The sequence below is a fragment of the Flavobacterium sp. Root186 genome, assembly GCF_001428525.1.
Lineage (GTDB): Bacteria > Bacteroidota > Bacteroidia > Flavobacteriales > Flavobacteriaceae > Flavobacterium.
The window spans coordinates 57672-173014 of sequence record NZ_LMHW01000015.1 but is presented as its reverse complement, the minus strand read 5'-3'; the positions used below and the strand labels follow the sequence as shown (position 1 = coordinate 173014).

Genomic DNA, 115343 nt, shown 5'->3' with positions numbered 1-115343 from the left:
AAATATTCGATTTTTTTAGCATCGGCAACTAAATCAGGGTTTGCGGTGTAGATCCCGTCAACGTGCGTAAAGTTTTGAAGTTCTTCGGCATCTAAATAATTAGCAATTAACGAAGCAGTATAATTACTTCCGTTTCTTCCTAAAGTTGTGGTGTCGTTATTGTTGTTTGAACCAATGAAACCCGTTACAATATTTACTGTTTCACCATTGTGAAGTTTGAAATAATTGATAACGTTTTTCTTTGAAAGTTGTTCCAAAGGCTGAGCATCACCAAATTTAGAATCCGTTTTCAGCAATTCTCTTGTATCAACAAAATTCGCAGGAATTCCTTTTTCAACTAAAATTGAAGTCAATAATTTAGCCGAAAGCAATTCACCTTTAGACAAAATCTGATCTTTAATTTTATTGCTGTAATCACCAATTAAGCTTACTCCTTCGAATAATTTATCTAAAATATTAAATTCCTCAGATAAATCTACTTTCGGATAATCTGAAGTCTGATAAGCTTTAAAGCTTTCCAAAAGCGGTTTGTAGTTTCCGTTTTTAGCAGCAATTCTTAAAATATCTTCTAATTCATCTGTTGCATTTCCGCGTGCAGAAACGACCACGGCAATTTTTTCACCTTGATTTACTTTATCAGTAATGATTGAAACTACTTTGTTAAGTCCTTCTCCGTTTGATAATGATTTACCGCCAAATTTTAATATTTTCATTTTATTTTGCTATTGTTTCTGCCTTAAAAATATCGGCAAGTAAATGATCTAATTGTTTGTACTCGATTAAAAAAGCGTCATGTCCGTGAACCGAATCAATTTCGCTGTAAAAAACATTGTTTTTAAATTTCTTTAATTCATTGTAAGTTTCCAGATTTTCTTTTGGTGTAAAAAACAAATCTGAATTAATGGCTACGATATGAATCGCAGCGTTTGATTTGGATAGTAACGTTTCGAAATCGGCACTATTTCTGGTAATATCTATGGTTTTAAGTAACTGGTTCATCAATTTGTATGATGCTAATTGATATCGCTGCTGCAATTTTTTTCCGTGATGTGCCAGCCAGCTTTCGATATTAAAGATCAAAAGATCCTGATTGATCGTACGCTGAAATTTTTCTTTGAATGATTCCGGCGAACGGTAACACAACATGGCGTGAATTCTGGCATCTTCAATTGGTTTTGAGGAATTGTTTAAAATCTGCTCTTGCAGAAAACAATTCGCAATCATCCAGTCGGTCGATTTCCAGTCAGTTGCAATAGGAATTAAATGTTCTGTGATGTTTGGTTCCAAAGCCAGGATTTCCCAGGCAATTCCACCGCCAACAGAACCGCCAATTATAGCAAATACCTGCTCAATATCTAAAGCCTTTAATCCTTTAATGAAGATTCTGGCAATATCTCTGGTTGTAAAATCCTGATAGTTTTCGATTATAAACGAATCGTTTCCGTTTCCGGGAACATTAAACGCCAAAACAGTATATTGATTGGTATCGATAGTTTTTGTTTCGCCTATTAAATCATTCCACCAGCCGTTTTCACCAGTAACCTGAGCATTTCCGGTTAAGGCGTGATTTACCAAAACAATGGGGGCAGTATAAAGCGGTTTACCAAAAAGTGTAAAACTTAACGGTAACGACGAATACAACGCACCACTTTCGGTGATGAAATCCTGAATTATAATGGGACTTGGTATATTTTCCAATTTCAAATCTATTTATTATTGATTTGTATGTGGAAATATTAGAAAGAAAGTCTAGAGTTGAAACTAGAAAAATTCTTGTTGTTATCTTTCCACGTTTGGGCGTGGTAGAATGCAGCACCTTCTTCGAATTAACGAAGGGTTGCTAAGGATTCATCGGGTCTAATCCCTCCTCCTTTCTTTATAACATTTCAATACATTTTTGAACTTAACGGTGCAAATTAACTACTAATTTCTTAAACTAACAAATTTTAATGAAACTGATTACTCAATTTCTTAAACATAATTCAATCAGAAACTTTTGTACGCACAAAATTACCAAACATTATGCCCAGTAACATCATGCAGGTTTTAACCTATTGTATGAATGCTTTTCAAGTTAGATGAAAAGAGTTTCATTTTCTTTTGAGTACATCAAAAACAATAATGAATTTGGTGCTTTTTTCTCCGCTTTTTTATCTGTTTCAGTTATACCGAAACTTGGGTGGATTAATTCGTTTACAGGCGGCGGATTGTTTCTTTCAGCTTTTGCACTTCTATAACCTGAAAGTTTTTTTCTGAAGTAAGTTATTGCGCTCATATTATTAAGTTTAAGTTAGTTATTTTTTAATCTTTATATTTTCTTTAATTCTTTGTTATGTTTACCAAATGGAATAAAAAAACCCTTTTGGATTTTAATACCAAAAGGGTTTAAGTTTTATAGAACTTATATATACTTTTAGTATCAACAGACGTGTACACAAATACGTGCGACATTAAACATCATGTTCATCTGTAGGGACTTATTCATCTGCGATTTGACTGTTATTTTAAAAAAATGTTGCATTTACTTTTCTTTAAAAGCTTTTTTTTAGATATGATTAGGATCTTAAAAGCTATATTTATTTTAACAATTAATTATCTGTTTTTAACAGATCTTACTTGTCTTACAAATGTGCGAATATTTTTTCAATATTCCAAGTTAGAAAACCCTATTTTTTCTTAAAAAACGTTAAAAAACAGCATTTTATCGTTAAAAAACATCCTACAAAATTACAATTTGAATAAAAAGAGGTATAATCTTACAAAAAATAACTTTGCTTTTAGTTTCAATCTGTCAAAGAACTACTAATATTATAACCACTTATAGCCAGACTGCTTCCTTATTTTTAATCTTTTCAGCTACTTTTAAAATATCTGTTATTAAACCTCTTGAAATAGCCTGTTTGCATGGCGAAGCACTTTGAATTACAATTGGCGTATTGGCGTAAGATTGGGTATAAATCTCAAAAATAGAATCGGAACCTTTTAATTGTCCAATTGCTGATCTGACAGGTTCTGATACTAATTTGACTTCTAATGTATTTTTCTCAACATCAAATTCTCCAATATATCTTAAAACATGATTGTCTTTCTGGGTTATTTTAGCAATTTTAAACGATCGGTCAATGGCTTCTTTATTAAGGATTCCGTTTTTCTCCAAATGTTCTTCTCCAATAAGAGGATTGATTTTAATATCTGAGAGTTCGAATTCTTTACCAATTTCACGAGTTAAAATCAATAGTTTCCTCGCAGTGTCATTTCCTGATAAATCTTCTTTAAAAGTAGATCGCATTAATCCGAGAAGACTCGCATCTTTTAAAATAGAGGAAAACGAATTTTCCTCGGCAGAAAAACGATTAAAAACATAACTCAGATTATCTGAAAATACGCCTCTGATTTTTGTAATTTTTTCTCCTGAGAAATATAAATCTCTTAAAGTCTGCAAAACGGGAAAACCGGTATCGACTGAGGTTTCATACAAAAACTCTTTGTCGTTTTTTTTAAGATTATCTCTTAATTGTTTATAAAGATCAATTGGGAGTGTATTTGCCTTTTTATTGACGGCAACAATATTAAATCCGTTTTCGATCAACGTATTATAATGACCAATAAGTTCATCACTTGCGGTTGCATCGACGGCAATTAAATTTTCGAATTCGTTTTCTTTTGCAAATTCGATAATATCTTGTACCCTAAAAGGAACAGCCAATTCTCTAAAATTGGTTTCCCATGCATATCCCACGCCTTCTTTCTCGAAAAAAGCAACGGTAGAATTAGTTATTATCGGGAAATGAAAATCGACGTTTTTACTTTGAAGAAAGAACTCCTGACTTTCGATAATCTGATTGATTAAGGTGCTTCCTATATTTCCAATCCCAAAAAGGATAATATTTATTTTAAGCTTTGACATAATTTTAATTTTTTAAAACATATCTATATTTAGTAAACCATATAAGTTATATAAGTTCATTTAATTTATCAACGTTTATAATTTTAGACGTTCCAATAATAGACGCACTGCTGTGCGTCTCTACTAAAATGAACTTATATAACTTATATGGTGAAACTTTTATCTTGATTTCTTTTTTCATAAAAAATCACCTCTAGCAGAACTCACGCTGCTAAAGGCAATTTTTCAAACAAAAAACAAAAAAACCTAATTTTTATTAATACTATACTGCGACTGAGTTACGCTTTCAAAAACCGATTGTAAGTCGGCGATTAAATCCTCAACATCTTCGATTCCAACAGAAAGTCGGACTAAATCTTTCGAAACTCCTGTAGCTAATTGCTCTTCTTCAGACAATTGCTGGTGCGTAGTACTTGCCGGGTGAATGATCAGCGATTTTGTATCGCCAATATTGGCCAGCAGCGAAAACAATCTTGTTCCGTCTACTACTTTTTTAGCTGCGTCAAAACCTCCTTTTAGTCCAAAAGTGATCACTCCGCTTTGTCCTTCAGGAAGATATTGTTTTGCTAAATCATAATATTTGCTTGATTTCAAACCCGGATAATTTACCCAAACCACCTCATCTTGTTTCTCTAACCATTCGGCCAGAACCAAAGCATTCTCGCTGTGTTTTTTAATTCGGATTGGTAAGGTTTCTAATCCCTGAATAATCTGAAAAGCATTAAATGGACTTAAAGCTGCTCCAAAATCACGTAATCCTTCGATTCTTGCTTTTGCAATAAACGCAGCATTTCCTAAAGCCTCGTGATATACTAATCCGTGATATCCTGCAGAAGGTTCTGTAAATTCAGGGAATTTTCCATTAGACCAGTCAAAAGTTCCGGCATCGATGATCGCGCCTCCTAATGAAGTTCCGTTTCCGGCAATATATTTTGTTAAGGAGTGAATTACAATATCGGCACCATATTTAATTGGGTTTAATAAATAAGGTGTCGCAACTGTATTATCTACTATAAATGGCACTTTGAATGCTTTGGCTTCCGCCGAAATTCCTTTTAAATCTAATACATCTAATTTTGGATTCCCCAGTGATTCTACAAAGAATGCTCTGGTGTTTTCTTTTGCTGCTTTTGTAAAGTTTTCAGGGTTTGAAGGATCTACAAAAGTGGTTGTAATTCCTAATCGGGGTAATGTTACACTTAATAAGTTATATGTTCCACCGTATAAACTATTTGAGGCTACGATATGATCGCCGGTTCTTAGCAAAGTCAAAAAAGTTGTAGAAATTGCCGATGCTCCAGATGCTGTAACTACAGCTCCAATTCCGCCTTCGAGCGCCGCTAAACGCTGTTCCAGAACATCATTTGTTGGATTATTTAATCTGGTGTAGATAAATCCGGCTTCGGCAAGGCCAAATAAGTTGGCAGCATGATCTGCGTTATTAAATACATATGATGATGTCTGGTAAATTGGCACTGCTCTGGTTCCTGAATTTTTAGTAACATCGTGTCCTGCGTGTAATGCGTTTGTTGCAAATTTTTGTGTACTCATGATTTCTTAGTTTTTTAAATATTGTTAATACGATATATTGATATAGTGAATTGTAAAATGTGAATTGTGAATTGATTTATGCAAAAGGAAATTCTCCTTCTAGTTCAAGATCATACATTTGAAACAATAATGATTTTTGAACTTTTCTATCCTGTTCTGAATTTATTCTTCTAATTTCTCTTGTTATCTCTTCTGATTTGGTATTGTCTTTTTGAGAATCGTTTCTCAATAAATATTCGACTGCTATGGAATTTAATGTTTTCATGATTTAAAATTTTAAAAGTGTGGAAATGAAGAAGCCCTTTCGGATGGCGACCAAAAGGGCTTATAGTTTAACTATAACAAAGATTGTATCTTTTCACTTTTGGCAACAGCAAGGTTGGATGCACATTTGCATCATACTACAACACATCATATTTTTTCTTGCTATTGTTTTCATTTTAATTTAAAATTTAATTCTTTTTTTAAACTCGACTAATTCGATAGAGTAAATGTAATATTTATTTATTTAACTGCCAAATAAAATTTTGATATTTAACATTAAAATTTTTATAGGCTGCGCAAATACAAGCTTTCTTTTAAAAAATTGACCACAGATTTTACGAATTAAACCGATTATTGCAGGTTTTCTATTTTATTTAATGTAAATACTGAACCTATGGGTATTATAAAGAACCATTTACATCGGTTGAAAAATTTAGCCACAGATTAAAAAGATTACATTGATTTTAAAAATCAGTGCTAATTCGTTTAATCCTTAAAATCTGTGGACTTTTTTTTTAGAATTTAAAGCTTAAACGTGCAAATCCAAATCTTCCGTTTAATCCAAATTGCGATACGGCTCTTGAATAAGCAAACTGATTTGCATTTGTCAAGTCTGTACTTGGTGCCGGAGATAAAGTTGGAGTTGTGTTTGTGAAAGCTGGAGTTGACGGGTTATTTCTGTCCGGATAAACATCTCCTATATTATTAAAACCAACAGTTGCTCTAAAATGTTCGTTGATTTGATATCCGAAAGATAAATCGGTAACTAATTTTGCACTGTATTCCGGATGTTCATATACAGAAGCATATCCATCTAAATTAACATCAGTTGCTCCCGGATCTGTTACTTTTCCAAAATAGCTGTTTCTTAAATAAATATCCAGTTTCTTAATACTGAAAGTAGTTGTTAAGTTTGCTTTCAATTTCGGAATTGCTTCTTCTAAATAAACCCGGCTTGACTCTGGGAAAAATGAATATATGTAAGGATCTCCTCCTGCATTAACAATAGATTGCGGAATATGCAAATCTCCTACTCTTTTTGTTTCATTATAACTTAAAGCAAAATCATTTCTGATCACAAAATCGGGAATTACATCATATTTTTGAGAAATTACTACGTCAACACCTTTCGTTTCAGAGTCGATTCCGTTTGTCCAGAACGAAGCTCTTTCTACACCTTTTGTATCAAAAGCTTGTTGAAACAATGTCAAAGCCTCTACTTGCGCCGGAGATGTTGCTGCTGCAATCTGTGCATCTGTTGGTCTAGAATATTGACCAGTTAAAACAATTCTGTCGTTAATTCTTGTAAAATAAGCATCGGTTGCGATTGTGATATTGGCTTCCGGAATTTTAAATGTAAACCCTGTGCTGATACTTTTTGATTTCTCTGGTTTTAAGTTTTCTACACCAATACTTTTTGCTGCCTGAGAATCATTTGTAAAATAACCAACCTGATATGGAGATCCATTAATGAACTGAGTTGAACTTGCTTCAAAGTATTTTTGCTGTAAGGATGGCGCTCTAAAACCTGTTTGCCCAGAAATTCTCCAGTTGATATTATCGTTTAGTTTTAAAAGAGAGGCTAATTTAAAAGTAACCGTACTTCCAAAATCTGAATAGTTTTCATAACGTGCTGCTCCGTTTAACAGCCAGTTTTCGGTTGCATTTAGCTCTAAATCAATATAAGCTGCACCGCTTCGTCTGTCTCTTTCTTTAGCATCTGAAGGCTGAAATCCTGAAAATCCCTGCGCTCCTGCACCACGTTTGTTTCCGAAGAAATCAGTCACAATTAAAGGTGAAGTAGTTGGCAAAACTCCAGAAACTAAAGCTCCGTTTACATCATATAATCCGTATGAAGCTTCTTCTCCTTGTTTGATTTGATAATTTTCATATCTGAATTCTCCACCAAAAGCAACATTTAAACCAGCAAGAAAATCAAATTTTCTGCTAAAATCTAAATTGGTCGTACTTTGTAAAAATGAAACTTTACCGGCATCAAAACTAGAAGGAGAATTTACACCCAAAGTTGCATTGATCGTATTGTTTACATCATATTTAAAAGAGTTTGTTCCGAGGTTAGAACTTAAATCAGTATCAAAACCAAATAATTCTGTATTCACTCCAAGTGCTGCAGAAACATCTAAAATTCCAGATTCGATTTCTGGCAAAAATCCGTTTTCATACACTTGCGTAAAAGTTCCTGAACCGTTTGGAAGCCTGTTAAAAGCGTATGATTTACCGTCCCTGTAAGATACTCCACCAAAAGAATACAATGAAGTTGTTTCTGTTAAAGGGTATTTTGCATTATAATACGCCTGCCCAGAAGCCAGTTCTGACTGACCAACACTCATATTATAGTCTGCTCTTTCCTGTCCTCTGTAGGCTAACTCATTATTAGTAACATCAAAATTAAGTGCTGTTTGTAATTGCGTTATTGTTGTTGCAGATGAAATTGCTGTTTGCTGTGCCGGCGTAAAATAACTTACCTGCGGTGCATATTGCTGTATCGAACTTATAATTTGTGTCGAATTTGGGGTGGTATTGATATTACTGAAAAGAGAATTGATCTGAACTCCGTTTTGAGCCGCTCTGTTTTCTACAGCATTGTAGGCATTAAAAATTCCGTTATTTCTAATTCCTGCACGGCTTGTTGCTTGTCTTGTTACGGCAGTTCCGGTAATATTTAAGAAACTTCCCGGTTTACCTAATGATGTTCCGTAGTTTAAATCGACCTGTACAGTTTGTCCATCGGCTCCACCTTTAAAATTGTTAGAGCCGGATGATAAATTAGTTCCGTATTGAATGCCTCCAGAAAGATATTTTGCATTCTTTTTAAGTACAATATTAATTACTCCGGCAATGGCATCAGAACCGTATTGTGCGGCTGCTCCGTCTCTTAAAACTTCGATTCTTTCAATGGCAAAAGACGGAATCGCATTTAAATCGGTTCCTACAGATCCTCGTCCCGGTGATCCGTTTATGTTTACTAATGCACTGGTGTGCCTGCGTTTTCCGTTTACTAAAATTAAAACCTGATCTGGACCTAATCCTCTTAATTGTGCCGGATCAACGTGGTCTGTTGCATCGGCAGTTGATGTTGCGTTACTGGTAAACGATGGCGCAACATAATTTAAAATCTGCGTTACGCTGGTTTGCGGCGCTCCTTTTGTTATTTCAGAAATATTAAAAACATCAACCGGAACCGGTACATCTGTTTTTACTCTATTTTTATTTCGAGTTCCAATTACAGTAACTTCTGATAGTTCATTATTCTTTAAAGTATCCTGCTCGGTTTTATTATCCTGAGCATAAAGGCCTGAAAATGTTACAAGACCCAAGATGATTAGTATATTTTTCTTCATTTCTTTTTACTGATTAATTTGTTTTTGGCTTAAAGTTTATTTTCGGTTTTAAACAAAAAAAACCTCTGCGGCTGGCAGAGGTTCTATATATGTTGTTGAAAATAAACTACAATAGAGTCTCTGCGGATAATTCCGGCATCTTACAAGACATCATATTGCAAATAGTAAATTTCATTTTGTTCTGTTATTTTAACAAGGCAAATGTGCGAACTATTTTTTAACTGACCAAACAAAAACAAAAATATTTTCTATTACCCTATCAAATTAGTATATTACTTTTAAATTTCTACTATAAAAAATAAAAAAAGTTGAACTTTAATTTGCAAATCAAAATGGTTTTATACCTTTGCACGCGAATACAGAGGAAAAATTTGAACTGATTGCAACCTCTTCATAATGAAATGATTCGTTATGGATACTGAAACCAAGATTTCGGTAGTAAAAAATGCTAAAGCAGGAATTCTCCTTTAGCACTTTCAGCAATTACTTTTCCTCGCTTAATGTTAATTTAATAAATTATTATGGCTTATTTATTTACGTCAGAATCTGTTAGTGAAGGGCATCCAGACAAAGTTGCAGATCAAATTTCGGATGCTTTAATTGATAACTTTCTGGCATTTGATGCTGACTCAAAAGTAGCTTGTGAAACATTAGTTACTACAGGTCAGGTTATTTTAGCAGGTGAAGTAAAATCGAATACTTATCTTGATGTACAACAAATTGCACGTGAGGTAATCCGTAAAATTGGATATACTAAAAGTGAATATATGTTTGAAGCGAATTCTTGTGGAATCCTTTCAGCAATTCACGAGCAGTCTGCAGACATTAACCAAGGTGTTGACAGAGCTAAGCCAGAAGAGCAAGGTGCAGGAGATCAGGGAATGATGTTTGGTTACGCTACAAACGAAACTGAAAACTATATGCCTTTGGCTCTTGATTTATCTCATAAATTATTACAAGAGTTGGCTATTTTAAGACGTGAAAACAAAGAAATCACGTATTTACGTCCAGATGCTAAATCTCAGGTAACTTTAGAATACAGCGACGATAACAAACCAACTCGTATTGATGCAATCGTTATCTCAACTCAGCATGATGATTTTGATGAAGAAGCTGCAATGTTGGCTAAAATCAAAAAAGATATTATCGAAATTTTGATTCCAAGAATTATCGCTAAAAACCCAACGCACGCTCATTTATTCAACGATAAAATCAACTACCATATCAACCCAACAGGAAAATTCGTTATTGGAGGACCTCACGGAGATACTGGTTTAACTGGAAGAAAAATTATTGTTGATACTTACGGTGGAAAAGGCGCTCACGGTGGTGGTGCATTCTCTGGAAAAGATCCAAGTAAAGTTGACAGAAGTGCTGCTTATGCTACACGTCATATCGCTAAAAACTTAGTTGCTGCGGGTGTTGCTGACGAAATCTTAGTTCAGGTTTCTTACGCTATTGGAGTTGCTCAGCCAATGGGTATTTTCATTGAAACTTACGGAACTTCTAAAGTAAACTTAACTAACGGTGAAATTGCTAAAAAAGTAGAAGCTATCTTCGATATGCGTCCTTACTTTATCGAACAGCGTTTGAAATTAAGAAACCCTATTTATAGTGAAACTGCTGCTTACGGACACATGGGACGTAAACCAGAAACTGTGACTAAAACTTTTTCTGCTCCTGGAGGAAACGAAAAAACGGTAACTGTTGAATTGTTTACATGGGAGAAACTTGATTTTGTTGATCAGGTAAAAACTGCTTTTGGACTATAATTCATACGATTAATATTTTTTAATCTTACTTATATATTACCCCCGAATTCTATTCCTTTAGAGTTCGGGGTTTTTATTTGGTTATGTGATGGCATTTGCTTTTCTTAGTACAAAATAACTGACCAAAAATGAGTAAACTTCCTTCGTTACAAAACGTTTTAAATGCCACGCTAAAAACTGTTTTGAGATTTCCTTTAGAAACTATAACCGCTATTTTAGGTACTGTTTTCGCTATTTTGTTTATTAGGCAAGATCGTGTATATGATGACAAATTCTATATAAAAGCCATTATGAGCTGCTCATTGTGCCTTGTATGGTTTGTTTCTGCAAGTTTGTTTTTTGCTGCAAAACATAAAAATGGTATAATACGGTTTGTGGTTAGTTTATTGTTTAGTGTACCATTAGTCGCTTTTGTATTTAATTTTGCAGAAAGAATCTCAGATGTTGAAGCACAGCAATTTTTTGTATTCAGCCTTGCTTTGCATTTACTGGTTTCTTTTTCAGGTTTTTTACCAAGAGCTTATAATCAGGAAGAGTTTTGGGAGTTTAACAAACAGCTTTTTTTACGCATACTAACTTCCGGTTTGTACAGTATTGTTCTTTATACGGGTTTAGCTTTAGCAATTTTAGCTGTAGATAAATTATTTAAAGTTAAATTGGATGATAAAATCTATGGATATTTATTTTTTACTATTGCCGGAATTTTTAATACTATTTTCTTTTTAAGCGGCGTTCCTGAAACCAATAGTAAAGAATATCCGCTTCGTTTAAGCTATCCTAAAGGACTTAAAAATTTCACTCAGTTTGTGTTATTACCTTTAATAAGTATTTATTTAGTGATTCTGATTTGTTATGAAACCAAAATCCTTATCACGCTTTCGCTGCCTGTTGGCTGGGTTTCTTATCTGGTTTTAGCATTTGCTATTGTTGGAATCCTTTCTTTTTTGCTGGTTCATCCTATTGCGAATGAAAATGGCAATTTATGGATGCGGACTTTTAATCGCTGGTTTTATTTCTTATTAATTCCGTTGTTGGTATTATTGTTTTGGGCGATTTTATATCGAATCAATCTTTACGGTTTTACGCACGAACGTTATTATGTTTTACTGTTGTCAATTTGGCTGGCGGTTGTTGTGGCTTATTTTCTAATTTCAAAACATCCAAAAATAAAATTCATTCCTATAAGTATGTGCCTTGCCGGATTGTTTTCTATTGTGGGGCCGCAAAGTGCCAGTTCTATTTCAAAATACAGTCAGTTATCCCGATTTGAAAGTTACCTGCAAAAAACTGAAAACAAAAAATTGACTTTTGAACAAGAACAGGAATTAAGCAGTATCGTTGATTTTTTAGATCGAAATTATACACTTGAAGATATGCTTCCGTATGCAGATAAGAAATTAGATGCGTTATATAAAAAAGACAAGGATCCCGGATCGTATAAGATTATAGAAACCTTAGGTTATGAGTACCGATCCAGATATGACCGAAAAGAGGATATCAATAACGACATCTATTATTCTTATTATGAAAGTGTAGGAACTGTTATAAATATTCATGGATATGATTTTTACTATGCAATTGAAAATAACAGAGATTTTGAATGTCTAGAATGCATAAAAATTGATAATAAAAGTTATTCGCTAAAATCTAACCATAAAGATTATGGAATAGAATTGAAAATCAATGAAGATGTAGTTCCGCTAAAAATCATTGATTTTATAAATAAAAACTCCGGTTTTAAAGCAGGTCCAAATAATGAAAAAATCACTCAGCTTGTTGAAACTCTTAAATACAAAGTTTTAATTACCTATTTAAGCGTAGGCGGCAGCATTGAAAAACATAAAAAGAAAATTGACGATTATCGTGTACAAATAATGATTGCGATTAAGTAAAAAAGAAAACCCGACAAGATTTTAAATTTTGTCGGGTTTTCTTTTTTATAAATTTTGAACTTTAATACGTTCCGTTTTGCATTTTTGAAAGTGTTTCTTTTATATCACTTGCGGTTACTTCTTCAACTTCAGGAGTTAAATATTTAACAGCCAAAGCCTGAGTGGCAATAGCTTTCTCTTTTTGTCCGTCTTTATAATATAACTGCGCCAAAGTGTCTAAATAATACGGATTGTTTTTTGTTACAACCAAACTGTATTCTGACCAAACAATTGCACTTTTTATAAAAGAAGCATTCTGCGGTTTTAAAACGACATTCCATGCCGTAGAATTACAAAGATTTGAATGATAATCTTTAAATGAATTCCATCCATCATAAGAATAACTGGAAGTTGGATCTAATGAAGAATATATAGCATCTAATTTTTCAATTGGACTTCCTTTTTCTGAAGCTAAGTTGGAGTCAAAATAGCTGCTGAAATCTTTTAGGAAATTCGTATTTGATCCGTCTTTATCTTCGATTTGGCTTAAATAATCAAAATAGTTTCGGTACGATTCAAAGTTTCCTTTTCCTAAAGCAATGATCTTCTTATAAATCGAAATATTCTTTTCTTTATTTACTTCTCCTGAAGTACCTTCCTGAGAAATATAAGTATTTTGCTGCAATGCAGAAGAAATCTCAGAAACTACATTTCCTAAAGTATGTATTTCTCCTTCTTTACTATTAAATGCCGCACGACTTTCTTCAATAGCGTCAGAATGCTTTAAAAGATAATCTATAGCCAGATAATCTGTATCATTTAAGATTCTGTCTTCATTAAAAAGCTGTTTTGTAAAACCTTGGTTTTTGATTTCTTTTACAATGGTTTCAACCAAATACAAGTTTGGTTTGGTGTCTTTTTGATGTGCTTCAATTAGTTTTTTCCAGGTTTGAGCAATCTCTTTTTTATCTACAGTTGTTTTTGTTATTGTAAATTCCGTTGGATTATCTTCTGTTACAACATAATCTGAATCATAATCATAAGAAGATTCTAAAACAGAAGCCCTATTAAAAGCTCTTATCAAATCTGCATCGGCTGCTTTTTTGTTTTTAAAGATTTTATCAATCGTTACAAAAGCATCTGCACGCAAAAGTTTTCTGTAAAGATCTCCATAATAATTAAAGTGATATGATTTGTCTGCCAAATCAGATTTTGCAACCGCTAATACATCTCCATTTCCGTTTAAAACAACTACACTCGGATCATTTGTAATTTTATTGTTTTTCAGCCATTTTTTATCATCGGCTCCAGCCAGATAATAATTATAAACATCATATTGCGGATTATATGCTTCGTACATATTATATCCTATTTGCGTTTCCTGATCTTTTACAAAAGCGTCAAAACTTTCTTTTACTGACTTATTTTTGCTATTGGCTAAAACAACCAAATACTTATTTGTACTTGCTGCTTTAGTAGATTCAATTGCTTTTTTAAGATTGTTTTCTATTTTTAATTTAAAATCAAATTTTACGACATTAGGATCAACCGTATAATCAACCGCAGCCACCGCCGTATCAACTGCAACTCCGGTTCCAAAATCTTCGTTTAAATAATCTACTTTACCCGGATAAGTCCATTGTGAAATGGTTTGATTTTCAAGAGGTGTGACTTTTGATTTTTTTACAGGCTGCGGCTCTTTTTCATTTAGAAATACCAACGGATTTTTTCCTCCTTTTTCAGAGATTTTTAACTCGTTTGTTTTCTTGTCATAAAATCCGGCAAGTTTTAAATCACCTAAAACTTCCAGTTCGTAATTAATCGTTATTTCGGCAGCATCTTTTGGTAAAGCATATTTTACCACATTGCTATTCCCGTCATATTCTTCATAAACTAAGTATAAATAATCTGCTTTGTCGATTTCAAATTCTAAATCTGTTTTTGTCCATTCAGGGTCCAGTTTAGTTTTTATATCCGAAAGTCTTTGATATTGAATTTCCTCTGTACCGCTTTGAGTTCCTATATAAAAAGAATAATACGAAGGATCTAGAAATTTAATCTTGATGTTTTTTGCTTTTTTATCATTAACAAATGACAGATCAAATCTGTTTTCTGCATTTGGATTTTTAGTAAAAACTAATGAGTCGCCTTTAATTTCGTAACCTCCCGTATAAAAAACCAATTCATATTTATTATCGTCTAATAAATTCAGTTTGATTTTCTGACCTTTGTTGGTAGATAAGTAAGTACCTTTTTCGATGCTTTTCGTTTGAGAAAAAGACATAAAAATTCCCGAAGTAAATAGTAATAAACTCCAAATAGAATTGCGCATAATATAAAAATTTGGCTGTTAATATTCATGTAAAGATATTCTATTCTTACTAAAATAAACTCCTAAATTTTAAATTAAGTCAATCTATCATAAATTATATTTCATTGAAAAGATGATGTAGCGAGGTTGAACCGTGTATTGAGAAACTCGTGTTGAAAACTGAGAGAAGCTGTCGTCGTTAAGGTATCTCGTATTTAATAAGTTTGTTGCAGAGATTTTATATTCCCATTTGCTGTCTTTCTTTTGATAAATTAAACTTGCGCTTAAAAAATCATATTCGTTGTCGACCGTTTTATCTCCGTTATAATAATGGTAGAATTCATATTCTGAAACAAAAGAAAAACTATCCAAAAAGTAATAATCCAATCTTGCAAAAGGTTTGTCAGTATAAAATGTAGAACCACTGTATTTGTTAACCAAAAGATTATAACCAAACTCGATATTCGGCAGGTTTTTGTAATTTGTAGAAGCTTTAACGGTGTAACTCTGCACGAAACTTTCAGTCGTTCTCAATTCCTCATTCTGAATGTTATTGAACTTTGACCAGTTCAAACTTGCATTTACCGAAGCTTTGTAATTCTTTAAAAATGATCGACCATACGCTCCCATTCCAGAAAAAGTTTCATCGGCTAAATTGGAATTATAAGGTTCTGAAGACTGGTTAATTCCATCAAACTTAGCTTCTGTCTTAATAGCATCGACTTTTCTTGTATAAGTTGCGTTGGCAAAAATGTTCTCAAAATTGAACATATTGTATTTAAAATAGCGAAGGGAATGTACTTGCGAGGTTGCATTTTCTAAAGTACGCTTTCCACGAAATAAACTGCTGTAATCTGACAAAACGTAACCCGCCGCCAATTGATTAATGTCGGTAAAATCATTTGTCAAAGAGAAATTATAAGTCAGCGTTTCTGATTTTTTGATTTGGTATAAAGCAAAAAAGTCTGGCAGTATTTTAGTGAAACTTTGAGAATAATCCGTTCCCTCCTGTCCGTTTGTCATTTGGTATGAATGCAGACTTACACCAGGCGTCAACGTAAATTTCCCAGTCAAAATTTTATAGTGGAATCCCACAAAGGCATCGTTAAATCGGTAATCGACATCATTATTATTTTCAGGATTATTCAAATCATTTCTATCTCCATTATCTAACATCTGAAAAATATGAGAATTAAAATTTTGATACGAATAGGTATTTCCCAATGTAACATTGAAATTACTTTTTGGCGTTACCATATAATAGTAATCCAGTTTTGCATCAAGTTTATTGGTTTTTACAAAACGATCTTGATTTAAATCATTGCGATTCTGTCCTGAAACATATCCCGAAAAATCAAACGGCTGGGATTGTAAATTAGCATTATAAAATGGGTTTTCGTCCTGATATAAATGCTGCATTTCAAAAGCAAAAACATTCTTTTCGCTTTGTGTATAATACAAACTCAGGTTTTGATTTACCGATGTTGGATCTTGTTTTTTGCCCGTTAAAATACTTTCAACTGCCGAAATATTATTTACAACAGATTCTCGAAGCAAATCTGTGTCTTCGTCCTGTTTTGATATTTTGGTTAAAACATCATAATCAAACTGAAGTTTAGTGTTTGGCTTATAAGTTGAACTCAATTTAAACAATCCCAAATTGTTTTTTTGATGCGTTAATTCGTCTCTTTTCTGCTGATCTCCAGAATCTAAAATCGTAGTTTGCGATTTGGTTTCTAAATCTGTTTTTGAAGAAGAAAGAATTCCGAAACCACTTATATTCCATGCTTTTGTTGGTGAATACGAGAAGTTTGTTGCTCCAAATTTGGTTTCAATTTCTTTGGCACGATTGTTTCTTAAAATCGAAATTCCTAAATCATTGGAGGAGACATTAAAAGAACTTCCGCCTTTTTTCATCATATTTTTAAAACCGCCCGTAAACTTAAAATAATCCTGCGCCGTAAGAGGCAGTTCTCCAATATTATTAAAATTGGTAATTAAATTGATGCTGTATTTCGGACTGTAATAAAACAATTTTGGGTTTATAATGTAACGGCTGTCGAGTTCTGCAACGCCAATTCCGGCTGTAACATCTCCAAACCAAAAGTTTTTTTTACCTTCTTTCAGTTTAATATTCATCGCCACATTTTCCTGATCGTTTTCAAGACCTTTCAAAGCACTTACTTCGTTGTAATTTCTTAAAACCTGAACTTTATCAATCGCATCTGCAGGAATATTTTTAACGCCCAGTTTGGTATCTCCGTCAAAAAAATCTTTTCCTTCAACCATTAATTTACTTACTTTTTTTCCTTCAACTTCAATTTCACCATCGGCATTTACCTCAACACCGGGAAGTTTTTTCAGGACATCTTCAAGCTTTTTCTCAGTTCCTGATTTAAAAGAATCTGCATTGTAAACAATAGTATCACCTTTAATAGATACCGGCATTTCACGAACAATTTCAACACCTTCAAGTTCTATTCCGGTTCCGTCCATAACAATGTTTTGAACGATATTCTCCGTTTTGGTCGAAATGGCAATTTCTTTCGATTTCATTCCCAGATAACTTACTTTAACTGTATAAGAAGCATTCGGTTTTAAAGTCAGTTGAAATTTTCCTTTATCATTCGTAATACCGTACGAATCCATTGTTTTTGTTGCATTATTGACTGCCATAATATTGGCCATCTCCAACGGATTTTTTTGTTCATCCTGAATAAATCCATCGAAACGAACACTTTGTGAAAAGCATATAGAAGTAAAAAGTAAGGCAAATAAAAAAAGTGTCTTATTCATTATCAGAATATTGGAATTTAGAATTTGGAATCTGGAATTTGGAACTTTATAGATTTTATCTTCCAGTTGGCATTGGTGGTCCGCCAACGCGGCCGCGGTTCATTTCTCTAAATTCTTCCATTTTTTTAATTACCGTTTCGTCGTAATCTTTCTGTGAAATAACTTTTCCTTTTTTAGATGGTTTTATCTCCACTTTTTCTTTGGCATTCAAAACTATTTTAGAACATAAAATGACTGTCTTTCCATCGTTTACTTCTAAAATTAACCCCGGTAAGCCCCAATAATTTTCAGGCCCTTGGTTAACCGGAATTTCTGGCGTATACCAAGCTGTAACTGTAATTTCTTTCGGTATTTCAAAATTGTCTTCAAAATTAGTTTTTGTCTCTCCTGAAGTCTTTTTGGCCTCATCCTTTTTATTATCGTTATTTTTTGGTCTAAAGTTTCTAAAATCAGTTTTGCTGGCTTCTTTAACTACCGTTGCCTTAAAACAATTGTAACCCCCAATTTGTTTAGTTTCCTGTTCCAGTTTCCAGTTTAATTTTGGCAGAGAATCAACAACCAGAAATTCTTTTCCCATAAATTCTTTATCAACGGTATACGATTTTGTTTTTACATCTTTGTAAAAAGTTCCGCCCCCGCCCATCATCGAACTTACCATAACCCGAAAACCGCCTTGTTGTCCCGGAGCTTCGAGTTTTTCTTCTTCTTTATAAATAGACGCTGTTTTATCAAAATTCAATATAAAAGTTTTCTCGAGCATTTGTTTCATGCGCTCTTCCATGCTTTTCTGCATTTCTGGTGTAATGTCTCTATTTCCTGCTCGCATTCCTTCAAATTTAGGAGCTTGGGTTTTAGACTCGTAAACGGCCATTCCCTGAAAATCTTTTTGTGCTTGTACTTGTGTAAAAGCAAATGCTAAAAGTAAATAGGATAGTTTTTTCATGTGGTTATATTTAATACGATTGTGAAGTCTGGTAAAACTTACATTCAAATTTATTACTAATTTTAAAATACTGAAAGTTAAATATATCAATGCCAAAATGGTATCGACAAAATAGCTTCTTTGTAAGACTACTCTAATTTACAAAGGTTTAAACTCCAAAAACAGCCAAAACTCTAATTTTAAGATATTCTTTAGCGTAGTTTTTGTACTTTGGCTTATGAAATTATACTATTATGAGTAAAACGATACGTCAAATTTTATTACTGCTGTTTATTGCGTGTTCGTTTTCGACTTTTTTTGGGCAAAGCCAAAAAGTAAATGCTTCTGTAATTTCAAAATTCAAAATGGATGCTGATGAATTTATTGGTTACGATTCTTTTGGATATTCTTATCAGATAAAAAATAATGTTTTTAGTAAAATAAAAGGAAGTGAAATCTTTGAATACAAGAATGTTTCGTTAGGAAATATTACAAAAGTAGATATTCAGAATCCGCTTAAAATTGTATTGTTCTACGAAGATTTCAACAGCGTTGTTTTATTGGATAATCAATTGAATAAAATGACCGAAATTAATTTTTCGCAAAATGCAATTCCTATTGTTGTCAGTGCAATTGGAATGTCGACGCAAAACCAGCTTTGGATTTTTAATACTTTAAATCAGCAGATCGGACTTTTTGATTATTTGAAAAATGAATATAAAACGGTTTCAATTCCGTTAACCGAAGGCATAAAATATTACCAAACCGACTTTAATACTTTTTATTGGATTGATAGAAAAAACAACTGGCTTTCATGTGATATATTTGGAAAAATTTCAAGTTTGGGCAATGTTTCTGAATTTGATAAAATTGAAATAATTTCTTCTCAAAAATTCATTTTCAGCAAAGCTAACTTATTGTATTTGAGAGAAAATACTAACACATTTTCTGAAATTGAAGTTTTAGAAAAAACGTTTGACAAATTCTATTACAAAGACCAAATTTTATCTATTTTTACAACTAAAGAAATTGTAAATTATAAAATCGTAACACCGTAATGCACATAGCAATAGCAGGAAATATAGGCGCAGGAAAAACTACATTAACTAAATTATTAGCCAAACATTTTAAATGGGAGCCTCATTATGAAGATGTGGTTGATAATCCGTACTTAGACGATTTTTACCATCAAATGGAACGCTGGTCGTTTAATTTACAAATCTATTTCCTTAATAGTCGTTTTCGTCAGGTACAGCAAATCCGTGAAAGCGGAAAAAAAATCATTCAGGACAGAACGATTTATGAAGATGCTTATATTTTTGCTCCCAATTTATATGCTATGGGATTGATGACAAGCCGTGATTTTGAAAATTATACGTCTTTATTTGAATTAATGGAATCTTTGGTAGAAGCACCGGATTTATTGATTTATTTAAGAAGTTCTATTCCTAATTTAGTGGGTCAAATTCACAAACGAGGACGCGAATATGAAAACTCAATTTCTATCGATTATTTAAGCCGCTTGAACGAAAGATATGAGGCATGGATTCAAACTTATACTAAAGGAAAATTATTAATTATTGATGTTGACAATATCAATTTCGTTGATAATCCAGAAGATTTAGGAAACATCATTAATAGAATTGATGCTGAACTTAATGGGTTGTTTTAAAATACTAATTGCACGAATTTACACGAAATAAAAAAATGCCTCTAAAATATTTTAGAGGCATTTTCGTTTTATGAAACTTTGATAAAGTCATTCTATTTAGCAGTTGCTGCAGTAATTTTTACTTCAACTTCTTCTTCTGTTCCTTCGTAAACTTCTGTGGTTGTTTTACCATTTTCAGTTTTAGTTACAGTTCCGGTCGTTTTTCCGTTGTCATTTCTTAAATCAACACGAACAGATTTTTTCTCGTATTTACTTGTATCGAAACAATCTGTTTTTTGATATTTTCCGCTTGCATCAAAATGGGCTAAACATTTTGCTGTTTCTTCTGCTGAACATCCTTTTTCTTTGCACATTTTAATACATTCTTCTTTTGTCATTCCTGATAAATCTCCACATTTAGAAATTCCTCCGGCATGCATTTCAGTTTTTGCACAACAAGAAGCTTTTCCTGCAATATCTGATTCAGCATGCCCATCACCTAGAATTGGTGCAACTACTAATCCGATCAAACAAGTTAATTTAATCAAAATGTTCATTGATGGCCCTGACGTATCTTTAAAAGGATCTCCAACTGTATCTCCGGTCACGGCTGCTTTGTGTGCATCAGAACCTTTATAGGTCATTTCGCCATTGATCATAACTCCAGCTTCAAAAGATTTTTTAGCATTGTCCCAAGCTCCTCCTGCGTTGTTTTGGAAAACTGCCCAAAGAACTCCGGAAACCGTAACGCCAGCCATATATCCTCCTAACATTTCAGCAATTAACTGATTGTTATCTGAGTAAACTAATTTCCCTAAAAGTACAATTGCAATTGGGAAACCAATCGTTAGAATTCCCGGAAGCATCATTTCGCGTAAAGCTGCTTTTGTAGAAATTTCAACACATTTTCCGTATTCCGGTTTTCCGGTTCCTTCCATAATTCCAGGAATTTCCTTAAACTGACGACGAACTTCATAAACCATATCCATCGCTGCTTTTCCAACTGAATTCATCGCTAAAGCTGAGAAAACTACCGGAATCATTCCGCCCACAAATAACATCGCTAAAACTGGCGCTTTGAAAATATTAATTCCGTCAATTCCTGTAAACGTTACATATGCCGCAAATAAGGCTAATGAAGTTAAAGCTGCAGAAGCAATAGCAAAACCTTTTCCGGTTGCTGCTGTTGTGTTTCCAACAGAATCTAAAATATCGGTTCTTGTACGAACTTCTTTTGGTAATTCGCTCATTTCAGCAATTCCTCCGGCATTATCAGAAATTGGCCCGAAAGCATCAATTGCTAATTGCATTGCTGTAGTTGCCATCATTGCAGAAGCGGCTAAAGCAACTCCGTAAAATCCTGCCAAGGCATATGAAATCCAAATCGCACCGGCAAACAATAATACGGTTGGAAAAGTTGAAATCATTCCGGTTGCTAAACCTGCAATTACGTTTGTTCCTGCTCCTGTAGATGATTTTTGAACAATTGCCAAGACTGGTTTTGTCCCTAATCCTGTATAATATTCTGTTACGGATGAAATAGCTCCACCAACAACTAATCCCACTAATGTTGCATAGAAAACACGCAAGGATGAAATGTCTTTTGATCCTTCTCCAAAGAAAGTCATCTGCATTGTTTCCGGAAGCATATGTTTTACTAAAAAGAAACAAGCTATAGCAGTTAAAACAATTGAAACCCAGTTTCCTATATTTAAAGCTTTTTGAACTTGTGCTTCTTTTGCATTGTCATCTGTAATTTTTACTAATGTTGTTCCGATAATTGAAAACAAAATTCCGAAACCGGCAATTGACATTGGAAGTAAAATTGGTCCAATTCCGCCAAAAACGTCATTAATACTTCCGCCCATATCTTTTATAACATAGTTGCCCAGAACCATTGCTGCTAAAACTGTTGCCACATACGATCCGAACAAATCGGCACCCATACCGGCAACATCTCCAACATTATCTCCAACGTTATCTGCAATTGTTGCAGGGTTTCTTGGATCATCTTCCGGAATTCCAGCTTCTACTTTACCTACTAAATCAGCCCCTACGTCTGCTGCTTTTGTGTAGATTCCGCCACCCACTCTGGCAAATAATGCGATTGATTCTGCACCAAGAGAAAAACCTGCTAGAGTTTCTAAAACAACCGTCATTGTTTCGGTGTCTTTCCAAACTCCATCAGAAAATAAATTAAAGAAAATTATAAAAAAAGTAGTCAAACCCAAAACGGCAAGACCTGCAACGCCCAGCCCCATTACGGTTCCGCCGCCAAAAGATACCTTTAATGCCTGTGGTAAGCTTGTACGTGCAGCTTGTGTTGTTCTAACGTTTGTTTTGGTTGCGATTTTCATACCTATATTACCTGCATAAGCCGAAAATAATGCGCCAAAAATAAATGCAATTACGATCAATAAATGTGTTTTTACACCCGGAATAAAAGTAATTCCTGCCAAAGCTAAACTTGCAATAATAACAAAGATGGTTAATAGTTTATATTCGGCTTTTAAGAAGGCCAAGGCTCCTTCGTAGATATAATCTGAAATCTCTTTCATTTTACCGTCTCCGGCGTCTTGTTTTAAAACCCAAGTCCTTTTTATTCCCATGAAAAGTAATCCTAAAACTGCCATGACAATTGGCAGGTAAATCATAAATGCATTCATAATATAGTAATGGTTTTGGTTAATAGTCAACAATCTAACAAAACGAATTTAAACAAAAAAGCAATACTCCTGACGGCAGTATTGCTTTTTTTATAATAAAATAGGGTATAAATTATTTAATACTAAATAATCCCTCTGGTTTGTTTTCGATATCATCAAAACGCTTCGTACACTCAGCAATAATTGCAAATGCTTCGTTTACATCTCCCCATCCTTCCACATCTACTTTTTTGTTTTCAAGATCTTTGTAAACCTGGAAGAAATGCTCGATTTCTTTTACTAAGTGCGGGTTCATATCTGAAAGATCGGTTAATGAATTCCAAATTGGATCTGAAACTGGTACACAAATAATTTTTTCGTCTGGTCCTTTATCATCTGCCATGTGGAAAACACCAATTGGTTTTACTTCCATAACACATCCTGGAAAAGTTGGTTCGTTTACTAAAACCAATACATCAAGAGGGTCACCGTCAAGTGCTAAAGTTTCAGGAATAAATCCGTAATCTGCAGGGTACATCATTGAAGAGAATAACATTCTGTCGAAACGCATTCTTTTGATTTCAAAATCGTACTCATATTTATTTCTGCTTCCTCTTGGTATTTCGATTAATACATCGAAAGTTGTTAGTTTGTCTGCGGTCATTTTCGTTTTTTATTATATCTATAATTTCGACTGCAAAAGTAACTAAACAATCCTTTTTTACAATGAAAAAAGTATATTAATCTATGTATTTATACATTAATTAATATACTTTTCTTTTTATATAACAGACAGTTAATATGTAATTTTCCTATTTCGCTTATTTAAGTAATAATGCCAAAGCAAATAGGTCGCATAAGATCGGTATGGACTCCATTGTTCTGCTTGGGTTTCCATTTCTTGTTTGTCATGAATATTCAGCAATTCTTTGATCGTATTTATGACTGCAATATCGCCTAGCGGAATCAAATCCGGCTCCTGAAGACAGAACATTAAATAGATATCAATTGTCCAGTTTCCGATTCCTTTTAATTTGATTAGTTCTTCGCGAACTTGTTTTGCTGATTTTGAAGCCAGACTTTCTACATCCAGTTCTTTGTTTAAAATTGCTTCTGCTAAAATCTTGATGTATTTTGTTTTTTGACGGCTTACACCAAGACTTCTATATTCTTCATCCGGCAAAATTGCCATTGTTTCAGGGTTGCAGGTTGTATAGGCTTTTATTTTTAAGAATGTGGCTTTCGCCGAATCTATGGAGACTTGCTGTTCAAGAATTAGCAATACCAAAGTCTCGAAACCCTGCGGACGTTTTGGAATTGGCGGAAGCCCATATTTTTCGATTATTTCCCGAAATACTGGATTTTTATTGGTTAGAAAGTCGATGGCCTCTTGCATAAGTTCTTTTAAGTCTTTATCAAAATTAAATAAAAATCTCGCAAAGACGCAGAGTTGCAAAGTTTTTTGCCTACAGATTTTGCGAATTAAACAGGTTTAAGCAGATTTATTTTTTCGCTCTGCAATTGTTTAATCTGCGCTTATCAGCATAAATCCGTAAAATCTGTGAGCAAAAAAAATATCCAAGCATAAAAAAAGCCGCAAAGAATTTAAACCTTTGCGACTTTGTAACTTTGATCCTTTGTACCTTAATATATTAGAAATAGAATCCGAAAGATCCTTTTATAGCAAATTTGGCAGCATCCGGCATGTTTAAATAACTTCCTCTCCAGGAAAAATCAAGACGGAAAACTTTGAAGATATTTCCAATTCCGGCGTTGTATTCCCAGTAAACATTTTCTGGTGCGTTGTATGGCAATCCCGAAGCGTTTATTTCACGATTTGCTTTAGAAATAGTTCCGTGAACAGCTTTAATTCCAACAAATTCTCTCCAGTTTAGCTTTCGCATAAATGGAACTCTGGCGAACAATCTTCCTCCAAAATCATGATTCCATTGTAACGTTGTATATTGATCTGTGACGAATTCATAGAAATTCAGGTTACTAAACGTATTTTCAATTGTAAAATAGGTTTGGTTACCCGGAATTACACTCATTAATCCTAACGGAATTGTACCGAATGTTTTTCCTGTTTCTAAAATAATGTTAGATCTTCCCAAAGGGCCAATAACAATTGGCTGTTTGTAAAATATCTGGATTTTTTCGTAAGCAAAATCACTGTCCAGAACTCCTTTTAGACCGTAACTAAAGTTAACAAAGAAATGACTGAAAGGGCTGTCTACTAAATCTCTTTCTACTCCATAACCAATAGTTTTACGGTTCGGCATATATTCAAACTGAATATTCGCCTCTGATTGTTTTACATCACTTTTTATCACACCGGCAGGATTTGCCGCATTTGGTAAAGTTGTATAGTAATCTAAGCTAAAAGTACTTGATGCCGATTCTAATGTTCTATAGGAAAGACCTGCCTGAACTACGAAATTCTTTTTAGGCTCCATTTCTACCGAAATGTTACTTAAATTAATATTCGTCAATTTTCCGTTACTTCCACTTGTAAACAAGGCAGAAGAAGCAAAACTTCGTCCCAGAATATCATTTGTTGTTGTTAAACTCGCACCAATCTGTTCGATATCGCGCCTGTTCCCTCCAGAAATAATAACTCGTTTTTTCTTATCGACCATCCATTTTCCAGAAACTCCATATTTGAATTTACTGTCATCAAATCCGTAAGCTGTATAAGCCTGTATACGCCAAGGGTCATTTGGTCCAAAATAAGTTCGTCCTCCTACTCTTAGCCTTAAACCTTCGACTTCATTATATCCAAATGTGGAGAAAATAGGTCCATAATCGAAGTTTTTAAATTCGACATAACCACTTCCCAGAATGGAGACGAGATTATACAATTGCTTAAATCGCTTGACGGTCTGCAAAGTATCGAGCATTTTATAAATCCCTGCTTCGTCTTTATTTAATTTCTCAAAACGATTTTCTTCCCAAAATTCCGGCGGTCGTTCGTAGACCGCATTGTCTATGAAATTTACCTCTTCTTTATAGAATTTCTCCGGTTTTTGAATATTGAATTTATGGTTGCGATATAAGGTCGTTCGTTTTCCGTAAACTCCTTTTGATTTTTCTTTTTTATTCAAAGCAAAATCAGACATCATATAATCACGGGTCAATAGAAAAACCGAATCATTTTCTACTTCAAATTCCTGCTCTATATAAATATCTTTTACCCAGTTAATATTGGCACTTTTAGTAACACCCATATTAATTTTCTTGATCGCAAAAGTGGTATCGTTTACCCAAAAATCTCCTTTAAAAGTCAATTCGTTTTTACGCCTCGGATAAAAAACAATATTAAAACACCATTTTTTGTCAATGTAAGCACTGTCTTTCAATACATAATTGTAAACATCAATTCCGGTTTTTGAAAGCGGACTTGTAAAACTTTTATCAAAAAATTTAAGGTGGTTATCGTAAATATTATAATCTGAATAAAGGTCTTTTACGAAAGATAAAATCTGCTGATTTCCGTTGAAACCAGACATTTTATTTCCTGTTATATTTTCTTTTACTTTTTTTAATTTATTATCACCATAAACATCATAAACCGATTCGTTGATAAAAATTGGCAAATATGTTTTTCCCGTAACATCTGAAGTATCAACATGATTAAAGACAAACTCCATTCCTTTAAAGAGTTTATTTTTCATGAAAGCACTATCAATCGTGTTCATATCAAACTCAACTTTTTCGTACTTCTGCATTTGATATTGATTGAATTGGTAAAGTCCGTTTTTACGCTTTCTTTCCCATATTTTTCTCAAAATATCAAGTGCCGGATTGTTCTTTTTTGATGTTTTTCCGGTATAAATTACAACTTCATTTAATGCCTGAGGTTCGCTCAAAACAATTTTAAAATCATAATTTACTGCTTTTTCTAAAGGAACTTCTCTATCTGAAAATCCGGCAGAACTAACTAATAAAGCAGTATAAGTATTTGGAGATTCGAGATAAAAACGACCATCTTCGTTAGAAACGATTCCGGTGTTTGAACCTTTAAAAACAACATTTGCAAAAGGTATCGGCTGATTAGACTTGTCCAAGACAATTCCACTCACTTTCGTTTGTGCAGTAGCAATAGACGCAAATGCGAATACAAAAAATAGGCTGAGTAAAATTATTCTTTTCATTGTCTGGACAAAAAAAAACTTCATCAATTAACAGTGAATGATGAAGTTTTATGAGTATTCTAAATGTGTACTATTTGTATAACACTTTTTTAACTGCTTTTACTACATCACCTGCATTTGGTAACCAGTCTTTTAATAATACTGGAGAGTAAGGTGCAGGAGTATCTGCAGTTGTAATACGTTGAATTGGCGCATCAAGGAAATCAAATGCTTGCTCCTGAACGATATAAGTGATTTCAGAAGAAATACTTGCAAATGGCCAGGCTTCTTCAAGAATTACTAAACGGTTTGTTTTTTTAACAGATTTAAGAATAGCATCTTTATCCATAGGACGAACAGTTCTTAAGTCGATAATTTCACAAGAAATTCCTTCTTTAGCTAACTCATCAGCAGCGATGAAAGCCTCTTTAATGATTTTTCCAAAAGAAACAATAGTTACATCTTTTCCTTCACGTTTAATATCAGCAACTCCTAATGGAATAGTATATTCTCCGTCTGGCACTTCACCTTTATCACCATACATTTGCTCAGATTCCATAAAAATTACAGGATCATTATCACGAATTGCAGATTTTAAAAGTCCTTTTGCATCGTAAGGAGTTGAAGGCACAACAACTTTAAGACCCGGAGTGTTTGCAAACCAGTTTTCTAAAGCTTGTGAGTGAGTTGCTCCTAATTGACCTGCAGAAGCAGTTGGTCCGCGGAAAACGATAGGCACATTAAATTGTCCTCCTGTCATTTGACGCATTTTAGCAGCATTATTTATAATTTGATCAATACCAACTAAACAGAAGTTGAAAGTCATATATTCTACAATCGGTCTGTTACCATTCATTGCTGAACCTACTGCAATTCCTGTAAAACCAAGCTCAGCAATTGGAGTATCGATTACTCTTTTTTCACCAAACTCAGCAAGCATTCCTTTTGAAGCTTTGTATGCTCCGTTGTATTCTGCAACTTCTTCGCCCATTAAATATATGGATTCATCGTGACGCATTTCTTCGCTCATCGCTTCACAAATGGCCTCTCTAAATTGTATTGTTCTCATATTTTATATTGTATGTTGAATTTTCTGAAGAGCAAAAATAAATATTTTAAATAACTTAAAAGCATAAATTGAATTTAAAATCGCATGAAGTTCTTTCTCTCTTTAGCTTTTAACTTTTTAAAAATTATTGTGATATTTACGAAATCGATATAATAGACGTGTAACCCACACTTAATTTGCCAAATCTATTTTTTGACAAACTTTATTCTATTTGTTTAATTCCTGTTTCTCCGAAATTCTTTCATAAGAACGGGGAAATTCAAAAGTTAGTATTTATCGACCTAAACTTTAACCATTGTTTAATCTTCAAAAATTGCAAAATTCCTAACAATCAGACAAAATGAATGCTTTTTTATTTTAAGATTCCGATGAAAACCATATCAAAACGCATAATCTTCGAAATCGTAATAGTTTTGAAAAATATTATGCGTGCATAGTATAATTATTCCAAATTAAATTCTAAATTTGTAAAAGCATATTACAAATTCAAAATATATACTTTATGAAAATATTAGTTTGCATCAGCCATGTGCCTGATACTACTTCAAAAATTAACTTCTCCAATGGTGATTCAGAATTTGATACCAATGGTGTACAATATGTAATTAATCCTAATGATGAGTTTGGACTTACACGTGCCATTTGGTTCCAGGAACAACAAGGTGCAAATGTAACAGTTGTAAATGTTGGAGGCCCTGATACCGAACCAACATTGCGTAAAGCATTAGCCATTGGTGCAAACGAAGCAATTCGTGTTAATGCAAACCCAACCGATGGTTTTTTTGTTGCAAAACAATTGGCTGAAGTAATTAAAAATGGAGGTTATGATCTTGTAATTGCAGGAAAAGAATCTTTAGATTATAATGGAGGAATGGTTCCGGGAATGATTGCTGGAATTTTAGGTTCTAACTTTTTAAATTCTTGCACTTCTTTAACTGTTGATGGCAACAATGTAAAAGCGGTTCGCGAAATCGACGGTGGAAAAGAAACTGTAAGCACTACTCTACCTTTAATTATTGGTGGCCAAAAAGGTCTTGTTGAAGAAAAAGATTTACGTATCCCGAACATGAGAGGAATCATGACAGCAAGAACTAAAGCTTTAACTATTCTTGAGCCAGTTGATGCTCCTGTAAATACAAAAGCGGTAAAATTTGAAAAACCAGCTCCAAAATCAGCAGTAAAATTAGTTTCTGCAGATAATTTAGATGAGTTAATCAATTTATTACACAACGAAGCGAAAGTAATCTAGTAATCAGTTTTCAGTCACAGTTTATCAACCTGAAACCTGAAACTTTAAACTTTAAACATCTAAACAAAAAAATCATGTCAATATTAATATATGCAGAATCTGCAGAAGGAAAATTTAAAAAAGTAGCTTTCGAATTGGCTTCTTACGCAAAAAAAGTAGCCGAAAGTTTAGGAACAACTGTTACAGCTTTGACTGTAAACATTAGCGATGTAAGCGAATTAGCAAAATACGGAGTTGATAAAGTACTAAAAGTAAACAACGATAAATTAGCTGGTTTTACTGCTAAGGCTTATGCTGATGTTATCAAACAAGCGGCTGAAAAAGAAGGAACAAAAGTGGTTTTACTTTCTTCAACTACAGACAGTATTTATCTTTCATCATTAGTTGCAATATCTTTAAATGCCGGTTTTGCATCAAATGTTGTTGGATTACCAATTAGCACTTCACCTTTTCAGGTAAAAAGAAATGCTTTTTCAAACAAAGCTTTCAACATTACAGAAATTTCTACAGATGTAAAAGTTCTTGGTTTAGCTAAAAATTCTTACGGAATTTTCGAGAGTGCAGGATCTGCTTCTGAAGAAGATTTTAACCCAACAATTGGAGACAATGACTTTGGAGTAAAAGTAGAATCTGTAGAAAAAGTTACTGGAAAAGTTTCTATTGCTGATGCTGATATCGTAGTTTCTGGCGGACGCGGATTAAAAGGTCCTGAAAACTGGGGATTAATCGAAGATCTTGCTGCTGTTTTAGGCGCTGCTACTGCGTGTTCTAAACCAGTTTCAGATTTAGGATGGAGACCTCACAGCGAGCACGTTGGACAAACAGGAAAACCAGTTGCTACAAACTTATATATCGCAGTAGGTATTTCTGGAGCTATTCAGCATATTGCGGGTATCAACTCTTCAAAAGTAAAAGTAGTAATCAATAATGACCCTGAAGCTCCTTTCTTTAAAGTTGCTGATTATGGTATTGTTGGCGATGCTTTTGAAATTGTTCCTAAATTAACAGAGAAATTAAAAGCTTTTAAAGCACAACATTCTTAATTAAAAATTCTCTTCAAAAATATAGCTGCCTAAAAACAAGATATTGTATCTTTGTTTATAGGCAGCTTTTTTGTTCCATATTTTTTGATTAAAATTGCACTTTTATTTTCCAATCAAAAAATCATTAAAATGAGGCGCTAAGTGCCTTTTTTACAAACATATATGAGTCTAGTTAAATTATCTATAAAAGGAATTTCATACAGTCAAACTCAAAATGGCGCTTATGCCTTAATTTTGAATGAAGTTGACGGTGAAAGAAAATTACCTATCGTTATTGGTGCTTTTGAGGCCCAATCGATCGCTATTGCCTTAGAAAAAGAAATAAAACCACCACGCCCGTTAACACACGATTTATTTAAAAACTTTGCCGAAAGATTTGACATTGTAGTAAAACAAGTTATCATTCACAAATTAGTTGATGGTGTTTTTTACTCTAGTTTAATCTGCGAAAGAGATAAAATCGAAGAAATTATCGATGCCAGAACTTCTGATGCAATCGCTTTGGCTTTACGTTTCAACGCTCCAATTTTTACTTATAAAAACATTTTGGACAAAGCCGGAATTTATTTAAAATCAAACACTTCAGATTCTGATCAGGGTTCACAGGAAATTGATGATGTTCTTTCTAATCCAGAAACTTTTGGTCACGAAGAAGAAACAAATCAATCTGGTGACGTTTACGCCAAACACAGTTTACAAGAACTAAACGAGCTTTTAGACCAGGCTGTTTCTCAGGAAGATTACGAAAAAGCAGCAAAAATCAGAGACGAAATCTCGAAACGTTAAGCATTAGGCTATAAGCTTTAAGCAATAAGCCTAGAATATTGAGCAAAAAGAGATTAAAGATTAAACTGTAAGCAGCAGGCAAAGTTAAAAAAGCCTACAGCATAAAGCATAAAGCAACAATGAAACAATACTTAGATTTAGTAAAGCACGTTTTAGAAAACGGCAATCAAAAAGGAGACCGAACTGGAACCGGAACAAAAAGTGTTTTTGGTTACCAAATGCGTTTTGATTTAAGTGAAGGTTTCCCGATGGTTACGACCAAAAAATTACATTTAAAGTCGATCATTTACGAATTGCTTTGGTTCTTAAAAGGCGATACAAACATAAAATACCTTCAGGAAAACGGAGTTAAAATCTGGGATGAATGGGCAGATTCTAATGGTGATTTAGGACCTGTTTACGGACATCAATGGAGAAACTGGAACAGCGAAGAAATCGATCAGATTTCTGAATTAATTACCGAATTAAAAACAAATCCAAACAGCCGCAGAATGCTCGTTTCGGCATGGAATCCTTCGGTTTTGCCAGATACCAAAAAATCATTTGAAGAAAATGTAGCCAACAATAAAGCGGCTTTGCCTCCTTGTCATGCTTTTTTTCAATTTTATGTAGCAGCTCCAGATTTAGAAAAAGGAGAAACTAAAGGAAAATTATCTTGTCAATTATATCAGCGTAGCGCCGATATCTTTTTGGGAGTTCCTTTTAATATTGCTTCTTATACGTTATTTACCATGATGATTGCGCAGGTCTGCGATTTAGAACCAGGTGAATTTATTCACACTTTTGGTGATGCACACATTTACAATAATCATTTTGAGCAATTAGAATTGCAATTATCCCGTGAACCAAAACCATTACCAAAAATGATTTTAAATCCGGAGATTAAAAACATTTTTGATTTTGATTTTAATGATTTCACACTTTTAGATTATGATCCGCATCCTGCAATAAAAGGAAGTGTTGCCGTATAAATATAAAAAAATCCGCTGAAAATTTTCAAGCGGATTTTTTTATACCACTAAAACACCATTTTCACTTCCGGCATAATCATTCCATTTGTAAAAATCTGCTTCAGGATCATTAACATAAGTACCGTCGATTACGTATTTAAATTCGTAAATCGCGTCTTTAACCAAATCATAAGTAGCTTTAAAAGTTCCGTTTTTCAACTTGCTTAAAGTTCCTTCTTCTACATTCCAATTATTAAAATCTCCAACTACTGCTGCCGAATCAGCATCTTTGGCATCTATTGAAAATGTAACTTTAACAACTGGTTTCGTTTTAATAAATTGTTTCTTCAAAGACATAACTATTTAGTTTTTAGATTTCTACAATAAAATTACATAAATTCATCTGAACATTCGACAGCGCTGTAATCGATTTATGATTATGACAAAAACAGTATGTTATTTTAATTAGATCTATAATTTAACAGGCTTTATTTTTCGCTTTTCAAATTCTAAGAACATTTTGAAAGAAATATTATACAGTCAAAATATGAAGTTTTGAAAATAAATTTTAACTTTATAATCTCATTTTTATCTTATGGAAAAAGAAGTGCACGAACAATACGAGTATGCCAGAAGACGATTAAGACAAAAAAAGGTCTTATATTTTCATTTTGTTCTTTTCCTGCTGGGGAGTTTATTTTTATTTATTGCCAATAGATTTTTTGGTTTTGGTGAAGGAACAACTCAAAACTGGTGTGTTTGGGGTATTACGATCTGGCTTTTCATTTTCATTTTACATTTCATAAAAGTCTATATAACAGATCGTTTTATGAATAAAAAATGGGAAAGAGAACAAATTGACCGACTTGTTGCTTTACAACAAAAGAGAATTAGTCAATTAGAATCAAAAATAAACGAAGACACAGAGAATAAAATTTAGTTAAAACACAACATGATTATAATGATAGCGGCTGTTGCCGAAAATAATGCTTTGGGAAAAAACAATGACTTAGTCTGGCATTTACCAAATGATTTTAAAAGATTTAAATCGCTTACAACTAATCATCATATTATTATGGGGAGAAAAACTTTTGAAAGTTTTCCTAAACCTTTACCAAACAGAACACATATTGTTATAACCCGTCAAACAGATTATAATCCGGAAGGATGTATTGTTGTAGACAGTATTGAAAAAGCTATTGCATTATGCCCTGAAGACGAAGATTCCTACATCATTGGCGGTGGAGAAATCTACAATCTGGGCTTACCTTTTACTGATATAATTGAAATTACCAAAGTGCACCATACTTTTGATGCCGACACTTATTTTCCTAAAATCAGCAAGAGCGAATGGCAGTTAGTAGAGTCTGAAGAAAATTTTAAAGATGAAAAACATCTTTATGATTATACTTATGAAACTTACATTCGAAAATAAATAAAAAAACACCCTCTTTTGGAGGATGTTTTTTAAAAACGATTGATTTTTAGTCTTGACTCGCACAAGAAATAGTTTTTGTAAAAAATCTCAAATGAAAAGACATTTGAAAATAAATGAATAACATTTAATGTTAATTGAGAACGAGTCTCAAAAGCGCCTTTAATAACAAATACCACTAAGATATTAAAGGCAAGAAAATTAAAATTTCCAAAAACAAATTTAATCCTAAGAACGTACTTCGCACTTTTTAAAATAGTATTCCCCCAAGAACAACACTTTAAAAACTACTACTTGAACAAATGATTACCAGTGCAAAAAAAGCAATCATCTGATTAAGTCAATGTGAAACTATCAATCATTAAAATTTCATCATTTTTACTTTGACAAAGTTGGGTATAAAATCAGCCGGACACAATACCCACTTTTAGTGATATTTTAAAAATACCCACTTTTGGTGATACTTAATTAAGTCCAAAAAAATGATTTGATGCATCCTCTAAAACATTTAATTGACAATTTAAAAAACTCAATTACAGTTAAACTAGATTGTTTATATTTGCGTAAATTATAGTAATGTCTGAAAAAATAACTCCATATAAAGACTCTTCTTTAGGTAAGAAAGAGCAGGTTGCCCAAATGTTTGACAACATCTCTGGGAACTATGATAATTTGAATCGTGTAATTTCATTTGGTATTGACACTAAATGGAGAAAAAAAGTATTGAAAATAGTTTCTGACTCTAAACCAAAAGTTATCCTTGATATCGCAACCGGAACGGGCGATCTGGCTATTTTAATGGCTAAAACTAATGCAGAAAAAATCATTGGCCTTGATATTTCGGCCGGAATGCTTGAAGTTGGAAAAAAGAAAGTCGAAGAAAAAAAGCTTTCTAATGTTATAGATTTAGTTTTAGGTGATTCTGAAAATATTCCTTTTGAGGATAATTATTTTGATGCGATTACGGTAGGTTTTGGCGTACGTAATTTTGAACATTTAGAAAAAGGCTTTGCCGAAATTTTACGCGTTTTAAAACCAAACGGTGTTTTTGTAATTCTGGAAACTTCTGTTCCTGACAAAACACCATACAAACAAGGATATAAATTTTACAGCAAAAATATACTTCCGCTTATTGGAAAATTGTTTTCAAAAGACAATTCAGCTTATGGTTATTTATCTGAATCTGCTGCAGCTTTTCCTTATGGTGAAGCATTAAACAATATTTTGAGAAAAACTGGGTTTATAGATGTTGTAGCAATGCCGCAAACTTTTGGTGTAGCAACCATTTATTCAGCATCTAAAAAATAGTATGAAAAAAATTGTAATCGTATTTTTATTGGTCTTAACGACAAAAGGATATTCTCAATTTGCTAAAAGTATGTTTAGTAAAGATCCTATTATTAACCTTGAAAACTGGCAGAAACAACGTGTCTATTTCGGTTATTATTTAGGCTTTAATAGTTTTGATTTTAAATTTGATTACAAAGATGTAGTTCAAAAAGATATTCAGGTAAAAAAAACAACCGGTTTTAATGTGGGTGTTGTTGCCGATTTAAGACTGCAGGAATATATTAATTTGCGTTTTGAACCAGGTTTATACTACACAAAAAGAGATTTATATTTCCCCGGAGTTGGAAACCTAGAGAAAGATTATTTACGAGAAGTAAACAGTACTTACATCCACTTTCCATTATTATTAAAATTTTCATCTTTAAGAACCGGGAATATTCGTCCGTACTTATTAGGCGGAATGTCAACTACTTTAAACCTATCAAGCAACTCAAGTTCTATAGATGATAACTTTGAAGGTAAATTCAGGGTTAAGCAATGGACAGCTGCTTATGAATTAGGTTTTGGAATCGATTTCTTTACAGAATATTTCATCTTCTCTCCTTCTATTAGAGGCATGTTTGGTATTACTGACGAATTGATTCGTGATAACGTAACTCCAGAACATCCTGTAAGTCCGTATACAGATAATATAGATTCGATGAAATCAAGAGCAATTTTAATAAATTTTACATTTCATTAAAACAAAATCTTAACTATTTCGTTTAAATTCACTTAGAATAATTGCTGTTGCTGTAGCTACATTTAAACTTTCGGTTTTTTGCAGCTCTCCAAATCTTGGAATTGTAAGTCGGCTGGTCACTATTTTTTCAATTTCTGCCGAAATACCATTGGCTTCATTACCCATAATAATGATTCCGTTTTGTGGTAAATCAGATTGATAAATGTTGTTGCCATCCATAAAAGTTCCAAAAACAGGAAGTTTTGCCTGACTTATAAAAGTTTTTAGATCAACATAATTTACGTTTACTCTGGCAATTGATCCCATTGTGGCCTGAACCACTTTTGGATTATAAATATCGACTGTTTCTTTTGAACAGACAATTTGTTTGATTCCAAACCAGTCGCAAAGACGCATTATGGTCCCTAAATTTCCGGGATCACGAATATCGTCTAACGCCAGAATTAAACCCGAATTTATGATTTGATTTTCTACAGGCATTTTAAAAACTGCCAAACAAGAATTTGGAGTTGTTAAAGCACTTATTTTTTTCAGTTCTTGTTCATTAATAAGAGTTCGTTTTGCAGTTTGAACTTCTTCAAAATCATTTAACGTGGTGTATAAATGCTCTAATTCAAAATTGGATTGCAACAATTCCTGAATTACCTTTACTCCTTCGGCAAAAAACAATTCATTTGCAAAACGCTGTTTTTTTTGATGCAGGCCTGATATAAGCTTTATTTGGTTTTTACTAACCATAAAATAAATGTACTTTTGAATTAAATATTAAAAAACACTTGAAAAATAATTCCACAAAAATAACAGCATTTATTCTAATAGCAATACTTATTTGCGCTTGTAATGCTGTAAAAAGAGTTCCAGATGGAAAAAATCTTCTTGTAAAAAATAATATTGTTGTAAACGGGAAAAATACAAACGACGAAAATGCATCCAGTCAATTGTACCAAAAACCAAATGGTACACTGCTGGGATACAAACTGCGTTTAAACTTATATAATCTGGCCAACTTAAATCCGGATTCGACTTATCAGGCTAAATTCAAAAATAATCCAGGTTTATACGAACGTCAGGCGAAACTATTATCTGCCAAACAAGTAGACAGGCTTGGTCAGTCTTTTTTGTACAAAGGTATTCATGAATTTTTAAAAAACACCGGAGAACCACCCGTAATTATTGATACCGTAAGAACTAAAAAATCTTTGCAGCGTTTAAAATTTTACTATTTCAACAACGGATATTTTAATGTCTCAACAGATTATACAATCGATAGTATTGCCCGAAAAAAAGCGCAGATAAACTATAATATTACAACAGGGCCAGGTTATATTCTTGATACGATTAAAACCAAAATATTGACTCCTGCACTCGATTCATTATACAAAACAAATACTGATCCTTCATTTTTAAAGTCAGGAAATCAATATAAAACTACTGATTTTGAGGAAGAAAAAAACCGCATTACCACTTATTACAGAAATCACGGCGCTTACTTTTTTCAGCCAACGTACGTAACTTTTGATATTGATACTATTGGCAAAAAACATAAAGCTGATGTAACTTTAATAATCAACAACAACAATATTCAGGAAAGAGACTCAAGTAGAACAGAACCATTTAAATTGTACAAAATCAGCGATGTAAATATTTATACTGATTATTCGCCTGCCAACTCAAAAAGCAAAATAAACGACAGTACAACGTACAACAACTTTAATTTGTACAGTTATAAGAAATTAAAGTACAAGCCTCGTGCCATTACAGATGCAATCTTTATTAATAAAGGAAGCACTTATTCTGACACAAGAACAACGCTTTCTTCAAGATATTTGAACAATCTTAAAATTTTCAATTATCCTTCAATACAATATGAAGTAGACAAACGCGATTCGACTGCACAGTCTTTAATCGCAAATGTGTATTTAACGCCGAGAAAAAAATACAGTTTTGGCGCAACTTTGGATGTGACACACTCAAACATTCAGGATTTTGGTATTGGAGCCAGTATTTCTGAAACTATTCGAAATGTATTCAATAGAGCTGAAACATTAGAAATTTCGGCAAGAGCCAATATTGGTTCTTCAAAAGATATGGCAAACCCAAACAATAACTTTTTTAATGTTTCGGAATATGGACTTGACTTAAAGCTTAATTTTCCAAGGATTTTACTGCCTTTTGGAACAGAAAAAATTATTCCGAAGAGGATGATTCCTTATACTTCTATTACATCAGGTTTCTCTAAACAGCAAAACATTGGTTTAGATAAAGAAAATTTTACCGGAGGAATCTCGTACAACTGGTCACCTAAAAGATATAACACTGCTAAACTGGAATTGTTGAATGCTCAATATGTTCGAAATTTAAATCCGGATAATTACTTTAATGTTTATACTTCATCTTATAATGAATTAAATGGTATCGCTAGTGATTATAATAATGTTCCTGGAAACATGGAAAATGGAAACTTAACAATCCCTACCGGAACTACAAATTTCACTAATGAGGTATTAACCGGCCAGACAGCTTTAACGCCGGGCATGGATGAATATAAAGATGTAGAAAGTATTGAAGAAAGAAGGGTTCGTTTGACCGAGAATGATTTCATTTTGGCCACTAGCTATACGTTTACAAAAACAACAAAAAAAGATCTAGCTGATAATACTTTTTATCAGTTTAAAACAAAAATAGAATCTGCAGGAACTTTGTTATCTGCCATTTCAAGCATTGCAAATCTGGATAAAAACGCTAATGGAAATTATTCGATTTTTAATTTAGAATATTCTGAATACTTAAAAACCGAATTCGACTATATCAAACACTGGGATTTTGGAAAAGAAAAAGTATTGGCAGTTAGAAGCTTCTTTGGAATCGCCGTTCCTTTTGGAAATTCAAATTACATTCCATTCTCACGAAGTTATTATTCAGGAGGATCAAATGATAATCGCGCCTGGCAGCCCTACTCTCTGGGTCCCGGAAGTACAAATGCCCTAAACGATTTTAACGAGGCCAATATGAAAATTGCATTAAGTGCTGAATTTCGTTTTAAAATTTTTGGTGATGTTAAGGGAGCGCTCTTTGCAGACGCCGGAAATATCTGGAATGTATTCGATAATGTGATTGATGACAAGGCAAAATTCAACAGCTTAAACGATTTAGATGAAATTGCTTTAGGTTCAGGATTTGGTTTACGATACGATTTAAGCTTTTTTGTTATTCGTTTAGATTTAGGCTTCAAGACCTATAATCCGGCGCATGACGAGGGAGAAAGATGGTTTAAAGAATACAATTTTGGACACTCGGTTTTAAATTTTGGAATAAATTATCCTTTCTAATGCTAATTAATTCTTATTTTTGCAACCTAAAAACTAAAAACAACTATAAAAAAAATTACAATGGCACACAACATTAAACCAGGAGTAGCTACAGGAGATCAGGTTCAGGAGATTTTTAATTATGCAAAAGAAAAAGGTTTTGCTTTACCAGCAGTTAACGTTACTGGATCAAGCACAATCAATGGAGTTCTTGAAACTGCAGCAAAACTAAATGCGCCAGTTATCATTCAATTTTCAAACGGAGGAGCACAATTTAACGCTGGAAAAGGTTTATCTAACGCAGGTGAAAAAGCAGCTATCGCTGGTGGTATCGCCGGAGCAAAACATATTCACACTTTGGCAGAGGCATACGGAGCAACTGTAATTTTACATACTGACCACTGTGCAAAAAAATTATTGCCTTGGATTGATGGTTTATTAGATGCTTCTGAAAAACATTTTGCAGAAACAGGAAAACCATTATTTAGTTCTCACATGATCGATTTGTCTGAGGAGCCAATCGAAGAAAACATCGAGATCTGTAAAGAATACTTGGCTAGAATGAGCAAAATGGGCATGACATTAGAAATCGAGCTTGGTATTACAGGTGGTGAAGAAGATGGTGTTGACAACTCTGATGTTGACAGCTCAAAATTATATACGCAGCCAGAAGAAGTAGCTTATGCTTACGAAGAATTATCTAAAGTAAGCCCTAAATTTACAATTGCTGCTGCTTTTGGAAACGTTCACGGTGTTTACAAACCAGGAAACGTAAAATTAACTCCAAAAATCTTAAAAAATTCTCAGGATTTCGTTCAAAACAAATTCAACACTGGACATAACCCGGTAGATTTCGTTTTCCACGGAGGTTCAGGTTCAACACTTGAAGAAATCAGAGAAGGAATTAGCTATGGTGTTATCAAAATGAACATCGATACTGATTTACAGTTCGCATACACTGAAGGAATCCGTGATTATATGGTTAAAAACCTTGACTATTTAAAATCTCAAATTGGTAACCCAGAAGGTGCTGATGCTCCAAACAAAAAATATTACGATCCAAGAAGATGGGTTCGTGAAAGCGAAGTGACATTCAACGCAAGACTTGAACAAGCTTTTGCAGATTTAAATAATGTGAATACACTATAATAAAAAAGTTTCAAGTTTAACGTTTCAAGTTTCAGGTTTCGCAACTTAAAACTTGAAACCTCAAACAAAAAAAACATTCAATATGGCTTGGTTTAAAAGACAAGAAAAAGGGATTACGACCGCTACAGAAGATAAGATGGACGTTCCGAAAGGATTGTGGTACAAATCTCCTACTGGAAAAATTATTGATGCAGACGAATTAGCGAGAAATTTATTCGTTAGCCCTGAAGATGATTTTCACGTTCGAATTGGAAGCGCAACCTATTTTGAAATTTTATTCGACAACAACGAATTTGTTGAGTTAGATAAAAACATGACATCAAAAGACCCTCTGCATTTTGTGGATACAAAAAAATATGCTGAGAGATTGAAAGATGTAATGGAAAAAACTCATCTTAAAGACGCTGTACGTACGGGAGTAGGAAAATCTAAAGGAAGAGAACTTGTAATTTGCTGTATGGATTTTGCTTTTATTGGCGGATCTATGGGAGCTGTTGTAGGGGAAAAAATTGCAAGAGGTATTGATCATGCGATCAAAAACAAACTACCTTTTGTTATGATTTCTAAATCTGGTGGAGCTCGTATGATGGAAGCGGCTTATTCTTTAATGCAATTAGCAAAAACTTCTGTAAAACTAGCTCAATTAGCTGAAGCTAAATTACCTTATATTTCTCTTTGTACAGACCCTACAACGGGTGGAACAACTGCATCTTACGCAATGTTAGGAGATATCAATATCTCTGAGCCGGGCGCTTTGATTGGTTTTGCTGGTCCGCGTGTTGTTCGTGATACTACGGGAAAAGATTTACCAGAAGGTTTCCAAACTGCTGAGTTTCTTTTAGAGCACGGTTTCTTAGACTTTATCACGCCTAGAAAAGAATTGAAAGATAAGATCAACTTATATATTGATTTGATTCAGAATAATGATATTAGATAGTTTTAAAAACTTCTAAAAACATAAAAATCCCATTCGCTTCGGCTGATGGGATTTTTTTATATCTTTATTTTAAATCTCATTCTTTATGACTAGAATTTTTGTTGGTTTTATGATTTGTTTGCTTCTTTTGAATTGTGCCAAAAAAGAGGAAAAAGCTGTTAATAAAAACAAACCTTACATCATCTCCTATGAAGACAAAGAACTTCAAAATTATATTGATTCATTAAAAAAAAGCAACAGTAAAACAGTAGCATTCCCCAGAAAAGGTTTTTACGGAGAACATCAATTGATTATTGATAAAAAGGGCAATCTTTATTTCTATCAAAAAGAATACATCATGATCACTTGCAGTTATGGCAGTGAAAATGATACTCTTCCACATTTTTTAGGTTTAGAACCGAAAGACATTGTTAGAATTCCTCAAAAAAACTTAACTGATTTTCTTTCTGAAAACATATTGACTAAAGAAAAAAACAGACAAATTTTAATTATCGCTTCTCAAAAAGACACTATAAAAAACACTTCCTTCTTTGAGTTTTTAAACAAGAAAAATATCGACACTTATATTATCCGAAGAACTACTCAAGAAGAAGATACTGTTTTAAAATATAAAAACAACACCAACAAACACATTTACTATTATCCTGATTCAATCAAATGGGACAAAACTAAAATTAAACTTCCAGTTAAAAACTAAATTAGACTATTTTTTGGGCCTATCATTTCTTAATTCCTTTTCCGCAATTTTAAAAGCTAGTTTCTCACGCCATTTAGCGTATCGTTCTCTAAAAATTATTTTTACTGCACTATCAACTGCTCCGTGCATAAATAAACTCCAAACGCTAGCCATTTTCCGAGTAATCGATGAATCCCAGGCACGAAGACTTAAAGAAAAAGAACCATCAATATAGCGCATCCAGTGCCACATTCCTGTTGGCATAAATAAGGTATCTCCGTGTTCCAGAAAAACTTCATAACCTTCGACACCTTTTAGTGCAGGAAATTTTTCAAAATCAGGATTGGCAACATCGTAATCTTCTAAAGCATAGGTGGTATTTGGAACGCAGTAAAGTCGTTTTTTCCATTTATTATCAAATAGTATAATATGTTTTCGGCCTCCAAAATGGGTGTGAAAAAGATGAGGCAAATCTATATCATAGTGTAAAAATGTAATAGCTTGTGAACCTCCAAAAAACATAGCAGGCATACTTTCTATAAAACCTCCCATTAATTCTTTTGGAACTTTCACATCATTTATTAATTCGGGTCTGTGTTTGAAAAGATTGAAGAAAAAAATTCGTAGTTGTGTTGGCTCTCTTTTTATTAAATCGAGATAATCGCCAAATTTCATACTAGCAATTGAGGCATTAATTACTTTGGTTGGATCTGCTTTAGAATTATCCACTAATCTTACTTCGATATCTCCTGCAATCTGCTTAAAATAATCCGTCGACCATTTTTCTCTTGCAGGCCAGTCTTTAGTAAGCTCTTTTATAATAAGAGGTTTTCTTTTATCTAAATAATTCTTTTTAAAATCTTCCCTAGAAATAGACTCAACAGTATCAACATGTTTTAAGATAAAGCTCATTTGTTTAGTGATTTAAATTGTTACTTACAAAAAAAAATCTAACCAATTCTAGTCTTCAAAAATTACATATAAAATAAAAACAATAGCTACATCCCTGTTCGAATAGCTTCTACAGGATCTAAATTTGCAGCAGAAATTGCCGGAAGTATCCCCGAAATCAATCCAATAAGCGCCGCTAAACCGGTTCCTAAAAGTATATTTCCTAAACTTAAAACAAACTCAAAATCGAGCGCTTTTGTTAAGATAATTGAAATTCCCCAAACCATCAATAGACCAATAATTCCGCCAATTACAGAAAGAATTATGGCTTCAAATAAAAATTGAAATAATATGAAACGATTTTTTGCTCCTAATGACTTTTGAATTCCAATTAAATTTGTTCTTTCTTTAACCGAAACGAACATAATATTGGCAATTCCGAAACCGCCGACTAAAAGAGAAAATCCACTGATAATCCACCCTACTACATTCATCTGACCTAAAATACCATCGATAAAATCAGTAAACCCGGAAAGTACATTTATAAAGAAATTATCCATTTCTCCCGCCTTCATTCCGCGAATTGCTCTTAGTTTTTGTGCAAGTTCTGCTTTGTAAGCGTCCATATCTACACCTTTTGTCGGTTTTAAAACAATAACCGGCGTCATGGAGTCGCTGTCACCATACATTCGACGTAAAAAGTTCGCCGGCAAATAAACCGACGTATCGTTACTATCACCAAAAAATCCTGCTCCTTGTTTTGCGATTACTCCAATTACTGTAAAACGCTGCCCATAAAGGCGAATATTTTTTCCCGTTGGATCCATATTTCCAAAAAGACCTTGGGCAATCTCGTATCCTAAAACTATAACCGCAGTTCCCGAATTTGATTCAGATTCATTGTAAAATCTTCCTTTATCAAAACTCAATCCGTCGATATTTACCATTTCAAATGAAGACGGGACGATGTTTACATCGGCAACCGTTTTCGAATCGTACTTTAAAGTTTCATGATTCACAAAAAGCTGATAGCCCACCTGATCTGTATTATTCATAGAATTTTTCAACCCTACATATTCATCATATTTTACATTTGGAAACTGTTCTCTCTTCCATTGTGGAATTTCAGATGGACCAAAGCAATATTTCATTAAATAAATCGTATTTTTATCTAAGCTGCTCAAATCTTTAGAGATTTTTTTATCTAAAGAATCAACGGCAGCCAGAACAGCAATTATTGAAAATATACCAATTGTAACACCTAACAATGATAATAAAGTACGCAGTTTATTATTTCGTAAAGCGCTTATTGCAAAGCTGAGACTTTCTTTTAACAATCTTAGATAAAGAAGCATATAGTAGTATTTTTCAATAAAGTAAAATTCAATAATTTAAAAACAAAAACCTAATAAAAGTTAACTTACTCATCAGTAGATTTTTTTAAGAGATTGTTACACTAAATCTTTTAAAATAATATATAAAAAAACTACTTTTGCAGTCTGAAAATCATAACTACACAATGAGCACAACTAAAAAAATACAATCAGCGTTAATATCTGTTTTTTCGAAAGATGGATTAGAGCCAATCGTTAGAAAATTACACGAGGAAAACGTAACACTTTACTCAACTGGAGGAACAGAAGATTTCATTAAAAATCTAGGAATTCCTGTAGTTCCTGTTGAAGATATTACTTCTTTTCCTGAAATTCTTGGCGGAAGAGTAAAAACTTTACATCCGAAAATTTTTGGCGGAATTTTAAATCGTCAGGATAACGAAAGTGATGTTCAGCAAATGAAAGAATTTGATATTCCTCAGATTGATTTAGTAATTGTTGATTTGTATCCTTTTGAAAAAACGGTTGCTTCTGGTGCAAGCGAACAAGATATTATTGAAAAAATTGATATTGGCGGAATTTCATTAATCCGTGCCGGTGCAAAAAACTTCAAAGACACTGTAATTGTTGCTTCTGTTAACGAATACAGCTTGCTTTTAGATTTAATTACGGAGCAAAATGGTGCTACAACTCTTGAAAACAGGAGATTGCTGGCTACTAAAGCTTTCCACGTTTCTTCTCACTATGATGGTGCGATTTTTAACTACTTCAATACAGACGAAACGATCTACAAAGAAAGTATTGATAACGGACAAGTATTAAGATATGGAGAAAACCCACATCAAAAAGGATTTTTCTTTGGAGATTTTGATGCTATGTTCAAAAAAGTTCACGGAAAAGAGTTATCTTACAACAACTTATTAGATGTTGATGCTGCTGTTAATTTAATTGCTGAATTTAAAACTGACGGACCAACATTTGCTATTTTAAAACATAACAATGCTTGTGGTTTAGCTTCAAGAAAAACAATCAATGAAGCTTATTTAGCAGCTTTGGCTTGTGATCCAACATCTGCCTTTGGAGGCGTTTTGATCGCAAACACTAAAATTGACTTAGCTACAGCGCAGGAAATCAACAAATTATTCTGCGAAGTTGTAATTGCTCCAAGTTATGATGATGATGCAATTACTGTTTTACAAGAAAAGAAAAACAGAATTATTTTAGTTCAAAATGAAGTTGAATTACCTTCAAGACAAGTTAGAACATGTCTTAATGGTTTGTTAATTCAGGACAGAAATAATATTACAGATAATAAAGAGCATTTAAAAACCGTTACAATTACAGAACCTACCGCTCAGGAGATTGAAGATTTAATCTTTGCTTCAAAAATTTGCAAGAATACAAAATCAAATACGATTGTGTTTGCAAAAAACGGAACATTAATTTCATCTGGTACAGGTCAGACTTCAAGAGTTGACGCTTTAGTTCAAGCAGTTGACAAAGCAAAAGCTTTTGGATTTGATTTAACGGGTGCTTCAATGGCGAGTGATGCATTTTTCCCTTTTCCGGATTGTGTAGAATTAGCTAAAAAAGCGGGAATAACCGCAGTAATTCAGCCGGGAGGTTCTATAAAAGATGAATTAAGCATAAATTATTGCAATGAAAATAATCTTGCAATGGTATTTACAGGAACTCGTCATTTTAAACATTAATTTGTTTAACTTTGTTCGATAAATAATTTTATAACATTTTAAACCCCTAAAAAACTTATGGGATTTTTTGATTTCATGACCGAGGATATTGCGATAGACCTTGGTACCGCAAACACTTTAATCATTCATAATGATAAAGTTGTTATTGATAGTCCATCAATCGTTGCACGTGATAGAATATCAGGCAAAATCATTGCTGTTGGTAAGGAAGCCAACATGATGCAAGGTAAAACGCATGAAAACATCAAGACCATAAGGCCTTTGAAAGATGGTGTAATTGCCGATTTTGATGCTTCGGAAAAAATGATCAACATGTTCATTAAAAGTATTCCTGCATTGAAAAAAAGAATGTTTACTCCTGCATTACGCATGGTAGTTTGTATTCCTTCTGGTATTACCGAGGTGGAGATGAGAGCGGTAAAAGAATCTTGTGAAAGAGTAAATGGGAAAGAAGTTTATTTGATTCACGAGCCAATGGCAGCCGCAATAGGTATTGGTATCGATATCATGCAGCCAAAAGGAAACATGATTGTTGATATTGGTGGTGGTACTACAGAAATTGCCGTTATCGCATTAGGCGGAATTGTTTGCGACAAATCTGTAAAAATTGCAGGGGATGTTTTCACAAATGATATCGTGTATTACATGCGTACACAGCACAACCTTTTCGTAGGAGAAAGTACTGCTGAGAAAATTAAAATTCAAATTGGAGCGGCTATCGAAGATTTAGACGGACCGCCAGAAGATATGTCAGTTCAGGGTAGAGACTTACTTACAGGGAAACCAAAACAAGTTGATGTTTCTTACCGCGAAATTGCAAAAGCATTAGACAAATCTATTCAGCGTATAGAGGATGCAGTAATGGAAACATTATCTCAAACTCCTCCTGAGTTAGCTGCTGATATTTACAATACTGGTATTTATTTAGCCGGTGGAGGATCTATGTTAAGAGGTCTTGACAAACGTATTTCTCAAAAAACAGATTTACCAGTTTACATTGCTGAAGATCCGTTAAGAGCAGTTGTTCGCGGTACAGGAATGGCGCTTAAAAACATCGCAAAATTTAAAAGTATCTTAATCAAATAAGATTCAAAAATAACAATCAATATATTTTTATCAGGGTCAAATTTCTAATATTTGGCCCTAATAAAATTTGAAACCTTAAAGCATATCCTGAAACAAAATAACCAGACACGAAATGCAGCAAATTTTTAATTTCATTATAAGAAACAGTAATCGATTGCTGTTTTTGCTGCTTTTAGGTATTTCGTTGACTCTCACAATTCAATCGCATTCCTACCACAGAAGCAGAGTAATCAGTTCCGCAAATTTTTTGAGCGGAGGTGTTTACGAAAGAATCAATCATGTAAACGAATATTTGAATTTAAGAACCGAAAACGACGAGCTTGTACTTGAAAACGCAAGATTAAAAAGTCTTTTATTTAATAAAGAAGACACAACCAAAGTACCACTGGCAGACAGTATAAAAGGGGTTAAACCTGCTGATATCATCGTTTCAAAAGTAATTCACAACTCTTACAGCACACACGAAAACTATATTACACTTAATTCCGGAAATAAAGAAGGAGTTAAACAAGATATGGGTGTTATCAACAGCTTAGGAATTATTGGGGTTATTGACAATACTTCAACAAATTACTCAACTGTGGTCAGCATTTTGAATATGAAATCACAGATAAATGCTAAACTAAAAAAGACAAATCATTTTGGTTCTTTAACCTGGGACGGAAAAAGTACCGGATTTGTACAGCTTGAAGATGTTCCTAGGTTAGCCTCTGTAAGAAAAGGAGATACTATCGTTACCGGAGGACAATCTGTAATTTTCCCGGAAGGAATCAATATTGGTACTGTAGAAAATATATACAAAAAAGACAATTCAAGTTTTTATGTTATAAGAGTTAAACTTTTTAACGATATGACAAATTTAGGTCATGTATACATTATTAAGAGTAAGGACAGAGAAGAACTTATTAATCTAGAAAACAAAAGCAAGGAAAAAAATGAGTAGCGCTTTGTTAGTAAATATTTTTCGATTTATTATGTTGCTGGCAATTCAGGTTGTTATTTTTAACAACATGAATTTTCTAGGATACATAAGTCCTTTTCCATATATCTTATACATTATCTTATACCCGGTAAACAGCAACAGAGCGGGATTAATTATTTCCAGTTTTTTATTGGGATTAGTAATGGATATGTTTTGTAATTCTGGCGGAATTCATGCTACAGCTTGCGTTATACTGTCTTACTATCGACCGTATATTTTTAAGTTTTCGTTCGGATTAAGCTATGAATATCAAACCATTAAACTTAATGAATCTTTAACACCTGAACGGTTTTCATTTATACTAGTTTCTGTTTTATTACATCATATTGTACTATTTACATTAGAAGCTTTTCAGTTTAAATTCATATTCGACATTTTACTGCGAACACTATTTAGTTCTATTTTTACAATAATCACTTCAATTATAATAATTTACATTATTAAGCCCAATAAACGATGAGAAAAGTTCTGCTGCCCTCTTTAATTATTATTGCAGCATCTTTGCTAGTGATTCGGATATTTTATCTGCAAATTGTTGATGATTCATTCAAATTGAAATCAGAAAATAATGCGATTAAGAAAGTCTATGACTATCCGGAGCGCGGCTATATTTATGACAGAAATGGTAAGTTGTTAGTTGCCAATCAGGCTTCATATGATATCATGGTAATTCCAAGAGATATTAAAGAAAATCTTAATGTTGCTGAATTCTGTGCCCTTTTAAACATTACACGAGATGATTACGAAAAAAGAATTGCAAAGGCCAGGGTTTACAGCCCTAGGCTTCCATCTGTATTTTTATCTCAGTTAAATAAAGCCGAATTTGCTGCTTTTCAGGAGAAAATCAGAAAATATGAGGGCTTCTATTTCCAAAAGCGTTCTTTACGTGATTACGAAGTAGATTATGGTGCGAATATATTTGGTTTTATCACACAGGTAAACGAAAATCTTATTGCCAAAAATCCATATTACAATAGTGGTGATTTAATTGGAAAACAAGGTGTTGAAGAAAGTTACGAGGATATTTTACGCGGCATTAAAGGTGTGAAATATATTCAAAAGGATAAATATAACCGAGAAATTGGCGCCTACAAAGAAGGAAAATACGATACCATTGCCGTTGCCGGAGAAGATATTAATTTAAGTATTGATGCTGAACTTCAAAAGTACGGTGAAGAATTAATGATTAATAAACGAGGCGGAATTGTTGCTATTGAACCAAAATCTGGCGAAATATTAGCATTAGTTACTGCTCCTTCTTATGATCCGGGTATTTTGGTTGGAAGACAGAGATCCAAAAACTATACGCTGTTATATCATGATTCTATTGCAAAACCTTTATATGACCGCGGGCTTTTAGCCGAATATCCTCCGGGTTCTCCATTTAAAATTTTAACTGGTTTAGTGGCACTGCAGGAAGGCGTTATCAATGAGCAGACTACTTTTATGTGTCATCATGGATTTAGTTATGGCGGTGGTCGTTTTATGAAATGTCACGGTTTTGGACCTCATCAATTGCATAATGGAATTTATAATTCCTGCAACACTTACTTTGGGCAGGCGTATATGTTAACGATTAATAAATATTCTGATCCGGGTAAAGCAGTAGATGTTTGGAGTGGCCACGTAAAAAGTTTTGGTTTAGGGCAGTTTATGGGATATGATTTACCAACTGGTAAAAAAGGGAATATTCCAACATCAAAAACGTACAAAAAAATCTACCCTAACGGAGGCTGGCGAAGTTCAACTATTGTATCAAACGCTATTGGACAAGGAGAGGTTTTAATGACCCCAATTCAATTAGCAAATATGATGGCAACTGTTGCGAATCAGGGCTATTATTATACACCTCATATCATTAAAAAAATTGAAGGCAAAAAAATAGATCCTAAGTTTACAGAAAAACACACCACAACTATTGATCAAAAATATTTCCCTCCGGTTATTAGCGGGTTGTTTGATGTTTACAACAAAGGTACCGCTTATGCCCTTAGAGTAAACGGAATTGATATTTGTGGAAAAACGGGAACAGCCGAGAATTATGCCAAAATAAACGGTAAAAGAGAAAAACTTAAAGATCACTCTATTTTTGTGGCTTTTGCACCAAAAGACAATCCGAAAATTGCAATTGCAGTTATGATTGAAAATGGAGGTTTTGGAGCAACTGTTGCAGGACCAATTGCCAGTTTAATGATCGAAAAATATTTAAGAAAGAAAATCACAAGAACTGATTTGGAAGTTCGTGTTTTAAATAAAAGTTTAGCGAGTGAATATGCCAAATTAGGCGGAATGAACGAAGCAAGCGCAATCGAGTCAACACCAAAAGATTCTGTTTTAAAAGCTAAGATTGTAGTTCCTAAAACAACGGTAACTGCTCCAAAAACAGAAGTTAAAAAAACAACAATAGACACTACTAAAAAGAATTAAGATTATTTCAGATGAAAAATCAAAGTGTAAAAAATAACATTGACTGGATAAGTGTCTTTATCTATATCGCGCTGGTAACATTGGGGTGGCTGAATATTTATTCCTCTTCATTATTATCAACCGATGGAACGTACCAAAAACAATTAATTTTTATTGGATGTACAATTCCGCTAATTTTTGTTGTCCTTTTTGTTGATGGAAAATTTTACGAAAAATACGCTAGTATTATTTTTGGTGTGGCATTATTGTCTTTGGCAGGATTGTTTCTCTTTGGAAAAACAATTGCCGGCCAGCGATGCTGGTATGCAATAGGAAGTTTCACGCTTCAGCCGTCAGAGTTTGCAAAAGCAGCTACATCATTGGCACTAGCCAAATATTTAAGTGATACACAAATTAACCTCAAAGAAACAAACAGGCAGTTTCAGGCATTAGCAATTGTATTCCTGCCGGTATTACTTATTTTACCGCAACCCGATCCGGGAAGTGCGTTAATCTATAGTGTTTTTATTCTGGTTTTATTTAGAGAAGGATTGCCATCCTGGTATGTTTGGACTGGTTTTATTACCATTCTATTGTTTGTATTAACACTTATTCTAGAGCCTTATGTGGTTATTTTAATTGCACTAGGTGTTCTAATTATTATACATTTTAAGGGAAGAGCTGTTGATAGAAATATCATCTTAAGTGGTATTTTATTGGTACTTATCTCTGGATTTGTTCTTTCTGTTGATTATGTATTTGACAATGTATTTAAACAGCATCACAGAGACCGTTTCAATATTCTTTTAGGAAAAAGCGTAGACATGAAAGGAATTGGTTATAATACTAATCAATCTGAAATTGCTATTGGATCTGGAGGATGGTTTGGAAAAGGCTTTTTAGAAGGAACACAAACTAAAGGAGGATTCGTTCCTGAACAACATACCGATTATATTTTTACAACAGTTGGTGAAGAATGGGGTTTTACAGGTTCTTTGGTTGTTATTTTACTTTTTACAGGTTTATTTCTGAGGGTAATTTATTTAGCCGAAAGGCAAAAAACTAAATTCAGCCGGGTATATGGTTATTGTGTTGCCGGAATTTTATTTATACATTTCTTTGTAAACATTGCAATGGTTATTGGTGTTTTCCCAACAATTGGGGTACCTCTGCCCTTCTTTTCTTATGGAGGATCTGGACTTTGGGGATTCACTATTTTATTGTTCATCTTCTTAAAAATGGATGCCAATAAAGTGAATGAATGGTAATTCCTATAATTGTTAATTGTTACAACCGTGGAACACGAATGAAATATGGATCTAACATATATTATAGAGTATTCACGATTGAATCCGCGGGCTATATTAGAAATACGATAGAATTCAACTGATTCATTTAAATAGAAATTCATACATAAAAAAAGTCCGAAGTTTTTAAGCTTCGGACTTTTTTTATTTTCTATTGAGATTATATTTTTTCAGTTGGTCTTTTCTTTAAAAGTTTAAGTAAAACCGGGAATGTAGATATCAGAACAATTATAATGATAATATATTCAATATGCTCTTTTAAATCAATTCCTTGTTTTAGAAAGACACCATACAAATAATGTCCGGCAAAGATTAAAATGAATGACCACAAGAAAGAACTTAAGATATTATAAAACATAAATTTCTTTTTATCCATAGAAACTATTCCGGCAATAATTGGTGCAAAAGTTCTAAAGATTGGCAGGAAACGTGCATAAATGATTGCTTTCCCTCCGTATTTTTCAAAGAAATCTTTGGATTGCAAAAGGTATTTTTTCTTAAACCAAAATGTATCTTCTTTTTTAAATAAATAATAACCGCTTTTTGCCCCAAACCAGTAACCCGTCATGTTTCCTAAAACTCCCATAATTGCTACGGCTGTAGAAAGCAAAAATACATTGATAAAATCTCCCGGAATATAAACAACATTTTGAATTAAGTCGCGGCTATAAATTCCAGCTAGAAAAAGCAAACTGTCTCCTGGAAGAAAGAAACCTGCAAAAAGTCCTGTTTCAGCAAAAACTATAAACAGAACAATAAATAACCCAATCTCAAAACCTCCGATACTTAAAGTTATATAGAATTCAGGGTTTAGTAACTGGGTCCACTCAAAATTATTCATAAAACGAATTTGGTTATACTTATAAGTTTGTGAAATTAACAATAATTTACCTTAACCACAATTAAAAGCCATATTTTAAAGATAAATTAACTATTAAAAAAGCCCGAGTTGATCTTCGGGCTTTTTTAGTTATTTTTCTCTCTCGTATTTACAGCAAGAATGAAGATTTTCATAATCAGCATCTGCGGCCTTTACTTCTTTTGTATCATGTCCCACTTTTGCAATAGCGGCATTCAAATCCTGTGGAGAAGATTTTTCTTCGTTTAAAATAACAGTAAGCTGATGCGAACTAATATCCCAGGAAGCAGTTTTTACGCCCGGAACTCCAAATGCAGCTTTTTCAATACGTTTTTTACATTGTTCGCAGTTTCCGTTAACTTCTACAGTATATTTTAAATTCTTATTTTTTTTAGCCTGAGCCTGAGCCGAAAATCCTAAAAAAGTTATCATTGCAATTAAAATCAAATTTTTCATTGTCTATTATTTAGTGTTATAAATTTATTATTGATATTGATATTGATATTGATATTGATATTGATATTGATATTGATATTGATATTGATATTGATATTAAATAATTATTTTATCTTAAATCGTAATCCGGCATAATACATCTGCCCAAAAATTGGCGCATAAGCAACAGAAGCATCAAAATTTGGTCCGAAAGGATCATTTGCTCCTAAAATTGCTTTTTGCTGTTTGTAATTTCCAATATTTTCTCCCCCAATATATACCTCAAAAACTGGCGAAAAGACCCTTGTAACCTGAGCATTCATAACAGCATAGGAAGGCGAAAAATCAGGAAACTGGTCTTCAGCAGGATTTGAAGCTGTGTAAGGAAGCTGTTGTTTCCCAGACCAATTAAAGGTAAAATCAAACTTCCATTGTTTATCATTATTCAAAGTTGTTTCATATTCTAAATTTCCAAGAAAACGATGTTTTGCCTGAAGCGGACGCTGAAAAGTTCCTCTTAAATAATCTGTTTGAATGTCATAATATTTATAAGCCGTTCTTAAATTTAAGTTGTGAATTAACTCGTAATTAAATTCAACCTGAATACTATTAGCAAAAGAACTTCCTTTTAAATTATAAAACAAAACTTCTTGCGGACTCTGCATTAAATCGACAACGGCCTGATTTTGAAAATCGGTTCTGTAGATATCAAATCCAGCATCGGCATTTTTACCGAAAAGTTTAAATTTCTGCGAAAAACTAACTCCGTAATTCCATGCAATTTCCGGATTCAAACCATAAATTTTTCCGCTGTTATCTAAAATTGAAAATGTTCTCGAACTTGCAAAAAGCTGCTGATTCTCAGCAAAAATATTCGCCGAACGTTTTCCTCTTCCGGCAGAAAAACGAATTACTCCGTTTTTCCAAGGATTATACCTAACATGAAGTCTCGGTGTAGCAAAAAAACCTAAACGATTATGATTGTCAACTCTTCCTCCTAAAATTATGCTGAAGTTATCTGTGTTATCATACGTGTATTCAAAAAATGCTCCAACCGAATTATCGATTCGGCTGTAATCTGCAACGTTAACAAACTCCTGATATTGATCGTATGAAAAATTTAAGCCAGTTGTAAATTTATGCTTCGTGTTATTGATAATCGAATTGAAAATTAAATTCGAATAAAAACTATTCTGCTTGATATCATATTGATTTAAACCAAAATATGAATCTTGTTTATGGCTGTTGAAAGCATTCTGAAATCCGATGCTTTGATAGGGCATATCTTTAAAAACATATCCAATTTTTGTTGACACATCAAAACGTTCTGTATTGATTTCTGAACCCCAATAATTTGTAGTCCCGCGATCTCTGTCTTTATCAAAATCAACTTCCCCAGTTTGCTTTTTATCATTCATATACCTGAAATTGATAAAACTTACCAAACCGCTTTCGGGATCATAATACTGATAACGATTCAGTACATTAATTTGTTTTCCTAACGGATTATCTAAAAAACCGTCATCGTTCATGTCATTTTTAGCAACACGAGCATTTCCATGAACAAATAAACTTGTTGCCCATTTATCAGATAATTTTTTATTAAAATGTGTATTCAATTCAAACCGTGAATCAGTTGAACCATAAGCATTCAGAAAGAATGGAATATCACTTAACGGCTTTAAAAGTTCGGTATTTATTTGTCCCGAAATACTTTCGTAACCATTAATAACGCTTCCGGCACCTTTGGTAATCTGAACACTTTCAATCCAGGTTCCGGGTGTAAAAGACAAACCGTAGGCTTGTGACGCTCCGCGAACTGAAGGAATATTTTCTTCTGTTATCATTAAATACGGACTTGTTAAACCCAGCATTTTGATTTGTTTCGTTCCTGTTAAAGCATCAGAAAAATTGACATCAATTGATGGATTTGTCTCAAAACTTTCGGCAAGATTACAACATGCTGCTTTTAAAAGTTCTTTACTCGTAATTAAAGATGTGTTTGCGGTAACTGTGTAGGATTTTGTAATTCCTTTTTGCTTTTTTTTGACTTTTACTTCCTCTAAATTTTCTTGTGAAAACACAGAAACCGAAAGCAAAAACATCGCAAAAAGCATGATATTTTTTGGCATAAAAAAAGATTTTAATGTTATTTAGAAATTCTGTTTTTAAGTTTCTTCAAACAAGAAACATTCAAACAGTTCATTGTAAGCCATAAAAAACAGGCTTGATTCTAAATATTAAAATCAGGAATAAAAAATGTATTGATTGTATAATTTGAATAAGGGGGGCGCATTCGCATCTGAATAATACGAAATAACCTGATTGTTTTTGAAGTTTGGAATTGACAAAAACGCAATTGGTTTGTATTCCTGAATTACAGCCGGAAATGCAAGCTGGAAAAAGAAAATTTTAAAAGTTGCATCGCTTGATTTTTTTTCAAATTTTACAACTTTGTCCTTGCAGCAAGATGATTTTTTCTCTTTTTCACCGCAGCATTTTTTCTCTGGTGATGCAGAGGCTGAAGTATTTAAAGATACGGAAGCTATTTTTCCTCCGCAGTAATGCACATTAAAAGCAAACCCAATGTTGGAAACCAACAATAGGAACGCTAAAAATAATACTGTGCACTTTTTTAAACTCATATTGCAAAAGTATTTAAAAAGGCTCAAATAAAAATTAAATGAAATGTTATTTTTTTAAATTTTGAAGCTGATAATAAAATGCAGGAATAAACAAAAGCACAAATATAGGCTGAATGATAAATCTTCGAACATAAAATAACAGCCAGCTTTTCTCTGGAAAATATTCGACAATTATAAAAAACATTACAAAAAGAACGATTGAAAAAAATGCATATAAAAAGGAACTAAAGATTAAAATTCCTTTATCCTTAAAAAGGGTATAAATTAGAATAAGAGATAAAGCGGTATTTAAAATGAATCGAAGCAAAAGATTCAGAAAAAGTTTTAACGAATCGACTTCTGGTAATTTTATATTATTAAAATCAGATTCGAAATAATCTAAGAAGGGATCATAAAACAGAGAACTTTCAAAAGCTCTTATCAATCCAAAACAGCAAATAACAAGTATCGAAATAAAAACTTTCTCTTTTTCTTCTCTTATTTTATTTAGCATACTTCGAAAATTTATTAACCCAAATAATCCATAAAATAAAAACAGTTCCGTAAATAATTAACGGGAAAAGAACGCCGTGCAAAAGATGATTTTTTTCAGGAAAATGAAATAACAAAATGGTCAATAAAGCAATTCGGGCAATATTTAAAATATAAATAAACACGATTCCGAACAGGATATAATATAAGGTAACATTAAACTTCCCCGAAAAAGCAAGCACAAAAGCAATAAATAAGATAATAACACTTATGGCATTGCAGCCTTCTATAATTCGAACAATATAATGATTGTTATACAGAACTTCTAACCAGGAATTGGAAAGGCTTTTTTGAACTTTTATATCAAAATTAAAAGCATGAAGCAGCTGCTCAACATTACGGCCAACCAAATTTGTAATTCCGTCGACTTCATCAGCTTTAAAACTGTTCAAATAAAATTTATACAATAGCGTTAATGCAATATAAACTGCAAAAAAAGTACCTATAAAAATTAAAAACGGCTTGAATTGGGTTAGATATTTTTTCAACAGATTTTTTTTTCAAATTTATGTATTTTTTGAGTTCAGCTTTAAATACTTTTGTATAAAATTTTCAAATCATGACATTTCAAGAATTACAACCAAAAATAAGTGCTATAGTATCTGATAACAATAAAGTTAGAGACAAAAAACTATTAGCTGTCTGCCAATTATTAAACGAAAATGTAGAATATTACAACTGGGTTGGTTTTTATTTTGCAAATCACGAAAACAAAACACTTCATTTAGGTCCATATGTAGGTGCAGAAACGGATCATACTGTTATTCCATTTGGGAAAGGCATCTGCGGCCAGGTTGCCGAGAGCAATGCTAATTTTGTTGTGTCCGATGTAAAAGCACAAGACAATTATATTGCCTGCAGTTTAACAGTAAAATCTGAAATAGTTGTTCCGTTATTTGTAAATGGAGTAAACATTGGTCAAATTGATATTGACAGTCACGTAATTGACCCATTTACAGAAGCAGATGAAAGATTTTTGGAGTTTGTTAATCAAGAAGTTGCTAAGTTATTCTAGAAGACCTATTTTTAATGTATCAAAAATAGATCTGAATGAAAAAAAATGTATTCATCATATTTCTTCTTATAAGTTCAGTCAATCTATTTGGGCAGATTAATATTGTTTCAAAGAAAATTTTCCTTGACTCATTAAATCATGAAACTACTCCCGAAAATTATGTCTACACCAGAGTAATTACTAATTATTCTCAAAAAAGCGCGCGCTACGTTGTAACCGATTTTTACAAAAACGGAAGAAAAAAAATGACAGGCTGCACTTTAGACAGAAACATTTTAAAAAAAGATGGCGAGTTTATTTGTTATTACAAAAATGGATCGAAAGAATCTGTTGTAAATTATTCTGAAGACCATAAAGTGGGCAAAGAGATTAATTGGTACGAAAATCAAAGTAAAAAGTGGGAGAAACAGAATTCGTGGAATCCTAAAACCAAAACAGCTCAAACTTTAATTATTAATTTTTGGGATGAAAATAAAAATCAAACCGTAGTTGACGGAAATGGAGAATATGAAGAAAAAGATAAATTTGTAACCCAAAAAGGAGTTATTAAAAACGGCTTAAAACAGGGTGCCTGGCAGGGAAATGATATTTTACGCAAAATTTCATTCACAGATAACTATGATCAGGGAATTTTAATTTCTGGAACAAGTGTAGACGAGAACAATGTAAAGTTTTCCTACTCCTCCTTAAATGAGAAACAAACGGGTAAAAAAGTTCTGAAATCAAAATAGGTTTTAGTTTGAAATTAATCTCCAAACTAATCAAAAATAGCTCTATCTAAAATAGAACTACCTTAAAATCAGCAAAAAAGGATTATTTTTACCTGAATTTGATTAATTATTAAAATTTTCAAAGTTTAAATTTATTTTTTCGGAAAAAAGATGTAATTTTGCACCCGTCTTACAAAGGATGTATGACATACATAAAAATCATTAAATAATATTGGAATGTATTTAACTAAGGAAAAGAAAGAAGAGATTTTCGCTCAACACGGTGCTGCAACAAACACTGGAAGCGCAGAAGGTCAGATTGCATTGTTCACTTACAGAATTTCACACTTAACTGAACACTTGAAAAAAAATCGTCACGATTACAACACTGAGCGTTCTCTTGTACTATTAGTAGGTAAAAGAAGAGCTTTGTTGGATTACTTGAAAAAGAAAGAGATCAACAGATATCGTGAGATTATCAAAGTATTGAATATCAGAAAATAATCAATATAGAAAAGAGGTGCGAGAGTGCCTCTTTTTTTATTTTAAATTAAAAATCAGATTTTTAGATTTTTAACTTTACAAACGCATAAATATTGATTTTTGAAATTGATATTGACATTAAAAAAAGTTTGGTTTTTCATTGGGTTTTAGAAACAACAACTACACACACAACAACTACAACACAACTAAAACCCATTGTATAACCAATAAGGAAAAATTATGATTCCACAATTATTTGTAGAAAAAATCGATTTAGGTGATGGCAGAAGCATCACAATCGAGACGGGTCGTTTAGCAAAACAAGCTGACGGTTCTGTAGTAGTAAGAATGGGCGACACGATGATACTTGCAACAGCAGTATCTGCACGTAGCGCTAACCCAGCGGTTGATTTTTTACCATTAACGGTAGATTACCGCGAAAAATTTGCAGCAGCAGGTCGTTTTCCAGGTGGTTTCTTCAAAAGAGAAGCACGTCCAAGCGACAGCGAAGTATTAACAATGAGATTAGTTGACCGTGTTTTACGTCCTCTTTTCCCAGACGATTACCACGCTGAGACACAAGTTATGATTCAGTTAATGTCTCATGACGAAGAAGTTATGCCAGACGCTTTAGCTGGTTTAGCTGCATCTGCAGCATTAGCAGTTTCAGACATTCCTTTTTATAACTTAATTTCTGAAGTACGTGTTGCACGTATCGACGGGAAATTTGTTATCAACCCAAGCAGAGCAGACTTAGAAAAATCTGACATCGATATGATGATTGGAGCTTCTTTAGACTCAGTTGCAATGGTTGAAGGTGAGATGAAAGAAATTTCAGAAGCTGAAATGGTTGAAGCAATTAAATTTGCTCACGAAGCTATTAAAGTTCAAATTCAAGCACAATTGCGTTTGCAAGCTGCTTTTGGTAAAAAAGAAATTCGTACTTACGAAGGTGAGAAAGAAAACGAAGAAATCTACAAAAAAGTAAAAGCTGCTGCATACGATAAAATTTATGATATCGCTAAAGTTGGTTCAGCTAAACACGAAAGAGGTGCTGCATTTGCTGAAGTAAAAGAAGAAGTTAAAGCTTTATTTACTGAAGAAGAATTGGCTGTTGATGGAGATTTAGTTTCTAAGTATTTCTACAAAACAAACAAAGAAGCTGTTCGTAACGTAGTATTAGAATTAGGTGTTCGTTTAGATGGTAGAAAAACAACTGACATCAGACCAATCTGGTGTGAAGTTGATTACTTACCAAGAGTTCACGGTTCATCTTTATTTACTCGTGGAGAAACTCAGGCTTTGGCTACAGTAACTTTAGGAACTTCCAGAGAAGCTAACCAAATCGATTCTCCATCTGAACAAGGTGAAGAGAAATTCTATTTACACTATAACTTCCCTCCTTTCTCAACTGGTGAAGCAAAACCTTTAAGAGGAACTTCAAGAAGAGAAGTTGGTCACGGTAACTTAGCTCAAAGAGCTTTAAAAAATATGATTCCTGCTGATTGTCCTTATACAATTCGTGTTGTTTCTGAAGTTTTAGAATCTAACGGTTCTTCTTCTATGGCAACAGTTTGTGCCGGAACAATGGCTTTAATGGATGCTGGGGTTCAAATGGTAAAACCAGTTTCTGGAATTGCTATGGGATTGATTACTGACGGTGAGAAATTTGCTGTATTGTCTGACATTTTAGGAGATGAAGATCACTTAGGAGATATGGACTTTAAAGTAACCGGAACTGCTGACGGTATTACAGCTTGTCAAATGGATATCAAAATTGATGGTTTACGTTATGACATTATGGAGCAGGCTTTAGGGCAAGCACGTGAAGGGCGTTTACACATTTTAGGAAAATTAACTGAGACTATTGCTGCACCAAGAGCTGATGTAAAAGCACACGCACCAAAAATCATTACCAGAACTATTCCTGGAAACTTTATTGGAGCATTAATCGGACCTGGTGGAAAAGTAATTCAGGAATTACAAAAAGCTACAGGAACAACTATTGTGATCAACGAAGTTGACGAGCAAGGTGTTATCGAAATCTTAGGTACAGATCCTGCTGGAATTGAAGCGGTATTAGCAAAAATTGCATCTATCACTTTCAAACCACAATTAGGAGAAGCATACGAAGTAAAAGTAATTAAAATGCTTGATTTTGGAGCGGTTGTAGAATATACTGCTGCGCCAGGAAACGAAGTATTGCTTCACGTATCTGAACTTGCTTGGGAACGTACTGAAAATGTTGCCGATGTAGTTAAAATGGGAGATGTTTTCGAAGTGAAATACTTAGGAGTTGACCCTAAAACTAAAAAAGAAAAAGTGTCTAAAAAAGCACTTGTTCCAAGACCTCCACGTGAGGACAAAAAAGAGTAATCAGATCTTAGTTTACTAAAGGTTTATTCATAGAAAACCCCAATTCATTTATTTGAGTTGGGGTTTTTAAGTTTAATTAAAAAGCTTATTTTTCTTGAAAGGAATTTTATTGCGAATCAAATAGGCATGACAACAACTGGGAACATCAAACGTCCATTTTGGAAGAATTATAATAATAAGCAAAACATCTATATGACCAACAATTCCAAAAATAACTGCCAAAGAAAAAGTAATTCCAGAGTATCCAAAACCAATCATTCCAACAAAAGCAAGCAATAAAGTTATTCCCCATAATTTAGAAAGAAACGCATGTGTACAAGTTTCTTTACCAAATTTCATAAAGCTGAAAACATAAGTCAATGCCTCCATTATAAAAATCAAAGCAATTGGCAATGCATTTTCTATTACTATTTCGGGGTTTAATATCCACGAACACCAAGCAACACATAACCAAAAAACTAAATCTGTCTGACTGTCCATTCTTCGAAGTTTTTCTGAAGAGGTCCCTAGTCGACGGGCAATAATGCCGTCAAAAATATCAGATAATAATCCCAAAAAGATTAAAACAACAAGTTCTTTTCTAATTTCGGTTCCAAAATTATAAGTAAGCATTATTAAAATTGGCCCTAATAAAAGCCTGAAAACAATAAGCATAATTGGTATATTTTTCATTTGTTTTATTTTTTATTTCTTAAACTGCCAGTTAAAAAAAGGAAGCTTACGTTTTCCGTTTGTATTCCAAAGACCAAATTGCATTCCCCTCAATTCTTTAGAATTATTAAACAATCCAATCTGAACTCCGTTATGACGTCTGGAAACATTTGATGACCCAATTTGAACTCCATTTCCAAAATCAGATATATTAGCTAAACCCGAAATACTCACGCCAGAAAAACTCTTTGTATTCAATATCCCTCCAACAGAAAATCCATTCATTTTATTCATTCCTGAAATTATCGAAATATTTATTCCTCTTAGTTCAGCACCGCCCATAAATCCTCCTGAACTAATGTTTAAACCATTCATCCTAATATAAGTACTGGTTCGATCATCAAAAAAAGCCACGTTACTAATAACATTGTCATTAATTCCAACCAAAAAAGACTCAAACGGTACATTAATTGAAATTGTAAATAATGCCGCCGACAAAGGGCTGGCTTCAACATTTAATCCATTAATTGTTTGAAGTTTGATATTTTTATTTTCATAATGACCTACGCCCAGAGCAAAACCATTTACTCTGTTGACTCTTCTGGATATTGGTGACAGGCTAAAAATCTTTATGCTGTCATTCCTTAAATTATTATTAGATTTCCATCTGAAATAATGCAGGTCAATATCCTTTCCGTCAAATTCTACAGAAGGAACTGCCGAAATATTACTGTCTAAGGTATCTATCGCTTTTGATGAACCATCTTGTCCAAAACAAAAGCCGGTAAATAAAAGAAGCCCTATAAATTGTGCTCTGTGAAAACGGCCAAAAGAATTGGCACCCTTAAATTGATTTATCATTTTCATACTGTTTCTTTTTTAAAATTACAGGACAAACCTATTGCATTTATCACATATCTATTTGCGTAAAACAATAAAACATTTTACTATATTTGTGATTATCACAAATTATGAAACATCAGGAATCGTTTTTAAAAGCTATTAGAAATAAAATTTCTAAATCAAATTCTCTGATAGATGAAATCGCTTCTATTCTGGAAATCAGTTATGATGCATCGCATAGAAGGATCTCTCAAAAGAGCAAATTTTCTATTGACGAAACCATCAAACTTGCCAATCATTTTAATATTTCATTGGATAATTTATTTTCGCAAAAAGAAAAAGTCATTGTAGAAAAAACAATTGAGATTGAATCCTTAAAAGATATGCTTCAATATTTTAAAGCATCAGCACAACAGGTTGAAATACTCACAAAGAATCCCAAAACAAAACTTTATTATTCGGCCAAAGATATCCCGTTGTTCTATTTTATGGACGGAACTATTTTGTCAAAATTCAAGGCTTTTGTGTGGCTGAATCTTTTAAATACAAACCAAAAAAAAGTGTCTTTTGAAAATTTTGTGATTGAAGAATCTTTTACCGAATATATGCAGACCTTAAAAAAAGCATATGAAAATACCACTGTAAATGAAATTTGGAACGATACAACTATAAACAGCAGCTTACAGCAGATTCTCTATTTTTATGAAGCCGGTTTGTTAAACTTAAAAAATGCTAATGCACTTTGTAAAGACTTAAAGAGAATTATAAATTTAATACAAGCAAAATGCAATGATTCTAGTAACAACTTTGCTCTTTATTATAATGAACTGATATTATTAAACAATAACATGCTCATAGAAACGGAAGAAAAACTAACTATGTTTGTTCCTTACACACTCTTAGGCTATTTTATTACAGATAATGAAGACAGCTGCAAAAATGTGCATCAGTTTTTTAAACAGCAAATTAGTAATTCAATAGCTTTAGGACAATCTGGAATTAAAGAGCAAAACCTTTTTTTTAATCGCGCTATTAGAAAAATAGATTATTATCTCGAAAAAATTAATTCACAGGTTGATTTATTTTTTTAAAATAATATGCCATTTCTACAACAAATCAATTCATTTCTTTCAGCTAGTTTTTTTATTTTGTAAGCAAATTATAATATTTATATAGATGAATGGCAATAAATGAATAATTTAACAAAAAAAACACGACAATGCCTATATTTTCTTAAAGAAATAAAATATCTTTAACCCACCAAAAATAAAATTATTAACCCTAAAAACCTTATTATGGACTTTAATGTCATTCAAATCACAAGAATTAATACAGACGATTTTGCTTTTACGGATAAAGTGAACATTACCTTTCCTGTTCCTCCTTTAGCTTCGGCAAAAATTTACGACAATAATGGCGTAAAAACATTAAAAATCTGTGCAACTGTATACATTAACTCTAAAGATTCTCAAAACCCTGTAGTTGGAACATTAACAGAACATGTTAATACTGTAGAAATTTATTTTGACTATGACTGGGATGAAGAAACACCGGATACTTATGATGTATGGTATGTTGAAATAGATTATACTTCTGAAAGTGTTGAAAACATTACTACTGTAAAATCTTATTTAAGAAATATTGATCCTGAGACTTCTAGAGGTACAGAAACCACTGTAGGCACCTAATTATACATATTCCGGCATACAGTTTAATAAACTTATATTTATTAAACTGTATGCTTTTTTAATTAACAAAGAAATAATTAAAAGATAAAATGTCTAAATTAAAAGTAAATTTCAATATTCTTATATATTTATTTTCAATATTTCTTTATTCACAAACACCATCAACAAAATATTCTTTTAATGAAGTATTAAATAAAAAGGCTATTGAGTTTAAAGAAGAAACCAACTTTAATAAAGCTCAATTTTTTTTTATCAATAAAAAATGGGACTCGACTTTAGTTTATTCAATGAAACAATTAAGTTCAAGTAACAATAAAGAATTAGTAAACTATTGTCATTACTTAAGAGGAAATTCTTTTAGACAATTAAAACTCTTTCAAGAAGCAAAAAAAGAACTTAATCTGGTTTCCAAAAGTTTTGCATTTTATCCATTAGTAAATAAACATCTTGGTGAGACTTTACTAGAACTAAGAGAATTTGAAAAAGCAATATATCATTTCAAAGAAATTGAAAAGATTCCGAGAAAAAATATAATTGATTATAAAATTAGCATTATCTATCAGAACCTAGGTATCTGTTATTTGCACTTAAATCAATTTATAGAAGCAGAAGAATATCTTTTTAAAAGCCTGAAAATTCAAGAAACTGATGGAGATATTATACATTTAATTGGAATATATAATGATATTGCTAACTTATATTACACTCAATATAAAGATAAACAAGCCATTATTTATTTCGAAAAAGCCTATGATTTATCAAAAAAAACAACAGATTTTGATGTGAAAAGAAAAGCATCTTTAAATATGTCTGTTGTTGAAGAAAATAAAAGTGAATTCAAAAAAGCACTGGCATATAGAAAGGAATCAGCTCAATGGAAAGATTCTCTTAACAATCAAAATAAAGTCTGGGCATTAGCAGATTACGAAAAAAAATTCGCTGTAGCGCAAAAACAAAAACAAATTAAAGTACTCGAAATAGAAAATGAGCTAAAAAACGCACAACGTAATACATTATTTTTCTCTGCTATTGGTCTTTTATTAATTTTAACAGGCGGAGTTTATTTATATGCACAAAAAGTAAAAAATGGCAAAATCATATTACGTCAGAAAAACAAACTGGACGAACTTAATGCCACAAAAGATCAATTATTTTCAATTGTCAGCCATGATTTACGCTCGTCTGTAAATGCGTTAAAAACCAGCAATTCTAAGTTATCTGCCACACTGGAAACTAAAAATTACGATGAATTAAATCATTTAATAATTCAGAATAGCAGTATTGCAAACGGTACCTACAGCTTATTAGATAATTTATTACACTGGGCATTACTGCAGACAAAACAATTGTATTTTCATAAAGAATCAATTCATTTACACTCCGTAATACAGCAAATCGAATATAATTATAAGCCCTTATTATTAGAGAAATCAATTACGTTTGAAAATTCGGTTTCAAAAAATATATTTCTGTTTGTTGATCTTGATTCTCTGAAAATTGTATTTAGAAATTTACTGGACAATGCTATTAAATTTTCTAATGAAAACGGACAAATTACATTTTCTGCAAATGAAATAGATTCTGATTTTTGTCAGGTCATAATTCAGGATACCGGAATTGGAATGAATGAAAACACTATTAAAGAATTGCTTTATGAAGGAGAATTATTAGCTAAAAAAGGCAATTCAGAAATTATAGGAACTGGTTTGGGTTTACAATTATGTAAGCAAATGATCAAGAAAAACTCGGGAACGTTTGAGATAGAAAGCGAACTCAATAAAGGGACTAAAATGATATTAACATTCCCAAAAACTAAATAAAATGGACAATATTAATGTTTTAATTATAGAAGATACTTTAGAGCAGAGTGATGAACTTGTAAAAGTATTACTGAACAACAACTACAATGTTGCCGGAGTTGCCGCAAATTATACAGATGCACTAAAACTTTTTTATGAAAAGCCTGTTGATATAATTATAATTGATGTTTTTTTGGATGGAAAACCAGACGGAATAACTTTTGCAGAATCTATCAATATAATTCCGCATGCGTCTAAACCATTTGTGTTTTTAACAAGCTCTCAGGATCGTCAAATTTTTGAGAGGGCAAAACTCACAAGGCCTTTTAGCTTTTTAATGAAACCATTTAATGAGCTTGAAATTTTGTATGCCATTGAAATGGCTGTAGAAAAATTTTATGAGCAAACAAATGTCTTTTTAAGTGAAGAACAAAATACGGTGATTAGTAATGATTCTCTATTTATTAAAAAGAAAAATTCATTAAAAAAAGTATCGCTCGGAGACATTCTTTATATTGAAGTTGAAGAACGTTACTGTAATATTATAACCGAGAAAGAAAAATTTGTAATTCTAATCTCATTGACAAAAATCAGCGATTTATTAGACAAAAATAAATTCATAAAAACCCATCGCAATACAATCGTAAATACTGATAAAATAGAAGAAATTATTTTGGCAGATAACTTAATTATCCTAAAAGGAAATCATAAAATAAACTTAAGCGACACCTACAAAGATTTTATAAAAAAGATGAATATTTTATCTTAGTAAATATCTCAAATTCAAAAACTAATCCTCTTAAACAGAGGATTTTTTTATGCTTCTTTAAAAGAAAGATTCCTACATAACAAGCAATTCATGGCGTTCATGACAGAGAAAAAGCGTTTCGTGACATTTTCACACTTATAGATTGAGATCAAAATTACTTTTATCCCACCTAAATCAAAATAGAGATAGATGAAGATAGCATTAACGAGACAACCTGAAATGAAACTTTTGCCAATTATAAAAAAAATAAAAAACAATCCGTGGGTTGGGGTTGTTGTTTCCTTGGCTATAATTATTCCTTGTTTATATAAAATTTTAGATGATGTTACTGTTTTAAGATTAGAATATATCTTACTGGTCATTGCATTTCCAATTTATATAAAATCATTAAAAAAAATATTCGATGAAATCCTTGACAACACAGATGATTTCTACGATTGAAACTTAAATACACAATTCTAACTCAATCAAATTATTCGTTAAAAACCCTAAATCGTTATTATGATTTAGGGTTTTTGTTATTAATAAAATAAGAAATTATAACATTTTAACAGATATACGTTTTGTTTATAACCTTTTTTTAATAAATTTGGAAACCCCCAAAACAAATCACTAAAAACCATAGAATCCTTTGAAAAATTATCAGAAAAAATTCGTTTTCCTTGTGTTATTTGGATTATTTTTAAACATTTATGTTATTCACAGCCAAACAAATAACGATGTAAATATTTACAATTGGTTTGACAAAACTGTTGGAAAAGACAATCTTGATCTTAATAACGGAACGCCGCACACTAATCCGTATAGAACAATTGGAGACAGTCATTTGTATTTAATAAACAAATATGAGCTTGGAAAAATCACTTGTGAGGGGCAAAAATATTATGAAGTAAAACTCAAATATGACATCTACAGAGATATTTTAGTTCTAAATCCATATGGAGAATCTGAAAACACTGGAATAAATCTTATCCAAAACAAAGTTCAGTCTTTTTCAATACTGGATAAAAATTTTGTCAAAATAGACAGAAAAATTGTAACAGTTCCAGAATTTACACTTGGCTATTATGAAGAGAGTAAAATTGCACCAGATTTTACATTTTACATCAAACATCATAAAGACCTTCAAAAAACAGTATTAGAAACCGGCGTGTTCTATACTTTTAAAGAAAACAATTCTTATTTTATTGAGCTAAAAAACAACATTTACCTCATAAAAGGAAAGAATGATATTATCAAACTATTCCCAGAACAAAAAAAACAAATCAACGGGTTTTATTTACTGAACAGAGAGTTAAAAAAATCTGATTTAAATCAATTTATGAAAAATTTGATGAAATACATTTCTAATTCTCTTTCAATTCAAACCAAATAAGACAAATGAAAAAAATTTTACTCGCCTTTGTTATTTTATTCTCATTTCAATTGTCTATTGCGCAAAATTCTAATGAGAAATTATCAATTACTTTTAAAGATGAAACTATTGAAAATGCAATAAAACGCATTGAAGCTGCAACATCATACAAATTTTATTTTGATCCAACATGGGTTAATTCAAATAAAGAATTGATTTCCGGAGTTTATACTGATGCAACAATTGATGCTGTACTTAATTCAATTTTAAGCAAAACAGATCTGAATTATATTGTTCTAAAAAACAAAGTAATTCTAACGCTTAACAGTACAATTCACGATACTCTGCCTTCGAATTATTTTTCTGATGCACCAGTCGAAACGAATCAAAATAATGGAAACGATCAATCAGATAATCCTGTATTTCATCAGCAATATGATTCTTTAAACAGCTATAGTGTAACTAAAAAAGCGTCGATTGTTTTTATTGGTAAAGAAAACAAAGATTCCGTTAAAAGAAATTATACTGTTTCTGGTACCGTAAGAAATGAAGAAACAGGAAAAGCAGAGCAAAACATTTATATTAAAGTAAGAGGAAAAAACATCAACACCTCTACTGATCTTGATGGAAATTATACTTTACAGCTCCCAAGAGGAATAAATGTTATAGAAGTAAAATCCTTAAGCCACAAAGAAGTCGTGAGAACTTTAATGGTTTATGATGATGGAAAATTTGATATTGGAATCAATGAAAAGTCCAATCAATTAGACGAAGTTGTCATTAAAAAGAAAGGGCAAAAAACCACCGAAACTACTGTTTCTGGTTTAGTTTCGATTGATATCGAAGGAATTAAAAATGTTCCTTTAATTCTTGGAGAAAGAGATATTTTAAAAGTTGCTACAACATTCCCTGGTATTAAAACTACCGGAGAAGGATCTGCAGGATTTAACGTAAGAGGTGGAAAAGACGATCAAAATCTTATTCTTTTAGATAATGCTGTTTTATACAATCCGCAGCACTTTTTAGGTTTTTTCTCTGCTATAAATCCGTATACAGCAAAAAAAGCAGATATTTATAAAGGAAGTATTCCGGCAGATTTTGGAGGAAGATTATCTTCTGTATTTGATATTACAACAAAAAATGGAAATCCGGAAAAATTCTCTGGCGAAGGTGCTATTGGGCCTATAACATCAAATTTGACGCTTAGCATGCCAATCGAAAAAAACAAATCAAGCATTATTGTTGGAGGCCGCGCCACTTATTCGGACTGGATTTTAAAATCTCTTGACGATGAAAATTTAAAAAACAGTCAGGCTGGATTTTATGACGGAATAGTTAAATACAACAACGCAATCAACAGCAATAATAATCTTGAAGCAACGGTATATTACAGCCATGATAAATTTAGTTTAAGCTCAGATTCTATTTATAAATACAGCAACAGACTTGCCTCTTTAAAATGGGATCATACTTTTAATAAGAAAAATAAAGCCGCTTTAATTTTTACAAACAGCGAATATAAATTCAATATTGACTACGATTCAAATGATATTAATGCATTTGATTTTGGATATAAAGTAAACGAATCTCAATTGCAGTTAAAATTCAACTATCAGTTTAATCCAAAACATACCTTTTCGTATGGTGTTGCAAGCAAATTATATAACATATCACCAGGTTATCAGCATCCAACAAATCCTGATGCCACTTTAATTGCTACCGATCTTGAAAAAGAAAGAGCGTTGGAATCTGCTGTTTATTTAGCCGATAGTTATAAATTTAGTGATAAACTTTTAATTGATTTAGGTTTAAGATATTCGTTTTATGCCTCTTTAGGAGAAGCAAATGTAAATACTTATCAAGCCGGTCTGCCTTTAAGCGACGAGACTGTAACCGGAACAACGCATTACAAAAAAAACGAAGTCATAAAAACTTATGGCGGACTTGAGCCTCGTTTGGCAGCACGTTATTTTATTACCGAAGATTTCTCTATAAAAGCGGGTTATGATGTTACACGTCAATATATTCACCTTTTATCAAGTAACGTTACACAATCTCCAACTGATACCTGGAAATTATCTGATTCTAACGTAAAACCTCAAACTGCACAGCAAGTTTCTTTAGGTCTTTTTAAAACATTAAAAGATGAAGAATATGAAGTTAGTTTAGAAGGATATTACAAAAAATCTAAAAATATTTTGGATTATAAAGTTGGGGCGCAGCTTCTGCTAAACCAAAATGTTGAGACTGAATTATTACAAGGTGAAGGAAAAGCATATGGAGTTGAGTTATTATTAAAGAAAACTACCGGAAGATTAAACGGATGGATTGGTTACACTTATTCACGTACATTTATTAAGCTTGATAGTCAGTTTAGTTCAGAAATTGTAAATAACGGTAACTTTTTCCCGGCAAATTTTGATAAGCCTCATGATTTAAGTGCGATTTTAAATTATAGATTCACAAAACGTTATAGTTTATCTTCGAATTTCTTATATCAAACAGGAAGACCAATAACATACCCTATTGGAACATTTCAATATGGAAATTCCGAATATACATTGTATAGCGACAGAAATGCTTACAGAATACCAGATTATATTCGTTTAGACATTGGTATTAATATCGAAGGAAATCATAAAATTAAAAAGTTAGCGCATAGTTTCTGGAACATTTCGATTTATAATGTTTTAGGCAGAAACAATCCGTATTCTATTTATTTTGTGACAGATCAAAATGGAAAAGTAAAAGGATATAAAACATCTATTTTCTCAATTCCTGTACCGAGTATTACTTATAATTTCAAATTTTAAGAAATGAAAAATTATAAATTTTACAATATTGTAATTTTAATTTTTCTGACTCTCATCCTTAATGGATGCACCGAGACATATCCGTTAATAACCAACAGATTTGAAGATGTACTAATAGTTGAAGCCAACTTAACCAACGAACTTAAAAAGCAGGAAATAAAACTTACCAAATCTGCAAAGTTTGAAGATGAAAACTATCTTTCGGAAAGTGGAGCAGAAGTTTTTATTACAGATGATGCTGGCCATCAATATAATTTTACTGAAGGTTCTGATAAATATGTTTCAGATATAGAATTTCAGGCAGTCGCCAATACTAAATATCAATTACATATTAATACCAAAGACGGCAGATCTTTTGCATCATCGCCAGAAACCCTTACAACGATAACGCCTATGCAAAGTGTAGTGGCTGCAATTGAACAAAAAGATGATAAAAATGGTGTTGGCATTCGTGTAAACAGCTTTGATCCTACCAGTACATCAACCTATTACAGATTTGAATATGAGGAAACCTACAAAGTTGTTGCTCCAAAATGGCTGCCTACAAAACTTGAATGGAATAATGGATCTCCTACCTTCGAGCCAAATTCGCCAGTTACTAAAACTTGTTATGGATCTAAAAAAAGTTTAGAATTACTTTTACTAAATACAAACAATCTAAAAGAAGATCGTGTAGATTATTTGATTCGATTTATTAGCGACCAGGATTATATTATTACACATAGATACAGCATTTTGGTTAGACAATATGTAGAAAGTCTCGCAGCATATAATTATTACAATACATTAAACAAAACTGCTTCCTCTGGAGGGACTATTGTTTCTCCTAATCAGCCCGGTCTTTTATTGGGCAATTTAAAAGCGGTTAATAGTGACAGTAAAATAGCAGGATATTTTGATGTTTGCTCCGTATCGACTGAACGAATTTATTTTAATTATGAGGATTTATTTCCAGGTAAATTTCCTCCTCCTTATTATACTGATTGTACACAATTTTGTTATGCAGAATATCCTTTCAACCCTGTTCCGTGCACACACTGTTGTCATTATGCAGAAGATTTACTTCTGGGAAAAATAAGCTATTTTTCAGGAGATGGAAACTCAAGTCTTGCAACTTACTGGGTTGACTCCCCATGTGGAGACTGCACAACAATTGCATCAAATATAAAACCAACATTTTGGGTAGATAACTAAAAAACGATGATTCCTTAATAAAAATTAGAATCAGATTAAAAGAATATTCAAACAATGAAATTTCATATAATAAAAAATATAGTTCTCTTCGCATTTCTTGCAATCGTTTTTAGCGGGTGTACAGAAGCATATCCGCTGGTTACTAATAGATATGAAGAAGTAATAGTTGTTGAAGCCACTATTACTAACGAACTTAAAAAACAGGAAATAAAAATTACCAAAACGGCAAAATTTGAAGATGAAGGTTATTTAACAGAAAGTGGAGCGCAAGTTTTTATTACGGATGATGCAGGAAATCAATATGATTTTGTAGAAAATTCTGAAAAATATGTTTCAAACACAGAATTTCAAGCCATACCTAACACCAAATATCAATTACATATTAACACAAAAGATGGCAGGGCATTTGAATCATCAGTTGAAACTCTTACTGCCATAAACCCTATACAAACTGTTGAGGCAAAAGTTGAACAGAAGGACAATATAAATGGTGTAAGTATCAAAGTAAATAGTTTTGATGCTGCTCATAATTCAAATTATTATAGATATGAATATGAAGAAACCTATAAAGTTGTTGCTCCAAAATGGACACGAACTAAAGCTGTCTGGGATCCAATTGGTTTTATAGCCTATATTCCAAATTTAACCGATACAAAAACCTGTTATGCAGGTGGTAAAAATTATGACTTACTATTGGCTAACACGAATAACCTGACTGAAGATAAAGTCGATTTTTTGGTTAGATTTATTAGCGACCAGAATTATATCATTACTACCAGATACAGTATTTTAGTTAAACAGTATATCGAAAGTCTGGAAGCATTTAATTATTACAGTACATTAAAAAAAATATCAGGTAGCGGAAGCATTGTTTCTCCTAATCAACCCGGCTTTTTATTGGGTAATTTAAAATCAATCAAAAATCCCAATGATAAGATAGCGGGATATTTTGATGTATGTTCCGTATCAACCGAACGAATTTATTTTAATTATGCAGATTTATTTCCTGGTAAAGGAGCGCCTCCATATGTTGCAGACTGTAAAGAATTTTGTTATGCCGTAGAACCTTTTGTTCCTGAGCCTTGTACACATTATGGCAGTCCTGCTGAAGATGTAGCGGGAGAAAGAATAAGGTATTTTTCAGGAATGGGCGGCAGTTTTACTTTTTGGGTTGAACCGCCGTGCGGAGACTGCACCACAATTGCCTCAAATATAAAACCAACATTCTGGACAGATTAATTTTTCACTTCCAGTAAATCAAAATTGTACTATTATCTCAATAAAAATGAACTATTTTAAGTAATGAAAATTCATAAAATAAAAAATATAATTCTCTTGGCATTTCTTGCAATCGTTTTTAACGGGTGCACAGAAACATATCCACTTTTAACAAATACTTACGAAGAAATAATTGTTGTTGAAGCTACTTTGACTAATGAACTTAAAAATCAGGAAATAAAAATCACTAAAACTTCAAAGTTCGAAGATCAGGGTGTTCAAGCTGAAACCGGTGCAAAAGTTACCGTTAAAGACGATCAAAATAATGAATATCTTTTTGTTGAAAGTGGTGCCGGAACTTATAAATCTCAGTCTGCATTTCAGGCAATTCCTGATAGAAAATATACATTGGAAATCACAACTAAAGATGGCAAAATTTATCAATCTACTCCTCAAACCTTAACAACAGTAAATCCTATTGAAAGTGTTGTTCCTTCGCTTGCAACAAATAAGGACAATGAAACTGGAGTTCAGATAACTGTAAATACTTTTGATCCTGCAAAAACTTCAAAATATTACAGATATGAATATGACGAAACATACAAAATCGTTGCTCCAAGATGGACATCATTAAAAATTATTGCAACTGGCCCACAAACTGTTGATTTAATTAATAATGATCCCAATACCAGAATTTGTTATTCTTCTAAAAATTCAACAGATATTATTTTAGTAAATACCAATGATAAAACAGAAGATCGTGTAAACCTGCCAATACGTTTTATTGAAGGAAGTAATTATATAATAGGTCATAGATACAGCATATTAGTAAAACAATATGTAGAAAATTTAGAAGCTTACACCTTTCATAAAACTTTAAGAGATATTGCCAGTTCATCCAGTATTTTATCTCCAAAACAACCGGGTCTAATCTCAGGAAACATAAAATGTATTAATGATTCGAGCACTAAAGTCATTGGCTTTTTTGATGTGGCTTCTTATTCAGAAAAAAGAATATTTTTTAATTACAGTGATTTTTTCCCAAACAAACCTATACCCTATTTTAATACGTGTGACGACATTCCTTTTTTATTCTGTTTTGGCGGAGAAGACTGCGAGGGAGAAACCATGATCTATAATATTAATAGAGAACTTATGACCTACATAGGAAATAGTGGTACACGATATACATTAGTAGACGCAGTTTGCGGAGATTGCACATCATTTTCATCTAACATAAAACCTTCATTTTGGATAGACTAAAACACATAATTTTATTGCTTGTATTAATTAATACACAATTAAGTAAAGCACAGCAAACGATTGCTGTCGATGAAACTGTTTTCATTCACGCAAACGCAACAACATTTGTTTCGGGTGAAACTTTGTTATATAAAGTCTATTGTTTAAAAGCAACAGACAAAACGCCAAGCGATATTAGTAAAGTTGCTTACGTAGAACTTTTAGATAATACTAAAAAATCAGTATTTAAAACAAAAGTTACTCTTGAAAACTCAAACGGACAAGGTGATTATTTCATTCCGACAACTTTAAAAACAGGAAGTTATAAATTAATTGGCTACACAAACTGGATGTTAAACAAACCAGTTTCTGAATTATTTCAATTGAATATAAACATCGTTAATCCATACAAAACGGATGAAAAAACAACCGCTGAAAATCTTTTAGCAAGCGGGACAAATTCTGAGGGTTTAAAAAATGAAAATGTTATACTTAAACTAAACAAAAAAACATTTACAAATCGTGAATTGGTTGACTTAAAAATTCAGTCTTCAAACAATAATTTTGTAGATGGAGTTTATTCTCTTTCTGTTCGAAAATTAGATAATATTCCAGCTCAGAATCAAATTTCGGCTGTAAAATTTGCTTCTAATACTTCTTATCCAGTTGTATTAGATTTACAAAATCAGGATAAAATCATTTTACCTGAATTGAGAGGGGAAATGATTTCCGGGAAAATTACAGCAAAAAACAATACCGATAAAATCGAAAACCTTTCTATTGGATTATCTATTCCGGGAAAATCTTTTGCTTTTAAAGTTGTAAAAACAGACAGCAGAGGAAACTTTATTTTTAATGTAGATAAAACTTTTTACACCTCTAATATAGTTATCCAGCTTATTGATGAAAAAGCAAATAATTATGATCTTGCCGTAAACAATGCCCCAGAGATTGATTACAGTAAAATATCATTCGAAAAAGATGCTAAATTATCGTATACCTTTAAAGAAAGCCTTTTAGAAAGATCAATTTCAAGTCAGGTAGAAAATGCATATTTTCATAAAAAAGTTGATAACATTGAAAAAGCTCCAAGTCAAGACGCTTTCTATTATCCTCTTCCAAAAGAATATATTTTAGATGATTTTACTCGTTTTAAAACCTTAAAAGAAACCATTACAGAAGTTGTTGTCGAAATCTATTCTAAACAAAAAGACGATAAATTGTATCTGCATGTAAATGACCCAAGTATTTTTCCGCAGCTTCCGGAATCAGCACTTGTTCTGGTTGACGGATTATATTTAGAAAACCAAAATGATCTTGTAAACTACAATATGAAAAACGTATATAAAGTTGAACTCATTGTAGGCCGATATTACGTTGGATCAAAATCGTTTAATGGTTTAATTAGTTTTACAACTTTTGACAGAGATTTTAAAAGTACCCAAACAGGATCTTCAATCGTCAAACCAACTATTTTAAGACCGCAGCCTAAAAAAATATACAATAAGGTAAACTATGAAAATATTGCCGACAATCAAAGAATTCCTGATTTTAGAAATCAATTATTCTGGAATCCTGATGTTCAGTTAAACAAAGATTCCGAAACTTCATTTTATACTTCTGATCTTTCCGGAACTTTTGAAATAAGACTTGAAGGCTTTACTAAAAGCGGAATTCCTATTTCTGTAAAAGAAAATATAGAAGTTCAAAATGCAGCAGCAAATTAATTGAATTTTTAAATTTCAAAAGAAATATCATAACATCCTCAAAACCTGTCTATTTCCAGACAGGTTTTTTATTTTTCAAAAAAAACAAATTATTTTTGATACAATTTGTAACTTTTTTGAAACTTCATACGTATAACCACTTGTACACTTAAAAATTGAGGAGACAAATAACATGAGACAACTTAAAATCACCAAGCAGGTAACCAATCGTGAAACTGCATCGTTAGATAAATATCTACAAGAAATCGGAAAAGTTGACCTAATTACCGCTGATGAAGAGGTAGAATTAGCACAAAGAATAAAGGCTGGTGATCAAAGAGCTTTAGAAAAATTAACAAAAGCCAACCTACGTTTCGTTGTATCGGTTGCTAAACAATATCAAAATCAAGGATTAACTCTTCCTGATTTAATTAATGAAGGAAACTTAGGTCTTATTAAAGCTGCACAGCGTTTTGATGAAACTCGTGGTTTTAAATTCATTTCTTATGCCGTATGGTGGATTCGTCAATCGATCCTTCAGGCTCTTGCAGAACAATCACGTATTGTTCGTTTACCATTAAACAAAATTGGTTCTATCAATAAAATCAACAAAATGTATGCGTTATTAGAGCAGTCTAATGAGCGTCCGCCTTCTGCTGAAGAAATTGCAAAAGAACTTGACATGACAGTAAATGACGTAAAAGAGTCTATGAAAAACTCTGGCCGCCACTTATCAATGGATGCACCTCTTGTTGAAGGTGAAGATTCTAACCTTTATGACGTTTTACGTTCTGGAGAATCTCCAAACCCGGACAGAGAGTTAATTCACGAATCATTACGTACTGAAATCGAGCGTTCATTAGAAACATTAACTCCAAGAGAGGCAGATGTTGTTCGTTTGTATTTTGGTCTTGGCGATCAGCACCCAATGACTTTAGAAGAAATTGGTGAAACTTTCGACTTAACTCGTGAGCGTGTTCGTCAGATTAAAGAAAAAGCAATCCGTAGATTAAAACATACTTCAAGAAGTAAAATTCTTAAAACTTATTTAGGCTAATTTAGTCTTAAAGTTAGAAAGTTCATAAAGTCCAAAAGTCTCTTTTGACTTTAAGACATTTGACTTTCGACTAAACAGTAAACAACAGTTTGATTGACTGTTCGTTTTTTGATTGATGATTGAAACTCCGGCTGATTACCGGAGTTTTTTATTTCTTCTTTTTAACAGCAAAGCACGCAAAGATTTACGCAAAGTTCACAAAGTTTTTTGTTCTTTAAAAACACAGAGAAACACAAAGCTTTGCGAACTTTGCGTTTATTTAAAAGAAACTTACAAACCAAAAATCTTTGCGTGCTTTGCGGTTAAACAATTATCTTTGTAAAAAACAACACACTACTTCACAATGAAAAATACACTTATTGCTCCTTCTGTTCTTGCTGCCGATTTTGCAAATCTACAGCGCGATATCGAAATGATTAATAACAGCCAGGCTGATTGGTTCCATATCGATATTATGGATGGAGTTTTTGTTCCGAATATTTCTTTTGGAATGCCTGTTTTAGAAGCTATTTCTAAACATGCAAAAAAATATATTGATGTGCATTTAATGATTATCGACCCGGATCGTTATATTAAAACATTCGCTGATTTAGGCGCTAACGGTTTAACTGTACATTACGAAGCCTGCACACATTTACACAGAACACTTCAGGCTATTAAAGCCGAAGGAATGAAAGCTGGAGTTGCTATTAATCCTCACACTAATATTGACTTGTTAGAAGACGTTATTAATGATATTGATTTAGTTTGCATTATGAGTGTGAATCCTGGTTTTGGAGGGCAGTCGTTTATTAAAAACACTTATGATAAAGTAAAAAAACTAAAAGCTTTAATTACACGCAAAAATACTTCAACATTAATTGAGATTGATGGCGGTGTAACAAGCAAAAATGCAAAACAATTAGTAGAAGCCGGAGCGAATGTTTTGGTTGCCGGAAGCTTTGTTTTTAAAGCAGAAAATCCAACTCAGACAATTGCAGATTTAAAAGTCCTTACTGCTTTTTAAGTTTTTTAAATTGGGGAAGAAATCAATTCCGGTCATTTTTTCCAGAGTTTCGACAGGAACCACGAAATCATAAATTGGTTTATCGCTGTCTTCGTTCGGAACCAAAAAAGCGATTGCTTTATGTTCTTTTCCTGATTTAGCTAAAACAATTTTATAAAAATATTTAGGGACAGAAACTTTTTCTGTTCCTATTTTTTTATCTGAATCCTCCAGGATTCCGCCAGTAACTACATAAATATCATTATATTTTCCAGCCCAGTAACGTGTTTTCTGCTCTATTCTGTTCCAGATTCCGCTATTAAAATCATGCCTTTGAGGCGAAATATTAGAAGTATAAAAAGTATCATTATAAGCATCTTCGCTAAATTCCATATCGCCGGCAGGACAAAGATGCCCTTTATCATAACCTGATTTTTTATAGTTTCTCCAGTCTGCAGAACCAGTTGTTACTTTTGGATCTTCAATAAAATAGGGGCGTTTGTAATTTCCATTTTTTAGATATTCTTTCTTCAATTCATAAGCAACCCATTCGGCCTGCTCAAACTTTTCATTATAAGAAAGTGTGTAATATTTATGCTCAACAATTTGATTTGTGGTCGAAGTTGGCTGATAAGCAATTGTATACAAAGAACCAGCACTACTTTGGTCTGAAACAAATGAATTTTCTGTTTTTACCACTCCATCTGCAGTTTCATTTTCTTTTTTACAAGAAAGTAATGCTAAACCAATTAACCCGAAAACTAAAATATTTTTCATAAATACTACTTTATTTTTAAACTAAAAAACGCTTCATAAATTACTTTAAGAAGCGTTTTTTATAACAAATTAAAATTTTAAAATCTTTACGATTTCACCAATTTATCTTTTTTCATTTTAGGAGAAACGCCAGCTTTTACTAAAGATTTAGATTGTAAATCATCTAAAACATTTAATGCTTCTTCAACATAAACATCCTTAGATAATGCCTGGTGCCAAGCTTCTCTTTTTTCTTTTAATGTAGCATCATTATTCATTTCAACCTCTTCGTAAGGCAATGATCTAAACACTAAACTGTTTTTATAATCAGAAATTGGTTTATATTTTTTTCCTTCATTTTCAACTTGTTCCTGAGTTTGTTTAAAACTATTGATGTTCAAGCTGTATATGTTTTCTTTATTCTTAATATCGATCCATTTCGCATTGTCTTCAATTAATTTAAATTGAGGATTTTGTAAAATTCTGTTTTTACTTTTTTCGATAGCCTTAGTAAAGTTTTCGTTAGAAGTCCAAGTGCTGTAATCAGCCGGGTCAATTTTATCCCATGGCATTGCATTGTCAATATCGCGTTCTCCCATTTTTAGGTAAGCATAACGATCTGGCATAACCACGTCACTATGAACGCCTTCTAATTGAGTTGAACCTCCGTTAATTCTATAGAATTTTTGACCTGTAATTTTCAAAGCTCCTAAATCTCCGTAACTTGCATTACGAACAAATTGGTTCAAATCAAGTACATTTTGTACTGTTCCTTTACCGTAAGTTTGTTTACTGCCAATGATAACACCACGTTTGTAATCCTGAATTGCAGCTGCTAAAATTTCAGAAGCCGAAGCAGAGAAACTGTTAACCATAATTACCAATGGTCCGTCCCACTCTATTTTTTTATCTTTATCGTATAAAACTTCTTTCTTTTTACCAGCAGATTTTACCTGAACAATTGGCCCTTCTTCAATAAATAAACCTGCAATATCAACAACCGTTGAAAGAGATCCCCCACCGTCGTCACGAACGTCAAGAACAATACCGTTTATGTTTTCTTTTTTCAGTCTTTCTACTTCAAGAGCAATGTCTTTTCCGGCATCACGACCGTCTTTATTTTCAAAATCGATATAAAATTTAGGCAGATAAATAACGCCGTATTTTAATCCGTTTTTCTCAACAATGCTTGATTTTGCATACGTTTCTTCAATTTCAACAACATCTCTGATAATTGAAATTACTTTAATACTTCCGTCCACTTTTTTAACGGTAAGTTTTACTTCGGTTCCTTTATGACCTTTGATTTTTTTCACAACATCATCAAGACGCATTCCGACAACATCCACAGGTTCTTCGTTTCCTTGAGCTACTTTCAGGATTAAATCTCCAGCTTCAAGTTGTTTTCCTTTCCATGCCGGTCCGCCAGAAATTAACTCATCAATTTGAGTGAAATCATTTTTCTTTGTTAATCTTGCTCCGATTCCTTCTAATTTTCCGCTGATATTTACATCAAAACGATCTTTTTCTTCTGGGGCAAAATAACTTGTATGAGGGTCAAAACGAGCCATGATTGAATTCAAATACACTGAAAACCAGTAATCTTTATTCAAATCTTTAATTACGCTAAAATTATCATCTAAAGATTTTAATGAACTTTCGCGTGTATCTTTTTCTAAAGCATCAAAAGATTTTTCCTGATAAGAAGGATCTTTTTTCTTTTTCTCTTCTTCAATTTTTTGCTTTGTTACAAGAGATGAAAGTGTAGATAATTTAATTTGTTTTCTCCATCTTTCATTGATCTCCGTTAAGTTTTTTGCATACGGAAGCTTCTCATAATCTGCATTAAAAGTCTCATCTGTTGTATAATTAAATGGCTGTGCTAAAATCGTTTTGTAACGTTTTTTGCTTTCTTCCATTCTCTTCATCAACCTTGTATAAGTCAAATTAAAAAATGTCAAATCTTTATTCAAAAACTGATCGTCCAGCATTAACTCATATTGTTTAAATTCATCAATATCAGATTGCAGGAAAAATCTTTTCGAAGGGTCTAATGCTTCGATATAGTCTTTAAAAATACCTTTCGAAAATTCGTCATTTATTTCAGCCGGACTGTAGTGTCCTTTTTCAATAACAAAAGCCAATAATTCTAAAAGTGTCTTGTCTTTATTTGGGTCCGGATCATCATTCTTGTCAGCATTTATTTTAAAAGCAAACAGGGTTAAAGACAAGCATAATACGGCTATAAGTATTTTATAATTTCTTTTCATAAACTTAATAATAGCATTCATCAAATTTTTTAATCTAAGTTACGGCAAAAACTATGCTAACATGCCAAGATCAGTATAATTTTTTGTTAAAGATATAAAAATGTTTGATGCTTAAAAGTCTTCTGGAATTTAGTTTACAATTTTTATTTATTTGTTAGTATTCTACCAAAATCTGTTACTACATTTGCTCTAACAAGCTTTTATTTTGATAAATCAAAAATGGAAAATGCAGCATGAAAGACGAAAAACCTTTAATATTAGTTACGAATGACGACGGAATTCTGGCTCCCGGAATCAGAGCTTTAATAAGCGTCATGGAAACTATTGGCGATGTAATTGTAGTCGCTCCAGACAAGCCTCAGAGTGCAATGGGACACGCAATTACCATAAATAATACTTTATTTCTGGATAAAATTTCTAAAGATGATGACACAATTACAGAATACAGCTGTTCCGGAACACCTGTAGACTGTGTAAAACTGGCTGTAAATGAGATTTTAAAAAGAAAACCGGACTTGTGTGTTTCGGGAATTAATCACGGATCAAATTCTTCTATAAATGTGATTTATTCGGGAACAATGAGCGCCGCTGTCGAAGCCGGAATTGAAGGAATCCAGGCGATTGGTTTTTCTCTTTTGGATTTTGACTGGAATGCCGATTTTGAACCTGCTAAAGCATTCGTAAAAAAAATAGCTTTAGAAACATTAAAAAATAAACTTCCTGCTGGAGTGGTTTTAAATGTTAACTTTCCGAAATTGAGCGAAAAAGAAATCAAAGGAATAAAAATCTGCCGTCAGGCGAAAGCCTATTATGCCCAAAAATTTGACAAAAGACAAACTCCTTATGGCAAAGATTATTACTGGTTAACGGGCAAATTTACAAACGAAGACAATGGCGAAGATACAGACGAATGGGCACTTGAAAACGGATATATTTCGGTAGTTCCTGTTCAATTCGACTTAACCGCACATCATACAATGCAGCAACTTAATACATGGAAATTAAATGGATAAAAAAGAACTCGTAATCGGATTTATTGTTGGAATTTTTACTTCGCTTCTTGGAAGTTATTTGTTTATCAAATTTTTTACAAAATTTGATCTTCCGGCCGGAATTCAAACTATTAGAGAAATGGGATATTTAGGAAAAGTGATTACAATTGGGGCTGTTTTAGATCTTCCTGTTTTTTTAATTCTCTTAAAAAGAAACAAAGAAATGATGGCCAGAGGCGTGATTTTAGCCGTGATTGTTTTAGCAATTTCGACCATAATTATTTAAATCCTATCTTTGTGCTGCAATAAAAATTCGTTGATATGAAATATTACATAATAGCTGGCGAAGCTTCTGGAGATTTACACGGTTCTAATTTAATGAAAGCATTATACGAGGAAGATCCTCAGGCCGACATTAGATTTTGGGGCGGTGATTTAATGCAAAAAGCCGGCGGAACATTGGTAAAACATTATCGCGAATTAGCTTTTATGGGATTTATTGAAGTGGTTTTTAACTTAAAAACGATTTTAAACAATATAAAATTCTGCAAAAAAGATATCGCTGAATTTAAACCCGATGTTTTAATTTTTATTGATTATCCGGGCTTTAATATGCGTATTGCAAAATGGGCTAAAGAATTGAATTACAAAACGCATTATTATATTTCTCCTCAAATTTGGGCCTGGAAAGAAAACCGCATCAATGCTATAAAACAAGATGTTGATAAAATGTTCGTGATTTTGCCTTTTGAAAAAAGTTTTTATGAAGACAAACATCATTTTCCTGTAGATTTTGTTGGGCATCCTTTGATTGATGCTATTCAGAATCAGCCTGCTTTTGATGAAACTGTTTTTAGAGAAGAAAACAAGTTAGGCGAAAAACCAATTATTGCTGTTTTACCGGGAAGCCGTAAACAGGAAATTACTAAAATGCTAAGTGTAATGCTGAGTGTTGTAGATGATTTTCAGGATTATGAATTCGTTATTGCCGGTGCACCAAGTCAGGATTATGAATTTTACCAGCAGTTTATTAAAAACAAAAACATTGCGTTTGTTTCCAACAAAACCTATGATTTATTGCGTTCTTCGACTGCGGCATTGGTTACATCCGGAACAGCAACTTTAGAAACAGCTCTTTTTAAAGTTCCCGAAGTGGTTTGTTATAAAGGAAGCGCCATTTCTTATCAAATTGCAAAACGAATTATTACTTTAAAATATATTTCGCTTGTCAATTTAATTATGGATCAGGAAGTTGTAACTGAATTGATTCAAAGTGAATGTAACACAAAACGAATCAAAGAAGAATTGAACAAATTACTCGAACCTTCTCACCGCGAAAAACTGTTAAAAAACTATGATATTTTAGAGCAAAAACTAGGCGGCGTTGGTGCAAGCAAAAAAACAGCTAAACTTATTGTTGCCGATTTAAAATCTTAAACATTTCTGTTTTGAAAAAAATATTCGTTTTCCTTCTTTTATCAATCATATTGGTTTCTTGTAAATCGACTTCGACTGTTGTGAACAAAAGTGAATCGAAAAAAGAAAACAGATCTATTGTAAAGAATTTAATTGAAACTGCGACAGATAATATTGGTGTTAAATACAAAGCGGGTGGAACTACAAAAAGTGGTTTCGACTGTTCTGGTTTAGTATATACGACTTTTGAATCTGAAAATATAAAACTACCGAGAAGTTCTTTTGAACAAGCAAAAATTGGAAAAATAATTCCGCTTAATGATGCAAAAAAAGGTGATTTAATTTTCTTTAAAACAAATAAAAGTAAGCAGATCAATCATGTTGGGCTTATTACCGAAGTAAATTCAAATGAAATTAAATTTATACATTCTTCTACTTCAAAAGGTGTTATCATTTCTTCTACAAAAGAAGCTTATTATAAAAATTCTTTCGAACAAGTAAACCGGGTAATCGAATAAATACAATTCTATAAAAATATATTTATTTTCTTACAAAATTTTAATACTTTTAAACCATGAAAGTATTAGATTTTCCTTTAATTAAAATTACGATCTGTTTTCTTTTTGGAATTTTAGTTTCTTATAATTGCCAGCCTTCGATTCAAATTTCATTTATTTCTCTTGAAATTTGTTCTCTCCTATTTTGCATTAGTTTTTTTCTTTCGAAGAAAAACAAAAAGACAAACCTTTTCTTTGGAATTTGCAGTTATTTTATTTCATTTTCAACTGGAATCTGTGTTTTACTTTTCCATACTGATACTTTTGATAAATCAAATTATACGCATTCAGAAACAGCTTTTGAGAAGCCTCATTTTATAACTTTTACATTACGGGAAAAACTTAAAAGCAATGATTATAACGATCGTTATATTGGAGTTGTAAATACTATAGACAGTAAGGTTTATTCAGGCAGAATTATTGTCAATGTTCAAAAAGACAGTACTCCAAATGCATTGATAATTGGAAATATAATTAGAGTAAAAACCATTTTACAAAGAACATCTTCGAGTAAAAACCCCAATCAATTTGACTACGCTAAATACTTGGCAGACAAACAAATTTATGCACAAGTTTATTGCAAAAAATCAGAAATTAAGATTAGCCAAACACTCAAAAAAGATATTTGGTATTATTCAGGCCGACTTCATGCCACTATTCTAAAAAATCTTGAAAGTGCTAATTTTAGTAAAGATGAAATGAATGTAGCACTGGCTCTTATTTTAGGACAGCAGCAGGAAATTTCATCAGATATTATAAAGGATTATCAATATTCCGGAGCGACGCATGTTCTTTCGGTTTCAGGACTGCATGTTGGCTTTATAATGCTCTTTATAATGTTTATTTTAAAACCAATTCCTAATACACGAAAAGGCTCAGCAATTAAATTGGTTTCTATTTTAATTTCGCTGGCAGGCTTTGCTGTTATATCAGGTTTATCTCCTTCTGTTTTGCGTTCGGTTGTAATGTTTTCTTTTGTAGCCATTGGCAATCATCTTCGCAGAAGCGGAAACATATACCATACTTTATTAGTTTCTATTTTATTGATCTTACTTTTTGAACCTTATTTCTTGTTTGATGTTGGTTTTCAGCTAAGTTATTTAGCATTGTTTTTTCTAGTTTGGCTTCAGCCGATATTAAAAAAAATCTGGTCTCCAAAAAACAAAATCTCAGTTTATATCTGGGATGCTTTAACGGTTTCATTTGCAGCACAAATTGGCACTTTACCTTTGTGCCTTTATTATTTTCATCAATTTCCGGGGTTATTTTTTGTTACCAATATTATAATTCTTCCCGTTTTATCTTTTACCATGATTGCCGGAATAATCGTCATGATTTTTGCAATCTTTAAAAATCCGCCAGAAATACTTGTTTATCTTTTTGAAAAAAGCATTTTCATTTTAAATCAAATGATCCATTACGTAGCATCTTTTGAATCTTTTGTTATTCAGGATATCAGTTTCAATTTTTATTATTTAATTACACTTTATCTAGTAATAATCAGTGCGATAATTTGGTCAAAGAAACCTAGTTATATAAAACTTAATGTTGTATTTATGTCTGTAATTCTATTACAGCTTTCTTTCATTTACACTAAAAAAGAAACTGCAGATCAAAAAGAGTTAATTGTTTATAATATCAAGAAGAATACGTTAATTTCGAAAAGATTCGGCAGCAATATCACACTTTTTACAAGCGATACAACTGGAGACAAAAGCTCAAAAAACAATGCTGTGAATTCTTATTTAGTTGGCAATTTTAGTTTTTTAAATGAATCGCAGCAAATCAGGAATGTCTTATTTTTTAACGGAAAGAAAATCTCGATAATTGACAGTACTGGAGTTTATGAAAATAAAATTCAGCCTGATATTGTGATTTTGACACAGTCTCCTAAAATAAATATAGATAGGGTTTTAATCGAATTACATCCCGAAATTATTATTGCAGATGGTACAAATGCATATGCAATTCAAAAAATATGGAAATTGAGCTGCGAGAAAAAAAACATCCCTTTTCATGCCACTGCCGAAAAGGGATTTTATAGATTAAACTAATCTTTTTATTCTGGATTTAAAATCAAATTTGAGTCTGAAATAAAAGCTTTCACCCCATTTGAACTATACGGAAGCCTCCCTAATAAATTAAAAGCAGTTTTACCATTTCTAATGGAACCGGTCGTATAACAAACCTCTGGCAGGTTAGCAACTCCAAAGGCATTTTTTAGTTTAATGTTCTGGTCTTTTACTTCACTTGACACTGCTGCATCAGACAAGTCCAACTTTAATAAAATAACGTTCCTTCGGGACCATTTTTCAAATTCCAGTGTTTTAAAAACTTCATTTTGTAAATCCTCTGGAGCATTAGCAGCAGTAAAAAAAATCAATAATGGTTTTCTTTCTTCATTACTTAAGGTAATGGCATCAACCACATTAGTTTTCCATTCTAAATTTTGCGATTCAGCTAAACATGTTACTAAAAAAAATAGCAGGATAAGTAGTTTTCGGGTCATAGTTTATTGGTTTTTGGCTGGTTAATAAAACTAAATTAACACAAAACCTGTTGCCAACAATCTCCATTAAAACAAATAGTTACAAAAAAAGTGCATTAAAATGAATTTAATTATTTAAGATTATTTATTTGAAAAAAACGAAAAATTTATAGTCTTAAAATATTAAATGTACAATTTACATTTTAGCTTGTTTTAAAAAAAATATCCCTTTTCAACATAATTGAAAAGGGATTCTACAAATTAAACTAAGAAACTTAATTTAAATTATTACTCACTCGGATGCAGAATATTATTTGATTCTGCAATCCATGCTTTTGCGCCTCCCGGTTTGTATGCAATTTTACCAAGAGCACTAAAAGTTGTTTTATTTTTTCTTATTGAAGCCATTGCATAACATACCTGCGGTAAATCATCAACTCCAAAAGCATTTTTTAATTTAATGTTTTGTTCTTTATCTCCATCTGAAGCTGTAGCGTCTGATAAATCTAATTTTACTAGAATTACATTATCACGCGACCAAACTGCAAAGTCTGGGGTTTTAAATACTTCGTTCTGAAGATTTTCTGGTACACCTGAGGCAGTGAATAAAATTAACATTGGTTTTCTTTCTTCATTACTAATTGCAATCGCATCAGTCATATTTGTTCGCCAGGCAAGAGTTTGTGCATGCAAGAAAAATGAACCTAAAAAAAACAGTAGGATAAGTAATTTTTTAGTCATAATTATATTGGTTTTGGTTAGTATAGCATGACGAAATTAACACAATATTTTAATTATCCAAATTTAATTAGATCAAAAATTACATTATATGTTTTTTTATTTATAAATAAATATTGAAATAATAATTTAAGCTTAACAAATGAAAATTTTTTCCTACTAAACAAAAAAACTCCTTACATTAATGTAAGGAGTTTTATATATAATCTTGATATAAAATTAAATTCTCTAAGACTTTTTAGGATGAACAATTCCTTCTGCAACCGTTAACCAAGCCGATGGTCCTCCGGCAACATATCCTGTTTTACCAAGACCTGTAAAATTAACTTTCCCATCTTTTGTTTGTGCACTTGTAAAATATACTGTTGGAAATCCCTGAATTCCAAAAGCCTGCTGCAATTCATTATTTTGACTTTTAATCTCCGGAGTCTGAGGAACGCTTCTTGGATAATCCAATTCAACTAAAACAACATTATCAGCGGCCCATTTTTTAAATTCTGCAGTTTTTAAAACTTCGTTTTGTAAACGAATACACCATCCGCACCAATCACTCCCTGTAAAGAACATCAACATAGGTTTTTGTTCCTTATTACTTACCGTGATTGCTTCTTTAACATCAGTATACCATTTTAGTTCCTGAGCCTGACTAGCAAATGCTCCAACTATAAAAAAGGCTGTTAATAATATTCTTTTCATAACGTATTATTTTTCGCAAATTTAAACAAAAAATGAATTAAAAAACATCTATTTATTTTACTTCTTGCATTAGTTTTCTAATTAATGGAGTTAAAACAATTAGTGCAATACCCGCAATAAGCGAATATACTGCTAATTGATAATATCCATCTGTATAAGCAATAAGTTTAGACATTAAGGTTGTACCCGTATTTGCATCAGACATTTCAGCTCCTAATTTTCCGGCAGCAAATTGTCCAAATGCACTTGAAAGGAACCATAGTCCCATCATCATTCCAAATAGTCTTTTAGGTGATAATTTCGTAATTACCGACATTCCGATCGGTCCAATACATAATTCTCCAAGAGTATACAAAAGATATCCTAAAGCAAATACATCCAGAGAACTTAATCCGTCTGCAGCTACAAAAAATCTGGCGCTGTAAAAAATAAAGAATCCTGCAGCCAGCAAAATAAATGACAACCCAAATTTAATAACTGTATTAGGCTCAATTTTTCGCTTGAACATAAATATCCATAACAACCCAACCAAAGGACTGAAAATAATAACATAAAGTGAATTTATACTATTGTTTACCACATTTGGATCAATATTAAAAAACAACAATTTGTTCGATAAATTATCTTTTGCAAATAACGACAAAGATCCTCCAGATTGCTCTGAAATAGCCATAAACATGAAGTATCCAAAAATAAACACAAATGCTGCCAAAAGTTTACGCTGTTGTTTTGAGTCTTTTATTTGTATTAACTCAAACAAAAAATATCCTATCGCCGCAGCTCCAATTGTATACATGAAATACTCTGTAAAATCAGAATTGATAACCATTATATACACCAATGGAATTACAATAAAAGAACCTACATAAACCGCTATTTCATATAGATTACGTTTTTTAGGTGTGTGATTTTCTAACGGAGAATTTCCAATTGGCGCTAAATGTTTTTTAGTTAAAAGAAAAGTCACAACGCCAATAATCATAACGATTGCTGCTGAAAGAAAACAAAGGCTCCATGAATAGTTCTTTCCTAAGTAAATAGGAATTGCACCACCAAGCATTCCTCCAATATTAATTCCCGCGTAAAATAACCCGTAACCTGCGTCACGGCGTCCGTCATTTTCATGATATAATTCCCCTACCATTGAAGATACGTTTGGCTTAAAAAAACCTGTTCCAATAATAGAAAGTGTTATTCCGTAATAAAAGAAATCATGCGGAGAAGCTGCAATCAGCAAATTCCCCAAAATCATTACGATTCCTCCAAAAAGAAGTGATTTTTTAAATCCTAGAATTTTATCTGCAAAAATACCTCCAATAAAAGTAAATGCATAAACAAAAGCCTGAATTGCTCCGTATTGTAAATTTGCTTTCCCTTCCAATAAACCTAACTGGTCTACCATAAAAAAAGCTAAAACCCCTCTCATTCCGTAGAAACAAAAACGTTCCCACATTTCAACTAAAAACAAGTACCATAATTGTTTTGGGTACTTGCCTTTAAAATTTTGAATCTGTTCTAAAGTAATTTCTTTTTCCATCTTATCTAACACCGTGCATCATTTTTTTCAACAATGGAGTCAAAGCAAATAATATAATTGCAGCGATACCCGTAAGAACAACAAATACCATAAAAAACTCATATAAATTATGAATTTCAAATCCGACGAAAATAGGATTGTGATCACTAATTTGATGTTTATCTAATAATGCTAATTGTTCTGCAGTTGGCGTAATTTTTTTATCCAGGACAGCCTGAAGATCAATTCCTAATTCTTTTGCTTTTGCAAATTTATCACCAGTTGCAGGAAGGATTGAACCTAAAGTTCCTCCTAATGCGTAACCTGATGCGTTTGATAAGAAAAACACTCCGTATAATAGTGACGCAAAACGTTTTGGAGATAATTTACCAACCAATGACAAACCAATTGGAGATAAACATAACTCTGCACATGTATTTAAGAAATATAATAAGATTAACCATTTTACAAGCAACAATCCTGAAGTTCCAATGAATGAAACCTGAGTCGCAATCATGAAGAAACTAATTGAAATAATTACTAATCCGGCTGCTAATTTTACTGGTGAAATTGGTTCTTTGTCTTTTGCTCTTAAAGTATCCCACAGAATACTAAAAGGAACTGCCATTACAACAACAAAAAGTCCATTAAAAATTTGAACCATTGATGGCGGCATTAGGTAGCCAAAGAAATGTCTGTCGGTTTGATTATCTGCAATAAAAGTTAATGAAGAACCTGCTTGCTCAAACGCCGCCCAGAAGAAAATAATAAAGAACGAAACAATGTAAATTACAATAATTCTGTCTCTTTCAATTTTAGTTAAAGAAGTATCCGAAATAATTAATCCGGCTAAAGCCAATCCACTTGAATAAATCAAAGTGTAAATTAAATTTTGACCTACAACATAATGAAAAAAGAACCCTAAGGCAATAAATGCAAGCCCTGCAAAAACCAAGGCTTTGTTAGAAAAATTAGCTTTTTGAGCTTCTCCTTCTTCAAAATCTTCTGCAACATTTTTAGAAGGCAAACCTCCTAATGGTCTTCCTTCCGGAGAAACCACATATTTATTTTTCAAAAAGTAAAAAAGAATAGTTCCGATAAGCATTGCGCCAGAAGCCGCCATGAATCCCCATCTAAAAGCATGAATATCTCTAATTCCTCCTGCATCCTTTACGTCTCCTAATAAAGGGCAAATAGACTGACCTAAGAAAGCACCAATATTAATTCCCATGTAGAAAATTGTAAAAGCTGTATCCAGTTTAGTTTTTTCCTGTTTTGGATATAAACTTCCCACCATACTAGAAATGTTTGGTTTAAAGAATCCGTTACCAAAAACAATTACACCTAATCCGCAGTACATAATAGCTTTTGCCATTTCTAAATTAGATTCAAAAACACTTCCGCTGGTAAATAATAACATTTGACCAATTGCCATTAATAATCCTCCTAAAAGAATACAATTTCTGTTTCCTAAAAAACGGTCGGCAATAAAACCTCCTAACATTGGAGTTAAGTAACAAAGTCCAAGGAAACCTCCATAAATTAAAGACGCTTCTTCTTCCTTCATTAATAATGAATTCACAAGAAATAAAGTTAATAAAGCTCGCATTCCATAAAAATTGAATCTCTCCCACATCTCCGTTCCAAACAATACCCAAAGTCCTTTTGGATGCGCAGTTTTTACTTGAGTTTCTTTCATACTATTCACTATTTATTTAAATTGATAAAGTTCTATTATAAGTTTTCTTTGATAAAATTAGTCATTTTGTTATACAACTGAATTCTTGTTTTTCCGCCATAAATACCGTGGTTTTTATCTGGATATATTTGAGATTCAAATTGCTTATTAGCCTGAATTAATGCTTCCATCATTTGCATTGAATTTTGCACATGAACGTTATCATCACCAGAACCGTGAATCAATAAAAATTTACCTTTTAATTTATCAACATGATTTATAGGAGAGTTTTTATCGTATCCGCTTGCATTTTCCTCAGGCGTCTGCATGTATCTTTCTGTATAAACGCTGTCATAAAATCTCCAGTTTGTAACCGGAGCAACAGCAATTGCCATTTTAAATACATCATTCCCCTGGAAGATACAATTCGAAGACATAAAACCTCCATAACTCCATCCGAAAATTCCAATTCTTGAAGCATCAACATATGGGTATGCTCCAATTACTTTTGCAGCATCAATTTGATCTTCAACTTCGTATTTCCCTAACTCTTTTTGCGTTACTTTTTTGAAATCAGCACCTTTAAAACCAGTTCCTCTTCCGTCAACACAAGCTACGATGTAACCTTGCTGTGTAAGAGATAAAAACCAATAGTCATCATTGTTGTTCCAATCGTTGTTTACCTGCTGTGATCCCGGACCAGAATATTGGTACATGAAAACAGGATATTTTTTTGAAGGATCAAAATCTTTTGGTTTTAAAATCCATGCATTCAATTCGTTTCCTTTCGCAGTTTTTAAAACGAAGAATTCTTTTGCAGGAAGGTTATACGCTTTTAACTTATCAGCAAGAGCCTGATTGTTTTCGATAACCTGAATTTCTTTTCCTGTTTTAGCCTCGTTTAAAGTATACGTTGTCGGCACTAAATTACTTGAAAAAGTGGTAATAAAATATTGAAAATTCGGGCTGAAAGTTGCCGCGCTTGTTCCCACTTTTGTAGTTAAACGGGTTTTATTTTTTCCGTCTAAACCAATTCTGTAAATATCTCTGTTGATAGAACCATTTTCTGTAGACTGGTAGAAAATAGTTTTTGTTTTTTCGTCGAAACCGTAGTAAGAAACAACTTCCCAGTTTCCTTTTGTAACCTGATTTTTAAGTTTTCCGGTTTTATCATAAACATAAATATGATTGAAACCGTCTTTTTCGCTTGTCCAGATAAAGCTGTTATCTTTTAAGAAAGTCAAATTATCTGTAACATCTACATAAGCTTTGTCTTTTTCATTCAAAACTACTTTTGCAGCAGCCGTTGTTCCGTCAACAAATAACAAATCAAGATTATCCTGGTGACGGTTTAAAACCTGAGCAGATAATGTATTGTTATCATTTGTCCATTGCATTCTTGCAATGTAGAAATCATTATAATTGCCTAAATCAACTTTTTTAGAAGTATTTCCTGCCGCATCATATATATGTAGTGAAACTAAAGAGTTTTTTTCTCCGGCTTTAGGATATTTAAACGTTTCGATAGTTGGATATAAATCTTTTTTGAAGATCGACATTGAAAACTCAGGAACCTGGCTCTCGTCAAAACGAATATAAGCTAATTTTTTACTGTCTTTACTCCAGTCGAATGCGCGAACAAAAGCAAATTCTTCCTCGTAAACCCAGTCCGTAATACCATTAATGACTGCATTTTTCTTTCCATCAGTAGTAACCGCTGTTGATTTTTTTGAAGCTACATCGTAAACATATAAATTGTTTTCTCTAGCATAAGCAATCTTAGTTCCATCTGGAGAAAAAGTTGGCTCTTGAATTTGAAAATCGAAAAGTTTAGTTAGTGATTTTGAAGCGATATCGTATAAAAAATAATCTGCTGTAAAAGAGTGGCGGAAGATTTGATTAGAATTACAAGCAATTAAAATCTTTTTTTCTGAAGCATCGAAGGTATAGCTGTCAATTCCGTCTTGAAGTTCTTTGTGGTTTTTAGTATCAACAAGGTTCGATACTTTTTTTAAGGTTGCAAAATCATATAAATCGATCTGCATTGTTCTGCTGGTCTGATCAACATTTAAGACCGTATATTGATTTGTGTTTTTTAAAGATTGCAATTCGTCCATTCCTTTTGCCCGAAATGCGCCACCATAAATGTTTTCGACCGTTATTTTTTGCTGCCCAAAAACCGATGCAACTATAAATAAAAGTACTACAGTAATTTTACTTGTATTCATTAGAATTATTTTAAATATAAAAAGAGCCCAATTTTAGTAAAAAAAATAAACATAATACACATTTTAAGTGTTAAATGTTAAAAAAAATAACGATTGCGTACTTCCATGTTTGAAATAGATTACAATCAAAACTCTTAAAATAGTATCTTTGCAGCAACATTATTATTTAATATATTGAGAATGAACAACGCTGTTGCAGGATTTTCTAAATTATCCAAAAAAGAAAAAATTAACTGGATTGCCAACGAATATTTTTCGGCTCCTGAGGAAGCCTTAAGTATTATAAGAAATTACTGGAATTCAGACGAAAAGCTCCAACAGCTTCATGATGAATTTATTGAGAATACAATCACCAATTTATATATTCCGCTTGGAGTTGCTCCCAATTTCTTAATTAACGGAAAGTATAAAACGATCCCAATGGCAATTGAAGAAAGCTCTGTTGTCGCCGCAGCATCAAAAGCTGCAAAATTTTGGGCTACACGCGGAGGATTTAAAGCAACCATAATTGATACTGAAAAAATTGGTCAGGTTCATTTTACTTTTAATGGTGATGCCGAAAAACTTCAATCTTTTTTTGAACAAATAAAATCCAAATTCTTTTCTGACACTCAAAGCATTACCAAAAACATGCAGGAACGCGGCGGCGGAATTTTAGATATTCATTTAAAAGACAAACGAAATTTACTCGAAAATTACTTTCAGCTTCATGCCTCTTTTGAAACCAAAGACAGTATGGGTGCGAATTTTATTAATTCATGTTTAGAGCAATTTGCAACGACTTTAAAAGAAGAATTTCACCATTCTGATTTATTTTCTGAAGAAGATACACTGACTGTAATTATGAGTATTTTGTCTAATTATGTTCCGAATTGTCTTGTAAGAGCCGAAGTTTCCTGCCCAATTGAAGATCTAGTCGAAAAACACATTACAAATCCGCAGGAATTTGCAGAGCGTTTTGTTCAGGCTGTTCAAATTGCCGAAGTTGAACCTTTTAGAGCCGTAACACACAATAAAGGAATCATGAATGGTGTGGATGCGGTGGTTTTAGCAACAGGAAATGATTTTAGAGCGGTTGAGGCCGGAGTTCATGCTTATGCTTCAAAAAACGGACAATACGCAAGTTTATCTCATGCTAAAATCGAAAACGGAATTTTTACTTTCTGGCTTGAAATTCCTCTGGCTTTGGGAACAGTTGGCGGATTAACTTCATTGCACCCTTTGGTAAAATTATGTTTAGAAATACTTGAAAAACCTTCTGCAAGAGAATTAATGGAAATAACTGCAGTTGCCGGTTTAGCACAAAATTTTGCTGCTTTACGCTCTCTTACTACAACCGGAATTCAGGAAGGACACATGAAAATGCACCTAAATAATATCATCAATCAATTTGAAGCTACAGACGAAGAACGTCATTTAATTAAAGTACATTTTAAGAAAAACACAGTTTCGCACAGCGCTGTAGTTGAATTTATTGAAAGTTTAAGAAAACAAAATAAATAAAAATTCCGAAAATTATAGTCTTTAAGTAAAATTCCAAATTCCAATTATCTTTGGAATTTGGAGTTTAAAATATTGGAATTTGTTTTAAAATCTAAGCATGAAAACAACCTTTTACAGTAACGGAAAATTATTTATTTCCGGAGAATATTTAGTTTTAGATGGCGCAGATGCCTTTGCTTTACCAACAAAATTTGGTCAAAATTTAGTTGTAGAAAATGGCGAAAACCAAATAATAGAATGGAAAAGTTACGACTACGATAACAAGCTTTGGTTTGAAACTACTATTTCATTTGAAGAAGTCATCAACAATGTTGATTCTGAAATTGAAACAGTAAAAACAACCTTAATTAATATACTTCACGAAGCATACATTTTAAATCCCGAATTTATTCAGCAATCAAAAGGATATAAGATAACAACAAACCTTACTTTCCCAAGAAATTGGGGATTAGGAACATCATCTACTCTAATTAACAATATTGCACAGTGGACAAAAATTAATGCCTTTACACTTCTTAGAAACAGTTTTGGGGGAAGCGGTTATGATATAGCCTGTGCGCAAAACAACACTCCTATTTTATACAGGGTAGAAAACAATTTTGTTAAACCAGTTACTTTCAATCCAGACTTTACAACAAACATTTTCTTTGTTTATCTGAATGAAAAACAAAACAGTAAAGCAGCAATACACGCTTACAACAAGCACAAACAGCAAAATTTAGCAAAAAACGTTATTGAAAACAATAAAATAACACATACTATTTTAAATGCTAAATCCTTAAAAGAGTTTGCACATGCAGTCGAAAAGCATGAAATTCATTTAAGCAATATCATGGAAATAAAAACGATCAAAGAAATCGCTTTTCCTGATTTTAATGGTACAATTAAAAGTCTTGGTGCGTGGGGCGGCGATTTTGTAATGGTGATTTCTAAAGAAAATCCAAGAGATTATTTTGCATCAAAAGGCTATGATACAATACTAACCTATGATGAAATGATTTTACAGGAGTAATTGTTTGATCAAAGAACTAAATTAAAAATTTACTTTTTGATCACTAACGTGTTCCGCTTCAAGACGTCGAACTTTTTCATTTTCCTGTTCGTTAGATTCGATAAGTGTGTTGTGCAGACGTTCTGCCATTTTTTCTATACTATTTGTAATAGAATCATAAACCAATTCCATTCTGCGATGTTTTTCTTCTTTTACAGCTTTTAAAACATCTTCAACAAAAACCTTATCGTACTTTTCAGCCACAGAATCGCGAGTATTAGTAAGCCTGATCACATAATCGTTACTTAATATCGTAACTTTAAAATGCTGTTCTTCATTGCTTAAATAATACTTACCTCCTAATTCATCAACATTGATGTCAGTACTGCTCACTTTTAGAAGTTCCGTAATTATTCCAAAAATATGATTTTCAATTTTGGAATACACTTTAGGTTTTCTTCTCAGTAGATTAAACATAAACATTAAACGCCCCAATTTTTAAAGTATTTGTTTATCATTCTTTTTCAGTTTTTATTTACAATTCGGCAAATAAAATATACCTCGTTACAACAAAAATTCCGACAAATTAACTGTAATATTTTGAATATCACAAATTTTTTGAATTATATTTCGATTATTCCCATATAGTTAAGAAAAATATATAAAGCATTTACTACAAAACAATTACGAAAAATATTAAAAAAAGAAAACCCGAAACATTCGATTAAATGTTTCGGGTTTTTTTGTATGATTTATTTTACTAGAAACTAGTAATTGAATTGTAATCTGTTGTCTTCAATTTTAGCATTGTTTTTCAACGCCGGTAAAATTCTGCTTGCATCTGATGCGCTTTGAGCTTTTACTTTAGCAACATATTCTGCATGATTTGCAATTGCAGGAGCTTTTACAGTGCTAATGTTTTTCACTACATAAACTCCAGTGTTTCCTTCAATTGGAGCAGAGATTTTGTTTGCAGCTAAAGCAAATGCATTACCAACAACTTTTGGCTCTTGTCCAACTCCACCAGGTAAAACCGGATTATCAAGAGTTACGTTTGCTGCTTGTTGTACTGCTACACCAGCGCTTTTTGCAATAGCTTCGATAGTTGAACCTGTCAATTTACCTTTTAAGATTTCAGCTTTTTTCTTGTTTTTCAAGATTGGCTCAACGTAAGGTCTTGCCATTGTAACAGAAACTAAACCTGATTTGTTTTCGCTTTTGTATTGCGCAATTACGTGCCCAATGTTAGCGATTTCAAAACGTTTTACATCTCCTGTATTAGTTTCTTTATCAAATGCCCATCTTACAATGTTTCTTTGGTTTCCTAATGGTCCAAATTGCTCATCCATAGCTCTTGCAGATATTGGAGCAGCAACTTTTAAACCTAATTCTTTAGCAGTAGCAGCAAAATCTTTGTCTGCAGCTTCCATTTCGAATTTAGTAGCCAATGTAAATACTTTATCAGAAGTAGCTTCAGAAGGCTCAATTTTTTGAGCAATTGTAGCTAAACGAATTCCGTCTTGTTTGTCAGTAATTTTGATAATGTGGAAACCTAGTGGAGTTTCTACTAAACCAACTTTTCCAATTCCATTACTGAATACAAAATCACTAAATGGTTTTAATGCAGGCGGTAATTGATTTTGACTAAAGTAACCAACATCACCTCCTTGTTGTGCAGATGCATCATCAGAGCTTGTAAAAGCAAGCATCATGAAACTATCCGGATTAGCTTGAGCTTGAGCTAAAATTTCTTCCGCTTTAGCTTTTGCTTCTTCTTTAGTTCTTTTTTCTTTTGGATTTTGGGTTTGAGAACCTTCGTAACCAATTACAATTTGACTTGCTTTCGCATTAACTCCAGCTTTAAACCCTAAAGATTTAGAAATTGCATAATATTTTCCGTATACATAAGGACCATAAATTGCTCCGGCAGGTAAGCTGAATAATTTGTCAGCATCTACTGCAGGCAAAGCGTTTTTAGCAACATAGGTAGAATCGTAAGGAACATCAGAATTTGCGTTTACAAATTCAGCAATGTTTGTTGCGCTTTTAAAACCTGGTAATGTATCGTTTTTACCTGTTTTTGCGTTGTATTCTACTCTACCGTTTAATAAAGAAGTGATTTTAGCTTTAATTTCAGCTTCATCTTCTTTTGAAGGTTTATCTTCAACTAAAACGTATTGAATTTCACGAGTATCTTCAGCTTTGAATTTTTTCTCGTTTTTCTTCATATAATCTACGATATCTGAATCAGAAATTTTTACTTCACTATCTTTAATAGAAGAATATAAAGCTCCGGCATAAGCAAAGTTTACTTTGTTAGCTTCCATTTCATACTTCAGCTTTCCTTCACTAGCAGTTGTGTAAAGTCCAGATTTTATTAAAGTATTGTAAATTTGAAATTTTGCGTTTAATTCAGCATCTTTTTCTTTTGCAGAAATAAATTGGGCTGCCTGAGGATTTACTTTGATATAGTCTTTAAATTTTACAACATCGAACATTCCTGCTGCGTTTAAAAACATAGGCTCTTTTCCAATACTAGGATCTGCTTTTAAAACTTCAATTAAGTGTTTTTCGCCAACTCTCAATCCTAATTTATCAAACTGAGTTGATAATAATGCGATTGAAACTTCTTGATCCCAAACTCTGTTTGCAGCTTCAGTGGAAGTAATTCCTTGACCACTTTTTTCAAGATTACTAACTTTAACTCTAAAGTCTTCAAATGAAATATCTTTTCCATCGATGCTTCCTACATCTTTTGAACTTTGACCAAATGTTCCTCTAGTAAATAAATCTTGTATTATAAATGCAAATAATGCAAGTGCAATAACACCTATCAATAGAGCTGAACGCTGTCTAATTTTTGCTAAAACTGCCATTTTAATTATCGTTAATTTTATATTCAGTTTGCGAAAATACAATTATCTAGTTAATAACAATACAACTAGCGTTTTATTTTACACAATTTTTTTTAATTATTTAAAAATTCACTCTTTTATTGTCAATCTGACCAATTCAATTTTGTTGTTTGACGCCTGTTCTATCACAAAATGATACTTGTCAATAACAATCTTTTCGCCCTTTTGCGGAATTTCTTTGGTCGAATTTACAATAAAACCTCCTAATGTCCCGTAAGAATCTTCCTCCGGAATCATCAATTTATAGGTTTCGTTTAAATACTCAACATCTAATCGTGTCGAAAACAAATACTTACCTTCCCCTAATTCTTGTTCAATCAATTCTTCGTCTAAATCGTGTTCGTCTTCGATTTCTCCAAAAAGTTCTTCAACTATATCTTCAATGGTTATAATTCCCGAAGTTCCTCCGTATTCATCCAAAACTACAGCAACATTTTTTCGTTTTTTAATTAAAAGATCCAAAGCATCTTTAATTAAAATGGTTTGCGGTACAAATTCAACTGTCATTAAAACCGATTTTATAGTTTTTGGTTTTTTAAACAAATCGAATGAATGCACATATCCCACAATATCATCGAGAGAATTTTGACTTACAACGATCTTAGAATATCCTGTTTCAATAAAAAGTTCTTTTAGATCAGAAACTGTGTCGAATAAATCTATCGAAACAATTTCTGTACGCGGTGTCATAATATCGCGCGCTTTTACGCCGGAAAACTCTAATGCATTCTGAAAAATCTGTATTTCAGAATCGACTTCGTCATCATCTTCAACAGAATTCATTTGTTCTGTTATATAATTTCCAAGTTCTATTTTACTGAAATACAATTGCACCTGATCACCTTCTGTTTTGAAAAATTTCTTCAAAACAAAATCTGAAATCCAGATAAAAAATGTTGAGATATAATAAAAGAGTCGATAGAAAAGATAGGCCGGAACTGCAAAAACCTTAATTAATGAATTGGCATAAATTTGAAAAAATACTTTTGGAAAAAATTCAGCTGTTATTAAAACTATAAAAGTTGAAATTAGAGTCTGAACCAAAATTGTTGTTAAATAAGAGAATTGAAATCCAAAACCAATTATCCAATGAAGCACAACATCTCCCATATAAAATCCATAAATTACCAATGCTACATTGTTCCCAATAAGCATTGACGCAATAAATTTTGAGGGATTTTCGGTAAGTTTAGTTAAAATTTGAGATAGAAAATTATCTTGTTTTTTTTCAATTTGAAGATAAATTTTGTTTGAGGAAATAAAAGCTATTTCCATTCCTGAAAAAAAAGCTGATAGTATTAAACATAATATTATAATACTAATCTCCATTTTTACTGTTTTTTATTACGATCGTCAAATCTCTTGGTAAATCTTCTTCTAAAGAAAAACATAAAAATCGCCATTCCGGCAATTAGAAAGCTTAGCTGATAATTTTCATTTCCTTCATTTAATTTTATTACTCCATCGTAAATAAAAAAAACTGCAAATGCTATGTAAACGTATTGTGTATATTTTAAGTAACCCATAATCTATATTTTATCATCATTTGATTCAATTTCACCGCTTATACGCTGTGAATTGATCACTTTAAAATCTTTGCTAAAATCAATTCCTTGTCCGTAAGAAACTCCTTTTGCATCTGTAAGCTTAAATTTTCTTTCAGTATAAAACCATTCATTTTTCTGGTCAAAATACAATTGTTCTGTTTCCAGAACCTGACCTGCTTCTGATGTAATTTTAACTTTTCCCTGCAAATCAATTATACCGGTAGTTTTGTATGAAACGGCATAATTTGATCTTATAAAAGTACGCTTTTGTTTTTTATCGTATAAAGTAACATCGAGTCCTTTAGGAAATTCTGTAAAAGGAAAGTCAAGATTAGAATAATCTAGCATTTTTGGACTTATCAAAACACCTGTTATTCTTCCTGAATCTGTGTATTTAATGTTTACGGTATCTGCATCACTTCCTGGAACGAACTCTGAGAAGTTAATTTTTTGAACATCCTTAAAATTACTTTCGCATCCAAAAAACAGTGTCACAGCAAAAACTGTGACAACGTTTATAATATATCTCTTTGGTAAATTCATCTGCCAAATGTAATAAATTGTGACGAGGTTAAAAAACCATGTAAATTTAGGTTTAATTGAATTTACTCTTAACAAACCATCTGTCGTTAAACGAGAAGCCTACGCTGAAGTTCATATAATTTTCCTGAACCAATCCTGCAGAAGTTGTTCCTCTTTTACCAAATTCGATTCCAACATTTACATTTGAAAAAGTTCCTGTTATTGGAAATCCTGCCCCTAATGACATTCCGACATCATTGATTGATTCATTGTTAACTATTAAACCAAGCTTTTCATATTTTAAACCAGCTCTATAGGTAATTCTGTTAAAGTAACTAGCAAATGAACTATAGTTTGGAACATAGTAACCCCCAACTGCATATTTAGTATACTTTTCATATCTAACATTTGGACTTGCGTTGTAATAATTGGCAAGCTGTCCTGTTCCCTGAAACGCAAGTGTAGTTCCTACTAACCATTTTCTTGCCTCTCCTATACCTGCTCCGAAAGTTAATTTATTTGGAAGTTTTAATTTTGTGTCTACAGGGTCTGCAGTTATCGCATCCGGATCTCCATCAACCTCAATTACTCTTGTACTAACTGAATTTAATGTACTTCCGAAAGTATAGCTTAAACTAGTGTAAACGTTTAACTTTTTTGTAATTTTAGTTTGATACATTGTACCAATATTAAAATTCACACCCGATAATTCAGATGAATTTGTTTCTCTGGTTGCATTTTGCACATCATTTACAGCTTCAATTGTAGTCGTTGTAATTTTACCGAAATTGTACTGCAAATCTGCCCCAATATTCCACTTTGGTGTAATTTTATAGCCTAAACCAAAAAACACTCTATTAACACCGCCTTTTCCTTCAAGCTGGCTGTTAACTGCATTTGCTCCGGTATTAAAATCTGTAATTTTATAACCAACTGATGATAATGGAATCAAACCGAAACCAGCTCCAAATTTACCCATAGGAATTCCTAGTGCCAAATAATCAAAAGTTGATCTTTGTGCTTTTGAAGATTCTGTGCTGCTTTTTATAGTATTAGTTCCAAAAGTTCCTCCAACTGAAAAAGTAGTTTGACCCAGATTGGCATAACTTGCCGGATTTTCAATATTCAGGTGAATACTATCCTGTTCAACCGCAACTCCTGCCATACTTCTGTTTTCAAGAGTTCCTTTAAATCTTGTATCTCCAATTCCGTAGAAAGAATATGGCGACGAAGTACCTTGCTGAGCAAATGAAACGAACGAGATAAGCAGACAAGCGCTTATTATAATTTTTTTAATCATTGTCGATTTTATATTGAAATGTTTGGTTCAAACTTTCCAGAAGGAAATTTGAATTGGCAAATATGGTATTTTTTAATCGTTTAGCCAAAAATTCTGCATCACCTCCCGTTAAAATTATTATAAAATTTGAAAAGTTCGACCGATATTCATCGATAAAACCGTCAATCTCATAGACGAACCCATTGACAACTCCTGAATGAATAGCCTGTGCAGTCGAGTTTCCTATATAGGAATCAGGCACTTCTAAAGTCAGCAAAGGCAGTCTGGCCGTGAAATTGTGTAATGATTCGTAGCGTAAACGAAGTCCCGGAGAAATCGCACCGCCCAGATAATTATCCTTTTCGTCGATAAAATCGTAGGTTATGCAAGTTCCGGCATCGATTACTAATCTATTTTGTCTGGGAAATTGTAAAGTTGCTCCGGCAGCCAAAATCATTCTGTCTATTCCTAAGGTTTTTGGCGTTGCATATTTATTTGTAAAAGGAAAAATATCTTCATGAGTAAAAAAATGAATATTGAGTTGATTTTCGAAAGTTAAAAATGATTGTTTTTCGATATTTCCAACTGAAGCAACAACCAAATCTGAGCAGTTTTGAAATTTTTCTAAAATTTTTGTAATTTTTTTTTCGAGTTCGTTTTTCTCAAAAACAAAATTCTCAAGAACAGTACTTCCCTCAAAGACAGCTGCTTTAATTCGAGTGTTTCCAACGTCAACCGCTAAAGTCATATTTATTTTTTTACCCTTGCGAAGATACGAATTGATTTTTTTAAAAAAATGTTTTGGATAAACGAAAAATGATTCTATCTTTGCACCCGCAATAAGCACCACACGGTACCTTAGCTCAGATGGTAGAGCAATGGACTGAAAATCCATGTGTCCCTGGTTCGATCCCTGGAGGTACCACCAAAACCCGAATAGCAATATTCGGGTTTTTTGTTTTTAATATTTTCCTGAAATTTAACCGCAAAGTACGCTAAGATTTACGCGAACCTTTGCGTTTTTTTTCTTCGTGTGCTTTGAAAAATATCAATCATTTTCTATAATATCCACGATCCATTATACCAAGTATGTCTTGAACTAATTTAATATTAGCATTTGATGTTACTACTTCATAGGGATGACTCATAGGAGAATAATACTGAACTATCTTTTCATTATTGTGTCTTATTTCTAATATATATAATGATGCGTGTCCATGATCACGGACACAATTTTGATAGTAACTCTCTTTTTTCAAAATTTCTAAGATATTTTTTAGGCTCTTTTTTTCTTCTAAAGAAAGAATTACTGCCTCCGTTGAATTTTTTGTTTTTTTGACAGTATTAAATTCTTTATCAAAATCAACTATCAAAAAAGTAGAATCCTTAAAACCTTCATTCCAACGACACATAAGGATTCCATTTTTTATTTTATCAAAATCTGCAAACTGATTGATATTGAAATACGAAGAAGAATAAAATGCTTTATAATTTGAGGCCAAATCTTCTGGAGGAACAATTGAAACACTGCATTCACTTTTAGTAGAAACTATCTCTTTGCGAGTTGTACATGCACTTAAAATTAAAAAACCGATTAACAGCCCTATTTCCTTTTTCATAATAATTTTTAAACTTTTACTCTCATTTAATTAATTCCAAATATAAATTAAACAGTTAAATCTTATAAGTCAAATTTTAAGTTGTTTTTGTTAAAAAAGTATTAACTAAATAAAAAAATATCCATTATATTCGTGAAATCGTATTTTAGCTTTTTATTTATTATTAAAAACACAGAGCGTTTTTTATGGGTAAAACTTCTACTAAAGGCATTTGGAAAGTAATTTCTGCCTCTTCTATGGGAACAATGATTGAATGGTATGATTTCTATATTTTTGGAAGTTTGGCCGTTGTAATTTCAACCAAATTTTTCCCGAGTGATAATCCCACCGCTGCGTTTTTATCTACTTTAGCCACTTTTGCTGCCGGATTTGTTGTCAGACCTTTTGGAGCTTTGTTCTTTGGAAGATTAGGCGATATTATTGGTCGAAAATATACTTTCATGGCTACTTTATTATTAATGGGTGGCTCTACCTTTTTAATAGGATGTATTCCGAGTTATGAAACGATTGGTTTTCTTGCACCTTTATTAGTTTTGATTTTACGTTTATTACAAGGTTTAGCTCTTGGAGGAGAATATGGCGGTGCCGCTACTTATGTTGCAGAGCATGCTCCGGTTGGGCAAAAAGGATATTGGACTTCATGGATTCAAACCACAGCAACCGTTGGACTATTTATTTCTCTAATGGTAATTCTGGCTACTAAAAATATACTTTCAAGCGAAGCTTTTGATTCCTGGGGATGGCGTGTTCCTTTTTGGGTTTCTATTGTTATGGTAGGCGTTTCTTATTTGATTCGAAAAAATATGGATGAATCGCCTGTTTTTGCAAAAGCAAAAAAGGAAGGAACCACAAGTACAAATCCGTTAAAGGAAAGTTTCGGCAATAGATATAATCTAAAATTCGTTTTGCTGGCTTTGTTTGGAGCCACAATGGGACAAGGTGTTGTTTGGTACACTGGGCAATTCTACGCTATGAGTTTCATGAAAACGGTTATGAATGTAGAATCTTCACAGGTTGACAGTTTACTGGGAATTGCATTATTATTAGGTACTCCGTTTTTTATTGTTTTTGGATGGCTGAGTGATAAAGTGGGACGAAAATATATTATGATGTCTGGGATGCTGCTTGCTATTTTATTCTACAGACCTATATATAAGATGATGTACAACACGACTGATGTTAATTACAAAACCGAAATCGTAGAAAAAACAACTCAAAGTATTGAAACCGCAAAAAATAATGATGTAATTACCAAAGTTTCAAAAACCTATACTGACGAAACTACGTATATGGAAAAGAAGACAGATTTTGCTAATAAGAAGAAATCTCAAAGCAATGTTATTATTAATATCAATTCTGGCGATGAATGGACTTTAATTTTTTTAGTTTTCATTCAGGTTATATTTGTTACAATGGTTTATGGGCCAATTGCTGCGTTTTTGGTTGAAATGTTTCCAACTAAAATCAGGTATACTTCAATGTCACTTCCTTATCATGTAGGGAATGGAATTTTTGGAGGTTTGCTGCCCGCAATCTCGACTTATTTTGTAACGCATGCAAAAGCGGCCGGAAAAAGTGATTTTTATCTTGACGGACTTTGGTATCCTATTATTATAGCTTCAATCTGCTTTGTGATTGGAATGATTTACATAGACAACAAAAACAAAATTAATCATCTTTAACATTTTTAAGAACATGAACAAAATCAAACAAACTTTAGGCGTTTTATGGGTTATTTTGGCAGTTGCAGCCGCTTACTTTTGCGTGTTTGAATTTGGCTTACCTAAATTATTATCAGACCAGCAAGATGATTTAGTTTTTGGAATCATTATTCTTTTTATTCTAACGCCTCTTATTGTTTTGGGCTTAGGGACTTTTGGTTATTTTGCAGTAATTGGGGAATACAACGATAAAAAGAAATAAACGAAAACAATAAACAACTAAACCAGAAAAGGGCTGTCTATTTTTCAATAGAACAGCCCTTTCTCATTACTAACCAAACCAAATTTTTAATCTGTTAGAGATATATTTTCAGTGTTTATTTTTTGATAAACTTCATTACCTGAACTTTATTATTTTCATCTGAAGCTTTTACGACATATAATCCTGTTTGCAATTCACTTACGCCAAATTGAAAATCAGCATTTCCATTTGAAGCAAAACTTTTTACTAATTGTCCCGAAATTGAATAAACCTGAACTTTTGTAAAAGCAGTATTTAAGGTAAAGTAATTTGAAACCGGATTTGGATATAAACTCACTGCATTTCCTTTTTCAAAATCTTCAATAGCAAGATTTGCCGTTTTATTACCATAAATTCTGTATTCTCCTGCTGGTAAGTTTATTGCAGCATTTACATCTGTAACATTTATTGTAGTATTGTCCATTAAATTGTACCACGTTCCTGTGTATGGAAAACCTGTTGCAACATTTTGCGCAGAAGTAGCAAAATTGGCTAAAATCACAACATCTTTTAATTGTGTTGAAGCTAAACTTGCATTTGTAATTTTGATATTTACTGTTGATGAATTAGCATTTGTTATTGTAGAAGTTCCTAAAAATACCGGCTCTACAGTTTTTAAAGTAATCATTTTTGCCCAATCGTTGTAAATTTTATTACGATTAGTATCTCCTAACCAATTGTTTACCCATTGCGGCTGTGGTTTTGTATCTAATTTACAATCTCCAGCTATTGTTCCTGAAGCATCGTTTACAGTTCCATCATTACAAGTAAAAATAGATTTTTCCCATCCTAATTCTCCAAAATGCCAAATCATTTTTGGTCCCGGAACCAGTAATGAAACCGCCCCAATTGCAGACATTCTAGACAAAGCTGTATTTAATGTTTTTACATTGTATGCGCCATTTGAAGCTCCGTATTGTATATTCTTATACATCAGTCTTTCTTCATCATGACTTTCGGCATAACCCATTAAACGATTTGCTGTAAAACCACGACTTGCACTTGACATTCTTGTGATATTACTTGTGTATCCCATTGACAATTCATTGTACTGATCTGTCATTTTTCCCCACATCATAATACCTTTACTCGGAGTTTCTGCAATTCTATAATTTGCCCATTGCTGCTCCTCTGTATCAGTTCCTAAATGCTCAAAAATGGTATAATGTGTTGGATCTAAACTCCATGAATAATCAGCATATTTTTTAAGAATATCAACTCTATCTTGCTGATAACTATTAGTACAAGATTCATCTGAAGCTGTACAAGCCTGCGTAAATCCTTTTGTTAAATCCCAACGGAAACCGTCAATTTTATATTCTTCAATCCATTGCTTGATAACTCGGTTAACATAATACTGTGTTTTAAGCGATTGATGATTAAAATCTTCTCCAACGCTATAAGTATGTTTTGCAACCATATTAAAGTAAGGATTTTCAGCCGTTGGAGATCCAAAACCGTCTCCATCAGGATCGTTCATCCACATTCTCACCATTGGATTTCTTCCAAAAGCGTGATTTAGCGCTACGTCAAGAATAACCGCAATTCCGTTTTGGTGGAATACATCGATCAATTCTTTTAATTTATCAGATGATCCGTAAAATTTATCCAAAGCCATGTGAAATGAAGTATTATAACCCCAGCTTTCATTGCCTTCAAATTCCATTACCGGCATTAATTCGATAGCATTTATTTTAAGGTTTTTAAAATAATCTATCCTATCTATTAAACTTTGATAATTTCTGGCTGCATCAAAATCACGAACCAAAACTTCATAAACTACTAATTTTTCTTTTGCTGGTTTTGTAAAGTTTGTTACTTGCCAATTATAAGGAGTTTGTCCTGTTTTAAGAACCGTAACTTCAAATTGCTGTCCTGCAGGATAAGCAGGCATATTTGGGTAAGAAGCTGCAGGAATTCCCGAATCATCATAAGGAGATAAAACCAAAGTAGAATACGGATCGGCAGTCTTTACCATTGCAGGTGAATTCGCAAGCGGCGTAGCATCTACAACCCAATATTGGTACGTATTATTTACACCTGAAACTAAACCCGTTAACTCTAACCAAAATTTACCAGAAGTTGGATCTTTTTTCATGGCATACGCCGAAGTTGGCTGCCAGTTATTGAAACTTCCCGCTACGTAAACAAAATCTTTTAAAGGTGCATCTAAAACCAAAGTTGCTTTTGAAGCATCTGTATTATTATAATTAATTCCGTCAACCAATCCTGCCGGCATAGCCGCTGAAACGGTATTAGGATTTACTATAACAGAGAACTTTTTTACTATTGTAACTGCTCCCTGAGTTGCACTTAATTCATAGCTTTGATTGCCAGTAATATTAGTATGAGAATACGAATAACTTGCTGTACTTGTATTGGTATTGATAACAGTTCCGTTTGCTTTTAAAGAATAGCTTGCGTTTCCGTTTGTGTTTGTCGCTATGATATTAAAGTTAGAACCTGATGCAATAATTGTAGAGCTATTTTCAATTGGCGCAGTCAGATTTACCTGAAAAGATCCTACTTCAACTAAAATATCTTGTGATTTTTTATCGCCAGTTCCATTTTTAGCTTTAATCAAAAAACCAATTTTTCCAATTCCTGTAGTGCTGTAATATGTTGTTGGAACAATTGTTTTTGTATAAGTATCTGTGCCTGCGTTATAGGTAAACTTGCTTGCATCGCTTGAAGCTTCCCAAGAACCATTATTTGGAGTACCTTTTTGTGTCGTGTCGTTTGTATCAAAAGCCCATGCCCACATATAAAGCGAATGATCTGTAACTCCCCATGCAGTTTCATCAAGATTGTCTCCATTAACTGTAATAGTGATAGAAGTTGTTTCTTCAAAAGCTGCGGGGCTAACGGAATAGGTAACCTGTTGTATCTGTGCAAATGAAAACACAGAAAACAAAAGGAAAAATAAGAGTAAAGTTTTTTTCATAATAATTCGGTTAGGTAAATGATTAAAAAAGGGCTATCTGAAGATAGCCCTTTTATTTATCTACATTAGGAATTAGTCTAATGTTATAGTTTTTGCACCATTATCAATTGTTAGAACTCTTGATCCTGTTGGTCCAGTATATTTAAAGTTACTGTCTCCGTCGTTTGCATTTACTAATTCTGGATCGATAGTAAATCCTTGGCCTGAATAGTAAGTGTAGTTATGGCTTTGATCCCAGTTTCCATCGCTTGTAAAGTTATTTCCTAAGAATTCTCTAAATGCTTCTCCGCTTTTAAGAACGATAGTTACTTTATAAACATTTGTTGTACCAACTACTAATGGGAATTCAGTTTCAGCATCACCAGCCCATGTCCATCCTCCTGGAGTTGCAGCTCCAACTAACCAGTGAGAACTAGCTAATGGTACGTGATATGGAGTAGCAGTAATAGTATAAACATTAGAATATTGAGGAAGTCCAGAAGCTCCTACAACAGCTTTAATACGAATATCAACTTTGTTTGCTTCTTTTTCAACAAATCCTCCGTTAACTAATGCTGAATTTAATTCAGATACCGTTAAAGCTACAAATCTTTCAGTAGTATTTGTAACTGTTACAGGTGCTGCAAAGCTTGTTCCTGCTTTTGCAACTTCTACTGTATAGTTCACAACTGTTGATGATCCGCTGTATGCTGCATCATTCCACACAACTGTTGTAGCAACTTCATTTTCTGTTTCTTTAGAAAGCACAATAGTAAAATCAGATTTAGGAGTCAATAAAACTGGCGCTGTTGCTGCTTCAATTACTGGTCTGTCTTCAACATCATCTGCGTTACAAGAAACTGCCAAAACACTGATGAAAGCGATTAAAATTTTATGTATATTTTTCATTTTTAATATTTTTATAAGGTTAGTTAGTATCCTGGATTTTGTTTTAAAGTTGGGTTAGCTTGTATAACTCTAGAAGGAATTGGCATTAAATCTCTATAAGACTCGGTAGCAATTCCATTAACAGAACCGCCTTTCCATTGCCAGATTTTAGATCCGCCTGTGAATTTTCCAAAACGAATTAAATCGGTTCTTCTGTGACATTCCCAAAACAATTCTCTTCCTCTTTCATCCAAAATAAAATCAAGAGTTAATTGAGATGCATTAATATTTGCAGCATTCGCTCTTGTACGAAGTTGATTAATGTAACCAACTGCAGTTCCTGTATTTGCAGATGCAGCTCCTCTCACAGCAACCTCAGCATACATTAAATACACATCAGACAATCTGAACATTGGAAAATCTGTATCAGGAATGTCATTTCTTTGAGCTGCAGAACCATCAGATTTTTTATTAATGTATTTTGTTACAGCATAACCATCTGTAAAAGTTCCAACATTTTTAATATCTTTTGATTGTCCGTTTGTATAAAACGTTCCTCTTTTATCTCCAGTCGCAGTTTCATCAGGGAAAAGATTTACAAACTCTCTACGGGTTCTGATTCCCTGCCATCCACCATCCATACCTCTAGAAGAAGCATCCATACTACCTCCGATAGAAGCATGAAGAATAAAACTCATTCCTCCACCAGTTGCTCTAATAGCATTACCATCACTGATTACTGGGAAAATAACCTCAGACTGAGCACCATTTACATCATTATCTGCAGAAAACAAATAACTATAAGGAACATTTGCAAATGTATATCCTGAATTATTGATGATATCAGCACATAATGTACCTGCTTCATTAAACTTATCAACTCCAGTATAAACTTTTGAATTTAAATAAATTTGAGCCAATAAAAATTTAGCCGCTGTTTTATCAATTCTTCCGTATTCATTTGCTTTAGAAGCAGCAAGACTATTATCTAAATCTTTTAATTCTGCCTCAACAAAAGCAAAAACTTCTGCTCTTGATTTTTGTACTGGGTAAAAGAATCCAACTGGATCAGCCTCTGTTGTAATTGGCACATTACCAAACAAATCCATTAAATTAACATAAGAAAAAGCTCTTAAAAAACGAGCCTCTGCTCTGAATGTTGCGATTTGCGTTTTTAGATTTGCATCAACACCTCTTGCTGTTAATTTTTCTTCCGTTGTTTGTCTTAAAAATTCGTTAGCAACACTAATTTCATAGAATGCTCTTGAGTAAGTTCCTGCTAAAAATTCATTTGCCGGAGACCAAGTCTGAGAATTCAATGTAGGTAAAGTTCCATCAGCCCAGGCAATAATTGCTTCATCTGTTGTAAACTCCTGTGTTACGAAAAGCAAACGCAAGTAACTGCTAAAGTCTCCTCCAATTCCAGAAATATCTGGCTGACCATCACCATCATTACCTCCAACATACAAGCCTGCATATAATTTTGCTAAAACTTGTTTATATGATGCCGGATCCTGAAAGAATTGTTCTGATAAAAATTCATCATCATCTCCCGGAGTAACATCCAAGTCGCTCGTACATGAAGTAAGCGTCATATTCAATCCTAAAACAAGTAGGAAAAAATAAGATATATATTTAAATGATATTTTCATTTTGTGTGTTTTTAAAATTTGTTTTTCAATATTCTACTAGAAACTTGCATTTACTCCAAATAAGAAAGTTCTAGCTCTTGGATACACATTATTGTCAATTCCGTTAAATCTTTCAGGATCTAAACCATTATATTTTGTAAGTACAAAAACATTTTGAACTCCGGCTGTAAATCTTAAAGAAGCCGTTTTAATTAATGATTTGTCGAAAGTATACCCAAGCGTAATATTATCTAATTTGATAAAAGAGGCATCTTTTATGTAGTAGTTAGACAAATAACGTTGTGTACCATTATCTTCATATCTAAAACCTGTGTTTAGGTAATCAGCACTAACATTAGATAAATCTGAATCTCTTCTTAAAGCTGCATCAGAATATCCTAAGTTAGAACTTACGTTATCAAAAATATAATTTCCTAAACTTGCTCTCCAGTTCATTGTAAAATCAAACTTTTTGTAGTTTAAAGTAGAGAACAAACCAAAAGTATAATCCGGTGCTGGTTTATGGAATCTATAACGATCTGCACTATCAATCTTTCCATCACCATTTCTATCTACATAAGCACCTGCGATTGGTTTTTTGTTTGCATCATATAATTGTTCGTATACTAAGAATGATCTTGGAGCGTAACCTACAGAGTTAACTTGTATTTGATTTCCTGATCCTCCTGCGATATTATCTCCTGTTAAATAACCTTGAAAACCAGGAACCGTTGTACCTAAGTTATCAATTTTTTGGTCAATATAAGTAGTATTAAAAGCAAGATTCCAAGTCAGGTTATCACTTTTAATAATGTCAGACTGAATATTAAACTCAATACCTTTAGTTCTTACACTACCAATATTATATGTTCCAGAGTTTCTAATATTTGCTCCGTCAGGCACTACTACATCAGCTAATAAATCACTAGATTTTTTATCAAAATAGTTTACTGTTCCTGTAATTCTGTCATTAAGGAATCCGAAATCAACACCTACGTTCATCTCTGCCAATTCTTCCCATTTAATATTTTCGTTATAACCTTCCGGTCTTGCAGTAGAATAAACCTGACCACCAAAAATATACTGTGTATTAATTGTTCCCAGCGTTACTCTTTTTAAGTAATCGTATGCAGCAGTAATATCTTGCTGTCCAGTTGTTCCATAACCAAATCTTAATTTAAGACTTGATAATGTTTGGTTATCTCTTAAGAAAGATTCTTCTGCAACATTCCATGCTAAAGCAACACCACCAAAATCGCCCCATCTGTATTTCTCAGAAAAACGAGAACTACCGTCTCTTCTATAATTTACAGTTACTAAATATCTACTATCATATCCTAAATTCACACGACCAAAATAAGACTGTAAATTAATATCAGGACTTGTATTAACATCTGTATTAGGATTTGGTTGTCTCAACTCTCCAGATTGATATCTTTCTCTTTGAAATAATTGATAGTTATAACCACCAGTAGCATCAATTTTAAATTTTCCTAAATCCTTAGTATAATTAAAGTAAGCATTTAAGTTTTTATTTTGAAGCATATCTGTATATTTAGAATAGTTTCCAAAATTTACATAATCAGGACCATTAAATGGTTTTGGCTGATATCCTAAAATACTTTCTGTACTTACTGTAGTATTTCCGTTACTATCAAATCTGTCGATACCAGCTTCAACAACTGCTCTTAAATCTTCGAAGAAATGGAATTTGTAGTCTAATCTAACATTACCCCATTTTCTTGTTGAAGTAGCTCTTCTTTGATCTTGATTTAATCTTGCCACAGGATTTCTTGCTGGTAATAACGGTACATTTCCAGTAGGCTCTAACCATTCAAAGTAACCTCCATAACGAGAACCTGCTTCATAAACTGGTTGTGTTGGATCATATCCTATTGCACTTCCAATTACAGCTCCTTCATCTTGAAATTGATTTTTACCAAAAGATAAGTTTCCGTTAACGTCAATTTTTAAGTGATTATCAAATAAAACAGGATTTAACGATATCGATGTCGTAGTTCTTTCAAAAGAAGTGTTTCTTAGGATTCCAGGATTATCAACATTACCAACAGATAATCTAACAGGCAGTTTATTAAACAAAGCACCACTTACAGAGATATTGTTGTTTGTTGTTAAAGCAGTATGAAAAATTTCGTCCTGCCAATTTGTATTTGCTGTTCCAAGTAAAGATTTTTGAGCAGCAGAACCTTTTTCGTTAACTAACGCACGAAATTGATCAGCATCTAAGACATCAACTTGATTTGCAACTGTATTAATACCAACCTGAGAACTAAAATTAACTTTTACACCACCTTTTGCTCCTTTTTTAGTTGTAATAACGATTACACCACTTGCTGCACGAGATCCATAAATAGCCGCAGCAGATGCATCTTTTAATACTGTAAATGATTCAATATCATTAGGATCAATAGTAGATAAAATACTTGTAGCTCCACTTGGCACATCATTACTTAAAGGAAGTCCGTCTAAAACAATTAAAGGCTCATTTGAAGCACTTAAAGAAGATCCTCCACGAATTCTGATATCAGCTTTCGCTCCAGGAGCTCCGCCCCCCACTACGTTTACACCAGAGATACGACCGCTGATTAAACTTTCTGGAGTTACGTTAATACCTTTGTTAAATTCTTTAGCAGAAATTTGAGATACTGAACCTGTTGCGTCTTTTTTCTTAACAGTTCCATAACCTACTTGTACTACAACTTCTTTAAGTTGGTTCGTATCTTCTTCTAAAGAAACATTTAGAGTTTTTTGTCCGGCATAATCAATCGTTTGCGTTTTGTAACCAATAAAAGAAACTACAATTTTGTTTCCGCTTTTAACATTCGACAGCTGGTAATTACCATCAAATCCTGTTGATGCACCGCTTGGAGCACCTTGTACATTTACATTTACCCCTGGTATTGGCTGGCCTGTTGCTTTATCGACAACAGTCCCGCTTAGAGTGTTTTGAGCTAACACTGTAAACGGCAACAATAGGAATAAAAATAACAACTTTTTGTAAATTGTTTTCATACTTTTTGTTTAAATTAGTTTGAGTTTGTGATTGTTAGTTAAGTTTTTAATTTTACTTCGAATTTCAAAATTATGAATTTATTAACACCGTCGACGAGAGGCATTTTTAATTGGTTTACGAAAACGTGGTAGTGTTGAAAACTTTCTATTTTTTGTAATCTTTTAAGTCAAAAATTGCCAATTATAAAAATTTCAGATACCTTTATTATTAATTAGATTTTTTTCAATTCACGCCATGAAACGCAAAATAACCTTAAAACAGATTGCAAAGGAACTCGACGTCTCTATTTCAACTGTCTCAAAATCACTCAGAAACAGCCTTGAAATTGGAGAAGAAACACGTTTAAAAGTGCAGGCTTTTGCAAAGTTTTACAACTACAAGCCCAACAATATTGCCCTTAGTTTAAAAAACCGAAAAACCAAAAGTATTGGTATTATCATTCCGGAAATTGTACATTATTTTTTCTCTACCGTAATCAACGGAATTGAGCAGGTTGCTAACGAAAATGGATACAGCGTTGTGATTTGTTTATCTGATGATTCTTTTGATAAAGAAGTCCTGAATATGGAAATGTTAGCCAACGGAAGTATTGATGGTTTTATCATGTCTCTTTCTAAAGAAACCCAGTTTAAAGGTGATTTTCACCACATTACAGAAGTTATCAATCAAGGAATGCCAGTTGTAATGTTCGATCGCGTGACCAATGATATTTTATGCGACAAAGTGATTATTGATGATAAAGCTGCCGCTTATGAAGCTGTTCAAAGTTTGATTGATAACGGTAGAAAAAAGATCGCTTTAGTAACTACAGTTGATTATGTAAGTGTTGGAAAACTGAGAACAGACGGTTACGAAAAAGCACTTTTAGACAACGGAATTCCCTTCAACGAAGATTTAATCATAAAAATTGAGGATGTTGATACTTGCGAAATAACCATATCTGAGCTTTTACACGCAAGAGCTTTTGATGCTGTTTTTGCTGTAAATGAGCTTTTTGCAGTAACGATTATCAAAACTGCATCAAAAATGGGATTAAAAGTTCCAGAAGATTTAGCCGTAATTGCTTTTACTGACGGAATTATCTCAAAATACTCCACTCCAAGTATCACAACCGTAAGTCAAAGTGGAGAAAAAATGGGAAATAAAGCAGCTAAAATGCTTATTGAAAGACTCGAAGCCGAACACGATGATGACGAAGAAGAAAACGAAAACTATACAACAGAAGTTATAGAAACACATCTCATAAAAAGAGAATCTACTGACTAAAATTCTTAAAATCAACAC

The 115343-nt window shown here is 32.6% G+C and carries 96 protein-coding genes, 1 tRNA gene and 1 riboswitch (1 of these 98 only partly in view); of the genes, 50 read left to right on the top strand and 47 right to left on the bottom strand.

Features of this window, described 5'->3' with window-relative positions; genetic code table 11:
- The 7 genes from thrA to ASD98_RS19840 all read right to left on the bottom strand — a co-directional run.
- A protein-coding gene (gene thrA, locus ASD98_RS19870; protein ID WP_056207828.1) for a bifunctional aspartate kinase/homoserine dehydrogenase I crosses the window boundary here: on the bottom strand, positions 1 to 713 show its 5' portion. Its footprint begins 1702 nt before the window's first position; only the first 713 of its 2415 coding nucleotides appear in the window; its start codon is at positions 711 to 713; its stop codon lies off the left edge, out of view.
- Position 714: 1 nt separating this feature from the next.
- Positions 715 to 1698, bottom strand: a complete 984-nt coding sequence (locus ASD98_RS19865; RefSeq protein ID WP_242412143.1) for an alpha/beta fold hydrolase — start codon at positions 1696 to 1698, stop codon at positions 715 to 717.
- Between the two features lie 78 nt (positions 1699 to 1776).
- Positions 1777 to 1885: riboswitch (SAM riboswitch) on the bottom strand.
- Positions 1886 to 2074: 189 nt separating this feature from the next.
- Positions 2075 to 2275, bottom strand: a complete 201-nt coding sequence (locus tag ASD98_RS19860) for a hypothetical protein (protein ID WP_056207822.1) — start codon at positions 2273 to 2275, stop codon at positions 2075 to 2077.
- 543 nt (positions 2276 to 2818) lie between these two features.
- A complete protein-coding gene (locus tag ASD98_RS19855; RefSeq protein ID WP_056207818.1) occupies positions 2819 to 3907 on the bottom strand; it encodes an aspartate kinase in 1089 nt (362 codons plus the stop codon).
- 246 nt (positions 3908 to 4153) lie between these two features.
- Complete coding sequence (locus tag ASD98_RS19850; protein WP_056207816.1) at positions 4154 to 5458, bottom strand: O-acetylhomoserine aminocarboxypropyltransferase/cysteine synthase family protein; 1305 nt, start codon at positions 5456 to 5458, stop codon at positions 4154 to 4156.
- Positions 5459 to 5534: 76 nt separating this feature from the next.
- Positions 5535 to 5723 (bottom strand): hypothetical protein, encoded by a 189-nt coding sequence (locus ASD98_RS19845; protein ID WP_056207812.1) that lies wholly within the window; start codon positions 5721 to 5723, stop codon positions 5535 to 5537.
- A 514-nt stretch (positions 5724 to 6237) separates the two neighbouring features.
- Positions 6238 to 9084 carry a TonB-dependent siderophore receptor gene (locus ASD98_RS19840; protein WP_056207810.1) on the bottom strand — a complete coding sequence of 949 codons (2847 nt, stop codon included), beginning with the start codon at positions 9082 to 9084 and terminating at the stop codon, positions 6238 to 6240.
- A 521-nt stretch (positions 9085 to 9605) separates the two neighbouring features.
- Here ASD98_RS19840 and metK point away from each other — a divergent pair.
- On the top strand, positions 9606 to 10856 hold the full coding sequence (gene metK, locus ASD98_RS19835) for a methionine adenosyltransferase (RefSeq protein WP_053470085.1): 1251 nt from the start codon (positions 9606 to 9608) through the stop codon (positions 10854 to 10856).
- Between the two features lie 128 nt (positions 10857 to 10984).
- A complete protein-coding gene (locus ASD98_RS19830) occupies positions 10985 to 12748 on the top strand; it encodes a DUF4153 domain-containing protein (RefSeq protein WP_056207807.1) in 1764 nt (587 codons plus the stop codon).
- Positions 12749 to 12809: 61 nt separating this feature from the next.
- On the opposite strand, the gene ASD98_RS19825 is transcribed toward ASD98_RS19830, so the two are convergent.
- The 3 genes from ASD98_RS19825 to ASD98_RS19815 all read right to left on the bottom strand — a co-directional run bounded on the left by ASD98_RS19825 (position 12810) and on the right by ASD98_RS19815 (position 18777).
- A complete protein-coding gene (locus tag ASD98_RS19825) occupies positions 12810 to 15059 on the bottom strand; it encodes a hypothetical protein (RefSeq protein WP_056207804.1) in 2250 nt (749 codons plus the stop codon).
- Between the two features lie 87 nt (positions 15060 to 15146).
- On the bottom strand, positions 15147 to 17834 hold the full coding sequence (locus ASD98_RS19820; RefSeq protein ID WP_056207800.1) for a carboxypeptidase-like regulatory domain-containing protein: 2688 nt from the start codon (positions 17832 to 17834) through the stop codon (positions 15147 to 15149).
- Positions 17835 to 17889: 55 nt separating this feature from the next.
- Positions 17890 to 18777: a GLPGLI family protein gene (locus ASD98_RS19815; protein ID WP_056207797.1), complete on the bottom strand. Its 888-nt coding sequence runs from the start codon at positions 18775 to 18777 to the stop codon at positions 17890 to 17892.
- A 233-nt stretch (positions 18778 to 19010) separates the two neighbouring features.
- Here ASD98_RS19815 and ASD98_RS19810 point away from each other — a divergent pair, with 233 nt between their 5' ends.
- On the top strand, positions 19011 to 19814 hold the full coding sequence (locus ASD98_RS19810; RefSeq protein ID WP_056207795.1) for a hypothetical protein: 804 nt from the start codon (positions 19011 to 19013) through the stop codon (positions 19812 to 19814).
- Positions 19814 to 20428, top strand: a complete 615-nt coding sequence (locus tag ASD98_RS19805; protein ID WP_056207792.1) for a deoxynucleoside kinase — start codon at positions 19814 to 19816, stop codon at positions 20426 to 20428. The genes ASD98_RS19810 and ASD98_RS19805 overlap by 1 nt, the downstream gene beginning before the upstream one ends.
- A 92-nt stretch (positions 20429 to 20520) precedes the next feature.
- Here the strand turns inward: ASD98_RS19805 and ASD98_RS19800 are convergent, their stop codons facing one another.
- The 5 genes from ASD98_RS19800 to ASD98_RS19780 form a co-directional block, all read right to left on the bottom strand.
- Positions 20521 to 23073, bottom strand: a complete 2553-nt coding sequence (locus ASD98_RS19800; RefSeq protein ID WP_056207790.1) for a sodium-translocating pyrophosphatase — start codon at positions 23071 to 23073, stop codon at positions 20521 to 20523.
- 112 nt (positions 23074 to 23185) lie between these two features.
- Positions 23186 to 23716, bottom strand: a complete 531-nt coding sequence (locus tag ASD98_RS19795) for an inorganic diphosphatase (protein ID WP_056207787.1) — start codon at positions 23714 to 23716, stop codon at positions 23186 to 23188.
- Positions 23717 to 23848: 132 nt separating this feature from the next.
- Positions 23849 to 24448: a DNA-3-methyladenine glycosylase gene (locus ASD98_RS19790; RefSeq protein WP_056207784.1), complete on the bottom strand. Its 600-nt coding sequence runs from the start codon at positions 24446 to 24448 to the stop codon at positions 23849 to 23851.
- A gap of 256 nt (positions 24449 to 24704) precedes the next feature.
- Entirely contained in the window at positions 24705 to 27206 is a 2502-nt protein-coding gene (locus tag ASD98_RS19785) for a DUF5686 and carboxypeptidase-like regulatory domain-containing protein (RefSeq protein WP_056207782.1), read from the bottom strand.
- A gap of 70 nt (positions 27207 to 27276) precedes the next feature.
- Positions 27277 to 28254 carry a pyruvate dehydrogenase complex E1 component subunit beta gene (locus ASD98_RS19780; protein ID WP_056207778.1) on the bottom strand — a complete coding sequence of 326 codons (978 nt, stop codon included), beginning with the start codon at positions 28252 to 28254 and terminating at the stop codon, positions 27277 to 27279.
- Between the two features lie 502 nt (positions 28255 to 28756).
- On the opposite strand from ASD98_RS19780, the gene ASD98_RS19775 reads away from it, so the two are divergent.
- The 4 genes from ASD98_RS19775 to ASD98_RS19760 all read left to right on the top strand — a co-directional run bounded on the left by ASD98_RS19775 (position 28757) and on the right by ASD98_RS19760 (position 32303).
- Positions 28757 to 29503 (top strand): electron transfer flavoprotein subunit beta/FixA family protein, encoded by a 747-nt coding sequence (locus ASD98_RS19775; protein WP_056207775.1) that lies wholly within the window; start codon positions 28757 to 28759, stop codon positions 29501 to 29503.
- Positions 29504 to 29577: 74 nt separating this feature from the next.
- On the top strand, positions 29578 to 30546 hold the full coding sequence (locus ASD98_RS19770; RefSeq protein ID WP_056207772.1) for an electron transfer flavoprotein subunit alpha/FixB family protein: 969 nt from the start codon (positions 29578 to 29580) through the stop codon (positions 30544 to 30546).
- A gap of 162 nt (positions 30547 to 30708) precedes the next feature.
- Positions 30709 to 31332, top strand: coding sequence for a bifunctional nuclease family protein (locus ASD98_RS19765; RefSeq protein WP_053470070.1), 624 nt, complete (start codon positions 30709 to 30711; stop codon positions 31330 to 31332).
- A gap of 119 nt (positions 31333 to 31451) precedes the next feature.
- Positions 31452 to 32303, top strand: coding sequence for a thymidylate synthase (locus tag ASD98_RS19760; RefSeq protein ID WP_056207770.1), 852 nt, complete (start codon positions 31452 to 31454; stop codon positions 32301 to 32303).
- Between the two features lie 39 nt (positions 32304 to 32342).
- Here ASD98_RS19760 and ASD98_RS19755 read toward each other — a convergent pair whose 3' ends face one another.
- Entirely contained in the window at positions 32343 to 32639 is a 297-nt protein-coding gene (locus tag ASD98_RS19755) for an isoamylase early set domain-containing protein (RefSeq protein WP_056207766.1), read from the bottom strand.
- Positions 32640 to 32877: 238 nt separating this feature from the next.
- Between ASD98_RS19755 and ASD98_RS19750 the strand changes: the two genes are divergently transcribed.
- From ASD98_RS19750 to ASD98_RS19735, 4 genes are all read left to right on the top strand, one after another.
- On the top strand, positions 32878 to 33222 hold the full coding sequence (locus tag ASD98_RS19750) for a 2TM domain-containing protein (protein ID WP_056207763.1): 345 nt from the start codon (positions 32878 to 32880) through the stop codon (positions 33220 to 33222).
- Positions 33223 to 33234: 12 nt separating this feature from the next.
- The gene (locus ASD98_RS19745; protein ID WP_056207760.1) at positions 33235 to 33717 is read left to right on the top strand and encodes a dihydrofolate reductase; all 483 of its coding nucleotides are present in this window, start codon (positions 33235 to 33237) and stop codon (positions 33715 to 33717) included.
- Positions 33718 to 34293: 576 nt separating this feature from the next.
- A complete protein-coding gene (ubiE, locus tag ASD98_RS19740; RefSeq protein ID WP_053470065.1) occupies positions 34294 to 35025 on the top strand; it encodes a bifunctional demethylmenaquinone methyltransferase/2-methoxy-6-polyprenyl-1,4-benzoquinol methylase UbiE in 732 nt (243 codons plus the stop codon).
- A gap of 1 nt (position 35026) precedes the next feature.
- Positions 35027 to 35749, top strand: a complete 723-nt coding sequence (locus tag ASD98_RS19735; RefSeq protein ID WP_056207757.1) for a porin family protein — start codon at positions 35027 to 35029, stop codon at positions 35747 to 35749.
- Between the two features lie 9 nt (positions 35750 to 35758).
- Here the strand turns inward: ASD98_RS19735 and ASD98_RS19730 are convergent, their stop codons facing one another.
- Positions 35759 to 36487 carry an RNA methyltransferase gene (locus ASD98_RS19730; protein WP_056207755.1) on the bottom strand — a complete coding sequence of 243 codons (729 nt, stop codon included), beginning with the start codon at positions 36485 to 36487 and terminating at the stop codon, positions 35759 to 35761.
- A 38-nt stretch (positions 36488 to 36525) separates the two neighbouring features.
- On the opposite strand from ASD98_RS19730, the gene ASD98_RS19725 reads away from it, so the two are divergent.
- The 4 genes from ASD98_RS19725 (at position 36526) to ASD98_RS19710 (ending at position 41840) form a co-directional block, all read left to right on the top strand.
- Positions 36526 to 39078 (top strand): BamA/TamA family outer membrane protein, encoded by a 2553-nt coding sequence (locus tag ASD98_RS19725; protein ID WP_082577900.1) that lies wholly within the window; start codon positions 36526 to 36528, stop codon positions 39076 to 39078.
- 60 nt (positions 39079 to 39138) lie between these two features.
- Complete coding sequence (gene fbaA, locus ASD98_RS19720; protein WP_035645669.1) at positions 39139 to 40206, top strand: class II fructose-bisphosphate aldolase; 1068 nt, start codon at positions 39139 to 39141, stop codon at positions 40204 to 40206.
- An 82-nt stretch (positions 40207 to 40288) separates the two neighbouring features.
- Positions 40289 to 41143: an acetyl-CoA carboxylase, carboxyltransferase subunit beta gene (gene accD / locus ASD98_RS19715; protein ID WP_026728501.1), complete on the top strand. Its 855-nt coding sequence runs from the start codon at positions 40289 to 40291 to the stop codon at positions 41141 to 41143.
- Positions 41144 to 41228: 85 nt separating this feature from the next.
- Entirely contained in the window at positions 41229 to 41840 is a 612-nt protein-coding gene (locus ASD98_RS19710; RefSeq protein WP_056207752.1) for a hypothetical protein, read from the top strand.
- Between the two features lie 6 nt (positions 41841 to 41846).
- On the opposite strand, the gene ASD98_RS19705 is transcribed toward ASD98_RS19710, so the two are convergent.
- Both ASD98_RS19705 and ASD98_RS19700 read right to left on the bottom strand, forming a co-directional pair.
- Positions 41847 to 42731, bottom strand: coding sequence for a cupin-like domain-containing protein (locus tag ASD98_RS19705; protein WP_056207749.1), 885 nt, complete (start codon positions 42729 to 42731; stop codon positions 41847 to 41849).
- 86 nt (positions 42732 to 42817) lie between these two features.
- Complete coding sequence (locus ASD98_RS19700; protein ID WP_056207746.1) at positions 42818 to 44065, bottom strand: ABC transporter permease; 1248 nt, start codon at positions 44063 to 44065, stop codon at positions 42818 to 42820.
- A 164-nt stretch (positions 44066 to 44229) separates the two neighbouring features.
- Here ASD98_RS19700 and purH point away from each other — a divergent pair, with 164 nt between their 5' ends.
- The 6 genes from purH to rodA all read left to right on the top strand — a co-directional run bounded on the left by purH (position 44230) and on the right by rodA (position 51498).
- Entirely contained in the window at positions 44230 to 45756 is a 1527-nt protein-coding gene (gene purH / locus ASD98_RS19695; RefSeq protein ID WP_056207742.1) for a bifunctional phosphoribosylaminoimidazolecarboxamide formyltransferase/IMP cyclohydrolase, read from the top strand.
- Positions 45757 to 45813: 57 nt separating this feature from the next.
- Positions 45814 to 46842, top strand: a complete 1029-nt coding sequence (locus tag ASD98_RS19690; protein ID WP_007804822.1) for a rod shape-determining protein — start codon at positions 45814 to 45816, stop codon at positions 46840 to 46842.
- A gap of 112 nt (positions 46843 to 46954) precedes the next feature.
- Positions 46955 to 47785, top strand: coding sequence for a rod shape-determining protein MreC (mreC, locus tag ASD98_RS19685; RefSeq protein WP_056207739.1), 831 nt, complete (start codon positions 46955 to 46957; stop codon positions 47783 to 47785).
- Positions 47778 to 48284 (top strand): hypothetical protein, encoded by a 507-nt coding sequence (locus tag ASD98_RS19680; RefSeq protein WP_056207736.1) that lies wholly within the window; start codon positions 47778 to 47780, stop codon positions 48282 to 48284. The genes mreC and ASD98_RS19680 overlap by 8 nt, the downstream gene beginning before the upstream one ends.
- On the top strand, positions 48281 to 50251 hold the full coding sequence (gene mrdA / locus ASD98_RS19675) for a penicillin-binding protein 2 (protein WP_056207732.1): 1971 nt from the start codon (positions 48281 to 48283) through the stop codon (positions 50249 to 50251). The genes ASD98_RS19680 and mrdA overlap by 4 nt, the downstream gene beginning before the upstream one ends.
- An 11-nt stretch (positions 50252 to 50262) precedes the next feature.
- Entirely contained in the window at positions 50263 to 51498 is a 1236-nt protein-coding gene (gene rodA / locus ASD98_RS19670) for a rod shape-determining protein RodA (RefSeq protein ID WP_056207729.1), read from the top strand.
- Positions 51499 to 51697: 199 nt separating this feature from the next.
- On the opposite strand, the gene ASD98_RS19665 is transcribed toward rodA, so the two are convergent.
- The 6 genes from ASD98_RS19665 to xrtF form a co-directional block, all read right to left on the bottom strand.
- Positions 51698 to 52378, bottom strand: a complete 681-nt coding sequence (locus ASD98_RS19665; RefSeq protein WP_056207725.1) for a DedA family protein — start codon at positions 52376 to 52378, stop codon at positions 51698 to 51700.
- 129 nt (positions 52379 to 52507) lie between these two features.
- Positions 52508 to 52852: a heavy-metal-associated domain-containing protein gene (locus ASD98_RS19660; protein ID WP_056207721.1), complete on the bottom strand. Its 345-nt coding sequence runs from the start codon at positions 52850 to 52852 to the stop codon at positions 52508 to 52510.
- A gap of 104 nt (positions 52853 to 52956) precedes the next feature.
- Positions 52957 to 54963: a TonB-dependent siderophore receptor gene (locus tag ASD98_RS19655; protein WP_056207716.1), complete on the bottom strand. Its 2007-nt coding sequence runs from the start codon at positions 54961 to 54963 to the stop codon at positions 52957 to 52959.
- Between the two features lie 114 nt (positions 54964 to 55077).
- Positions 55078 to 55476: a hypothetical protein gene (locus ASD98_RS19650; protein WP_056207713.1), complete on the bottom strand. Its 399-nt coding sequence runs from the start codon at positions 55474 to 55476 to the stop codon at positions 55078 to 55080.
- 46 nt (positions 55477 to 55522) lie between these two features.
- A complete protein-coding gene (locus tag ASD98_RS19645) occupies positions 55523 to 55969 on the bottom strand; it encodes an exosortase F system-associated protein (RefSeq protein ID WP_056207710.1) in 447 nt (148 codons plus the stop codon).
- Positions 55959 to 56495, bottom strand: coding sequence for an exosortase family protein XrtF (gene xrtF / locus ASD98_RS19640; protein WP_056207707.1), 537 nt, complete (start codon positions 56493 to 56495; stop codon positions 55959 to 55961). The genes ASD98_RS19645 and xrtF overlap by 11 nt, the downstream gene beginning before the upstream one ends.
- A 71-nt stretch (positions 56496 to 56566) precedes the next feature.
- Here xrtF and ASD98_RS19635 point away from each other — a divergent pair, with 71 nt between their 5' ends.
- The 4 genes from ASD98_RS19635 (at position 56567) to ASD98_RS19620 (ending at position 60591) form a co-directional block, all read left to right on the top strand.
- Positions 56567 to 57022, top strand: coding sequence for a GAF domain-containing protein (locus tag ASD98_RS19635; RefSeq protein ID WP_056207706.1), 456 nt, complete (start codon positions 56567 to 56569; stop codon positions 57020 to 57022).
- Positions 57023 to 57057: 35 nt separating this feature from the next.
- Positions 57058 to 57753 (top strand): hypothetical protein, encoded by a 696-nt coding sequence (locus ASD98_RS19630; protein ID WP_056207704.1) that lies wholly within the window; start codon positions 57058 to 57060, stop codon positions 57751 to 57753.
- Positions 57754 to 57969: 216 nt separating this feature from the next.
- Entirely contained in the window at positions 57970 to 58236 is a 267-nt protein-coding gene (gene rpsO, locus ASD98_RS19625) for a 30S ribosomal protein S15 (protein WP_026983900.1), read from the top strand.
- 219 nt (positions 58237 to 58455) lie between these two features.
- Positions 58456 to 60591 carry a polyribonucleotide nucleotidyltransferase gene (locus ASD98_RS19620; protein ID WP_056207699.1) on the top strand — a complete coding sequence of 712 codons (2136 nt, stop codon included), beginning with the start codon at positions 58456 to 58458 and terminating at the stop codon, positions 60589 to 60591.
- A gap of 72 nt (positions 60592 to 60663) precedes the next feature.
- On the opposite strand, the gene ASD98_RS19615 is transcribed toward ASD98_RS19620, so the two are convergent.
- Both ASD98_RS19615 and ASD98_RS19610 read right to left on the bottom strand, forming a co-directional pair.
- Positions 60664 to 61263 carry a CDP-alcohol phosphatidyltransferase family protein gene (locus ASD98_RS19615; protein WP_056207696.1) on the bottom strand — a complete coding sequence of 200 codons (600 nt, stop codon included), beginning with the start codon at positions 61261 to 61263 and terminating at the stop codon, positions 60664 to 60666.
- A 12-nt stretch (positions 61264 to 61275) separates the two neighbouring features.
- The gene (locus tag ASD98_RS19610; RefSeq protein WP_056207693.1) at positions 61276 to 62109 is read right to left on the bottom strand and encodes an LA_2272 family surface repeat-containing protein; all 834 of its coding nucleotides are present in this window, start codon (positions 62107 to 62109) and stop codon (positions 61276 to 61278) included.
- 104 nt (positions 62110 to 62213) lie between these two features.
- On the opposite strand from ASD98_RS19610, the gene ASD98_RS19605 reads away from it, so the two are divergent.
- From ASD98_RS19605 to rpe, 13 genes are all read left to right on the top strand, one after another.
- Positions 62214 to 63176, top strand: coding sequence for a hypothetical protein (locus ASD98_RS19605; RefSeq protein WP_056207690.1), 963 nt, complete (start codon positions 62214 to 62216; stop codon positions 63174 to 63176).
- 204 nt (positions 63177 to 63380) lie between these two features.
- Positions 63381 to 63773 carry a hypothetical protein gene (locus ASD98_RS19600; RefSeq protein WP_056207687.1) on the top strand — a complete coding sequence of 131 codons (393 nt, stop codon included), beginning with the start codon at positions 63381 to 63383 and terminating at the stop codon, positions 63771 to 63773.
- Between the two features lie 89 nt (positions 63774 to 63862).
- A complete protein-coding gene (locus tag ASD98_RS19595; protein WP_056207684.1) occupies positions 63863 to 65593 on the top strand; it encodes an ATP-binding protein in 1731 nt (576 codons plus the stop codon).
- A 1-nt stretch (position 65594) separates the two neighbouring features.
- Positions 65595 to 66341 carry a LytTR family DNA-binding domain-containing protein gene (locus ASD98_RS19590; protein WP_056207680.1) on the top strand — a complete coding sequence of 249 codons (747 nt, stop codon included), beginning with the start codon at positions 65595 to 65597 and terminating at the stop codon, positions 66339 to 66341.
- 189 nt (positions 66342 to 66530) lie between these two features.
- The gene (locus ASD98_RS19585; protein ID WP_056207675.1) at positions 66531 to 66782 is read left to right on the top strand and encodes a hypothetical protein; all 252 of its coding nucleotides are present in this window, start codon (positions 66531 to 66533) and stop codon (positions 66780 to 66782) included.
- Between the two features lie 190 nt (positions 66783 to 66972).
- Positions 66973 to 67716, top strand: coding sequence for a hypothetical protein (locus tag ASD98_RS19580; protein WP_056207672.1), 744 nt, complete (start codon positions 66973 to 66975; stop codon positions 67714 to 67716).
- A gap of 5 nt (positions 67717 to 67721) precedes the next feature.
- Entirely contained in the window at positions 67722 to 70508 is a 2787-nt protein-coding gene (locus ASD98_RS19575) for a TonB-dependent receptor (protein ID WP_056207670.1), read from the top strand.
- Positions 70509 to 70511: 3 nt separating this feature from the next.
- Entirely contained in the window at positions 70512 to 71702 is a 1191-nt protein-coding gene (locus tag ASD98_RS19570; protein WP_056207667.1) for a DUF4249 domain-containing protein, read from the top strand.
- Between the two features lie 54 nt (positions 71703 to 71756).
- Positions 71757 to 72941: a DUF4249 domain-containing protein gene (locus ASD98_RS19565; protein ID WP_056207663.1), complete on the top strand. Its 1185-nt coding sequence runs from the start codon at positions 71757 to 71759 to the stop codon at positions 72939 to 72941.
- Positions 72942 to 73037: 96 nt separating this feature from the next.
- The gene (locus ASD98_RS19560) at positions 73038 to 74183 is read left to right on the top strand and encodes a DUF4249 domain-containing protein (RefSeq protein WP_369814791.1); all 1146 of its coding nucleotides are present in this window, start codon (positions 73038 to 73040) and stop codon (positions 74181 to 74183) included.
- Between the two features lie 14 nt (positions 74184 to 74197).
- Positions 74198 to 75889 carry a hypothetical protein gene (locus ASD98_RS19555; protein ID WP_242412142.1) on the top strand — a complete coding sequence of 564 codons (1692 nt, stop codon included), beginning with the start codon at positions 74198 to 74200 and terminating at the stop codon, positions 75887 to 75889.
- 172 nt (positions 75890 to 76061) lie between these two features.
- Positions 76062 to 76925: an RNA polymerase sigma factor RpoD/SigA gene (locus ASD98_RS19550; protein WP_007804760.1), complete on the top strand. Its 864-nt coding sequence runs from the start codon at positions 76062 to 76064 to the stop codon at positions 76923 to 76925.
- 343 nt (positions 76926 to 77268) lie between these two features.
- Positions 77269 to 77931 carry a ribulose-phosphate 3-epimerase gene (gene rpe / locus ASD98_RS19540; protein WP_056207653.1) on the top strand — a complete coding sequence of 221 codons (663 nt, stop codon included), beginning with the start codon at positions 77269 to 77271 and terminating at the stop codon, positions 77929 to 77931.
- Here rpe and ASD98_RS19535 read toward each other — a convergent pair.
- Together ASD98_RS19535 and ASD98_RS19530 are read right to left on the bottom strand one after the other, a co-directional pair.
- Positions 77908 to 78687 (bottom strand): DNA/RNA non-specific endonuclease, encoded by a 780-nt coding sequence (locus tag ASD98_RS19535; RefSeq protein ID WP_056207651.1) that lies wholly within the window; start codon positions 78685 to 78687, stop codon positions 77908 to 77910. The genes rpe and ASD98_RS19535 overlap by 24 nt on opposite strands.
- An 86-nt stretch (positions 78688 to 78773) precedes the next feature.
- Positions 78774 to 80957: a carboxy terminal-processing peptidase gene (locus tag ASD98_RS19530; protein ID WP_056207648.1), complete on the bottom strand. Its 2184-nt coding sequence runs from the start codon at positions 80955 to 80957 to the stop codon at positions 78774 to 78776.
- A 212-nt stretch (positions 80958 to 81169) separates the two neighbouring features.
- On the opposite strand from ASD98_RS19530, the gene surE reads away from it, so the two are divergent.
- The 5 genes from surE to ASD98_RS19505 are packed head-to-tail and all read left to right on the top strand — an operon-like array spanning position 81170 to position 85955.
- A complete protein-coding gene (gene surE / locus ASD98_RS19525) occupies positions 81170 to 81949 on the top strand; it encodes a 5'/3'-nucleotidase SurE (protein ID WP_056207645.1) in 780 nt (259 codons plus the stop codon).
- Positions 81942 to 82214, top strand: coding sequence for a hypothetical protein (locus ASD98_RS19520; protein WP_056207642.1), 273 nt, complete (start codon positions 81942 to 81944; stop codon positions 82212 to 82214). Before surE ends, ASD98_RS19520 begins: the two co-directional genes overlap by 8 nt.
- Positions 82215 to 82249: 35 nt before the next feature.
- Positions 82250 to 83365: a lipid-A-disaccharide synthase gene (gene lpxB / locus ASD98_RS19515; RefSeq protein ID WP_056207639.1), complete on the top strand. Its 1116-nt coding sequence runs from the start codon at positions 82250 to 82252 to the stop codon at positions 83363 to 83365.
- Positions 83366 to 83376: 11 nt separating this feature from the next.
- Positions 83377 to 83862 (top strand): C40 family peptidase, encoded by a 486-nt coding sequence (locus ASD98_RS19510; protein WP_056207635.1) that lies wholly within the window; start codon positions 83377 to 83379, stop codon positions 83860 to 83862.
- Positions 83863 to 83918: 56 nt separating this feature from the next.
- Positions 83919 to 85955, top strand: a complete 2037-nt coding sequence (locus ASD98_RS19505; protein ID WP_056207632.1) for a ComEC/Rec2 family competence protein — start codon at positions 83919 to 83921, stop codon at positions 85953 to 85955.
- A gap of 5 nt (positions 85956 to 85960) precedes the next feature.
- On the opposite strand, the gene ASD98_RS19500 is transcribed toward ASD98_RS19505, so the two are convergent.
- From ASD98_RS19500 to ASD98_RS19475, 6 genes are all read right to left on the bottom strand, one after another.
- On the bottom strand, positions 85961 to 86410 hold the full coding sequence (locus ASD98_RS19500) for a hypothetical protein (protein ID WP_056207630.1): 450 nt from the start codon (positions 86408 to 86410) through the stop codon (positions 85961 to 85963).
- 267 nt (positions 86411 to 86677) lie between these two features.
- Complete coding sequence (locus tag ASD98_RS19495) at positions 86678 to 87130, bottom strand: hypothetical protein (RefSeq protein WP_056207627.1); 453 nt, start codon at positions 87128 to 87130, stop codon at positions 86678 to 86680.
- A gap of 225 nt (positions 87131 to 87355) precedes the next feature.
- Positions 87356 to 87823: a thioredoxin family protein gene (locus ASD98_RS19490; protein ID WP_056207624.1), complete on the bottom strand. Its 468-nt coding sequence runs from the start codon at positions 87821 to 87823 to the stop codon at positions 87356 to 87358.
- A gap of 52 nt (positions 87824 to 87875) precedes the next feature.
- A complete protein-coding gene (locus tag ASD98_RS19485; protein WP_056208225.1) occupies positions 87876 to 89360 on the bottom strand; it encodes a peptide MFS transporter in 1485 nt (494 codons plus the stop codon).
- Between the two features lies 1 nt (position 89361).
- Positions 89362 to 91038: a peptide MFS transporter gene (locus ASD98_RS19480; RefSeq protein ID WP_056207621.1), complete on the bottom strand. Its 1677-nt coding sequence runs from the start codon at positions 91036 to 91038 to the stop codon at positions 89362 to 89364.
- Positions 91039 to 91073: 35 nt separating this feature from the next.
- On the bottom strand, positions 91074 to 93245 hold the full coding sequence (locus ASD98_RS19475; RefSeq protein WP_056207618.1) for a S9 family peptidase: 2172 nt from the start codon (positions 93243 to 93245) through the stop codon (positions 91074 to 91076).
- A 180-nt stretch (positions 93246 to 93425) separates the two neighbouring features.
- On the opposite strand from ASD98_RS19475, the gene ASD98_RS19470 reads away from it, so the two are divergent.
- A complete protein-coding gene (locus ASD98_RS19470; RefSeq protein WP_056207614.1) occupies positions 93426 to 94748 on the top strand; it encodes a hydroxymethylglutaryl-CoA reductase, degradative in 1323 nt (440 codons plus the stop codon).
- 97 nt (positions 94749 to 94845) lie between these two features.
- Positions 94846 to 95760 (top strand): GYDIA family GHMP kinase, encoded by a 915-nt coding sequence (locus tag ASD98_RS19465; protein ID WP_056207611.1) that lies wholly within the window; start codon positions 94846 to 94848, stop codon positions 95758 to 95760.
- Positions 95761 to 95781: 21 nt separating this feature from the next.
- On the opposite strand, the gene ASD98_RS19460 is transcribed toward ASD98_RS19465, so the two are convergent.
- The 7 genes from ASD98_RS19460 to ASD98_RS19430 all read right to left on the bottom strand — a co-directional run bounded on the left by ASD98_RS19460 (position 95782) and on the right by ASD98_RS19430 (position 102750).
- Positions 95782 to 96216, bottom strand: a complete 435-nt coding sequence (locus ASD98_RS19460) for a hypothetical protein (RefSeq protein ID WP_053470008.1) — start codon at positions 96214 to 96216, stop codon at positions 95782 to 95784.
- A 290-nt stretch (positions 96217 to 96506) separates the two neighbouring features.
- Complete coding sequence (locus ASD98_RS19455) at positions 96507 to 98615, bottom strand: peptidylprolyl isomerase (protein WP_056207608.1); 2109 nt, start codon at positions 98613 to 98615, stop codon at positions 96507 to 96509.
- Between the two features lie 108 nt (positions 98616 to 98723).
- Positions 98724 to 99983: a hemolysin family protein gene (locus ASD98_RS19450; RefSeq protein WP_056207605.1), complete on the bottom strand. Its 1260-nt coding sequence runs from the start codon at positions 99981 to 99983 to the stop codon at positions 98724 to 98726.
- A 2-nt stretch (positions 99984 to 99985) separates the two neighbouring features.
- A complete protein-coding gene (locus ASD98_RS19445) occupies positions 99986 to 100180 on the bottom strand; it encodes a hypothetical protein (protein WP_056207602.1) in 195 nt (64 codons plus the stop codon).
- A 3-nt stretch (positions 100181 to 100183) separates the two neighbouring features.
- Complete coding sequence (gene lptC / locus ASD98_RS19440; RefSeq protein ID WP_056207599.1) at positions 100184 to 100744, bottom strand: LPS export ABC transporter periplasmic protein LptC; 561 nt, start codon at positions 100742 to 100744, stop codon at positions 100184 to 100186.
- 52 nt (positions 100745 to 100796) lie between these two features.
- Entirely contained in the window at positions 100797 to 102023 is a 1227-nt protein-coding gene (locus ASD98_RS19435) for a hypothetical protein (RefSeq protein WP_056207596.1), read from the bottom strand.
- On the bottom strand, positions 102016 to 102750 hold the full coding sequence (locus ASD98_RS19430; RefSeq protein ID WP_056208222.1) for a type III pantothenate kinase: 735 nt from the start codon (positions 102748 to 102750) through the stop codon (positions 102016 to 102018). The genes ASD98_RS19435 and ASD98_RS19430 overlap by 8 nt, the downstream gene beginning before the upstream one ends.
- A gap of 104 nt (positions 102751 to 102854) precedes the next feature.
- On the opposite strand from ASD98_RS19430, the gene ASD98_RS19425 reads away from it, so the two are divergent.
- Positions 102855 to 102930 (top strand) — tRNA-Phe (locus ASD98_RS19425).
- Positions 102931 to 103054: 124 nt separating this feature from the next.
- On the opposite strand, the gene ASD98_RS19420 is transcribed toward ASD98_RS19425, so the two are convergent.
- Positions 103055 to 103621 carry a hypothetical protein gene (locus ASD98_RS19420; RefSeq protein ID WP_056207593.1) on the bottom strand — a complete coding sequence of 189 codons (567 nt, stop codon included), beginning with the start codon at positions 103619 to 103621 and terminating at the stop codon, positions 103055 to 103057.
- Between the two features lie 185 nt (positions 103622 to 103806).
- On the opposite strand from ASD98_RS19420, the gene ASD98_RS19415 reads away from it, so the two are divergent.
- Together ASD98_RS19415 and ASD98_RS19410 are read left to right on the top strand one after the other, a co-directional pair.
- Entirely contained in the window at positions 103807 to 105303 is a 1497-nt protein-coding gene (locus ASD98_RS19415) for an MFS transporter (protein WP_056207590.1), read from the top strand.
- 13 nt (positions 105304 to 105316) lie between these two features.
- A complete protein-coding gene (locus ASD98_RS19410; RefSeq protein WP_056207587.1) occupies positions 105317 to 105544 on the top strand; it encodes a DUF6814 family protein in 228 nt (75 codons plus the stop codon).
- A gap of 115 nt (positions 105545 to 105659) precedes the next feature.
- Here ASD98_RS19410 and ASD98_RS19405 read toward each other — a convergent pair whose 3' ends face one another.
- The 4 genes from ASD98_RS19405 to ASD98_RS19390 all read right to left on the bottom strand — a co-directional run bounded on the left by ASD98_RS19405 (position 105660) and on the right by ASD98_RS19390 (position 114058).
- On the bottom strand, positions 105660 to 108527 hold the full coding sequence (locus ASD98_RS19405; RefSeq protein ID WP_056207584.1) for an alpha-amylase family glycosyl hydrolase: 2868 nt from the start codon (positions 108525 to 108527) through the stop codon (positions 105660 to 105662).
- Between the two features lie 72 nt (positions 108528 to 108599).
- On the bottom strand, positions 108600 to 109415 hold the full coding sequence (locus tag ASD98_RS19400; RefSeq protein ID WP_056207581.1) for a SusE domain-containing protein: 816 nt from the start codon (positions 109413 to 109415) through the stop codon (positions 108600 to 108602).
- 23 nt (positions 109416 to 109438) lie between these two features.
- Entirely contained in the window at positions 109439 to 111046 is a 1608-nt protein-coding gene (locus tag ASD98_RS19395; protein ID WP_056207577.1) for a RagB/SusD family nutrient uptake outer membrane protein, read from the bottom strand.
- Positions 111047 to 111082: 36 nt separating this feature from the next.
- A complete protein-coding gene (locus tag ASD98_RS19390) occupies positions 111083 to 114058 on the bottom strand; it encodes a TonB-dependent receptor (RefSeq protein WP_056207574.1) in 2976 nt (991 codons plus the stop codon).
- Between the two features lie 235 nt (positions 114059 to 114293).
- Here ASD98_RS19390 and ASD98_RS19385 point away from each other — a divergent pair, with 235 nt between their 5' ends.
- Positions 114294 to 115325, top strand: a complete 1032-nt coding sequence (locus ASD98_RS19385) for a LacI family DNA-binding transcriptional regulator (RefSeq protein WP_056207572.1) — start codon at positions 114294 to 114296, stop codon at positions 115323 to 115325.
- Positions 115326 to 115343 lie beyond the last annotated feature (18 nt).

Bases quoted from the DNA above. Each gene is read 5' to 3' on its own strand.
- ASD98_RS19860 (WP_056207822.1), bottom strand. From the start codon at position 2,275: ATGAGCGCAATAACTTACTTCAGAAAAAAACTTTCAGGTTATAGAAGT.
- ASD98_RS19855 (WP_056207818.1), bottom strand. From the start codon at position 3,907: ATGTCAAAGCTTAAAATAAATATTATCCTTTTTGGGATTGGAAATATA.
- ASD98_RS19850 (WP_056207816.1), bottom strand. From the start codon at position 5,458: ATGAGTACACAAAAATTTGCAACAAACGCATTACACGCAGGACACGAT.
- ASD98_RS19845 (WP_056207812.1), bottom strand. From the start codon at position 5,723: ATGAAAACATTAAATTCCATAGCAGTCGAATATTTATTGAGAAACGAT.
- ASD98_RS19840 (WP_056207810.1), bottom strand. From the start codon at position 9,084: ATGAAGAAAAATATACTAATCATCTTGGGTCTTGTAACATTTTCAGGC.
- metK (WP_053470085.1), top strand. From the start codon at position 9,606: ATGGCTTATTTATTTACGTCAGAATCTGTTAGTGAAGGGCATCCAGAC.
- ASD98_RS19830 (WP_056207807.1), top strand. From the start codon at position 10,985: ATGAGTAAACTTCCTTCGTTACAAAACGTTTTAAATGCCACGCTAAAA.
- ASD98_RS19825 (WP_056207804.1), bottom strand. From the start codon at position 15,059: ATGCGCAATTCTATTTGGAGTTTATTACTATTTACTTCGGGAATTTTT.
- ASD98_RS19820 (WP_056207800.1), bottom strand. From the start codon at position 17,834: ATGAATAAGACACTTTTTTTATTTGCCTTACTTTTTACTTCTATATGC.
- ASD98_RS19815 (WP_056207797.1), bottom strand. From the start codon at position 18,777: ATGAAAAAACTATCCTATTTACTTTTAGCATTTGCTTTTACACAAGTA.
- ASD98_RS19810 (WP_056207795.1), top strand. From the start codon at position 19,011: ATGAGTAAAACGATACGTCAAATTTTATTACTGCTGTTTATTGCGTGT.
- ASD98_RS19805 (WP_056207792.1), top strand. From the start codon at position 19,814: ATGCACATAGCAATAGCAGGAAATATAGGCGCAGGAAAAACTACATTA.
- ASD98_RS19800 (WP_056207790.1), bottom strand. From the start codon at position 23,073: ATGAATGCATTTATGATTTACCTGCCAATTGTCATGGCAGTTTTAGGA.
- ASD98_RS19795 (WP_056207787.1), bottom strand. From the start codon at position 23,716: ATGACCGCAGACAAACTAACAACTTTCGATGTATTAATCGAAATACCA.
- ASD98_RS19790 (WP_056207784.1), bottom strand. From the start codon at position 24,448: ATGCAAGAGGCCATCGACTTTCTAACCAATAAAAATCCAGTATTTCGG.
- ASD98_RS19785 (WP_056207782.1), bottom strand. From the start codon at position 27,206: ATGAAAAGAATAATTTTACTCAGCCTATTTTTTGTATTCGCATTTGCG.
- ASD98_RS19780 (WP_056207778.1), bottom strand. From the start codon at position 28,254: ATGAGAACAATACAATTTAGAGAGGCCATTTGTGAAGCGATGAGCGAA.
- ASD98_RS19775 (WP_056207775.1), top strand. From the start codon at position 28,757: ATGAAAATATTAGTTTGCATCAGCCATGTGCCTGATACTACTTCAAAA.
- ASD98_RS19770 (WP_056207772.1), top strand. From the start codon at position 29,578: ATGTCAATATTAATATATGCAGAATCTGCAGAAGGAAAATTTAAAAAA.
- ASD98_RS19765 (WP_053470070.1), top strand. From the start codon at position 30,709: ATGAGTCTAGTTAAATTATCTATAAAAGGAATTTCATACAGTCAAACT.
- ASD98_RS19760 (WP_056207770.1), top strand. From the start codon at position 31,452: ATGAAACAATACTTAGATTTAGTAAAGCACGTTTTAGAAAACGGCAAT.
- ASD98_RS19755 (WP_056207766.1), bottom strand. From the start codon at position 32,639: ATGTCTTTGAAGAAACAATTTATTAAAACGAAACCAGTTGTTAAAGTT.
- ASD98_RS19750 (WP_056207763.1), top strand. From the start codon at position 32,878: ATGGAAAAAGAAGTGCACGAACAATACGAGTATGCCAGAAGACGATTA.
- ASD98_RS19745 (WP_056207760.1), top strand. From the start codon at position 33,235: ATGATTATAATGATAGCGGCTGTTGCCGAAAATAATGCTTTGGGAAAA.
- ubiE (WP_053470065.1), top strand. From the start codon at position 34,294: ATGTCTGAAAAAATAACTCCATATAAAGACTCTTCTTTAGGTAAGAAA.
- ASD98_RS19735 (WP_056207757.1), top strand. From the start codon at position 35,027: ATGAAAAAAATTGTAATCGTATTTTTATTGGTCTTAACGACAAAAGGA.
- ASD98_RS19730 (WP_056207755.1), bottom strand. From the start codon at position 36,487: ATGGTTAGTAAAAACCAAATAAAGCTTATATCAGGCCTGCATCAAAAA.
- fbaA (WP_035645669.1), top strand. From the start codon at position 39,139: ATGGCACACAACATTAAACCAGGAGTAGCTACAGGAGATCAGGTTCAG.
- accD (WP_026728501.1), top strand. From the start codon at position 40,289: ATGGCTTGGTTTAAAAGACAAGAAAAAGGGATTACGACCGCTACAGAA.
- ASD98_RS19710 (WP_056207752.1), top strand. From the start codon at position 41,229: ATGACTAGAATTTTTGTTGGTTTTATGATTTGTTTGCTTCTTTTGAAT.
- ASD98_RS19705 (WP_056207749.1), bottom strand. From the start codon at position 42,731: ATGAGCTTTATCTTAAAACATGTTGATACTGTTGAGTCTATTTCTAGG.
- ASD98_RS19700 (WP_056207746.1), bottom strand. From the start codon at position 44,065: ATGCTTCTTTATCTAAGATTGTTAAAAGAAAGTCTCAGCTTTGCAATA.
- purH (WP_056207742.1), top strand. From the start codon at position 44,230: ATGAGCACAACTAAAAAAATACAATCAGCGTTAATATCTGTTTTTTCG.
- ASD98_RS19690 (WP_007804822.1), top strand. From the start codon at position 45,814: ATGGGATTTTTTGATTTCATGACCGAGGATATTGCGATAGACCTTGGT.
- mreC (WP_056207739.1), top strand. From the start codon at position 46,955: ATGCAGCAAATTTTTAATTTCATTATAAGAAACAGTAATCGATTGCTG.
- ASD98_RS19680 (WP_056207736.1), top strand. From the start codon at position 47,778: ATGAGTAGCGCTTTGTTAGTAAATATTTTTCGATTTATTATGTTGCTG.
- mrdA (WP_056207732.1), top strand. From the start codon at position 48,281: ATGAGAAAAGTTCTGCTGCCCTCTTTAATTATTATTGCAGCATCTTTG.
- rodA (WP_056207729.1), top strand. From the start codon at position 50,263: ATGAAAAATCAAAGTGTAAAAAATAACATTGACTGGATAAGTGTCTTT.
- ASD98_RS19665 (WP_056207725.1), bottom strand. From the start codon at position 52,378: ATGAATAATTTTGAGTGGACCCAGTTACTAAACCCTGAATTCTATATA.
- ASD98_RS19660 (WP_056207721.1), bottom strand. From the start codon at position 52,852: ATGAAAAATTTGATTTTAATTGCAATGATAACTTTTTTAGGATTTTCG.
- ASD98_RS19655 (WP_056207716.1), bottom strand. From the start codon at position 54,963: ATGCCAAAAAATATCATGCTTTTTGCGATGTTTTTGCTTTCGGTTTCT.
- ASD98_RS19650 (WP_056207713.1), bottom strand. From the start codon at position 55,476: ATGAGTTTAAAAAAGTGCACAGTATTATTTTTAGCGTTCCTATTGTTG.
- ASD98_RS19645 (WP_056207710.1), bottom strand. From the start codon at position 55,969: ATGCTAAATAAAATAAGAGAAGAAAAAGAGAAAGTTTTTATTTCGATA.
- ASD98_RS19635 (WP_056207706.1), top strand. From the start codon at position 56,567: ATGACATTTCAAGAATTACAACCAAAAATAAGTGCTATAGTATCTGAT.
- ASD98_RS19630 (WP_056207704.1), top strand. From the start codon at position 57,058: ATGAAAAAAAATGTATTCATCATATTTCTTCTTATAAGTTCAGTCAAT.
- rpsO (WP_026983900.1), top strand. From the start codon at position 57,970: ATGTATTTAACTAAGGAAAAGAAAGAAGAGATTTTCGCTCAACACGGT.
- ASD98_RS19620 (WP_056207699.1), top strand. From the start codon at position 58,456: ATGATTCCACAATTATTTGTAGAAAAAATCGATTTAGGTGATGGCAGA.
- ASD98_RS19615 (WP_056207696.1), bottom strand. From the start codon at position 61,263: ATGAAAAATATACCAATTATGCTTATTGTTTTCAGGCTTTTATTAGGG.
- ASD98_RS19610 (WP_056207693.1), bottom strand. From the start codon at position 62,109: ATGAAAATGATAAATCAATTTAAGGGTGCCAATTCTTTTGGCCGTTTT.
- ASD98_RS19605 (WP_056207690.1), top strand. From the start codon at position 62,214: ATGAAACATCAGGAATCGTTTTTAAAAGCTATTAGAAATAAAATTTCT.
- ASD98_RS19600 (WP_056207687.1), top strand. From the start codon at position 63,381: ATGGACTTTAATGTCATTCAAATCACAAGAATTAATACAGACGATTTT.
- ASD98_RS19595 (WP_056207684.1), top strand. From the start codon at position 63,863: ATGTCTAAATTAAAAGTAAATTTCAATATTCTTATATATTTATTTTCA.
- ASD98_RS19590 (WP_056207680.1), top strand. From the start codon at position 65,595: ATGGACAATATTAATGTTTTAATTATAGAAGATACTTTAGAGCAGAGT.
- ASD98_RS19585 (WP_056207675.1), top strand. From the start codon at position 66,531: ATGAAGATAGCATTAACGAGACAACCTGAAATGAAACTTTTGCCAATT.
- ASD98_RS19575 (WP_056207670.1), top strand. From the start codon at position 67,722: ATGAAAAAAATTTTACTCGCCTTTGTTATTTTATTCTCATTTCAATTG.
- ASD98_RS19570 (WP_056207667.1), top strand. From the start codon at position 70,512: ATGAAAAATTATAAATTTTACAATATTGTAATTTTAATTTTTCTGACT.
- ASD98_RS19565 (WP_056207663.1), top strand. From the start codon at position 71,757: ATGAAATTTCATATAATAAAAAATATAGTTCTCTTCGCATTTCTTGCA.
- ASD98_RS19550 (WP_007804760.1), top strand. From the start codon at position 76,062: ATGAGACAACTTAAAATCACCAAGCAGGTAACCAATCGTGAAACTGCA.
- rpe (WP_056207653.1), top strand. From the start codon at position 77,269: ATGAAAAATACACTTATTGCTCCTTCTGTTCTTGCTGCCGATTTTGCA.
- ASD98_RS19535 (WP_056207651.1), bottom strand. From the start codon at position 78,687: ATGAAAAATATTTTAGTTTTCGGGTTAATTGGTTTAGCATTACTTTCT.
- ASD98_RS19530 (WP_056207648.1), bottom strand. From the start codon at position 80,957: ATGAATGCTATTATTAAGTTTATGAAAAGAAATTATAAAATACTTATA.
- surE (WP_056207645.1), top strand. From the start codon at position 81,170: ATGAAAGACGAAAAACCTTTAATATTAGTTACGAATGACGACGGAATT.
- ASD98_RS19520 (WP_056207642.1), top strand. From the start codon at position 81,942: ATGGATAAAAAAGAACTCGTAATCGGATTTATTGTTGGAATTTTTACT.
- lpxB (WP_056207639.1), top strand. From the start codon at position 82,250: ATGAAATATTACATAATAGCTGGCGAAGCTTCTGGAGATTTACACGGT.
- ASD98_RS19505 (WP_056207632.1), top strand. From the start codon at position 83,919: ATGAAAGTATTAGATTTTCCTTTAATTAAAATTACGATCTGTTTTCTT.
- ASD98_RS19500 (WP_056207630.1), bottom strand. From the start codon at position 86,410: ATGACCCGAAAACTACTTATCCTGCTATTTTTTTTAGTAACATGTTTA.
- ASD98_RS19495 (WP_056207627.1), bottom strand. From the start codon at position 87,130: ATGACTAAAAAATTACTTATCCTACTGTTTTTTTTAGGTTCATTTTTC.
- ASD98_RS19490 (WP_056207624.1), bottom strand. From the start codon at position 87,823: ATGAAAAGAATATTATTAACAGCCTTTTTTATAGTTGGAGCATTTGCT.
- ASD98_RS19485 (WP_056208225.1), bottom strand. From the start codon at position 89,360: ATGGAAAAAGAAATTACTTTAGAACAGATTCAAAATTTTAAAGGCAAG.
- ASD98_RS19480 (WP_056207621.1), bottom strand. From the start codon at position 91,038: ATGAAAGAAACTCAAGTAAAAACTGCGCATCCAAAAGGACTTTGGGTA.
- ASD98_RS19475 (WP_056207618.1), bottom strand. From the start codon at position 93,245: ATGAATACAAGTAAAATTACTGTAGTACTTTTATTTATAGTTGCATCG.
- ASD98_RS19470 (WP_056207614.1), top strand. From the start codon at position 93,426: ATGAACAACGCTGTTGCAGGATTTTCTAAATTATCCAAAAAAGAAAAA.
- ASD98_RS19465 (WP_056207611.1), top strand. From the start codon at position 94,846: ATGAAAACAACCTTTTACAGTAACGGAAAATTATTTATTTCCGGAGAA.
- ASD98_RS19460 (WP_053470008.1), bottom strand. From the start codon at position 96,216: ATGTTTAATCTACTGAGAAGAAAACCTAAAGTGTATTCCAAAATTGAA.
- ASD98_RS19455 (WP_056207608.1), bottom strand. From the start codon at position 98,615: ATGGCAGTTTTAGCAAAAATTAGACAGCGTTCAGCTCTATTGATAGGT.
- ASD98_RS19450 (WP_056207605.1), bottom strand. From the start codon at position 99,983: ATGGAGATTAGTATTATAATATTATGTTTAATACTATCAGCTTTTTTT.
- ASD98_RS19445 (WP_056207602.1), bottom strand. From the start codon at position 100,180: ATGGGTTACTTAAAATATACACAATACGTTTACATAGCATTTGCAGTT.
- lptC (WP_056207599.1), bottom strand. From the start codon at position 100,744: ATGAATTTACCAAAGAGATATATTATAAACGTTGTCACAGTTTTTGCT.
- ASD98_RS19435 (WP_056207596.1), bottom strand. From the start codon at position 102,023: ATGATTAAAAAAATTATAATAAGCGCTTGTCTGCTTATCTCGTTCGTT.
- ASD98_RS19430 (WP_056208222.1), bottom strand. From the start codon at position 102,750: ATGACTTTAGCGGTTGACGTTGGAAACACTCGAATTAAAGCAGCTGTC.
- ASD98_RS19420 (WP_056207593.1), bottom strand. From the start codon at position 103,621: ATGAAAAAGGAAATAGGGCTGTTAATCGGTTTTTTAATTTTAAGTGCA.
- ASD98_RS19415 (WP_056207590.1), top strand. From the start codon at position 103,807: ATGGGTAAAACTTCTACTAAAGGCATTTGGAAAGTAATTTCTGCCTCT.
- ASD98_RS19410 (WP_056207587.1), top strand. From the start codon at position 105,317: ATGAACAAAATCAAACAAACTTTAGGCGTTTTATGGGTTATTTTGGCA.
- ASD98_RS19405 (WP_056207584.1), bottom strand. From the start codon at position 108,527: ATGAAAAAAACTTTACTCTTATTTTTCCTTTTGTTTTCTGTGTTTTCA.
- ASD98_RS19400 (WP_056207581.1), bottom strand. From the start codon at position 109,415: ATGAAAAATATACATAAAATTTTAATCGCTTTCATCAGTGTTTTGGCA.
- ASD98_RS19395 (WP_056207577.1), bottom strand. From the start codon at position 111,046: ATGAAAATATCATTTAAATATATATCTTATTTTTTCCTACTTGTTTTA.
- ASD98_RS19390 (WP_056207574.1), bottom strand. From the start codon at position 114,058: ATGAAAACAATTTACAAAAAGTTGTTATTTTTATTCCTATTGTTGCCG.
- ASD98_RS19385 (WP_056207572.1), top strand. From the start codon at position 114,294: ATGAAACGCAAAATAACCTTAAAACAGATTGCAAAGGAACTCGACGTC.